The sequence below is a fragment of the Roseateles sp. GW821-FHT09B06 genome, from assembly GCF_059418245.1.
Genome location: NZ_JBWKPM010000002.1, coordinates 1 through 112,805 on the forward strand (window position 1 = coordinate 1; position 112,805 = coordinate 112,805).

Sequence of the window (112,805 nt, forward strand, 5' to 3'; positions counted from 1 at the left end):
GACTTCCCGTTTTCTCGACATTCAACATCAACGCTTGTTCTTCTGGGCGTGATGATAGGTTTTGTTAGCTGCTCTAAATGCAGCAGCGGCTTTTAGGAGCGCCGCAATCGGCCGCAATCGGCAGTGGGCGGCCCTATAAAACCCAACGGCCCCGAAGGGCCGTTGGGGGAGCATGGAGACTCCGAATCAGGATGGTTTGCACGGTGACCTCACACAACAGCGGAAGGTTCCTGGCTCGTATAAAGAGCCGTTTTATACGGGCTGCAATTGCAGCCGCGATTCCGTGCAGCCCCGCCACACCAGGGGCAGGCCGAGGCTCACGCGGGCCAGCGCGATGCGCCCGGCCAGCGTGGCCTGGTCGGCCGCGCTGAAGCGATGCCACCGCTCACGGGCGGCCTTGGCGATGCGCGCGGCATGGTTCTGCTCGGCATTGAAGATGATGAAGACGCCGCCCAGGACGTAGGGCAGCTCGGGGTGCACGCGCCGGCCGACGTGCTCGGCCATGGCGCAGATGCGCATCAGCTCCGCTGTGCCCTTCGGGGCGGACTCGGTTTCGCAGGCATAGAGCTTGTCGCCCTTGATGAGCACGGCATCAACGTGCTTGCCCAGGCGCTTGAGCAGCATGTCGCGGCTCACGGGCGCGCGGCCGTTGATGAGGCCGTGTTCGTTGAAGGCCTGGAAGCCTTGCGCCTGCTTGTGCAGGCACCAGCGGCTGGTGAGCGCGTGATGGGTGAAGGTGGCCCCGCTGACGCTGGCCAAGTCGAGGCCGTGATGCGCGGGGATGCCGCGCAGCTCCAGTGCCGCAGCACCGGGGCGGGTGATGACCAGGCTGGTTCCGCCCAGGGCGTTGGCGCGGGCTTTTAGCTCGCCGGTCTGGAGCAAGCGGCGCACGGTGCGCTGTGCCATCTGTTCACCGAAGCGAGCATCCGGCCAGCAGGCGGCCGCAAGGTCGGCGCAGCGCAGGTGCCCGTGCGCGGCCACGGCTTGCAGCACGCGCAGCCGATTGGCCGCCGCGCGTTCGCGCGAGGTGGGTTGCTTGGGGCGCGGCGCCGGTGGGCGCAGCAGGCCGCCCAGGAGGTCGGGGGAGAGTTTCATCAGGAGACACCTCGCATCGGTTCGATGCCAGGTGTAGCGACGGCTCAACATCCTGCCGACGCATCTGCCGATACGTCTGGAGCCCCGGCACGCTCGCAGCAGACGCTGCCAGCTCAAGGCCGGGACTCCGGGCGGCTGACCAGGTGCTTTACGCGGCTAGGGCCGCCCGCACCTTCTCCGGGCTGGACGCCCCTCGTCCTCCGTCCAATACAGCGCCGCTGCCTGCACCCCACCCCGCCTGGACGTCGGCGCGTTGCACAGGAAGCCAACCCGCACTGCGAGCAGCGTGCACCGTGACCGGTTTTCGCTTCGAGGCTGGACGCCTCGTCTTCGTCCGGGTTGGCTTCCTGTGCTGCGCTCCGTCAGCGGCGTACCTCACGCCCACTGCGTGGGCTGCGGTCCCGGAACCCTCGTGCGCCTGGGGGCGCACCAGCGCTTGGGCCGCGCTTCGAGGATTCCGGCTCCCCCGGCGCTGCGGCAACCCGCTGGGGCGGGTGCGCCTTCGCGTCAGGCCCGGCACCTGCCAGGCCTGCCCGCTGTCCTGCGGCAGCGGCTGCGAACAGCCCAGCCCTTCAGCGCCGCCAGCGCTGCAAGGCCACGAACAGCTCCAGGTGGCGCAGCTCGTGTTCGCTCAGGTGCTGGCCAGCGGCGTGGAGGGCCTCGGTCAGCGCGGCCAGCGGGCCGTGCGGCGTGGCGCTCAGCGACGGGTCGGCGTGGCCGTCGTCGGTGAGCAGGCGCAGCGGCGCAGGGCCGTCAGCGTCGAAGAGGTACCAGGAGGGATGGGGTTGGAGGCGCATGACAGGAAGCAAGTGGTTTGCTCCCTGTAGCCACCGACCCACCTAGAGTTTTTTCTCTATCCGGTACTTAACTTCAACCTTGCGAAGCTGCCCACCATTGATGGAGACCTCCACATGGTCCCGTTCAAGGAACACCCGGGCTTCTTCTGCTTGAACCGACAATATGCTGTCTGAGGACCAACTCAGCACCAACCCTTGAACTTTGTCTGCTCGCCAGACAGCTTCGCCAGACGGACCACTCCCTGCAGGAAGAACATAAATCTCAGTGGGAGTAGGTACCGTTGCATCGGTTTGGCGAGCAAATGTGGCAGCCTCGACGAGGCCATCATTTGTGCGTTGTCGAGACAGCTCATCCAACTTTGGAGAACAAGCCGCCAACAAGAGAGCCGCGAGGCAAATAGTTCCGGCTCTCATTGGCCACACCCACAACGGGCGTACTGCATGCCAGCTCGAATCATCGCCTGGTCAGCAGGGTCATCGCCATAAGGAGCCTTACCGAATGGCGAGCCCCATTCCGGCTTCGATGTTCCAGCGCGCGTCTGCGCCCAACCTGCCATCGGCAGAAGAATAGCCCCGTACCCCGCTGCCTCCCCTGTGGCTCCATAGTTGAAGTTGCCGAAGTCTTGGTACTGAGCGCCCTGTTGCTTGTAGTCCCATCGCCCCTGATTCCTAACCGCCGCATAGAAGGGAACGATGCCCATGCCAGGGCTGGCTTCTCTGATGTTCTTATCGAGCTCCGATTGTTTTGGGCAGCTGTTCTCAGAGCCTGGCATTTTCGGAGGCGTGGGGCAGGAACAGGCGGCGTGATTGCCGCCACCTGTGCCACCCGCCAATCCCATCGGGTCCACCATGCTCAGCGGGTTTCCGCCGACATAGGCATACGTATTGATGCCGCCTGCAAGCCCGATGGGGTCAGATTGGATGTACCGCCCGAGTTGCGCGTCATAGTACCGGTTCCAGTTGTACCAGAGCCCCGTCTCCGCATCGTAGTACTGACCGGGATAGCCGATGTTGAGCCCGCTCACGCTGTCCTGCAACACTTGCCGGTCGAAGGCGGTGTTCGCCGCGCGCCAGACGACCTGGGCGGCCGCATTGCTCAGCACTTCGGGCCGGCCCAGGTGGTCGTTGTGGCTGGCAAAGAACTGCCCGTTCCTGACGATGCCCAGTAGTTCGCCGCCCAGCCATACATAGCTGGTGGTGCCGGCGGGGCCTGTCTCCATCAGCAGTTCACCGCCGGGGCCGTAGACAAAGCGCGTGCTGCCGGCTGCCGTGGTCTTCATGACGCGCTGGTTCAGGGCATTGCTCAGGTAGCTGTTGACGGTGCCCTTGATGTTGGCGCTGTTCATGCGGTTGAAGCCGTCGTAGCCATAGCTGTGGCTGCCGTCCCAACGGCTCTCGCTGTTGACATTGCCCACAGCGTCATAGCCGAAATTGCGCCACGTCGCGCCGCTGGTCGCCGCCAGGCGATTGCTGCCGCTGGCCATCACATGGCTGAGGTAGCCGCCGTAGGCCGTCTGGTTTCCCGCGGCGTCATAGGTAAAGGTCGTCTGGCCGGAGGCGTCGTTAATGCGTGTGAGACGGCCTTTGCCGTAGGTACCTTCGTCGTAGGTAAAGGACTCCGTCACCCCGCCGCTGGTTCTCGAGGTTTGACGACCCAATGCGTCCCAGCCATAGCTGATGGTGACACCGTTGGCGCGCAGTTCGGAGCTGAGCCGGCCGGCGGAGTCGTAGGTGTAAGTCGTGACGCCGGTGTCCGGGCTCGTGCGCGTCAGGACCTGACCCAGGCCGTTGTAGGTAAACAGCGTGCTCAGCGAACGCGGGTCGGTGACCGATTGAAGGCGACCGGCGTTGTTGTAGGCATAGGCAATGACGCCGCCATCCGGCGCCGTGGTCTTGAGCATGCGATTGGCTGCGTCGTACTCGAATGAGGTCTTGCGACCCACTACGTCGGTCCGGCTCAGGAGATTGCCGTTGTTGTCATAGGCGTAGCTCAACTGCTGCCCGTTGTTGCCGTTAACCGCCGCGTAGAAGGGAACGATGCCCATGCCAGGGCTGGCTTCTCTGATGTTCTTATCGAGCTCCGATTGTTTTGGGCAGCTGTTCTCAGAACCTGGCATCTTCGGAGGCGTGGGGCAGGAACAGGCGGCGTGATTGCCGCCACCTGTACCACCCGCCAATCCCATCGGGTCCACCATGCTCAGCGGGTTGCCCTCGACATATGCATACGTGTTGATGCCACCCGCCAAGCCTATCGGGTCACTTTGGGTGTATGTCACGCCGATGCATCGTTGCCAAAGTTGGGGGCGATTCGCGGAGACTCTACGAACATGCACCGTCCTCGTCAGGCTGAGGAACATTGCGCGTTTGCTCTACACGCCGACCAAACTCTTTCCTCGAAGCGCACAACTGCCTGACATCCAACTTGCGCACAGCAGCTAGCCGCGTACAGCTGTTGTCTTGCGCGAATGCAGCCATCTGTTTGCGCATCAGCGACGAGAAGCGCTTTGCCCGTTTCGCCGCGGCGCACGACCACTCAGACCCGATTTCCCCATCAAGCTTGAAGAGCGCCAGCTCCACGAGATACCTGTCGGCAGTCTGGGATTGCGACTGAGCAAGCGCCCTAAGACTCGCCGACCAACGAGTTGACGCATCCGATGCAGGCGGTGGCGCTTGAAGCTCAATGAATGCCTCGACGCCTTGGAGAAAGGCTTGTCCTTCCGGTGAGTCAGCACCCTTTGCCTGCGCCCCAAAGAAGAGTGCGAACGCCATCGTCACTACCGTGACCAGCAGCATGTAGCGCGACCTCATGGGCCAACTCGCAGTGTGTTGCCTGCGCCGCCCGCCCATTCGGCGCCCAAAAACTCATTCAAGGCGCGAATGGTATCCACCGTGCCCGTTACACACCCTTCAGAACAGAAGGGTCCCTTCTTCGATGGACCAAACGGATTGTCGCAGCTATGGCTGCGGATATTGCTCCGCGACGCATCTACTTGCACGGGAGTGAGAACGCGACCGCCGGGCTTGCCTGACTTGCCGTTCATGTCCCAGTACCAATGCCCAGTCGGAATCGGCCCAACTCCAGAATCGCCAATACATGCGGGGTTGTTCTTGCATCCCGGAATGCTGTTATTGCCAGACGCGAACTGCCCGCTAAATCCTGCTTGACCGGTCAGGTCGGAATAGCAGTTCATCGCCCCAGATGAGATGGAGTAGAAGCATTGCGCGAGCCCGGCAGGGTCAATTCTCGAAACCGGATTGCCGCCCACATAGCTGTAAATGATTGCCCCCGACGACCAATCGTCGTAGGGCAAGGCATTTTTCCTAGTCGCCTCAAGGGCTTGCGGGTGGATGACGAAGACGCGCTCCCTGCTGTCTGTATTTTTTGCTTAGAGGCACATTCTGTCCGCGCGCCCGCACGCGGGCAACCTGGGTGAGGGTTATCCAAGGCAACGGCGACGCGGGACCTGTCGCAGATGCTGGCCGATGGGCAGCTCTGGAGCCACGGGGTGGGCAAGGCCCTGCGTTACTACGTCAATGTGCCCGGGTGGGCGCATGGCCTGGGTGAACCGGTGTGAGGGTCAGGTCTTCATGTGAGCGGTTTGAGAGCCCCGTTTCCGGAGCCCTCTCCGTACTATCGCTTGCCGAAGCGAAGCGATAAAAGGTCACTCAGGCGACTCAGAATCTTGACAACCTTCCAGCCGCTTCAACGCTGACAATCGGCGCGAAAAAGGGGAGGTGATCTTTACAGACCTCCTCCCCTGGTTTCAGTCGATGAATGCTAGCTAGTCGCCGGATCCACCCACCGGAATCTTCACAGACTCAACTGACCGCTCGCTAGAACGGGATGTCGTCGTCCATGTCGTCGAAGCCGGTGGCCGGCTTCGGCGCGGGGGCCTGGCGCGGCGCCGGGGCGCGCGGCGCGGCGGCACGCGGTGCCGGGGCGTCGAAATCGCCGCCGCGCTCGTCGCCGCCGGCGCCACGGCCGCCGCGGCTGTAGCCGCCGCCACCACCACCGCCGCCGCCACCCATCTCGTCACCGCCCTCGCGGCTGCCCAGCAGCTGCATCTGGTCGGCGATGATCTCGGTGGTATAGGTGTCCTTGCCTTCCTTGTCCTGCCACTTGCGGGTGCGCAGGCGGCCCTCGACATAGAGCGGGCGGCCCTTCTTGCAGTACTGGCCCACGATCTCGGCCAGCTTGTCGTTGAAGACCACGCGGTGCCATTCGGTCTCTTCCTGGCGCTCGCCGCTCTCGCGGTTCTTCCAGTTGCGCGTGGTGGCCAGGCTGATGGTGCAGAACGCCACGCCGCTGGGGTTGTAGCGCAGTTCCGGGTCGCGGCCCAGGTTGCCGATGAGAATGACTTTGTTGACCGAGGCCATGATGCGCTCCGCTGGCGTTTTGTATCCGAAGGAGGGGATTATGCCGCCCCGCCCGGCAGCGCCCCCAGCGACCGCTCATGGCCCGCTTCCCGCACTTGGTCGCCGGGCCCGCCGTGTCGCGCAGCGCCCCCCTAAGATCGCGGCCATGTCCTCGGCCCTGCCCCGCCCCGAATCCAACCGCCGCCTCTGGCTGGCCTATGCCGGCCTGTGCCTGCTGAGCTGGATGCTCTATGCGATGGCCGGCGCCGAGCTGCAGCGCGGCCTGTGGCAGCTGTGGGGCGCCGCCTACCAGGCCACCCTGAGCCTGACCCCGCCGATGGCGCTGGGCATCCTGGTCTGGCCCTGGGCGCGCGCGCTGCAGCGCGCCGAGCATGGCCCGCCGGCGCTGCTCATGCTGCACGGCGTCGGCGCGCTGCTGTTCGCGCTGGCCTGGCAGTTGCTGGAGTTCGCGCTGGCCTGGGGCCTGTTCGGCCAGCTGCACGCCGAGGCGGTGTTCGAGCAGACCGTGCTGTGGCGCGGCATCTGGGGCATATTCGTCTATATCGCGCTGGCCAGCGGCTTCACCGCGGTGCTGAACGCCCGCCAGGCGCGCGCCAGCGCGGTGGCGGCGGCGCAGGCCGAGTCGGCGCTGGCGCGCGCCGAGCTGTCGGCCATCAGCGGCAAGCTCAATCCGCATTTCCTCTTCAACACCCTGAATTCGCTGATCGCCCTGACCCGCAAGGACGCCAAGGCGGCCGAGGCCGCGCTGCTGCGCTTCGCCGGCATGCTGCGCTATGTGCTGGACACCAAGCGCGGCGCCGGTGCCCGCGTCAGCCTGGCCGAGGAGGTGGATTTCGTGCGCGACTACCTGGCGCTGGAGACCCTGCGGCTCGGGAACCGGCTGGCGGTGGACTGGCAGATCGAGCCCGCCACCCTGGACGACGAACTGCCGCCGCTGACCCTGCAGCCGCTGGTGGAGAACAGCATCCTGCACGCCATCGCACCGCGCGTGCAGGGCGGCAGCATCAGCATCACGGCGCGCCGCGATGCGCTCAACCAGGGCCTGGCCCTGACCGTGCAGGACGACGGGCCCGGCTGCGACCCGGCCCGGCTGGAGGCCGACGCCCCCGGACGCCGCGGCATCGGCCTCTCGGCCCTGCAACGCCGCTTCACCCTGGACTACGAGGGCCGCGCGCGGCTCGTGGTCCACACCGCCCCCGGCGCGGGCTTCCGCGTCGACATCTGGATACCTCAATGACCCATCCCCTACGCGCTTCGCACGCCCCCTTCGAGGGGGCAAGCCCGGCAAGGCCGGATCCTCGGGCTTCGCTGGGTCGGCGCCCTTGCCTGCCCAGGTCCGTTGCGCCTTGGAGCCTGATATGAGTGCCCACAAGATCCGAACCCTGATCGCCGAGGACGAACCGCTGGCCAGCGAGGCCCTGGCCGACTGGGTGCGCGAGATGCCCCAGCTGGAGCTGCTGGCCTGCTGCGCCGATGGCGCCAGAGCGCTGGCCCAGATCCAGGCGCTGCAGCCCGAGCTGGTGCTGATGGACATCCAGATGCCCGGCATGACCGGTCTGCAGGTGCTGCGCGCGCTGGGCGAGGCCGGCCTGGAGCGCCGCCCCGCGGTGATCTTCACCACCGCCTACGACGAGCATGCGCTGACCGCCTTCGAGCTGCACGCGGTGGACTACCTGTTGAAGCCCTTCGCGCGGGAGCGCTTCGTCGAGGCGGTCGAGCATGCGCTGGCCAACCTCGGCAGCATGGCCCTGCCCGCCACGCTGGAGGACGCGCTGCGGCAGCCCAGCGAGGCGCCGCTGACGCGCATCCTTGTGCGCGACCAGGGCAAGATCTTCCCGCTCAATGTCGAGGCGATCGAATACCTGCGCTCCGACACCAAGTACACCGCGATCGCCAGCCGCGGCCGGCAGTTCCTGGTGCGCCTGCCGATCACCAGCTTCGAGACCCGCCTCGACCCGACGCGCTTCCTGAAGCTGCAGCGCAGCTGCATCGTCAACCTGGATTTCGTCGAGGCGATGACGCCCGACGAGAGCTCGCAGCTGGTGGTGCAGATGCAGGACGGCACGCGCTTCACGGCCAGCCGCGAGGTCTCCAAGCGCCTGCGGGAGCAATCGATATGAAATCCTCCGCCTTCCTTCGCTTGCCCGCGCTGCTGGGCGCGCTGCTGGGCGCGCTGGCCCTGCCCCTGCAGGCCCAGACCGGCGAGGGCCGCATGTACACGCCCGGCGCCTTCGAGCGCCTGGAGCTGAGCGGCGCCGCCAATGTGCGCCTGACCCAGGGGGAGCGCGATCAGGTCTTCATCGCCGGCGACGCCAAGACGCAGGAGGGCGTGGAGGTCGATCTGCACGGCGACCGCCTGACGATACGCCCCTCGGGCGGCTGGAAGTTCTGGAGCCCCGCGCGGCTGCAGATCGACATCCAGATGCGCCAGCTGCGCCAGCTGGTGCTGTCCGGCGCCGGCGACCTGCATGCGGCCGGGCCGATCCGCGCCGAGCAGCTGACGCTCAGCATCTCGGGCGCCGGCCAGGCCCGCTTCGACGATCTGCAGGCCGAGCGCCTGCGCTTCGTGATCTCCGGCGCCGGCGACGGCCTGCTCAAGGGTCGGGTCCAGGATCTGCAGCTGCAGGTCTCGGGCAAGGGCAAGCTGCTGGCCGAGGAGTTGCGCGCCCAGCGTGCCAATGTGTCGATCAGCGGCGTCGGCTCGGCCAGCCTGTGGGTGCAGGAGGACCTGCGCGTCGGCATCTCCGGCGTCGGCACGGTGGAATACTGGGGCCAGCCCGAAGTGCGGCGCAGCTCCTCCGGCATGGCCAGCATCAGAAGCCTGGGCGGCAAGCGCTGAGGCGCCGGGGCGATGGCCGGGGCTCGGGGCTCAGGGCTCGCCGTCCCAGTAGTCGAGGCTGCTCTCGCGTCGCTGGATCAGCGCCGGCCCCTTGGAGAACACGCCCACCTTGCCCGAGTCCGGGTACTCGCAGACCTCGGGCCGCTCCTGGGTGCTGATCGACAAATACTTCAGCTCGGCGTCCGAGCTGTTCAGGATGTGGTGCGGATAGTCCGGCCCGCAGGGAATGAAGATCACATCGCCCGCCTTGATCGGCAGCAGCTCGCCGGCCACGCGCAGGGTGCCCGTGCCCTCCAGCACGATGAACATCTCCTCCTGGCTGTGGTGGAAGTGATAGGGGCAGCTCTGCTTGCCGGGCGGCACGGTGTCGATGCCGCAGCCCAGCTTGCGCGCCAGCGTGCCGTCGGAGACGGCACCGACCAGGCTGTCGTAGCGCGGCTCGCGCTCGAAGCGCTCGCGCGGCACCTCGTGGAAATTGCGGATCAGCTGGCTGCGCAGCGCGCTGGCGCGGTCGTCATCACTCATGCGGTCACTCCATGGCGGGGAGCCGCCATCATCGCCCCTGCCCCCGCCCGGGAGCAAGCGCGCCGCCGACGGCGCGGCGCCCGCTCAGCGCGAATGGCGGCGCCGCGAGACCGCCGTGCCGATCACCAGCAGGCCGGCCAGCAGCATCAGATACTCGTCGGGCTCGGGCACGGCGGTGGTGAAGCTCAGGTTGTCCAGCACGATGTTGTTGCCGGCCACGCCGAAGCCGTAGATGTCGGCGCTGGCACGGCTGAAGCCGAGGAACCGGCCCTGGTCGTAGCCGTCCCAGTCGGTGTCCACCGAGTAGCTGAACTGCTCCAGCACATCGCCGCTCTTGCCATAGGCCAGCACGGTGAAGGCGTTGCCGCCGGCCGCGCTCTGGAACTGGTTCATGTAGGCGCCCACGCTCTTCACGCCCACGTCGAAGCTGAAGCCCAGTTCGCCGCGCCTGGCCACGAAGCTGCTGGCCAGGAAATGACCCTCGGTCGCCGGGCCGGCGCCGAAGCCGGTCCACAGGCCGTTCTCGCCCAGGTCGCGCGCGACGGCGCCGATCTCGGCGTTCGGGCCGGAGGTCATCCAGACCGCCATGCCGACCTCCGCCGTGCCGACGTCCTCCGGGCCCGTCGTCAGCAGGCCGTCGTAGCCGTTGAAGGTCACGACCCGGCTGGCGCCGAAGCCGTTCGCGTCGTACACCGCGGCGGCCTGTGCCGCGCCCGCCAGGGCCAGCAGCGCGGCCGCCGCCAGGGTCTTGATCTTGTTCATGGTCCGAAACTCCTTGTGAACCGGGGCCGGCCGGCCCCGGGGGTTGTTGCTAGCTGGCTTGGGGGGCTCAGGTCCCGATCACGCCGCCGTCGTCCTTGGTGATCACCACGACGCCGGAGCGCGGGCGGCCGAAGGGCAGCGGGGTCGTGCCGTCCGAGGCCAGCGCCCATTGCGCGGCGGGCCAGCGCGAGTACAGCTCGGGGTTGCTGGCCGGCGCGTCCTCGCCGGGATGCTGGATGCCGACGAACAGGGCCTTGCCGTCCGGCGCCATCGCGATGCCGGTGACCTCGGCATTCGGCGGCGCGGTCAGGAAGCGGCGCGTGATGCCGCTGTTGGGGTCGACGCAGACCATGCAGTTGGCGCCGATATTGACCCAGTCGCCGGCGGCATTGCCGGCCTGGTCGGTCTGCACCCAGAGGCGGCCGAAGGGATCGAACCACAGGCCATCGGGCGCGCCGTAGTCGGCGCTGCCGTTCGGGTCGTCGACGATATTGCCCTTGTAGTTGTTGGTGCCGGACGCATGGGGCGCGAGGCTGGTCTTGGCGTCGCCCGCCTGGACGAACAGGTTCCAGGCGAAGCCGCTCGCCAGCACGCTGTCGGCATCCTCGGTCCAGCGGATGATGTGGCCGTAGATATTGTTGGCGCGCGGGTTGGCGGCATCCACCGCGGGGCGGGCCGAGCCGGCGGCGGTCGAGCCGTCGGGCTGGTTGACGCTGGGGGTCGCCGCGCTGCCGCGACGGTTGTTGTTGGTCAGCGTGCAATAGACCTCGATCTGCGCGAAGCCGCCGATGCGCGGGCGCGCGCCGGTCCATTCCGGGCGGTCCATCATCGTGGCACCGACCGCATCGGCCGCCATGCGGGTCTTGATCAGGATCTTGGCCCGCACCTCGGCATCGTCGACGCCCATGAAGTTCGGGTTGTCGCGCAGGGCCTTGCCGTCCACGCCCAGGGTGCCGGGCAGCAGCGCGATCCAGTCGCCGCGCAGATTGGCACCGAAGCGCGCCACGTACAAGGTGCCGGCGTCCAGCAGGTCGCGGTTGGCGGCGCGGTTCCTGGCGTCGAACTTGCCGGCGCTGACGAATTTGTAGATGTACTCGTTGCGCTCGTCGTCGCCCATGTAGACCGCCAGATGGCCGGCGGCATCGACGACATACTGGGCGCTCTCGTGCTTGATGCGGCCCAGCGCGGTGCGCTTGACCGGCAGGCTCTTGGGATCGTAGGGATCGATCTCGACCACCCAGCCGAACAGGTTGGGCTCCTGCGGGTTCAGCGCCAGGTCGAAGCGCGGATCCTGCTTGTCCCAGCCATAGCCGAATCCGGCCGCGACCACGCCGTAGCGGTTGTTGATCTTGCCCTGCTCGCCGCCGGGCATGGCGCCGGCCGTGCCGAAGTTGCCATTCCAGTTCTCCTCGCAGGTCAGGTAGGTGCCCCAGGGCGTGATGCCGTTGGCGCAGTTGTTGATCGTGCCGTAGACGGTGTGGCCGTCGCTGAGCTGGCCGGTGGCCATGCTGGCGGTATCGCCGATGCTGTACTGCTTGGACTTCAGGAGCGCGTGGCCGGCGGCCGGGCCCGACAGGCGCATCCTGGTGTTGGCGGTCAGGCGGCGGCCATAGGGCGAGTTGCGCACCACCATCCACTTGCCGTTGCGCTTGCGGGCCTCCAGGACGGAGACGCCGTGGGCCGCCTGCGACTTGCGCACATGCTCGATGCTGGCGCCGGCCAGCCCTTGAGGCGTGAGGATCTGCTCGTGGGTGTATTCGTTGTTGGCGCACAGCAGGCCGCGGTCGCCGGTGGGCTTGCCATCGGCGCCGGTGAAGGGCATGAAGGCCATGCCGTCGGTGTGCATGCCGTACTGCAGCGCCTGCTGGGCGGCGGTGTTGCTGGCATCCGGCGCGAAGGGCACGCCGCCGGCGACGATCGGATCGCCCCAGGCGACGAACAGCTCGGCGGTGTAGCCGGCGGGCACGGTGACGCGGTCGGCCACCGGCGCCAGAGCGGCGGGCACGCTCTCGAAGCCGATGCCGGGGAAGCCGACGCCGGGCGGCACCGGCGCGGCCTGCACCGTGCCGGCCAGGCCGGACAGGGTGAGGCCGCCCGCGGCGGCCAGCGCGGTGGCGCCGGCCGAGCCCTTGATGAAGCTGCGCCGCGCCTCGTCGACCTGGGCGATGACATCGTGGATGGACGGATTGCCGGACGGATTCAGCGTCGCGTCGTTGCGGGGATGGCTTGTGCCCTTCATGCGGAACTCCTGCCTGGTTGCACGGGTGGGGTGGGGAGGGGGCTGTGAACGCCCGTGAATGTGCGCCGCCCGCGCGACCGCCGAATGACGCGCTTGAGCCGTTCGGCTCATGCCCGGCTGCCCGCGCGCCCCCCCGATTCGGGGGCAGCAGACGCAGCAGGCGTACCATTGCGCGCTTCGATGAGATCCCAGAACCCTCCCTCCCCCTCCGCCCCCCAGGCCATCCTGCAAGAAGTCTTCGGCTACGGCGCCTTTCGCGGCGCGCAGGCCGACATCGTCGAGCATGTGACGGCCGGCGGCGACGCGCTGGTGCTGATGCCCACCGGCGGCGGCAAGAGCCTGTGCTACCAGGTGCCGGCAATCGCGCGGCAGCGCTCCGGCCAGGGCGTCACCCTGGTGGTGAGCCCACTGATCGCGCTGATGCACGACCAGGTCGGCGCGCTGGAAGAGGCCGGCGTGCATGCCGCCTTCCTGAATTCGACGCTCAGCAGCGAGGACGCGGCGCGCATCGAGCGCGAGATGCTGAGCGGCCGCCTGACCCTGCTCTACGCCGCGCCCGAGCGCATCACGACGCCGCGCTTCCTGGCCCAGCTGAGCTCGCTGCACGAGCGCGGCCTGCTCAGCCTGTTCGCGATCGACGAGGCGCATTGCGTCAGCCAATGGGGCCATGACTTCCGCAGCGAATACCTGGCCCTGAGCCTGCTGCACGAGCGCTTCGCCGACGTGCCGCGCGTGGCGCTGACCGCCACCGCCGACGACATCACGCGCGCCGACATCATCACGCGGCTCAAGCTGGAGGACGCGCGCGTCTTCATCTCCTCCTTCGACCGGCCCAATATCCGCTACACCATCGTCGAGAAGGACAAGCCGCGCGACCAGCTGCTGCGCTTCATCCGCGACGAGCATGAGGACGCGGCCGGCGTCGTCTACTGCCAGAGCCGGCGCAAGGTGGAGGAAACGGCCGAATGGCTGGTGGCCGAGGGCCTGAAGGCCCTGCCCTACCACGCCGGGCTGGACGGCGCGGTGCGCCAGCGCCATCAGGACCGCTTCCTGCGCGAAGACGGCATCGTAATGGTGGCGACGGTGGCCTTCGGCATGGGCATCGACAAGCCGGACGTGCGCTTCGTCGCCCATCTGGACCTGCCCAAGAACATCGAGGCCTATTACCAGGAGACCGGCCGCGCCGGCCGCGACGGCGCGCCGGCCGAGGCCTGGATGGCCTATGGCCTGGCGGACGTCGTGAACCAGCGCCGCATGATCGACGAGAGCCCGTCGAACGAGGACTTCAAGCAGGTGCAGCGCGGCAAGCTCGACGCCCTGCTGGCCTTGGCCGAGGCCACCGACTGCCGGCGCCAGCGCCTGCTGGGCTATTTCGGCGAGGCCAGTTCGGCCTGCGGCAACTGCGACAACTGCATCGCGCCGCCCGCCACCTGGGACGGCACCGAGGCGGCGCGCAAGCTGCTGTCCTGCATCTACCGCTTCCACCAGAACGGCGGCCAGCGCTTCGGCGCCGGCCATCTGATCGACGTGCTGCGCGGCAAGCTGACCGACAAGGTCGCGCAATACGGCCACCAGAGCCTGTCCACCTGGGCGGTGGGCGCCGAGCTGGGCGAGCAGCAGTGGCGCGCCGTGCTGCGCCAGCTGATCGCGCTGGGCCATGTGTTCACCGAGGGCGAGTACAGCACGCTGGCGCTGGCCGAGTCGGCCCGCTCGGTGCTGAAGGGCGAGGTGCAGTTGCTGCTGCGCGTGCCGACGGTGGCGCCCAAGCGCGGCAAGAGCTCGTCGCGCACCGGCGCGGGCGCCAGCAAGAGCGGCGGCCGCGCCGCCGAGGCCCTGGACCTGGACTTCCAGGCCCAGCAGCGCTTCGAGGCGCTGAAGCAATGGCGCTCCGAGGTGGCCAAGGAGCATGGCCTGCCGGCCTATGTGATCTTCCAGAACGCCACGCTGGCCGAGATGGCCAAGGCCCATCCGCAGAGCCTGGACGAACTGGCGGGGATCAGCGGCGTCGGCGCGAAGAAGCTCGAGGCCTACGGGCGCGAGATCCTGAGGGTGCTGGAAGCCTGACAAGGGGCGCGCTCAGACGAGGGCGCATCCTTGCCCGACGCCGGGTTGCGGGCTGGGTGGCACATCGGTCGGGCGGAGTGAGCGGCGGCGATGCGGCGGGCGCTGTCCTTCGACATCGACAGACCGTACTCGCGCTATCTGTCGCTTTGCGATCGCTCGTTGAGCCAGACCTGATCGCGATGTGATTCCATGCATTCGAGCTGATTGCATGGCGCGAATTGCTACCATTCGTGACAAAGCAAGCAGTCAAGGGAGATCCAAAAAATGCTTGAGCTTTTCGACATTGGTCGGCTGGCCCACCGGTACGGTAAGTGGCGTGGCCTCGCCTACTTGGTGGCGGCTGCCATGCCACTTGCCGTGGTCTACCTTCTCGGCACAGTATTCACGATATTGCCGGGCACCGCGCAGCCGCCAGACGCCCTGCAATGGCTCCAGATCATCCTGGGCTGCGTTGCTGTACTCCTCGTCATCTATGGTTGCTATCGCCTTTACCGCGACCACGAGCACCATGACTACATCGAGGATGCAGACCACTATCGACGCCACGGCTGGTAGCCCTCGCCTTCACACGCCGGCGGCTGCGATGCCCAGTGTCACTGAGGTCAGTCCGATTGAGGGGTACTGCCTGCGTGCGGTGCGCCACCATGGGCAAGAACGGCTAACCATGACCAGGGCCACGGTACCTCTGCCAGACAACAAAAGATGGAAAAGCGAACTCCACCCGGATGGGATACGAAGCTGCAGGTGCCCATCGGCGCATCCTTTGCTGGCGGGTGGCCGACGCAGCAGTAGGGGCGAGCCTGCAAGGGATGGCTTGGGATCGAAAGATTCCGCTCAACGAACCGTGATTGGACCGCTCATCACAACGTGAGCATCCATACCTGGACCTGGTTCAACGGAGATATTGAATGAGCGTCAGCGACAAGCCGCTTCTTGTCTACCTGGATAGCAGCGACATATCGGTGATGTCGGACCCAAAGTTTTCCGGCCAGTGGGACGAGGTACGCAGGGGCCTGGAGCGGTTCCTGTCACAGGGCGACATTCGATGCGTATTTTCCCAGGCTCATCTGGTGGAGATGGCACCGACGGATGTTGGCAAGGGACAGCTTGCAATTGCGAAGGTCGACGTCCTTATCGAACTATGCGGAGCGCACGCACTACCTTCACTCGACAACCTGATGCGCGAGGAGCTGAAGGCTCTGCGCGATGGTGTTCCTCCAACACGCGACATTCTCAGCACAGATGGCGAATGGTTTCCGCCAATCGGCGATCTATTTGAGGCAGAAGGCTCCGCGATGTTGCGCGAGGCGGTCACCGATGTGGTCAACGACTTCCCAATGAATCGCGCCCAACGTCGCGCTGCAAAGAGGCTCAACAAGAACGGAGCGCTTACAAATGAGCTGATGCGAAGAATTGAGGGGGATTCCGTTGAGAACGCCGCCAGTGACATGCAGAAGAAGTACCCCATGAGGGACGAGGACGCAGCCTTGTTAGTTGCCTACCTACGAGGCAAGGCAAGCAAGGAGAGTGCAACTCAAGCTTTCTGCGCCGGGCTTCGAGACCCAAGGTGGATGATGCGGTGGTTTGCGGCGGACGGGGTTGAGGTCACGAAGTTCGCGGGGTGGCTGCGAGCCTCGTCTACCACGATGAAGGCGGCCGTCGACCAGTTGGCGAGTCTTGCCAGACAAATCTGTGCGCTTCCCAAGGAAGTCCAGGCGTCTGCTTTTGAGCGGCTCCTATCAATCAAGCCGGAGTGGGACCACTTCCCCGACCAGTTGGCGGAGCGACTCGTTAAGCAACTCGCAGGAGGCGGCACGTCAGAACCGTTGGCACCCATTCCTGCGCAACGAATTCACGAGACTTGCGTCGGACTATCAGTTCTCCTGAGAACGTTCTTCTCAGTTGCTTGGGCGTCGACGTCGCAGCAACCACGGGCGCCAATGGCGAGCGACCTGGGAGACTGCTCCCACGCTATGTATGCCCCGTATGTCGATGTCTTTCGCGCAGACAGCTTCATGGCGTCACATGTTCAACGCCAGACCACGAAATTCGGCACGACGGTCGTACCGAAGCTTAGGGGACTCCTGCCCGCCATTAAGGAGCGGTTGCAGCAATCGCAAGCCACCCTGTGAGCCGGTGACCCAGCCTAGAACGGATGCCAGTTGCAGTAGTAGGTAAATCGCCTTGGGCGTCTTAGACACCAGGGCGCCAGTACCCGTACTAGACACCCATCTGATAGATGCTGGCGAACGCAGATGTCCTTGTACTTGATCAACCCCACGCCCTGCAGCGCAGGCATTGAGCATGTTCTCGTCGTCATTGAACACGGCGCTGCCTTTGGGCTCGAACACCACGGTGCGTACTTCCACGTCCGGTGAGGTGAACGACCAGCGGTCTATCGTGCCGCTTGAAGTGAAGCGATAAGCCAGGCAGTTGTGTCGCATCAGGTCGGTGGGCGTCTCGGGCAGCAAAGAAACCGTCAATCGAATTCCCGGCGTTCTCAGCAGAAGCTTGCAGGCGCTATGCTTTCCAATATCACCCTTCCTTCAGGCACCTATTCGATGAGCGCCGGGTACACGGATATTCAATTGGTCCAGGAGATCTCAAGGCTTGAGACGGCCATCCGAGAATGGGCCCAGGAGCGCGACCTGTGGCTGGACAGCGGGTTCAAGGAGTTTCTTCAGCACGTCGGCGGAGAACCTGGCTCACCCGCAGTGGTGACCGTTCTATGCACCGGCAGCGACCTGATGCGTGTGCTGGATGAAGACCTTGAGGTGGACGGCCCACCGTTCCACGAGTTCGTCGCCTCACTGGGCTTTCTTTGCGAGAACCAGAACGGCTACACCTACTACTTCTACGCAAACGACGAGGCGTTGAACGCGGCGTTCGAATCGTACTTCCATTGGCAGTGGGTCTGCTCGCTGATCCAGCCGGATGCCGGAGACGTTTACGAGGAGCTTTACGCCCACTTCGCAGCCAATCCAGACCAGTTTCACCGCCTCAACCCGCGCGCGTTTGAAATCCTGCTGAGCCGAGTCTTCCAGAACCAGGGGTTCACCACAGAGTTGGGACCGGGCTCCGGAGACGGCGGGGTCGACATCCGCCTCTGGCAACGCGGTCCGCTGGGGGACGTCCTAACGCTCGTTCAGGCCAAACGGTACGCGCCTCACCGCAAGATTGAACTTGACGCCGTCGCTGCGCTCCGAGGTGTGATGGCCGTCGAGGAAGCGCCGAGGGGGATGTTCGTCACGACCTCGACTTATCTGCCGAGCGCGCGGCGGTTTGCTGCTCGAGCAGGAAATGTCATCGAACTCGCGACGACCGCGGACATAGCGCAGTGGTGCGCCACGGCCACGAACGGCATCGTCAAGGACAAGTCTTCGCTCGTGTCCAGGGAGAGAGTCGGTCGCCTGTTGCACCAGGTATCCCTGGCAGCCGACCCAAGGGTGCTGCACACGACCTGGGGGTACAACGCGACCCACAACACCTTCGCGCTGGTCCTCAAGGAGACCAAACACGCCGCGCTGTTGATGTCCCTACCTCTTCGCACGGTGACACACGATGGCTACGGACAGCGAGGGACGCAAGTGCCGTCGTTCGGCGAGGACGCTCTTGGCCACCACTGCGCAGAGACCGTGTGGCGAGCAAAGCGCAAGGTTTACGATACCGGCCGCGTCGGCTACTGGGACGGCAGGCACCTGTACAGCGCGTGGGACGGGAAACCCGCTCACTTCGACTATATGGACTGAGCTCAGGACTCGAAGTACAGGTGATGGGCCGTCTTCCGACGCGCGTTTTCGATCAACCTGGGAGAGTTCGCGCACCTCGACGGCCGCTTTGGACAGTCGCCGACTCTCGCCAGTGAAATTCGACCGGCTGGAATCAGCCTTGAACAGGCACCAGATCTTGCCCTCCGACATGCAGCTCCCGGCCGCATACGAACTTCCGGCAGCCGCTGCAAGCAAGCTCCCGCGGCTTTCTTCTTGATGCCGCCGGAATCGGCGCCCTACTGCAGCGCGCCGTTCAGCACCGCCGCCAGCCGCAGCGCCGCCTGGCCCAGGCGTGCCTTCAAGGTGGCCTCGTGCTCGGCCAGATAGCCCTCGTCGATCTTGTGCGTGGCCGGGTAAAAGCCTTCGGCCTCGACCAGCTTGCAGGACTCTTCGGCCCAGCGCGCGGCGGCGGGCGCCTGCGCCTTGGCCTCGCGGGGCAGCCGGGCGCCGATCTCGGCCTTCAGCGCGGCCGGGCCGCCGGCATGGGCCAGGATCATGCCGGTGTCCCAGAGCGAATGCAGGTTGCGGCCCTTGCCCAGCAGCCGCAGCTGGAACAGATTGCCGCCCTTGTCCTCGCCGTAGCCGGCGTGCAGGGGCTGGTGCACATCGCCGATCAGATGCACCACGTACTTCAGCGCGTGGAGGCGCTTGTCGTCGCCGGCATCCGAGCGCAGCAGCGCCACCTGGGCCTCCAGCGCCTCGACGATGCAGGCGCCCGTGGGGCAGTCGCGCGGCTTCTCGTAGCGGCAATCGCCACGCGGGAAGTTCACATAGTGCCAGCGCCCCGTCGCCGGCGAACGGATCTCGTCGGCCCAGGTCGAGATCGAAGCCAGCGTGGCACCGGGCTCCTGGGCCAGCAGGCGCTGCACCTCGGCGCGGGCCTTGGGGCTCAGGCGCGCCTCGGCCAGGCTCGCCACCATGCGGTGGCCCTCGAAGCCCCAGGCCTGGGCGGCGCCGGCCAGGGAAGACAGGGAAAGAGCGAGCGCGGCGGCCAACGCGGCGCGTGCAACAGGAAACATCCAGGCCTCGGCAAAAGGCCCGGACGATAGCAGGCCTCAAATGAAGGGCGCGTCGCGCATGGCTTGCCGACGCCCCGACAAACACGGCGTGCGGAACGGGCGCCCTGACTTCGTTCCCCGGAACACCCGGCCGACCCGATCCGGCAGCGCCGGCCTTTCTCGTGGAGAGCGCAACAAACGCCGCCTGCCGAGTGCATCGGGTGAGGGGTGGAGCGAGGTCAAGGAGGAGGATCGGGCGCAGCCCGGTCCGGGGGACAGGAGCGGAACCCCTCGCCCGATGCGCTCGGCGCTCGCCCCCGCCCTGCCCAGGCCTGCCGTCGCAGGCGCCGTCTGTTGATGCAGACGGCGCGCAAAGTGCCAAATGAAAAGGCGCTTCGCGTGTTGTTTGGTGATGCTGAAATGACGGCGGCCTGGGCGCAGGAGGACGGGCAGACCTGCTGCTTGGCGTTGCGTTTGGTTCTCTCCGCGAGAGCCCAGCGGTGGAGAAGCCGGGATGCGGGTGTGCGCAATTGCGCAGGTAAAGGAGGAGGGCCGCTGGCGGCCCGGGGACACGGAGCAATTGCGCACACCCGCGTCCCGGCCTAACCCGGTCCTCGCAGAGGCGATCAAGGCCGGGCTGGGAGATCACGAATCAACGCGCAAAGAGCCAATGAAAAGGCCCGGCAAGGCCGGGCCTGGGAGGGCAGCGCACGCAGGTCGCGATGGCGGCCTCAGCAGACAGCCACTTGAGCGCAGCTCAGCTGTGCCAGCCGCAGCGTTTCGCCGGCCTGGTTGCGGCGGCCTTCGAGGACCACGCGGGGCAGCCGATGCACCTGGGCCAGTTGCTGCTGCTGTTCGGACGGCGGCAGCGCGCTCTTGCCCTCGATCACCACGCGCTCCAGCACCATCAGCGGCCGGTCCGGCGTGGCGCCGGCATTCACCAGCATCACCAGGGCAGCGGTCGCGACGACGGCGCTCAGGCTGGCGGTGATCGAACGGGCAATGCGTTGGTTGGTGGTGTTCATGGCGGCTCCTTGCGTGGGTCGATGTCTGTATCGATGGAGTCAGTTTGCGCAAGACCGAGCCGCGTCGCGAGAGCCCTGCGACGAACTGCGCCGGCGCCGTGATCAGCTGGCGCCGGACGCGATGAACGGAAGGGGTGCGGCGGCCGCTAGCGGTAGCGCGCCAGCAGGGTGTCCAGCACGCCCTCGGCCAGCAGCGCCTCGATCGCCCGGTCGAGCGCGGCCGGTTCGATGGTGCTGGCATGCGACAGGGCGCAGCCCGCCTCGTAGCGGCTCAGCAGCAGCGGCGGGTGCAGGTCCAGCGGCGGCCCCACCCGCCGCTCGTAGTCGAGCAGCAGCCGGCTGACCACCGCGTGACGGGTGCGGCCCAGGCTCAGCTTGCGCAGATTGGCGCTGGCATTGGGCGCGTCCTCGCGCTTGAAGCGCGGCCCCAGGGCCCGCTCCAGTTCCGGATAGGTGAAGCCATGCACGGTGCCGATGGGCTGGCCGGACAGCTCGTCCAGGCGCTGCGGCTGCCGCGCGTGGCGCGCGGTGACCAGCAGGTCGGCATTCGGCAGGAAGGCGCGGCTCCAGTGGAACGGCCCCGGCAACCAGGACGGCTGGTAGAAGCACACCAGATCGGCCGCGCCGGCCTGCAGCGCGCCGGCAACGCGCTTGCGCGGCAGCACCATGAAGCGGGCCTGGCGCTGCAGGCGCCGGGCCAGCAGCTCGCCCAGGTCGCGGTGCAGGCCGCGCTGCAGCCGGTCGGCGCGGATCTCGGCCAGGGGCATCTCGGTGCTGGTATCGACCAGCACCACCATCTCCGCCGCCAGGGCCTGCGTGGCCCACAGCAGCCAGCCCGACACCCAGCACCACCGTTTCATCGGCGCCGATGATAACGAGCACCCATGAAAAAGCCCGGCCGAGGCCGGGCTGTCGGATCACCGACGACGGCGCCGCCGCCGCCGCTTCAGCATTCTTGTGGCGTCACGCAGTCGAGCCGGGCCATGCGCTGGCCGTCGAGGCCGCCCGCGGTGTCGCGCTTGCCGACGATCACGACGCGCGGCAGCTGCGCCACCGTCTGCGGCGCGCGCTTGCCCTCGACCACCACGCGCTCCAGCTGCACCACGGCATGCCGCTCGCTCGGGGCGCTGCGATCGGCCAGCACCAGGGCCATCACGGCGGCGCTGGCGACGGCGAGGACGGCGGTGAGAAAGGTCTTGGCGCTGCCGTGCATGGTGGGCTCCTTGGCGGGTTCCGGTGGCTTGTGTCGGTGATGCCAGTGTCGGCAAGGCGGCCGCGGCGAGCCAGCGCCGGGCGACGAGTTGCAGGCAAGGCCGCACGAAATGTCGCCGGCGGCGATGAAGTGACGGGCCCGCGGGCCGCAAAGCGCGAACCCCGCCGGGGCGGCGGGGTTCGTCGATCGCTATCTCGGGAGCAGAGTCACCGCAGCACGCGCAATGCGGCCGTGGCTCTGCTCCGTTCAAGGTCCTGCAAAAGGTGTCAGGCGCATGGGCAGGACCGGTTCAGATGCTGCGGGCAGGCTTGGCTGCGGCCAGGCGGGTCGTGGCGGCCACGCTGCGGCCCTCGATCACGACGCGCGGCAGCTGCGCGACGACCGGCTGTTGACCGCTGGCCTGCACCGACTTGCCGGTGATGACAACGCGCGGCAATTGCTCGACCTTCTGCGGTGCGGCGTGGGCCGCGATGCCCGAGGCAGCAAAGACGATGGCGGCAAGGGTCTGAGCGATGACGAAGCGGGTTTGCATGATGGTGACTCCGGTGCTGGTGGGTTTCGACACCGCCCTTTGCCGTGTCGATGGAGTCAGTATCGGAAGTCATGCCGGCGCTATCCAGGCGATCGCGACGAACTGCGGACCGCGCCGCATGAGCCGTCATCGGCCGCGATCAGCGGTCGGCATCCAGCACGGGCACACCCGCGAGGTGGCGTTCAACGGCTCGGCAGCTCAGTCGCCCAGCACCCGCCGCACCAGCGCCGCCAGATCCTCCAGCGTCTTCTCTTTGTGCAGCAACCCGCGCACGCCCAGGCCGCGCGCCTGGGCGCGCAACGCATCGGTGACATGGCCCGAGCTGATCAGCACCGGCAGCGCCGGAACCAATGCCCGCAGGCGCTGGGCCAGCTCCAGCCCGGTGCAGCCCGGCATGTTGAAGTCGCTGATCAGCAGCTCCACGTCGCCGGCGGCCACCAGGGCCAGGGCCTGCGCGGCATCCGCCGCCAGGCTGACCCGGTAGCCCTGGCGCAGCAGCAGCCCCTGCACGGTCAGGCGCATCACCTCGTCGTCATCCACATAGACGATGTGTCGGCCGCCGCCCTGGCCCTCCAGCGACAGCAGGGGTGCCGGTTCGCTGGGTGGGCCGTCCCAGTCCAGCAGCGGCAGGTAGAGATGGAAGCAGCTGCCCCGACCCGGCGTGCTGTCGACCTGGATCTCGCCCTGATGCGCCAGCACGATGCCATGCGCCACCGCCAGGCCCAGGCCGGTGCCCTGCCCCAGCGGCTTGGTCGTGAAGAAGGGCTCGAACAGATGGCTGCGGGTGGCGCTGTCCATGCCCTTGCCGTCGTCGCGCACCCACAGGTGGATGCGCGGCGCGCTGCCGGGCTCGCGCAGCGCTTCCAGGCCCACCTCGACGGTGCCGGGGCGGCCATCGAGCGCATGCCAGGCATTGGTGCACAGATTCATCAGCACCTGCTGGATCTGGGTGGCATCGGCGCGCACATGCAGCGGTTCGTCCGCCAGCGCCAGCACCAGCCGCACGCCCGGGGGCAGCGCGGTGCGCAAGAGGGCCAGGCTCTCCTGCACCAGGGCCTGCAGCCGCACGGCGCGCAGCTCCTGCGGCTGGCGTCGGCTGAAGGCGAGGATCTGCTGCACCAGGTTGCGTGCACGCTGGCCGCCGATGCGGATCAGGCCCAGATGCGTGGCCGCCGGATGCGCGCCGGGCAACTGCTCCAGCGCCAGCGCCACGTTGCCGAGGATGGCGCCAAGGATGTTGTTGAAGTCATGCGCGATGCCGCCGGCCAGCGTGCCCATGGCCTCCAGCTTCTGAGCCTCGCGCAGCTGGGTCTCCAGTTCGGCGCGGCGCGCCTCGGCCCGCACGCGCTCGCTCAGGTCGATGTCCACGCAGTAGAGTTCGGCCTCGCCGTGGCTGTTGCGCTGCATCGTATGGCTGGAGAACACATGGACCGGGCTGCCGTTCTTGTGCTGCAGCACCAGTTCCTCGGCCGGGGTCGACACCTTGCCCGAGGCCAGCCATTCGCGCGTGGCCTCGATCACGAAGGGCCGCATCGGCGCCGGGATGATCAGCTCCTCCAGCCTGCGACCCAGTGCCTCCTCCTTGCGAAAGCCGTAGAGCTGCTCGCTGGCCGCATTCCAGAAGATCACGCGGCGCTCGGCGTCGTAGCCCTGCACCGAGACCTTCTCCACACCTTCCAGCAGCGCGCGGAAACGGCTCTCGCTGCTGCGCAGCGCCTGCTCGGCCCGCCGGGCCTGGCTGACGTCCAGCAGCAGCGCGTGCCAGAGCACCGTACCGTCCTGCCGCCGCTGCGGCCGCCCGGCACCCTGCAGCCACAGCGGCCGGCCGGAACGTGTGACGACGCGGAACTCCGCATGCCAGGGCGAAAGATCATCCGCCGAACGCAGCAGCGAGGCGCGCAGCGACGCCACATCGGCCGGCTCGACCAGCTCCCAGAACAGGCGCACCTCGCGCTCCATCATCTGAGGCTCGACCTCCAGCAGCTCCCGGCAGCGCGGGCTCATCTCCTGGATGGCGTCCCGACCGTCGGGCCACAGCAGGTACTGGAACATCAGGCCGGGCAGGTTCTCGGCCAGATAGCGAAAATTGGCCTCCGCCGCATGCAGAGCCTGCTCCAAACGCTTGTTGCGCAAGCTGTCCATTGCTTCGCTCCCCTTGAGCAGTCTGCCCCGCCCGCGCGACGAACCGGGTCACGCTCCCGGAAAGCCCGGGGCTCCGGCCCTAGGTCGCGATGCCCAGCAGCAGACGGGCCAGCGCCGCCGGGCCGCGCGGCTGCGACTCGGAACTCTGCTGCAACTGCGGCTGCACATCGAAGCTGGTCGCGCCCAGCAGCAGGGTACCCATCAGGGCCATGCCGAGCAGCAGAAGCAGGAGGCGGGTCTTCATGATGCCTCAGTATCCATCATGCACGGCGCACGGCAAGCCCCCATAAGGACGGATAAGGACGGATAAGGACGAATAAGGGCGGTACTGACAGGCCTTGTCAGCAGGCAGCCGCCGCGCCAGGCCCGGCGCCCTATGATGACGGGTTTTCTGCCCGCCTGCAGCCTGCCATGTCCGAGTCCAAGCCCGCCCCCGTTCCCGATGCGCCGATGATCCGGGTGCGGGGGGCGCGCACCCACAATCTGAAGAACATCGATGTGGACCTGCCGCGCAACCAGCTGGTGGTGATCACCGGCCTGTCGGGTTCGGGCAAGTCCAGCCTGGCCTTCGACACCCTGTACGCGGAAGGCCAGCGGCGCTATGTCGAGAGCCTGTCGGCCTATGCGCGCCAATTCCTGCAGCTGATGGACAAGCCGGACGTGGACGTGATCGAGGGCCTGTCGCCGGCGATCTCGATCGAGCAGAAGGCCACCAGCCACAACCCGCGCTCCACCGTCGGCACGGTGACCGAGATCCACGATTACCTGCGCCTGCTCTATGCCCGCGCCGGCACGCCCTTCTGCCCCGACCACCACCTGCCGCTGGAGGCCCAGAGCGTCAGCCAGATGGTGGACGCGGTGCTGGCGATGGCCGACGAATCGCGCCTGCTGCTGCTGGCGCCGGTGGTGCGCGACCGCAAGGGCGAGTTCGTCGAGTTGTTCCAGGACCTGCAGGCCCAGGGCTATGTGCGCTTCCGCGTCGACGGCGTCACGGTGGAGGCGCCGGACATCCCGGCGCTGAAGAAGGCCGAGAAGCACGACATCGACGTGGTGGTGGACCGCATCAAGCTGCGCCACGACGCGGCCGACGGCCTGCGCCAGCGCCTGGCCGAGAGCTTCGAGGCCGCGCTGCGCCTGGCCGAGGGCCGCGCGCTGGTGCTGAACATGGACAGCGGGGCGGAGACCATCTTCTCCAGCAAGTTCGCCTGTCCGATCTGCAGCTACTCGCTGCCGGAGCTGGAGCCGCGCCTCTTTTCCTTCAACTCGCCGGTCGGCGCCTGCCCGTCCTGCGAGGGCCTGGGCCAGGTGACGGTGTTCGACCCCGAACGGGTGGTCGCCTTCCCGACCTTGAGCCTGGCCAGCGGCGCCGTCAAGGGCTGGGACCGCCGCAATCCCTATACCTTCTCGCTGCTGGAAACGGTGGCCAAGCATTACGACTTCGACATCGAGGCGCCCTTCGAGACCCTGCCCGAGCGGGCACGCCAGGTGCTGCTGCACGGCTCGGGCGAGGAGGAGCTGGTGTTCAGCTACCAGGGCGAGACCGCCAGCGGCAAGAAGCGCACGGTCAAGCGCGCGCATCCCTTCGAGGGCATCCTGAACAATCTGCAGCGCCGCTTCAAGGAGACCGACTCCGCCGCGGTGCGCGAGGACCTGGCGCGCTACCAGGCCGCCAAGCCCTGCCCGCATTGCGAGGGCTCGCGCCTGCGCCGCGAGGCCCGGCACGTCGTGCTGCAGCCGGCCGACGCGCCGGAGGGCTTCAAGGGCCGGCCGATCTACGAGGTCGAACATGCCACCCTGCGCGAGGCGCTGGACTATTTCGAGGGCCTGAGGCTCAAGGGCGCCAAGGCCGAGATCGGCGACAAGGTGGTGCGCGAGATCGGCGCGCGCCTGCGCTTCCTGAACGACGTGGGCCTGAACTACCTGAGCCTGGACCGCAGCGCCGACACGCTCTCGGGCGGCGAGGCCCAGCGCATCCGCCTGGCTTCGCAGATCGGCTCGGGCCTGACCGGCGTGATGTATGTGCTGGACGAGCCCTCGATCGGCCTGCACCAGCGCGACAACGACCGCCTGATCGCCACCCTGCGGCGTCTGCGCGATCTGGGCAACTCGGTACTGGTGGTCGAGCATGACGAGGACGCGATCCGCGCCGCCGACCATGTGCTGGACCTGGGTCCCGGCGCCGGCGTGCATGGCGGGCAGATCATCGCCCAGGGCACGCCCGAGCAGGTGGCGGCGAATCCGGACTCGCTGACCGGGCGCTATCTGTCGGGCGCCGAGAAGATCGCCGTGCCCGCCCGGCGCCACCGCCCGGCCGATACCGGGAAGCCGCAATCGCTGAAGATCGTCAACGCGCGCGGCAACAACCTGCAGGGCGTGACGGTCGAGATCCCGGTGGGCCTCTTGACCTGCGTCACCGGCGTCTCGGGCTCGGGCAAGAGCACCCTGGTCAACGACACGCTGTATGCGGCGGTCGCGAAGAAGCTCTACCAGAGCCATCTGGACCCGGCGCCGCACGACGAGATCGAGGGACTGGACGCCTTCGACAAGGTGATCAACGTCGACCAGTCGCCGATCGGCCGCACGCCGCGCAGCAACCCGGCCACTTACACGGGCCTGTTCACGCCGATCCGCGAACTGTTCGCCGAGATGAACATGGCGCGCGAGCGCGGCTACGGCCCGGGGCGCTTTTCCTTCAACGTGGCCGGCGGCCGCTGCGAGGCCTGCCAGGGCGACGGCGTGCTGAAGGTGGAGATGCATTTCCTGCCCGACGTCTACGTGCCCTGCGACGTCTGCCACGGCAAGCGCTACAACCGCGAGACCCTGGAGGTGCTCTACAAGGGCAGGAACATCACCCAGGTGCTGGACATGACGATCGAGGACGCCGCCGGCTTCTTCAGCGCCGTGCCCAATATCTCGCGCAAGCTGCAGACCCTGCTGGACGTGGGCCTGGGCTATGTCAAGCTGGGCCAGAGCGCGACCACGCTGTCCGGCGGCGAGGCGCAGCGCGTCAAGCTGGCGCTGGAGCTGTCAAAGCGCGACACCGGGCGCACGCTCTACATCCTTGACGAGCCGACTACCGGCCTGCATTTCGCCGACATCGCGCTGCTGCTCAAGGTGCTGCACCAATTGAGGGACGCGGGCAACACCATCGTCGTGATCGAACACAACCTCGACGTCATCAAGACCGCCGACTGGCTGATCGACATGGGCCCCGAGGGCGGTGCCGGCGGGGGTCAGCTCTTGCTGGCCGGCACGCCGGAGGATCTGGCCGCCTTCGAGGGCAGCCACACCGGGCGCTATCTGAAGCCGCTGCTTAAATAATGTTCCTGGCCTGGCGGCGGCGGGCCAGCCAGGCCATGGTGGCGAGGCCCGCCAGCATCATGGCCCAGGTACCCGGCTCGGGCACGGGCGGCGTCGGGCCGGGGGTGATGTCGGGGGTGATCGTGCCCGGCGGCAGCGGCGGGATCCCGCCCGAACCGCCGCCCGGAGGGGGCGCGCCGACGCCGGCGAAGCTCGGGCCGCCGGCGGGCAGGTTGCCGTTGGCGATGCTGCCCGGCGTGGCGCTGGCGATCTGCGCGAAGCTGGGCTCGGCCGCGGTGCCGGGCGCGCCGCCGCCCACCACACCGGCGCCGGTCGGCTCCATCTCCAGCAGGGCCTGCGGATCGTCGCCCTCGCGGGCGGCCGAGGCCACGTTGGTGGCCGCGGCCGGCGCGGCCGCCTGCGGCTTGTTGCGCGTGATGCGGCTGACGTTGCGGCACACGGTGGGCACCAGGATGCAATGGCCATCCTCGCAATAGACCAGGCCGCGCTCCTGCATCTTGTCGGTCCAGCCGGCACGCGTCACGGTGCCGCAGACACTGCCCTGACCGAAATGCATGTCGCGGATCCGCGTGTCGTATTGCGCCTTGCCGGTGATGCTGTCGCGCGAGATGGTGACCATCTCGTCGTAGCTGCGCTTTTGCATGCGCGCCTTCAGCTTGGCGCGCACCGGCGCGGGAATGTCCTGGTAGCGGTCCACGGCCGCCACCACATCGCCCATGAAGGGGTTCACCCCCGGACGGTCCCAGGAGCACTGGGGCAGAGTGGCGCCGGAGGCGGCCAGGGCAATCGCGGCAAGCATGGACATGGGCCTGTTCCCTCGCCCGGTGACGGGCTTTTGTGAGATTTGGTGGCCAGTGTAAAAAGACGTGACGGCAACATGACTGTTGCGCGCCCCCTCAGCCCGGGGGAGCGAGGGTGGCCAAAAGTCACGGTTCACCCCATTGCCCATCGATCCGCGGAACGGCGAGGGCTTTTCGGGCCGGGCCCGGCGGGGATTTTCTTGCGCACCGTCGCGGCGGGCGCGTCGGGTGCTATCGTGCGCGGCGCGCCACTCTCAAGCCCGCCCATGTCCGAATCCGCCGCGCCGCGCCATGTGCTCTATGTCGAAGACGACCGTCTCAACATCGTGTTGATGGAGGAGGTGTTCCGCCGCCTGCCCGGCTGGACGCTGGACTGCGCCGAAGACGGCTCCCAGGCCCTGCTGGCCCTGCGGGACCGTCGCCCGGACCTGCTGCTGGTCGACATGAACCTGCCGGACATGAACGGGCTGGAATTGCTGGCACGGCTGCGCGCCGATGAGCGCTTCACGCAGCTCACCTGCGTGGCGCTGTCGGCGGATGCGCTGCCGGAGCAGATCGACGCGGCGCGCGCCGCGGGTTTTGCCGACTACTGGCTCAAGCCCATCGACGTGGTGCTGCTGACGCAGGCGCTGCACGGGCTGAAATAAATAAGCCCGGCCGGGGCCGGGCTTCGCGAGCATGCGGCGCGCCGTGGCGCGCCGGCTGCATGCATCACTTCAGATGGCTGTTGATCAGCTTGGTCATCTCGAACATGTCGGCCTTGGCCTTGCCGAAGATCTCCTTCAGCTTGGCGTCGGCGACGATGACGCGCTTCTGCACCTCGTCCTGCAGCTTGTTCTTCTTGATGTACTCCCACACCTTCTTGGTCACGTCGGTGCGCGGCAGCGGGGCTGCGCCGACGATGGCGGCCAGCGCGGCGCTGGGCGTCATGGCCTTCATGAAGGCGGCGTTGGGGGTGCGCTTCTTGGCGGGTGCGGCGGCCTTCTTGGCGGGGGCAGCCTTCTTCGCCGGGGCTGCTTTCTTCGCCGGGGCTGCGGCCTTCTTGGCCGCGGGCGCCTTCTTGGCCGGAGCGGCCTTCTTGGCCGGAGCCGCCTTTTTGGCGGGGGCGGCCTTCTTCGCAGTTGCCATTTCGATTCTCTCCATCAAAGGTTGTTGATGTGCCGGGTCCGGGCGAAGGTCGCGTACTCAGTACAAGCCTTCAATCTCTCTGGCACCTAGCGCAGGCAATGGTACTGCGCACCTATCCCATTGAGAAGGCTTTCATAGGGGAGGATTGCCCCAAATCACCCGTATTGACGCGCTCTTTGTCGCGGCCCCGCATCAAATGCGCGATGGCCACAGCATCTGCGGACCCGCCTCGTCGAGCCGCGCGCAGCCCGAGAGCGCCATCGCGATCTCGAGCTCGTCGCGCAAGAGGCGCAGCGCATGGGCCACGCCGAGCGCTCCGGCGCTGGCCAGCGCATGCACATAGGGCCGGCCCAGCAGCACCGCATCGGCGCCCAGGCACAGGGCCTTCAGCACGTCGGTGCCGCGCCGGATGCCGCCGTCGACCAGCAGCGGCAGCTCGGGCCCGACCGCCGTGCGCAGCATCGGCAGCAGCTCGGCGGTGGCCGGCAGCGCGTCGAGCGTGCGCCCGCCATGGTTGGAGACCACGAGGCCGGCCACGCCGCGGCGCTGCGCCTCGCGCGCATCGTCGGGGTGCGCGACGCCCTTGAGCAGCAGCGGCAGGCGGCTGTGCTCGCGCAACCAGTCGAGCTGGCCCCAAGTCGCAGCGCGCGGCATCAGGCCGTCGAACATCGCGCTCTGGCCCGGCGCCAGGTGCAGCGGCCGCTTGCGCCCGCCGAGATTGACCGCGCGGATGTCATCCGGCAGCTTGAAGCCGGCGCGGCGCTCGCGGTCGCGCGCGCCATGCACCGGTGCATCGACGGTCAGCACCAGGGCCTCGAAGCCGGCCGCCTCGATGCGCTGCAGCAGCTCGCGCATGAAGCCGCGGTCGTCGCGCCAGTAGAGCTGGAACCACAGCGGGCCGCGGCCGGCTTCGTCCAGCATCGCGCGGGCGATCGGCTCCATCGGCATGCTGGCCTGGGCACTGAGGATCAGGCCGGCGCCCTGCGCCGCGGCCGCGTAGGCGCAGGCCAGCTCGCCATCGGGATGGGCGAGGCGCTGGTAGGCGATCGGCGCCAGCAGCACCGGCTGCGGCCATTCGCGCCCCAGCAGCGTGATGCGGGTATGGCCGCCGCGGAGGTCGCGCAGCACGCGCGGCCACAGCTTGACGGCGTCCCAGGCGGCGCGATTGGCGCGCAGCACCTGCTCGTCGGCCGCGCCGCCGTTCAGGTAGGCGAACGCCGGCTCGCTCATGCGCGCACGCGCATGAGCTTCGAAGTCGGCCAGGTTGACGATGTCGGCCGGGAGCTGCTGCAGCGGGCTGAGTCCGGACGGGGCGCTCATGTGTCGGCCCACATGCGCAGCAGGTTGTGGTACGTGCCGGTCAACTGCACGGTGGCCGCCGACTCGCCATGCTCGCCGCGCAGCCGCATCAGGCTCATGTCCATCTCGTAGAGCAGGCGGCGCTGCTCGTCAGCGCGCACCATGCTCTCGATCCAGAAGAAGCTGGCCAGGCGCGCACCGCGCGTGACCGGCGCGACATGGTGGACGCTGGTGCCGGGATAGAGGATCAGATCGCCGGCGGCGAGCTTGACGCGCTGCTCGCCGAAGGTGTCCTGGATCACCAGCTCGCCGCCGTCGTACTCGTCCGGCTCGGCCAGGAAGAGCGTGCAGGAGATGTCGGTGCGCACGCGCTGCGCGCCACCCGGCAAGGAACCGGGCAGGTAGCGCACCGCCTGGTCGACATGGGGCCCGTAGTGGTTGGTGGCGCCGCCGTAGCGGTTGAACAGCGGCGGCAGCACGCGCTTGGGCAGCGCGGCCGAGAAGAACAGCGGATGCCGCTCCAGCGCCTGCAGCACCAGCTGCTGCAGCGCCTGCGCCTCGCGGCTGGCGGCATTCAACTGTTCGTTGTTCTTGACCTGGGCCGCCTGCGCTCCGGCGCTGGCGCGGCCGTCTTCCCAGCGCGCCTCGCCCAGCAGCGCGCGCGCACGGGCCAGTGCCTCGGGGGCCAGGACTTGCTCGATCTTCAGCAGCATGGCTTGCAACACCCTCTCGAATGGAAAAAAGGCCCGGGGACGGACCCCGGGCCAACAAAGGCCTCGTTGGAGAGAAGTTTAGCGAGCCGGCACGGGCCGGCCCTTGCGGCGCATCAGAACTTGTAGGCCGCCGTCATCTGGAAGTCGCGGCCCTTGCCCGGCACGTAATGGCCGCGGTAGAGCATGTCGGCATACAGCTTGTTGCTCACGTTCGTCAGGTTGAACTTGAAGCTCAGCTTGTCCTGCGTGTACTCGGCCATCAGGTCGGCGGTGACGAACTTGGGCGCGATGATCGTGGGGGCCAGCTGCGGCGAGTCGGCGCTGCGCGCATTCACGCCCAGACCCAGACGCCAGGCCGGCGTGATCTTGTAGGTGGTCCAGATCGTGCCGCTGTGGCGCGGGGTCAGGCCCGGGCGGGAGCCGACGGCCTCGCCCTGCAGGGTGGCGCCGCCCGGCGCCTTGTCGATCTTGGCGCTGGGAATGTAGGCGTAGGAACCGAAGACCTCCCATTCCGGCGTGATGCGGCCGGCCAGGTCCAGCTCGACGCCGGAGGCATGGCGTTTGCCCGACAGCACGTAGTTGGTCGGGTTGACGGTCTCGCTGTCGCGGTTGCGCTCGTTGTACTTCTCGGCGCGGAAGGCCGCGAAGCGGGTCGTCAGGCGGCCGTCGAACCAGTCCAGCTTGGCGCCCAGCTCGATGTTGCGGCTGGCCTCGGGATCGGTGTTGGAACCCAGCGCGTCGTACTGGTAGGTGTCGCCCGAGGTGTTGAACGAGGTGCCGTAGGACAGGTGGTAGGACTGCGTGGCCGAGGGCTGGAACAGCAGGCCGAAACGGCGGCTCCACAGCGAGTCGGTGCGCTGGCGGTGCGTCGCGGCCGTCACCGTGCCGTTGGCATTGGTGAGGGTGGGCGAGTCGTACTTGCCTTCGAAACGGTCCCAGCGCAGACCGCCCAGCACCTTCCACATCGGCGCGAGCTGGATCAGGTCCTGGAAGTAGACGCCGGTGGCCTGCGCGTCGAACGTGCGGTTCAGGAACGGCACCCGCTTGCTCTCGTCGACCGCGCCGCCGTCGTTGGGCGTGCCCAGCGTCGTCGTCGGCTTGGCCAAGGCATTGGCGCCGTAGTTCTTGAACTCCTCGTGCGCCAGGTCCAGGCCCGCCATCACGTCATGCTTCAGACCGAACCAGCCGAACTTGCCGCTGTAGTCGCTCTGCAGGTACTGGGTGTCCATGTCCTGGATCTTGATCTGGTTGCCGCGCGTCAGCACGGTGGCATTGCTGATCGTGTCCGAGGTGACGGGCTTGCGGTCGGGCTGCAGAGTGGCCGCGGCAAAGCGGATCGCGCTGGCGCGCAGGTCGCGGTCATAGGTCGCCAGGCGCAGCACGGTCTTCAGCTCGCCGCCGTCCATGAAGCGGTGCACATGGCTGGCGGTGCCCGAGGTGATGCCGCCGGCGTTGTAGTCGCTGGCCGCGCCGTAGTAGTTCTTCGGATCGATATGGACCAGGCGGTCGCCGCCCTTGAGCGGCCCATTGGTCAGCCATGGGATGCCGTAGTTGATGCCGTTGTCGTTCTCCAGGTGATAGAAGCTCAGCTGGAATTCGTCGGCCGTGCCGATGCCCCAGCGCAGGCTGGGGGCGATGCCGTACTTGTTGATCTTGTTGCCGTGGTTGTCGGCCTGGGTCACCATGGTCGCCACGCGCACGGCCGCATCGTCGCCGGTCTTGTAGTTGAAGTCGCCGACCACGCGGTAGTAGTCGCCCTGGCCGAAGGTCATGGCCATCTCGCCCTGGTTCATCAGCAGCGGCTGCTTGTTGACCTGGTTGACCGCACCGCCGGTGGAGCCGCGGCCGAACAGCATCGAGGCCGAGCCACGCAGCACCTCGAGGCGGTCGTAGTTGAAGGTGTCGCGCTCGTAGAAGGCCGGGTCGCGGATGCCGTCGATGAAGATGTCGCCGGTGGACTGCAGAGAGAAGCCGCGCAGGCGGATGTCTTCCTCGCCGCCCTCGGCGGCCTGGAAGGAGATGCCGGCGGTGTTCTTCAGCGCATCCTTCATGGTGTCGAGGTTGCGGTCGTCGATCAGGCGCTCGGTCACCACGGTCACCGACTGCGGAATGTCGCGCAGCTCCTGCTTGCCCTTGCCGATGCGGCTCTCGGTGGCCTGGTAGTCATCCTTGCCGGCGCGCTCGGCGCTGGCCTTGGCGCGCACCACGGGCAGCGCGTTCTCGGTCTTGGCCAATTCTGCGGCCGGGGCGGCCGGGGCGGCGGGCGTGGACTGGGCCAGCGCGGCCGAGGCCAGGCCGAAGCCGGCGGCCAGGGCGCCGAGGGGGAGGATGGGCAGCACGGCCTTCTTCTGTTTCTTGTCGCGGGACATGGGGAGCTCCTTGGTTTTAAAGGGCAAGGCTTTGCCTTTGGCGGCCTGGCTTCGGGCTTGGCCGCCTTATTGGGGGATGCGGGATGTCAGGGGCGCTCGGGCTCGCTGACGAAGCCGACCTTGCTGAGGCCGGCCTTGGACGCGTCGGCCAGGGTTTCGGCCACCAGGCGGTAGGCCACGTTCTGGTCGGCGCGCAGATGCACCTCGGGCTGGTTCGCCTTCTGGCCCTCGGCCGCGAAGCGCGCCTGCGCGTCGGCGCGGCCGATCGGCTCGCCGTTCCAGAAGCGCTGGCCGGCCGCGTCGATCGCGAACTCGACCTTCTCGGGCTTCAGCTCATTGGCCGCCGAGCTGACCTTGGGCAGGTCCAGCTTGACCGCATGCGTGAGCAGCGGCGCGGTGACGATGAAGATCACCAGCAGCACCAGCATCACGTCGATCAGCGGGACCATATTGATCTCGGCCATCGGCGCGCCGCCGCGCTTGTTGTCGAAGGAGGCGAATGCCATCTCGTGCTCCTTGCGCTCAGGCGCCGGTGGCCGCGGGCTTCAGCGCGCGCACATTGCCGCCGCCCTGCTGGGCCGCCGCGCCGGGCGCCTCGCCCAGAGTCAGGAAGCTGTGCAGCTCGTAGGCGAAGGCGTCCAGCCGCGCGGCCAGCACGCGGTTGCCGCGCGTGAAGGCGTTGTAGGCCATCACCGCGGGAATCGCGACGGCCAGGCCGATGCCGGTCATGATCAGCGCCTCGCCGACCGGGCCGGCCACCTTGTCCAAGGTGCCGGAGCCGCTCATGCCGATCGCCAGCAGCGCGTGGTAGACGCCCCAGACGGTGCCGAACAGGCCGACGAAGGGCGCGGTGGCGCCGATCGTGGCCAGGGTGGTCAGGCCCGATTCCAGGCGCGTGGTCTCCTCGTCCAGCACCTTCTTGATGGTGCGGGTGATGAAGTCGTTGGCGCTGCCCGCCTCGGCCAGGCGCGCCGCGCCGTGGCGCGCATGGTGGGCCTGGGCGTGCAGCGCATGGGCGCTGAGGTGCGAGAAGGGGTCGCGCGCGCCGTGGGTGTTCAGCTCGGCCTGCACCGCATCCAGCGAGCGGGCGTTCCAGAAGAAGTCCAGGAAGGCGGTGCTGCGCTTGCTGCGCAGGAACTGGGTCAGGCCCTTGGCCACGATCAGGGCCCAGGAGGCCACCGACATGACGACGAGCACGCCCAGCAGGAACTTGCCGACGGCGTCGGACTGGGCGATGAAGTGGCCGAAGCCGACGGAGGTAGAGGCGTCCATGAAAATCCAGCGGAAGGTGATGTGAGGTTCTTTTCTCTTCAGTCGACGTCGTAGGCGAATGCCGCGGTGCTCTCCACCTCGATCGGCTGGCCGTTCTCGGTCTGGGGCACGAAGCGCGCGCTACGAATGTCCTGCAGGGCCTGCTGGTCCAGCCGGGCGAAGCCCGAGGACCGGCGGATGCTGGCCTCCTTGAGGTTGCCCTTGGCATCGACGATGACGCGCAGCAGCACCGTGCCGGACTCGCGCAGCCGGCGCGACAGCAGCGGCACGCTGGTCCTGGGCTCGACCAGATAGCGCAACGAACTGGGCGGCACCACCTTGGGCGCCGGCGGCGCGGGCGGCGCCACCGGAGCGGGTGGCGCGGGCGGCGCCGCAACGGCCACCGGAACGGGCGCCGGTTCGGGCGCGGGCACGACGAAGGCCGGCGGCGTGGGCGCCGGCGACGGGGCGGCGGCGATCACCGGCGCGGGCGCGGGGCGCGGCTTGACGGGTTGGGGCGGCGGCGGCGGTGTCGGCTTGGGCGGCTCCGGCGCCTGGATCAGGCTGACCATGATGGGCGCGGCCTCGACCACCGCCTGGCGCACCGCGTCCACCTGCAGCAGCGCCCAACCGCCCAGCACATGGGCGGCCAGCACGCCGCCGGTCAGCGCACGGCGTGCCACGAGGCCCAGCTCGTCGGCCTGCCCGCTCAGCGGACGCGGCGGCACCGCCGTCACCGGCTGGGCGCCCGCGGAAGGGGCTGGGAGGGAAGCACCCGCAGAAGCGGCAATGGTGGCTCGGGTCACGATGGATGCGGCGGATCGCGCATTGGAATGGACAGCGATCTAAATCGTAACATTAATGCGAACTATTCCCATTACTGTTCGAAAACAATCGAGGGGACAAGGCCGCGACTGTGCCGCGAGCACAACAGGGCCGGCACCATCGCGGGGCGCCGCTATGCTTGCCGCGTGAAGCAGGCCCGTCGCGTGCCGGGCGATGCCGTCAGGCGGAGCGCGCACGGCGGGCCCACGCGATTCCTCTACCGAAAGCGAAAGCGCCCATGAAAATCTTGACGCGTTGGCTGCTGCTGGCAGGTGCCCTGCTGTTGGTGGCGACCCTCTATCCCGGCGTGGTGGTGAAGAGCTACGGCTCGGCACTGATCGCGGCGCTGGTGCTGGGTCTGCTGAACACCCTGCTGCGGCCGATCCTGGTGCTGCTGACCCTGCCGGTCACGGTGCTGACCCTGGGGCTCTTCCTGTTCATCATCAACGCGTTGATGTTTTGGGCAGCGGCCCAGGTGCTGGACGGCCTGACCGTGACCGGCTTCGGCGCCGCCCTGATCGGCTCGCTGATCTACAGCCTGTGCGGCATGCTGATCGACGTGATCGTCGAACGGCTGTTCCCGTCGCGGGACTAAGGCCGCTGCTCCGAAAGCCGGGGCGACAGGGGCCGCCCCTTCAGCTGCTCGGCACCGCGCGGCGGGCCGTTCGGATAGAGCTCGGCCAGCAGCTGGCGGCGCTCGTAGAGCAGGCTGCGCAGGCGCGCATCGATCACGGCGGCCTCGATCTGATCGGCATCGCGGCCGCGCGACTGGTTCAGGCCCGAACGCAGGCGGTCGATCGCGCCGCTCAGGTCGCCCACCGCGGCCCGCGTCTCGCCCAGGGCACGCACCGCGCGCAGGGGCTGGCCGAGCTTCTGCCACAACTGGGCCAGCACGCTCCAGGCCAGCGCATCGCGCGGCGCCAGGCTCACATGGGTCTGCAAGGCCTCGGCGGCCTGGCGCGCCGCCTCGGGCTGGGGATCGAACAGGGCCAGTTGGGCACGCTGCATCATCAGCACGCGCGAACGGTCCTGGGCCAGCGGCACCAGCGCCGCATAGCCGGCCGCCGCCTGCTCCTGCGCCTGCGCCAGCTCGGCGCGCAGCAGCTGCAGCGCGCGCAGCGCATGGGCCTCGTTGCCGATCAGGGCCAGCATCTGTTCGGCGCTGCTCAGGGCGGTCGCGGCGCGGGGCCAGTTGCGCAGCTTGATCGAGGCCAGCGCGCTGGCATAGCGCGCGCCCAGCTGCTCGTAGGCGTTGCCGCGCGTGCCGGCGTCCAGGCCCTGCACCTGGCGCAGGATCTCGGCACGCATGTCCATCAGCACGCGCGCGCGCGCCGCCATCAGCGCATGCTCGGCCAGACCCTGGGGTCGCGTCATAGGCACCGTGCCCAGACGGGCGCGGGCCTCGCCGATGCGTTCGCTGGTGAGCGGATGGGAGCGCAGATAGGGGTAGGCGCCCGAATCCGTCAGGTTGTAGGCCTGCTCCATGCGCTCGAACATGCTGGCCATGCCCGAGGGCGCGAAGCCGGCCCGCGTCATCACGTTGAAGCCGACGCGGTCGGCCTCGCGCTCCATGTCGCGCGAGAAACTCAGCGAGGCCGCCGCGGCCGCGGCCTGGCTGCCGACGATGGCCGCATTGGCCATGTCCGCATTGCCGGCGCGCGAGGCCGCCAGCAGGCCGACGATCAGGCCGGCCGTGGCCAGCAGGCTGTTGCGCGCATCGCCGGCCAGGCGGCGCGCGATGTGACGCTGCGTGACGTGGGACAGTTCATGACCCAGCACCGAGGCCAGCTCGTCCGGCGCGCCGGTCATCGCGATCAGGCCCAGGTGCACGCCGACGAAGCCGCCAGGCAGCGCGAAGGCATTGACGCTGCGGTCGCGCACCAGGAAGGTTTCCCAGGCAAAGCGCCCGCCGGTGTCGTCGCCGATCTGGCCCAGCTGCTTGGCCGCACCCACCAGCGGATCCCACAGGCGCTGCACATATTCCAGCAGCAGCGGGTCGTCCAGATAGTCCGGATCGAGCCGGATCTGGCGCATGATCTGGTCGCCGAAGCGGCGCTCGTCATTGACGTCCAGGTCCTGCGATACCGAATCGCCCAGCGCCGGCAGATTGACCTGGGCATGCAGCGGCGCCACGAGGCTCAGGGCGGCGGCGAGAGCCACCGCCAGACGGCGGGGCCGGTTCATCAGAGGGGTCAACGGAGGTCTCCGGAAAACGCGCGGCGAAGAAGGCTCACGGCTCACTATGATGGCAGGGCTTTCGTTGCCCGATTATTGCCGGCCCCAAGACCATGAACTCACCGCTGACTCATTTTGATGCCCAGGGCCAGGCCCATATGGTGGACGTGGGGCAAAAAGATGTGACGCACCGTATCGCGCGCGCGGCCGGCCGCATCCGCATGCAGGCCGCCACGCTGGCGCTGATCAGCAGCGGCACGGCCAAGAAGGGTGACGTGCTGGGCGTGGCCCGCATCGCCGCGATCCAGGCGGCCAAACGCACCGCCGAGCTGATCCCGCTGTGCCATCCGCTGCCGATCACGCGCGTCGCGGTGGATTTCGAGATCGATGCCGCGGCGAACGCCGTCGTCTGCACGGCGCAGGTCGAAACGCTGGGACGCACCGGCGTCGAGATGGAGGCGCTGACCGCCGTGCAGATCGGCCTGCTCACCATTTACGACATGTGCAAGGCCGCCGACCGCGGCATGGTGATGGGCGAGATCCGGGTGCTGGAGAAGCAGGGTGGCAAGTCGGGCGACTGGTCGGCCGGCTGAAGTCAGCGCCCGCCGCCGGGGCGGAACGGGCGACTGGTCGGCTGAGGTCCGAGCCCAGCGACTTCAGCGCATTTCCTCGAACGAATACTCGCGCGACGGGGCCTGGCACTGGAAGGGCTCGGGCGCGCCGGCGGCGCGCGGCTGCTCGCATTCGGCCAGCCAGGCATCGCCCTCCCTGCTGCGGAACTCGCGCAGCCGAGCCACCACATAGCGCGCCCGGTCCAGGTCGCCGGTGGCATGGAGCGACTTGGCCCAGGCCATCATCAGGCGCACGTCGATCAGGTTGTGGGCCGTGCGCCGCGCGGCCGCCAGCGCAGCGGGGCCGGGTGGCAGGCTGGTGGCTGCCGCATAGTCGGCCTGGGTGGAGAAGAAGGTGCTGCGCTGGCCGCGCTCGATGCGCTGCTCCAGCAATGGGGCGCCGGGCGACGGCACATAGATGTCCACCACATGCAGATAGTCCCAGACGGCATAGACGCTGCCCAGCACCAGCAACGCGCCGACGCCGCGCGGCAGCCAGGCGGGCAGCCGTCCGGCCGGCGCCGCGTTGGTCTCGCCACCCAGCGCCATGCCGAGCGCGAAGGCCGTCGGCAGCAGGAAATAGGCGTACCAGAGCGGGTACTCCAGCAGGCTGTGCAGGCCGATCATCAGCACGATCATGAAAGCGCAGCGGCGCAGCACCGCATCCTCGCCCTGCGCCCGTTGGCTGGCCCGGAACGCCTGCCACACCGACCAGGCCAGCAGCCCCAGCACCAGCAGCCCGAGCGGCCAGCCCAGCTCCACCAGCAGCTGCATCGGCAGATTGTGGGTATGGTCGAAGAAGGCCGTGGGACGGCCCGGAAACGGCGTCATGGTCCAGGCCAGATTGAATTCGCCCCAGCCCACGCCGGTCCAGGGGTGCATCTTCAGCAGGGTCCATGCGTTGCTCAGGATGGCCAGACGCGACGGCGACCCGGCTCCCTCGGCCAGGCGCGACTCGGCCCCGAAGGCATGATCGCCGGCATGGGCCCAGGCCGACAGCAGGCCCCAACTGAACGCCAGCATCAGCGGCGTGGCCAGCAGCGCCCAGCGTGAGGTACGCGCCAGCTTGCGGTCCAGCAGCCCCCAGGCGGCCAGCAGCAGCACACCCAACATGCCGGTGCGCGAGGCACTGAGCACCACGCCGAAGATCAGGCCGAACAGCAGCACCGGCAGCAGCCAGGCCCGGCGCCGGCGGCCCGCCGCATCCAGCCAGACGGCCGCCACGCAGGACCACATCAGGAGGCTGGCCAGATGGTTGGGCTGACGCAGATTGCCGACCGCGCGGCCGGGGATGCCGGAGCGGGCGATGATCTGACCATCCGCCCAGGCGGGCGCGAACACCTGCACCAGGCCCACCGCCAGGCTCAGCAGCCCGGCCAGCAGCAGGCCCCAGCAGAGGGCTTCGAACCACCGCCGCCGCGCCGCCTCATCCATACCCTGGGCGCTCGGCAGGAGCAGCAGCAGCGCCGCGACTATCGGGCCGCTGGAGCATAGAGCCAGCGACAGTGGAAGCTCGGCCCACAGCCGAGACACCCAGGGCGCAGCCAGCAGCAGCGCCAGCGCCCAGACTGCCCCCCCCCCCTGCAGGCGTGGCCGAGAAGCCGCCACGATGATCGGCACCAGCCCCCAGCCAACCAGAGCGGCCAGCTGGTTGAACAAGGTGGCCGAAGGCGTGAGGTTGTAGGCCAGCAGCGGCGGCAGGGCGCAGGCCAGCAGCACAATCGGCAGCGGTGGCGGGCTCGGTTTTTCGGTAGCGGTCAGCATGGGGGCGAATCATCACATGCCGGGGATTGACTTCAAGCAGCCCTTGTAGCGTGCGGCCAGTAGGGATCAGCACGCCTTCATGTGCCATGCCTCCCAGTTACCGGAAATCGCGATATGTAAAGGCCTGGGTGGCCGGGATACATTGGAACGGCTTCGTCCCCGACCCCGCGTCCGGCTTGTCGCACTCTGCAAGCCACCCGTTCAGATAAGGCTCATGAAAATCGCGAAGACGCTGTACGAGGTACCTTGCCCGCTCCACATCCCCTGCCGCATTCAGCGTCTCTGCCCAAACCTTTAGCGTGCGAGCATCGATGAGCAGATGTGCCGCCCGTTGGGCCGCCGGCAAGGCCTCGGGTGTTCCAGGGTAGCTAGCGAGGTAGAGTTGATCGGCCCAGGTACTGAAAAGCCACGACGTCTGACCCCGCTCGATGAGCGTCTTCATGGGCGCCACATAGGGCAATACGACCCGCATATAGTCTGCCCATACCGCTACTCCGGTGGCCAGCACCCAGGCGCTGGCGTAAGTCAAGGTGCGCGCCGGCACGGCGACGTTCTTCGAGCACGCGAGCGGCCGCATCTTCGTGCCGCCCCCCGCGTTGCCACTGCACATGCCCAGCAACAGAGCCGTGGGAAGCAGAAAGTAGAAATACCAAAAAGGGTACTCCAACATGCTGTGCCAACCAACGATGGTCAGCATGACCAGGGCACAGCGCAAGGCCACCCCTTCGGGGCCCTTCTCGCCCAAGACCGATCGAATGGCCGCACACAATGACCAGCACAATGCTGCCAACACGCTCAAGCCGAGCGGCAGGCCCAGTTCGACCAACAAATGCAACGGCAGGTTGTGCGCGTGATCGAGAGACGACGAGCGGCGCCGCGGAAAGTCGGTCAGCGCCCAGCCAAAATTGAACTCACCCCAACCCAGCCCGGTCAGCGGACTGCGCCGGATCAGCTCCAGCGTGTCCACCCATATGTACCACCGAGAGGGCGAACTGGCCCCCTCGGCGAGCCGAACTTCACCGCCGAAGATCTGGCCACTCCAGTGCGCCCAGACATCGGTCAGAAACCAGCAACCCAGCATCAGCAAGGGAGCCGCCATCAGGACTCGGCGCGCGAACGGCGAAAGTCCGCGATCGACGAGGCCCCAGACGGCCAAGATAACGAGGCTCACGTAGCCGGTGCGCGAAGCCGTGAGGACCATCGCCCAGATGAAAACCGTCATCAGCAGGCCTGCCACCCAGCGCCGCAGCCGCGCCGATTCGGCAAGCCAGAGCGTCGCCACGCAGGACCAACACAACAAGACAGCCACATGGTTGGGTTGGCGCATATTGCCGACCGCGCGGCCCAGGAGCCCCGTGCGTGCGATCCAATCCCCATCGGCCCAGGCCGGCGCAAAGACCTGGATGAAACACACCACGGCCAGCGCCACCCCCAGCACAAGCCAGCCCAGCGATATCTGCGCGAACAAGGTCTCCGCATGCCCGGCGGCACGGCTGGCCATGCCGACAGCAAAGAGCACCAGGGTGGCAAGCAGAGAACCGGCCGAGATGAGTGCCAAAGAACCGGGCAAGCCGGCCCATAGGACAGAGCCGAGGATGCCGACGAACAGCAATAGGCAGGTCACCAGGAGCGGCAGGGCCGGCCGCAACAACACGGGGCGAATACCGACCGCCAAGGACGCACAGATTGCGACCGCCGCCCAGCCCACCATGGCACTCACCTGATTCGCTGCACTTGACAGCGGTGGCAAGACATAGCCGATCATGGGCGGCAGGGCGCAGGCCAACACGGCCAGCAGCCAGGGAATGCCTTGACGCCAGCTTGAGGACCACGGGAATGGGCGGCCAGCAAACGAAGAGGTCAGCATTGGGGCTCCATTCATCCGGCAAACCGTGTCAAGTGCCGCTTTCCATGCAAAAGACGACCCCGAGGGTCGCCTTTGTATCGAACACCATGTCCACTCTGGGCATGGTTCGCGCCAACCAGCGCTTAGGTCTTCGGCATGTACTTGGTGTCGACCGTGCCAGTGATTGCCCAAGTGCATTGGGCCCCGGTCACGCAGGTCGCCGTGTAAATGACGGTCTTGGCGTCAACGGCTGCATTACCCGTGCCTTGCATCGTGACCGTCACGGTTCCAGCGGTATCGCTGGTGCCTGCGGCCGTCACCGATGCCACGTACTTGCTCGTAATGCTGGCTGCGGCGGCGAGCCCCAGCGTCGCATTCGTGGCGTTGTTCAGCACACCTTCATTGAAGGCAAGAGCCAATGCAGTGCGGGCCGTCGACGAGACGCTCGCGGCTTCAGAGACCTTACTCTTCAGGGTGTAGTCCTGGTAGGCCGGCAGGGCCACCGCAGCCAGGATGCCGATGATCGCCACGACGATCATCAGTTCGATCAGGGTGAAACCTTTTTGGACGTTGCGCTTGATGCTCATGAGGACTCCTGCGGGTAAAAAGTGAGAGGTAGGGGAGGAACGCTTCCTCTATATGCAGGGGCCGTGCCAGCCTGCCCCAGCGCCTTGGCGCGTGACAAACATCACGAACACGGCGCCTCCAGGACAACCCGGGTGACATTTTTGGTCAGCCTTCGCGGCGCATTTTGTTCGCGGGCCTGCGAGCCGACCATTTTTGTCAGTCGATCGGGCTTCGAGTTCAGAAGCTCAGCACCTGCCCCGCCCGCAGCGCAGCAATGCGGTGCGCGCTGGCCAGGCCGGCGATCTGGGTCATCACGGCACCATCCTCGCCCGGCTTGATGTGGGTGATGTGCACGTCGACCGCTCCGCCCAGTTGGCTCAGCTCGCTGCCGAGCGCGGTGGGGCAGAGATGGCGGCTGACGCGCGCCAGTTGGCGCTCTTCGTCGCTGAAGGCGGTTTCGATCACCAGATGCGCCACCTTGATCTCGGCCAGGCGCCGCCACAGCGCCGGGTTGGGTCCGGTATCGCCGGTATAGACCCAATGGCCCGCCGCGCCGCCGTCGACCGCGAAACCGCAGGCGGGAACCGTGTGCTCGGCGCTCAACACCTCGATCTCGCGCTCGCCCAGCCGCAGGCGCTGGCCGATCTCGAAGGGCCGCAGCGTCAACACCGGATGCTCGGCACTGGGCAGGCGGGTGAAGTCGGGCCAGATGACGCCATTGAACAGGTGCAGGCGCAACGCATCCAGGGTGGGTGCCAGGCCATGCACCTCGATCGGCGGCCGCCCGTCCTGGGCGCGCTGGCGCAGCACGGCATCGGCCAGCAGGGGGATCGCCAGCACATGGTCCAGATGGGAATGGCTGAGCAGGATGTGGTCGATGCGCGCGAGCGCGTCCAGACTCAGATCGCCCACGCCGGTGCCGGCGTCGATCAGCACATCGTCGTCCAGCAGGAAGGCGGTGGTCTTGCAGCCGGCGGCAATGGCGCCGGAGCAGCCCAGGACTTTTATTTTCATGCGCAGCGCGTTGTAGTCGAGCCTGGGCTCGTGGAGCACGGACTCCAATTTACGCGCCTTGCCAGGGGGTGCAAGCTACCTAATGCGCGTTTTGGCGCGTTTTTCAGCCGTTTGCAGGAGAAGCTTGCGGCCGCGTGACATGCTGCACGCGGCCGGACGACTCAAAGGCCGGGCTGGACAAACTGCATTTGCGTGCCGGCCAGCTCGATCACATCGCCGCTCTTGAGCGCGATCGACTCGCCGGTCAGCGGCACGCCATTGACGCTGGGCCGTGCGCCCCCCTCGACGTGGGCGAACACATAGCCACTGGGGCGCTTGGTGATGGAGGCCACCTGCACGCCGGGCTTGCCCACCGTGGTGACCACCTTGGTCAGGCTGACCTCGCGGCCCGCCGCAGCTCCCGTCAACACCTTGATCGTGGCAGGCGTCGCGGCACTGGCCGGCGCACTCAGGGCACCGAAGGACGAAGGCAGGCCGAAACCGCTGGGCGTGGCCCCCGGCTTCAGGATCATGGTCTTCTCGTAGTCCACGCCATCGGACAGCAGGTACTTGATCTTGTACTTGCCCACCTCGACGATGTCGTTGCCGGCCAGCAGCTGCTTCTTGATCGCCTTGCCGTTGATATAGGTGCCGTTGGTGGAGTTCAGGTCTTCGATGAAGACGTCGGCTCCCACCATCTGCAGCACGGCATGCTCACCGCTCACCGCCAGGTTGTCGATCACGATGTCGTTGTAGGGCCGACGACCGAGCGTGGTCTTGTCCTTGGTGAGCTGTACCTCCTTGATCACCACCCCGTCGAGCGAAACCACCAGTTTGCCCATGCTTGACCTCAGTCCTATTGTCTCGTTGGTGTACCGGCCGGGTCCTTGCGCAGATATCGGCGCTCCCGTCAGCGCCGACCGAACGGCCACCAGGTCCGGCTGACAGGTTTGGCGCGACCCTCCGCACGAGCCAGCACAAGCGCAATATTATCCTTGCCGCCCATGTCATTGGCGGCGGCAACCAGGGCTTGCGCCGCTTCGGACAGCGAAGGGTGGTTTATCAGCAACTGCGCGAGTGCATTGTCGTCCAACATGTCGGACAGTCCGTCCGAGCACAGGAGGATCAGGTCACCCGGCTGGATCTCGTGCTGATGCAGTTCCAGCATCACGGCATCCTCCACCCCCACGGCGCGGGTGACGAGGTTGCGGTTGCTGGAAAAGGCGGCCTCCTCCGGGGTCAGCAGGCCGGCATCGAGCTGCTCCTGCAGCAGGGAATGATCGCGCGTGATCTGGCTCAGTTGGCCGTTGCGCAGGCGATAGGCACGCGAATCTCCGACATGACCCAACAGCAGCACATCCTCACGGAACACCGCCAGCACCAGGGTCGTGCCCATGCCCGCATAGCGCGGATTGGTGTTGGCCGCATTGAAGATCGCGCGATTGGCGTTGTCCACGCAGATGTCCATCGCCCGCCGCACGTCGGCCGGTGCGGCCTGGCTGCCCGCCTCCTTGAGCCAGCGGCCCAGCTCCGCTTTGACGAAGCTGGTCAGCATCTGGCTGGCGACCTCGCCGGCGTTGTAACCGCCCATGCCGTCGGCCAGCACGGCCAGGCCCACCGTCTCGTCCAGCGCCACCGAGTCCTCGTTGTTGTCGCGGGCGCGGCCGACATCGGTAGCGCTGAAGATCTCCACGGTCATGGCGAACTGGAATTAGAGAGGATCCGGGGGATTTTGCCCCGGTTCCACCGGATCCAGGCGCTCGGTGCGCGCGAACGGGTCGGCGGTCGTGAAATCCTGACCGGGTAGGGCCAGGTCTTGCCTTGGCAGCAGGGCCAGCACGGCATCCAGATCCTGGGCCATCTGCCCGCCATCGGCATAGCGCAGCTCTGGGCGCTTCTCCAGCGCCAGGGCCAGCACCAGGGCCAGCGCCTCGGGCAGCGCCGGGCGGTAATGGCGCACGTCGGGCGGCGCCTGGTTGGCGATCTGGTACATCAGGGTCGCCATCGACTCGGACTGGTGCGGCAGATGGCCCGTCAGCAACTGGTAGAGCATCACGCCCAGCGAATACAGATCGCTGCGTCCGTCGACCTGCTGGCCGGCCAGTTGCTCGGGCGACATGAAGGACGGCGTGCCCAGCACCAGGCCGGTCCGCGTGCGGCTGCCGTCGGCGATGCGGGCGATGCCGAAGTCCATGATCTTCAGCGAATCGGCACCGCCGGCGCCGGCGCGCTCCAGCATCACGTTGCTGGGCTTGATGTCGCGGTGCACCACCCCCTGGGCATGGGCATAGGCCAACGCCCGCGCCAGGCGGGCCCCCAGGGACAGCGCCTCGCGTACCGGCAGCAGGGCACCGGTGCGGGTGAAATGGCTCAAATCCTGGCCCGGCGCGTATTCCATCGCGATCCAGGCATCTGCGCCGGCCTGGCCGGCATCCAGCACGCGCAGGATGTCGGGATGCTCCAGATGTCCGGCCGCGCGCGCCTCGCGCATGAAGCGCCGGCGCACGTCGATCAGGTCCTCGGCCGCAAACTCGCGCTGCAGCGCCAGGCGCTTGATCGCCACCCGGCGGCCGCTGGCCTTCTCGATGGCGAGGTGGACCACGGCCATCGCGCCGCGGCCGAGTTCGGCGCCGAGTTCATAGCGCTCCAGGCCTTCCCCTCGGGCATCCTGGAGCAAGGACTGGGGCTGGGTGCTCGGCTGCGTATCCCCGGCGATGCTGGCATTGCCGGCGTCGCCGCCGCGACCCAGCAGGCGCCGCCAGAAGCCGACCCCAGCCATGGTTCCGGATCAGGCGGCCGCGCCGCCCTTGCGTGCCGCCATCAACTTGCCGGCTGCCAGCACCAGCAGGGCGCCGACCACGCCGCAGCCGTAATACAGCGCCGGCAGCACCTCGGTCGAACCGGGCTTGTCGCCGGCCTGGCTCGGCACCCAGCTGGACAGCGCCGGGTCGCCCACCATCATGGTGCCGGCGATCCAGCCCAGCAGCATCGCGCCCAGCGTGATCACCATCGGGAAGCGGTCCATCAGCTTGATCACCATCTGGCTGCCCCAGACGATGATGGGGATCGAGACCAGCAGGCCGAAGATCACCAGCGGCATCTGATGGTCGCCGCCCGCGCCTTCGGCGGCACCGGCGATCGCGATCACGTTGTCCAGGCTCATCACGAAGTCCGCGACGATCACGGTCTTCACGGCGGCCCAGAGCTTGTCGCTGGCCTGGATATTGGCATGCTCGTCGTCATGCTCGGGCAGCAGCAGCTTCATGCCGATCCACAGCAGCAGCAGGCCGCCCACCAGCTTCAGGAAGGGCAGCTTCAGGAGCGTCAGCGCGAAGAAGATCAGCACGACGCGCAGCACGATGGCGCCGGCCGTGCCCCACAGGATGCCCTTGGTGCGCTGGACATCGGGCAGCTTGCGGCAGGCCAGCGCGATCACGACCGCGTTGTCGCCGCCCAGCAGGATGTCGATCATGATGATCTGGCCGACGGCAAGCCAGAACTCGGGACTGGTGAGCATGTCCATGGGAACTTTGCGTTGAGTTGGTTTCCGCGGCCCGCGACGGACGGACTATAGCCGGGCCTCCAGCGATTGCAGACGCCAAAACAAAAAGGGGCCGATGCCCCTTGATGCCCGGCCGCAAAAGGCTGCGGCCGGATTGTGCGCTGCGGCAGGCCCGGCGCCGATGCGTGGATTTACGCATCCGGCCGGGCCGCTCGCCGGGCTCGGTTTACAGCAGGCCCTTGAGCAGCTTGCCCATTTCCGAGGGGTTGCGCGTCACGGTGAAGCCGCACTCTTCCATGATGGCGAGCTTGGCATCGGCCGTGTCGGCGCCGCCCGAGATCAGCGCGCCGGCGTGGCCCATGCGCTTTCCGGGAGGGGCGGTGACGCCGGCGATGAAACCGACCACCGGCTTCTTCATGTTCAGCTTGCACCAACGGGCGGCTTCCGCCTCGTCCGGGCCGCCGATCTCGCCGATCATGATCACGGCGTCGGTGTCCGGATCGTCGTTGAAGGCCTGCATCACGTCGATGTGCTTCAGACCGTTGATCGGGTCGCCGCCGATGCCGACGGCCGAGCTCTGGCCCAGGCCGATCTCGGTCAGCTGCGCCACGGCTTCATAGGTCAGCGTGCCGGAGCGCGAGACCACGCCGATGCGGCCCTTGCGGTGGATGTGGCCGGGCATGATGCCGATCTTGATCTCGTCGGGCGTGATCAGGCCGGGGCAGTTGGGGCCCAGCAGCAGGGTGCGCTTGCCCCCTAGAGCCTCCTTGGCCTTCATACGGTTGCGCACCTCCAGCATGTCCTTGACGGGAATGCCTTCGGTGATGCAGATCGCCAGGTCCAGGTCGGCCTCGACGGCCTCCCAGATCGCGGCGGCGGCGCCAGCCGGCGGCACATAGATCACCGAGACGGTGGCGCCGGTCTGGCCGGCCGCTTCCTTGACGGTCGCGTAGATGGGGATGTCCGAGAACTTCTCGCCGGCCTTCTTCGGGTTCACGCCGGCCACGAAGGCGTTCTTGCCGTTCGCGTAGGCCTGGCAGCCCAGGGTGTGGAACTGACCGGTCTTGCCCGTGATGCCTTGGGTGATGACCTTGGTGTCTTTGTTGATGTAGATCGACATGATTGATGCTTTCCTTGCGGGGCTTACTTGACGGCAGCGACGATCTTGGTCGCGGCTTCGGCCATCGAATCGGCGGCGATGATGGGCAGGCCGGACTCGGCCAGCATCTTCTTGCCCAGATCTTCGTTGGTGCCCTTCATGCGCACGACCAGCGGCACGCTCAGGTTCACGGCCTTGCAGGCGGTGATCACGCCTTCGGCGATGGTGTCGCACTTCATGATGCCGCCGAAGATGTTGACCAGAATGCCCTTCACTTCCGGGTTCTTCAGCATGATCTTGAAGGCTTCGGTGACCTTCTCGGCCGTGGCGCCGCCGCCGACGTCCAGGAAGTTGGCCGGCTCGCCGCCGAACAGCTTGATGGTGTCCATCGTGGCCATCGCCAGACCGGCGCCGTTCACCAGGCAGCCGATATTGCCGTCCAGCGAGATGTAGGCCAGATCGAACTTGGAGGCCTCGACTTCGGCCGCGTCTTCCTCGTCCAGATCGCGGTAGGCGACGATCTCGGGGTGGCGGAACAGCGCATTGGCGTCGAAGTTGAACTTGGCATCCAGGGCGATCAGATTGCCCTTGGAATCGCAGTTCAGCGGGTTGATTTCAACCAGCGACGCATCGGTGTCCATGTAGCACTTGTAGAGCTTGGCGAACAGGTCGACGGCCTGGTCCACCGACGCGCCGGTGAGGCCGATGGCCGCGGCGATCTTCTTGCTCTGCTCGGTGGTCAGGCCCACCAGCGGGTCGATCATCTCGGTGATGATCTTCTCGGGCGTGGAATGGGCCACTTCCTCGATGTCCATGCCGCCTTCGCTGGACGCGATGAAGGCGACCTTCTGCGTGCCGCGGTCGGTGACCAGCGAGACATACAGCTCGTTCTTGATGTCGGCGCCTTCTTCGATGTAGAGGCGGCGGACCTTCTGGCCTTCCGGGCCGGTCTGGTGCGTGACCAGTTGCATGCCCAGGATCTGCTCGGACAGGCTCTTCACCTCGTCCAGGCTCTTGCCCAGCTTGACGCCACCGCCCTTGCCGCGGCCGCCGGCGTGAATCTGCGCCTTGACCACCCAGACCGGGCCGCCCAGCTTCTGCGCGGCTTCCACCGCTTCTTGCACCGTGAACGCGGGAATGCCGCGCGGCACCGGCACGCCGAACTGGCGCAGGATTTCCTTGCCCTGGTACTCGTGAATCTTCATAGGGGGTCTCGCTTAGAGGGAAAAGTCAGGAAGAGGTGGGAGAGGTCGCGGTCTGCGCCGCGGCCGGAGCCTGGCGATACCAGCGGGGGTAATGGGCTTGCACGACCGCGCCGTCGCTCCTCAGCGCATGGCACTTGTCGATCTGGAACGGTGCCTGGCCCGAGCTCGCGTCGCCCTCGCGGGTGTCGATCACGATGCCGGCAAAGGCCTGGATCACGGCGGTGGGCAGCACCTGGCTGAGTTCGGTCAGATGGGTGCAGCCCTTGATGCCGGCCAGGCGCTCCTTGACACCCAGGCGGAAGCCCTTCAACAGGTTCAACCCGGTCAGGCGCGCGTAGGCATCGCCATGCTCGCCGCAGACGCCCGGATAGGGCATGCCGCGCGTCTCGGAGCCCGAGGCCAGCACGTTCAGCTGCCTGTCGACCACCAGACGCAGCAGCATGTCGTGCAGCGGCTCGCCGGCGCGGCGCAGACCGGCGGCCAACGGGATGTCGCGGGTCTTGACGTCCTGCAAGGTCGCCTCCACGTCGAACAGCCCGTCTTCACGCGCAAACACCTGCACGTCGATGGCTCGACGGTGCAGCAGACGGCGCTCGGAGGACGGGGTGAGCAAGGACATGAAGCGGTACAGACAACGCGCAGGCAAGCCCGCCAAACCTCGGGACTGGGGTGGCGGGCAAGTCTGCCAAAGACCGCGAATGTAGCATGCTGCGCTGCCGCAAGCCTGTCGCGGGGCTGTCAGCGGGCCTCGTCCGGCGACGCGGGCCGCCCCGGCAAGGGCCGCCCCTCACTCCGGCAAGCCGCGCAGCACCCGGCGAATCACCTCGGCAGAAAACCCTCGTCCCGCCAGAAAACGGGTTTGCCTCGCGCGCGCCGCGGCATCCTCGGGAAGCGCCGCGCCGAACTTGCGCGCCCAGACCGCACGGGCACGTTCCAGCTCGCTGTCTTTGAGCTGCAGCTGGCGCTCGGCATCGAGGGTCAGGCCATGTTGGGCCAGCTCCTGCTTGATGCGCAGATTGCCGTAGCGCTGCGCGCGCGCATGGACGCGCGATTCGACGAAGCGCGACTCGCTGAGATAGCCCTGGGCCTGCAGCCAGACCAGCAGTTCATCGACCTCGGCCGCCACCTCGGCCGATTCCGGGGGCGTCGGTTCTTCCGCCGCACCGGCCTCGGCCAGCTTCGCGGCCTGCGCCAAACGGGCAATGCGCAGCAGCTTGCCGCGCAGTTCGGACCGGCTGTGATCGCGCTGCGCCAGCAGCGCGATCGCGCGCATCTTCAGGGACAGGGGTTTATGGCTCATGGCGCCGCGGGCGGGTCGGGATCCAGATCCAGGCCCGGGCGACCGTCGGCCGGCAGGCCCTCCAGGCCCGGCAGATCGCGGCGCCAGGCCGGCGGCGCCTGCACGTCGGACCAGTATTCGTCGATGCCGACGATCCGCCCGCCCTCGATCGCAAAGAAGCTGTTGGCGTAGAAGGACGCCTCGCCATGATCGACCCGCACCAGGCTGTGCACCCGCCCGGCCCCCAGCGCATGCAGCGCCAGCAGGCGGATCGCCCAGCCTTCCGGATAGACCGCGTTCACATGCACGATGGCAGCCGCACCGACAAAGCGCTCGCGCGTGCTCCACCAGGTGCAGCAGGCCTGCGGATCCAGCAGGGCCTGGGCCTCGGCCCAGCGGCGCGCCTGGTAAAGCGCCCAGAAGCGCCGCACCAGGGCCGGCCCGGCCCGCGCGCCCGCCTGCCGCACGGGCCTTACTCCGCGGTGTCGCCCGCCAGCAGGGGCACGCCCAACGATTCGCGCACCTTGTTCTCGATCTCGCGCGCGATGTCGGGGTTCTCGCGCAGGAATTCGCGCGCGTTGTCCTTGCCCTGGCCGATCTTCTCGCCGCTGTAGGCATACCAGGCGCCGGACTTGTCCACCACCTTGGCGACCACGCCCATGTCGATGATCTCGCCCTCGCGGCTGATGCCCTCGCCGTACAGGATGTCGAACTCCGCCGTCTTGAACGGGGGCGAGACCTTGTTCTTGACCACCTTGACCTTGGTCTCGGAGCCGATCACCTCCTCGCCCTTCTTGATCGAACCGATGCGGCGAATGTCCAGGCGCACCGAGGCGTAGAACTTCAGCGCATTGCCGCCGGTCGTGGTCTCGGGGCTGCCGAACATCACGCCGATCTTCATGCGAATCTGGTTGATGAAGATGACCATGCAGTTGGTCTTCTTGATCGTGGCGGTCAGCTTGCGCAGGGCCTGGCTCATCAGGCGGGCCTGCAGGCCGGGCAGCGAGTCGCCCATCTCGCCTTCCAGTTCGGCCTTGGGCGTCAGCGCGGCGACCGAGTCGACCACGATCAGGTCCACCGAACCCGAGCGCACCAGCGCGTCGACGATTTCCAGGGCCTGCTCGCCGGTGTCGGGCTGGCTGATCAGCAGGTCCTGCAGATTGACGCCCAGCTTCTGCGCATACTGGATGTCCAGCGCATGCTCGGCGTCGATGAAGGCGCAGACGCCGCTGAGCTTCTGCATCTCGGCGATCACCTGCAGCGTCAAGGTGGTCTTGCCCGACGATTCCGGGCCGTAGATCTCGACCACCCGGCCGCGCGGCAGGCCGCCGACGCCCAGCGCGATGTCCAGGCCCAGCGAACCGGTGGAAACGACCTGGATGTCCTCGATCACCTCACCCTCGCCCAGGCGCATGATGGAGCCCTTGCCGAACTGCTTTTCGATCTGGGCAAGGGCGGCCTGCAGGGCCTTGGCTTTTTCGGTGTTGGCGTTTTTGACGGGGGCATCCATGTTCGATCTCCTGTTTCGGCTGGGCGCATTATGGCGCAATCTGTATATTTGTACAGTAGTTTAGGCAGGACCTGCTGCCATTCAATGTCAGTAATGATCAATATGAATTAGGGCTGTCGGGCATGAGCGGCCTGCTTCGGTCCTGTTACATATCGACCAATAGGGGCATCGTATTCTTCCTGTGGCTCATGGGATGAGCTACCGAGGCGGCGGTACATCCTCCGGCAGTCATGTCCTTCAGTAAGGTCGCCCTCCCTAGAATGTTCGTATAACGAGGGGACGAACCATGCGCATCCTGATTGCGGAAGACGACCAAGTGCTGGCCGACGGCCTGTTGCGCGCGCTGCGCGCCTCCGGCTACGCGGTCGACCAGGTCGGTTCGGGCACCGAAGCCGATGCGGCGCTGGCCTCGCACGAGTTCGATCTGGTGATCCTGGACCTGGGCCTGCCCAAGCTGCACGGCCTGGAGGTGTTGCGCAAGCTGCGCGCGCGCGGCGCCTCGATGCCGGTGCTGATACTGACCGCGGCCGACAGCGTCGAGCAGCGCGTCAAGGGCCTGGACCTGGGCGCGGACGACTACATGGCCAAGCCCTTCTCGCTGCAGGAGTTGGAGGCGCGGGTGCGGGCGCTGACGCGCCGCGGCCTGGGCACGGCCTCCTCGATCATCAAGCATGGCCCGCTGAGCTTCGATGCCACCGGCCGCGTCGCCTATATCAACGACCAGATGGTGGAGCTCTCGGCGCGCGAGCTGAGCCTGCTGGAGGTGCTGCTGCAGCGCGCCGGCCGCCTCGTGAGCAAGGACCAGTTGGTGGAGCGCCTGTGCGAGTGGGGCGAGGAAGTCAGCAACAATGCGATCGAGGTCTATATCCACCGCCTGCGCAAGAAGATCGAGCAGGGGCCGATCCGCATCGCCACGGTGCGCGGCCTGGGCTACTGCCTGGAGAAAATTCCGGGATGAACGGAACACCCCGCTGGCCGAGTACAGCCATCGCCCCGCCGGGAGGGTTGGGCCTTGCCTGGGACGGCCCGGTGCGGCGGCCCGTCTGAACCCGGAAAGCTGAATGGCCGCAGACACCGAGCAACGCTCCCTGTTCGGCGAGATCCTCGACTGGATGCTCGCCCCGCTGCTGGTGATCTGGCCGATCAGCGTCGCCCTGACCTGGCTGGTGGCGCAGGGCATCGCGGGCCGGCCCTACGACCGCGAACTCGGCGAGATGGCGCGCAATCTGGGCCTGCAGGTGGCCGCGGCCGAAGCGCCCGAAGGCCGGCGCTCGCGCTATGCGCTGGCGCCCGAAGCTGCGGCCCTGCTGCGCGCCGACGAGGCCGACACCGTCTACTACCAGGTGCTGGGCCTGCGCGGAGAATTCCTCAGCGGCGACAGTCAGCTGCCGGTGCCCGAGACCGAGCAGCCGATCGTGCCCTGGGAGCTGCATTTCCGCGATGACGAGGTGGGCAGCGACAGCGTGCGCGTCGCCTACCTGTGGGTGGCGCCCGAGGGGCAGGCCGGCTCCACCCGGACCATGCTGGTGCAGGTGGCCGAGACCCTGGGCAAGCGCGCCCGCCTGACCAACGAGATCATCAAGGGCGTGATCCTGCCGCAGTTCGTGATCCTGCCGCTGGCCGTGCTGCTGGTGTGGCTGGCGCTGGCGCGCGGCATCGCGCCGCTGAACGATCTGCAGCGCCGCATCCGCTCGCGCGAAAGCTCGGACCTGAGCCCGATCGACGAACGCCGCATCCCCGACGAGGTGGCGCCGCTGGTGCGCGCGATCAACGATCTGCTGGGCCGGCTCGACCAGTCGATCGGCGCGCAGAAGCATTTCCTGGCCGACGCGGCGCACCAGCTGAAGACCCCGCTGGCCGGCCTGCGCACCCAGGCCGAGTTCGCGCAGCGCGAGATCGACGAGGGCAAGAGTTCGCCGGCCGAGCTGAAGCGCTCGCTGCAGCAGATCGCGCTATCCAGCCAGCGCGCCGCCCATATGGTGAACCAGCTGCTGGCGATGGCGCGCGCCGAGGACAAGGAACATGCGGCCCGGAGGATCGAGGTGAACCTCTCGGAGCTGGCGATGGAGACGGTGCGCGACTTCGTGCCACGCGCGCTGGACAAGCGCATCGACCTGGGCTTCGAGGGCCCGGATGCCGGCCAGAGCGCGCTGCGCATCGACGGACACCTGCTGCTGATCCGCGAGCTGATCCGCAACCTGGTCGACAACGCCCTGCTCTACACCCAGGCCCAGGGCACGGTGACGGTGCGCGTGGTCGAAGACCCGTTCGGCCAGGTCACGGTGCTGCAGGTGGAGGACTCCGGCCCGGGCATCGCCGAGCAGGAGCGCGAGAAGGTGTTCCAGCCCTTCTACCGGGCTCTCGGCACCAATGTCGACGGCTCCGGCCTGGGCCTGGCCATCGTGCGCGAGATCGTGCAGCAGCATGGCGCCGAGATCACGCTGGACGCCACCCGCACGCGCCGCCCCGGCCAGCAGGACGAGGACGGCCAGGGCCCCGGCGCGCGCTTCACGGTGCGCTTCGCGGCCCACCCGGTACGGCCGGAGGATGGCAGCACCGAACGGGACGGCGGCCTCAGCCCGGCATGAAGCGCCGGCTCTTGGCGATCGACATCAGGATCCCCAGGCTCAGGCCCAGGGTCACCATGGCCGTGCCGCCATAGCTGATGAAGGGCAGCGGCACGCCCACCACCGGCAGGATGCCGTTCACCATGCCCATATTGACGAACACATAGGTGAAGAAGCTCAGGGTCACCGCGCCCGCCATCAGGCGCGCGAACAGCGTGGCCCCCTCGGCCGCGATCATCAGGCCGCGCAGGATCAGCGCGGTGAAGCCGGCCAGCAGGGCCAGCGCGCCGAGCAGGCCGAACTCCTCGCCATAGGCGGCGAAGATGAAATCGGTGGTGCGCTCGGGGATGAACTCCAGATGGGTCTGCGTGCCCTTCATGAAACCCTTGCCGGTCAGGCCGCCGGAGCCGATCGCGATCTCGCCCTGGATGATGTGGAAGCCCTTGCCCAGCGGATCCTTGGTCGGGTCCAGCAGGGTGCAGACGCGATTCTTCTGATACTCCCGCAGCATCGGCCATTCGACATCGGGCTGGCAGATCTGGTCCTCGCTCAGCACCAGGGTCGTGATGGCCGCGGCGCCCAGCACGAAGGCCGGGATGATCAGCTTCCAGGACAGGCCGGCGAAGAAGATCACGTACAGCCCCGCCGCCAGCACCAGGATCGAGGTGCCCAGATCGGGCTGCTTGGCGATCAGGCCCACGGGAATCGCCAGCAGCACGAAGGCGGCCAGGAAGTCCGGCAGGCGCAGCTGACCCTCGCGGCGCTGGAACCACCAGGCCAGCATCAGCGGCGTGGCGATCTTCAGCAGCTCCGAGGGCTGGATCACCATGCCCACATTGAGCCAGCGCGTCGCGCCCTTCTTGGTGATGCCGAACAGCGCGGTCGCCACCAGCAGCGCCACGCCCACCGTATAGAGCGGGATGGCCAGGGCCATCATGCGCTGCGGCGGGATCTGCGCCACCACGAAGATGATGGCCAGCGAGAGCAGCATATTGCGGCCATGGTCGACGAAGCGCGTGCCATGGTCGTAGCCGGCCGAATACATGCTGAGCAGGCCCAGGCCCATCAGCCAGGCGATCGCCAGCAGCAGCGGCACATCGAAGCCCTGGAACCAGGGCTTGAGGCGCTGCCACAGGCTCGGCTTGCTGAAGACGGCATTCATGGTCGCCCCCCCGATGCGGCCGAAGCCGCCGCCGGCGCGCTGGCCGCCGCCTGACCCGGCAGCGGCACCTGGTCGGGTCGCCGCGACTGGCCCATCGGCGCGAAGGTCTTGCCCGCCTGAGTCAGCGTGATGTCATCCTCGCTGGGGTACTGGCCGGCCAGCACGAAATCGAACACCCGCCGCGCGATCGGCGCCGCGGCGGCCGAACCCCAGCCGGCGTTCTCGACGATCAGTGCCAGCGCGATGGTCGGCGCCTCCACCGGCGCGAAGGCCACATAGAGCGAATGGTCGCGCTTGCGCTCGTCGGCCTTGATATTGCTGTAGCGCTCGCCGGCCCGCAGGCCCACGGCCTGGGCGGTGCCGGTCTTGCCGCCGCTGGGATAGGCCGCGCCGGCGAACACCGCGCGCGAGGTGCCCTCCAGGGTCACGCCATGCATCGCGTTGCGGATCACCGTCACGTCGGCGGGGCGCAGCGGCAGCGGCTCCAGTGCGTCGCTGGCGACGCGCCGCCGCTCATGCCTGACCACATCCTCGATCTCGCGCACCAGGCGCGGCTTGAAGCGCTGTCCGCCGGTGGCCACGGTCGAGTAGGCGGTGGCCATCTGCAGCATCGTGAAGTTGTTGTAGCCCTGGCCGATGCCCAGCGAGATGGTCTCGCCGGCATACCATTTCTGCTGCTCGGGCCGGCGGAACTTCTTGCGCTTCCATTCGGTGGACGGCAGGTCGCCGGTGACCTCGCCCAGCAGGTCGATCTCGGTCCTGCGGCCCAGGCCGAAGGGTTCCAGTTCGTCGTGGATCAGGTCCACGCCCATCTCGTTGGCCAGGCTGTAGAAGTAGACGTTTGAGGAGCTGACGATGGCCAGGCGCATGTCCTTGGGGCCGGGCCGGTCGGTCTCGGGGCTGCCGAAGGTGCGGCCGCCGAAGCTGAAGGTGAGGTTGTCCATCACCACCGTGCCGGGCGCGCGCTTGCCGCTGGTCAGCGCCGCCATCGCCATCAGCGGCTTGAAGGTCGAGCCCGGTGGGTAGGTGCCGCGCAGCGCACGATTCAGCAGCGGCTTGTCGGGGTTCTCGTTCAGCTCGCGCCAGCTGTCGCTGTCGATGCCGTCGACGAACAGGTTGGGGTCGAAGGTGGGCTTGGAGACGAAGGCCAGCACCTCGCCATTGCGCGGGTCGATCGCCACCAGGGCGCCGCGGCGGTCCTTGTAGAGTTCCTCCACCAGGGCCTGCAGCTTGATGTCGATCGACAGCACCAGGGTGTTGCCCGGCGTCGGCGGCCGGTAGGCCAGGCGCCGCACCGCGCGGCCGGCGGCGCTGGTCTCCATCTGCTCGAAGCCGGTGATGCCGTGCAGCTCGCGCTCGTAGCTCTGCTCCAGGCCCAGCTTGCCGATGTAGTCGGTGCCGCGGTAATTGGCCTGGTCCTCCTCTTCCCAGTCGTCCATGGTCTTCTTCTCGGACTGGTTGATGCGACCGATATAGCCGATCAGGTGGCTGCCGACCTCGCCCAGCGGGTAGCTGCGGAACAGCCGGGCCTTGATCTCCACGCCCGGGAAACGGTAGCGCTGGGCGGTGAAGCGTGCCACCTCTTCGTCGCTGAGCTTGGTGCGGATCGGCAGCGACTCGAAATGCTTGCTCTCGTCCAGCAGGCGCTTGAAGCGGCGGCGATCGCGCGCCTGGATGTCGATGAACTTGGCCAGCTCGTCGACCGTCTCGTCCAGATTGCCCACCTTGGACGGCATGATCTCCAGCGTGTAGGCCGAGTAGTTGCTGGCCAGCACGATGCCGTTGCGATCCTTGATCAGGCCGCGGTTCGGCACGATGGGCACGACGGTGACGCGGTTCGCCTCGGCGCGGTCGGCCAGGCTGTCGTGCTGCAGCACCTGCAGATAGACCAGGCGCGCCACCAGCAGACCGAAGCAGAACAGCACGAAGGCCGCCGCCGCGAACACGCGCAGGCGAAAGCGCGACAGCTCCTGCTTGAGGTTCTTCAGGACGGTCATGGCCGGCTCGTCGGGGTCGCGCTCAAAGCGGGCGATGCGCGTCGGGATCGGGCGGCCGGCGCTGCGGTGCCAGCAGCAGCCAGGAGGCCACCGGCCACAGCAACGCCTCGAACAGCGGCGCCAGCAGCAGGGACCAGCCCGGCCACATGCCCCCCACCAGCAGACGCACCGCCAGCGACACCGCATGGGCCAGCACGAACAGCGGCAGGATCTGCGCCGCCTGGCCCGACAGGCCGAACCACAGCAGGCGCCGGTGCATCGCGATCGCGCCGAAACTCAGCACGCTGTAGGCCAGCGCATGCTGGCCCAGCAGCGCGCCGTGCTGCACATCCACCAGCAGGCCGAACACGAAGGCCCAGCCCACGCCGACGCGGCGCGGCTGATGCACGTTCCAGAACACCAGCACCAGGGCCAGCACGTCCGGCATCGCGCTCTGGCGGCCGATCGGCACCATGTCGACGACCAGGGCCAGCAAGAGACTGACGGCGATGAAGAGCGGATTGGCCGGCAGCAGCAGCTGGTCGCCACGCGGCATGATCATGGCCTGGCTCCCGATGACTTGGCGCCGGCACGCGCGGGCGCCGATGCGGCCGCCGAGGCCGCCTGCGCCTCCTTGCGCGCCTTGCCCAGCTCCTGCAGCTGGCCCAGCACCAGCACATGGCGCACGTTGTCGAGCTGCACCACCGGCCGCAACGCCACGCGCGCGAAGCTGCTGTCGCCGCGCCGCTCCACCGCGCTGACCCTGGCCACCGGCAGGCCGGACGGATAGACCCCATCCAGGCCCGAGGTGGTCAGCAGGTCATCCTGTTTGACGTCGGCGTTGGCGGCCATGAAGCGCAGCTCCATGCCGCCGCCGTCGGCCCCGCCAAAGGCGGCACCGCGCTGCTGGCTGCGCGTATTGAGCACGGGAATCGCGGCATCCTTGTCGGACAGCAGGGTCACCTCGGACGAGAACATATAGACCCGCGTCACCTGACCGACCACGCCGGCATCGTTGATCACCGGGGCGCCGGCCTGCACGCCCTGTTCGCTGCCGCGGTCGATCACGACGCGACGCGAATAGGGGTCGGCCGCCTCGTACAGCACCTCGGCCGCGACGGCCGGCACCGACAGCGCCGGGCGCAGGTCCAGCAAGGCCCGCAGGCGCTGGTTCTCGGCCTGCAGCTGGGAGGCGCTGGACAGCGCTTGAGCCTGCTGCACCAGCTGGCGGCGCGCCTGATCCTCGGCCGCCATCGCGCGCTCGGTGCCGCGCAGATAGTCCTGCGCCCGTTCCCAGGCGTCGACCGGCGCCAGCAGCGCCCGCTGCACCGGCTGCAGCAGCAGGGCCAGCACGGCGCGCGCCGGCGTGGCCAGCTTGAAGCGCGCGTCCGCCACCATCAGGAAGACGGCCAGCGCGGCGCAGAACAGCAGCTTGGTCAGCGCCGACATGCCCTGGCGGAAGAACGGCGGCGGGGTGCGATCCAGGGTGCCCAGTGGCATGGCGTAGCGAGAGTCAGATCGCGGTTGGAACGAGGGCCCGCAGGCCCGGACAGAGACTTACTCCGAGGTGAAGATCGAACCCAGGCGCTCCATGCGCTCCAGCGCCATGCCGCAACCGCGCACCACGCAGGTCAGCGGGTCCTCGGCCACCAGCACCGGCAGGCCGGTTTCCTCGGCCAGCAGGCGGTCCAGGTCGCGCAGCAGCGCGCCGCCGCCGGTCAGCATCATGCCGCGCTCGGCGATGTCGGCGCCCAGTTCGGGCGGGGTCTGCTCCAGCGCGTTCTTCACCGCCGAGACGATCTGGTTCAGCGGATCGGTCAGCGCTTCCAGGATCTCGTTGGACGAGATCGTGAAGCTGCGCGGCACGCCTTCGGAAAGGTTACGGCCCTTGACCTCCATCTCCTTGACCTCGGAGCCGGGGAAGGCCGAGCCGATGTTCTTCTTGATCGCCTCGGCGGTGGGCTCGCCGATCAGCATGCCGTAGTTGCGGCGGATGTAGTTGATGATGGCCTCGTCGAACTTGTCGCCGCCGACGCGGACGCTGCCCTTGTAGACCATGCCGCCCAGCGAGATCACGCCGACCTCGGTGGTGCCGCCGCCGATGTCGACGACCATCGAGCCGCTGGCCTCCGAAACCGGCAGGCCGGCGCCGATCGCGGCGGCCATCGGCTCCTCGATCAGATAGACCTCGGAAGCACCGGCGCCCAGCGCCGATTCGCGGATCGCACGGCGCTCGACCTGGGTGGAGCCGCAGGGCACGCAGATGATGATCCTCGGGCTCGGCTTGAGCATCTTCGAGTCATGCACCATCTTGATGAACTGCTTGAGCATCTGCTCGGTGACCGTGAAGTCGGCGATCACGCCGTCCTTCATCGGGCGGATCGCCTCGATATTGCCGGGCACCTTGCCCAGCATGGCCTTGGCCTCGGCGCCAACGGCCTGGATGGTCTTCTTGCCGTTCGGGCCGCCTTCGTGACGGATCGCGACGACCGAGGGTTCGTCGAGCACGATGCCCTTGCCGCGGACGTAGATCAGGGTGTTGGCGGTGCCGAGGTCGATGGCGAGGTCGGTCGAAAAGTAGCGACGCAGGGAAGCGAACATGGTGTGTGTGGAGCGCCAGTCAGGAGGGCATCTGAGCCGTGGGTTGAGATCGCGCTATGGACTGGCTTGGAGGGTTCAAAAATAGGGCAGCCCTGAGAATCACCAGAGGGCTGCCGCCGGACTTGTTCGCACCATGTGCAACGAGGCCGCGTGGCCTTGGCAAGCCACGCAGCCCCGTTGCCATGGAGATAAGCGGAGATAATACCCGATCACCCCCGCATTCCCTTGCTCGCAAGCCCGCATCGGGCCTTGTTTTTTGCCACTTTTGGATACCGCCCGCCCCATGGCCCTGACCCCTCAAGACGTGAGCCGCATCGCCCACCTGGCCCGGCTGGAACTGGCCGAGCCCGAGCAGGCCGCCCTGCTCGGCCAGCTCAATGGCTTCTTCTCCATCGTCGAGCAGATGAGCGCGGTGGACACCAGCGGCGTCGAGCCGCTGTACACGCCGCTGTCCGCGGTGCAGGACGTGCGCCTGCGCCTGCGCGAGGACGCGGTCACCGAAACGAACCAGCGCGAACTGAACCAGCGCAGCGCTCCCGCCGTCGAGGACGGCCTGTTCCTGGTTCCCAAGGTGATCGAATAATGATGACGACGAAGTCCCTGCACGAGATGGGCGTGGCCGAACTGGGCCGCGCGCTGGCCGAGAAGGCCGTTTCCAGCCGCGAGGCGGCCCAACAGCTGCTTGCAAGAGTTACCGCTCACGAGGCCCTGGGGGCCTTCCTGCATGTCGATGCCGAGGCCGCACTGGCCGCCGCCGGCGCAGCCGACGCCCGCCGCGCCGCCGGCGAGGCGGGCGCCCTGCTGGGCGTGCCGCTGGCCCACAAGGACATCTTCGTCACCCGGGACATGCCGACCACGGCCGGCTCGAAGATGCTGGCCGGCTACCGCAGCCCCTTCGACGCGACCGTGGTCGCCAGGCTGAAGGCGGCCGGCACGGTCTCGCTGGGCAAGCTGAACTGCGACGAGTTCGCGATGGGCTCGGCCAACGAGAACTCGGCCTACAAGCCGGTGGCCAATCCCTGGGACAAGAGCCGCGTGCCCGGCGGCTCTTCGGGCGGCTCGGCCGCCGCGGTGGCCGCGCGCCTGGTGCCGGCCACCACCGGCACCGACACCGGCGGCTCGATCCGCCAGCCGGCCAGCTTCACCGGCATCACCGGCATCAAGCCGACCTATGGCGTCTGCTCGCGCTACGGCATGATCGCCTTCGCCTCCAGCCTGGACCAGGCCGGCCCGATGGCCCGCTCGGCCGAGGACTGCGCGCTGCTGCTGGCGGCGATGAGCGGCTTCGACGAGCGCGACGCCACCAGCATCCAGCAGCCGCCGCAGGACTTCCACGCCCAGATGCTCATCCAGCGCGAGGGGGCGACCGCGGCCCAGCCGCTGAAGGGCCTGCGCATCGGCCTGCCCAGGGAATTCTTCCCGGCCGGCCTGAGCGGCGATGTCGACAAGGCGGTGCGCCAGGGGCTGGCCGAGCTGGAGAAGCTGGGCGCGACCCTGGTCGACGTCAGCCTGCCGCGCACCGAGCTGGCGATTCCGGTCTACTACATCATCGCGCCGGCCGAGGCCAGCTCGAACCTCTCCCGCTTCGACGGCGTCAAGTTCGGCCACCGCGCCGCGCAGTACGACGATCTGCTGGACATGTACAAGAAGACCCGCGCCGAAGGCTTCGGCGCCGAGGTCAAGCGCCGCATCATGATCGGCACCTATGTGCTCTCCCATGGCTACTACGACGCCTACTACCTGCAGGCGCAGAAGCTGCGCCGCATGATCGCCGACGATTTCCAGCAGGCCTTCACGCAATGCGACCTGATCGCCGGCCCGGTGGCACCGACGGTGGCCTGGAAAAGCGGCGAGCAGGGCGACGATCCGGTCAAGGCCTACCTGGCCGACATCTTCACCCTGCCCGGCTCGCTGGCCGGCCTGCCCGGCATGAGCGTGCCGGTGGGCTTCGGCGAAAACGGCATGCCCGTGGGCCTGCAGCTGCTGGGCAACTATTTCAAGGAGGGTCAGCTCTTGCATGCGGCCCATGCCTTGCAGCAGGCGACCGATTGGCACCAGCAGGCCCCGGCAGGATATTGATATGACGAGCAGCAGCAGCAAACTCATCCGCGGCTACGAGGTCGTGATCGGGCTGGAGAACCATGTCCAGCTCTCCACCGCATCGAAGATCTTCAGCGGTGCCTCCACCGCCTTCGGCGCCGAACCCAACACCCAGGCCTCGCCGGTGGACCTGGCCCTGCCCGGCACGCTGCCGGTCTTGAACCGCGCCGCGGTCGAGCGCGCGATCCGCTTCGGCCTGGCGGTCGACGCCAAGGTGGCGCCGCTGTCGATCTTCGCGCGCAAGAACTACTTCTATCCCGACCTGCCCAAGGGCTACCAGATCAGCCAGTTCGAGATCCCGGTGGTGCAGGGCGGCCATATCGAATTCTTCGTCGGCGACGCGAAGAAGTCGGTGCGCCTGACCCGCGCCCATCTGGAAGAGGACGCGGGCAAGAGCCTGCACGAGGACTACCACGGCCAGAGCGGCATCGACCTGAACCGCGCCGGCACGCCCCTGCTGGAGATCGTCTCCGAGCCCGATCTGCGCTCCGGCGCCGAGGCCGCCGAGTACGCCAAGACCCTGCACGCCCTGGTGATGTGGCTCGGGATCTGCGACGGCAATATGCAGGAGGGCTCGTTCCGCTGCGACGTCAACGTTTCGGTGCGCAAGCCCGGGCAACCCTATGGCACGCGCCGCGAGATCAAGAACCTGAACAGCTTCCGCTATCTCTTGCAGGCGGTGGACTACGAGGTCAACTGGCAGATCGACCAGATCGAGGACGGGCTGCCGATCCAGCAGGCCACGGTGCTGTTCAACCCCGACACCGGCGAGACCCGCGCGATGCGCAGCAAGGAGGACTCGGCCGACTACCGCTACTTCCCCGATCCCGACCTGCCGCCGCTGGTGATCGCGCCGGAATGGGTGGAGCGGGTGAAGGGCGAGATGCCGGAGCTGCCGGCCGTGATGGCCAAGCGCTTCCAGCAGGTCGATGGCCTGCCGGCCTATGACGCGACGATGATGACCGCGAGCCTCGCGACCGCGCGCTACTACGAGGCCGCGCGCGACGCCTGCAAGGCGCCCAAGCTGGTGGCCAACTGGCTGCAGGGCGAGTTCTCGCGCCGCCTCAATGCCGAGGAGCGCGAGATCGATGCCAGCCCGGTGAGCGCCGCGACGCTGGCCGCGCTGATCGGCCGCATCCAGGACGGCACGATCTCCAACAATGCCGCGCGCCAGGTCTTCGAGGCGCTGTGGGCCGGCGAGGGTTCCGACGTGGATGCGCTGATCGAGGCCAAGGGCCTGAAGCAGATGAGCGACACCGGCGAGCTGGAGCGCATCCTCGACGAGGTGCTGGCCGCCAATGCGAAATCGGTGGAGGAGTTCCGCGCCGGCAAGGACAAGGCCTTCAACGCGCTGGTGGGTCAGGCCATGAAGGCCACCAAGGGCAAGGCCAATCCGGCCGCGGTGAACGAGCTGCTGAAGAAAAAGCTTGGCTGAGCCCGCACCGAGGCGAGTGCCCGCGCACTCGCCGACGCCGGGCGAAGGACTGTCCGCGTCTCGCGCGGACAGGCTGGGCGATCAGCTCAGTCCAAACTGCCGGCCGGGGCACCCGCCCAGAGCTTCTTGAGCCGCGCCAGCTCGGCGTCGTAGAGCTTGTTGATGCGCACCAGCTCGGCCCTCTGGTTCTCGATCAGCACACGCTGCGCCTCGGTGGTCACCTCGTTGGCATCGAGCGCCTGCTTCAGCTTGGCCGGCAGCGGCTTGCCCTTGTAGAACTCGGTCTCGTCCAGCAGCGGCTTGCGCTCGACGGCCAGTTCCTGGACGCGCTTCTCCGACAGGTGCATGGCCGTCGTGACGTCGTCCAGCGCCGCGTCACGGGCGCGCTGGTGCGAGGCCGCATCGCGATAGCGCTGCATCAGATTGCGGTCACGCCGCATGCCGTCCTGCAGCGCCGCGCGCTCCAGCGCCGCCTTGCGTTCCTTCGCCTCGTAGGCGGTGCGCTCCTCGGGCGACATGGCGGGCGGCACGATGGCGCGCAGCGAGCCGTCGGCATTGAGGATGCGCTGTTCGCGGCTGTTGCATTCGGCGATCAGGCGGTCCGAGGTCAGACGGCGGCCGTCGGACGTGATGCAGCTGTAGATCGCGCCCAAGCCGGCGCCCGGCTTGGGCTGGGCCCAACTCGGTGCCGCGCCGAGGATCAGAGCGGACAGGGAGACGAGGACGGGGGCAAGGGGCTTGCTCATCAGACTCCGTAGCGATCTCGATAGGCCTGCACCGCGGCCTGATGGCCGGCGGCGGCGGGGTTGCTGGTGGTCTGAAGATACTGCAGCAAGTCCGCCAGGCCGGCAATCGCAATCACCGGCAGCCGCAGCTGCTGCGTGACGTATTGCACCGCCGACTGTTGGGCTTCGACGCCGTTCTCGGCGGTCGCCTTCTCCTGGCGGTCCAGCGCGATCGCCACGCCGCAGGGCTCGGCACCGGCCGCCTTGATCATCGCGATCGATTCGCGCACCGAGGTGCCGGCCGAGATCACGTCGTCGATGATCAAGACCCGACCCTGGACCTTGGCGCCGACCAGGGTGCCGCCCTCGCCATGATCCTTGGCTTCCTTGCGGTTGTAGGCAAAGGGCTTGTTGTGCCCCAGGCGCGCCAGCTCCATCGACACCGCCGCGGCCAAGGTGATGCCCTTGTAGGCGGGCCCGAAGATCATGTCGAACTGCAGGCCGGAGGCGATCAGGCGCTGGGCGTAGAAGCCGGCGAGGCGGCCGAGCTTGGCGCCATCGTCGAACAGGCCGGCGTTGAAGAAGTAGGGGCTCAGGCGCCCGGCCTTGGTCTTGAACTCGCCGAAGCGCAGCACGCCGGCCTCCACCGCGAAGGCGACGAATTCCTGGGCCAGGGGATCGGGGGGGCTGCTGCTCATGGGTCGTGCTCGAATGGGATCGGAGGGCATTGTAGAGGCCATGAAAAAGGCCCGGCCCCTCGCGGGACCGGGCCTCGGGCCGGACGGCCGGCGCTTCTTAGAACAGCGCCTTGAACTGCACGCCGTAGGTGCGCGGGTCGTTGATGAAACCGGTCAGGTTGTTGAAGTCGATCGCGCCGGTGGTCACCACCTTGTTGGTGATGTTGCGGGCGAAGCCGGCCACCTCGTACTTGCCGTTGTTCCAGATGTAGCCGACGCGCAGGCCGCCTTCGGTCAACGACTTGCCGGTGAATTCCACCGCGTCGTAGAGGAAGAAGTTGACCTTGGAGCGGTAGGCCCAGTCGGTGTAGACATAGAACTCGTTGCCGTCGGCGGTCGGGATGGCGTAGCGGGCCGTCAGGTTGGCGGTCCACTTCGGCGCCTGCGGCAGCGGGTTGCCGTCGATCAGCACGGTGTCGGAGAACTTGAAGTTGGCCGGGTCGCGCGGCACGGTGATCGGGTCGCGCAGGGTGCACAGCGAGCCGCAGGCCTCGACCTGCAAGCCGCGCTCCTTCAGCTCGGTCTTGTTGTAGCTGCCGCCCATGGTCAGCAGCAGGTTGTCGGTGGGCAGCACCTCGAGGTTGAATTCGACCCCCTGGCCGGTGGCCTTCTTGGCGTTGATCAGGCGGTTGGCGTTGTTGCCGCCACCCACGGCCGTCAGCTGCTGGTCCTGGACCTCATAGCTGAAGACAGCGGCCGACAGGCGGGCGCGGCGGTTCCACAGATCGGCCTTGACGCCCAGCTCGATGGACTTGACGTCCTCGGGCTTGGCCTGCGACTGCGGGTTGAACTCGGCCGCCGGCTGGATCGAGGAGGCGCGGAAGCCGGTCGCGTAGCGCACATAGACATTGGTGTCCTTGTTCAGCGCATAGGTGGCCGAGGCGTCCCAGTTCCACTTCGAGTCGTCGGTGTGGGCGGTGGTGCCGGTGCTGGTGTTCAGACGCGAAGGATCGGTGGTGCCGGTCGACAGGTCCTTCTTGTCCTTGGTGTAGCGCAGACCGCCGCGCAGCTTCAGGCGCTCGCTGAGGTCGTAGTTGACCGAGCCGAACACCGCCCAGGCTTTGTTGGTCTGGTAGGTGCTGGTGGTCAGCGGGGCGATGTAGTCGACCGCCTTGATCGTGTACTTCTCGTCGAACAGGTAGACGCCGCCCTGCCAGCGGAACGGGCCCGGCGCGGTCGATTCCAGGCGCACTTCCTGGCTCAGCTGGCGGTGGCCGGTCAGCGCGTCCGAGGTCTCGACCGGGAAGTTGGCCTGGAAGGGGCCGGGCGGGAAGGCGTAGACGGAGGCGCCATCAATGTCGCCGCGGCTGAAGGGCTTGACCGTCTCGTAGCCGGTGATCGAGTAGATGTTGAAGCCGTCCAGCGACCACTTCAGTCGCGCGCTGGCACCGCTATGCTTCAGATCCTGGGTATTGGTGCCGTCGATGGAGACACGCTTGGGGTCGAAGCCGTCGACCAGGTCGTTGGTGCCGGGCTTGATGATGCTGCCGCGGAACAGGCGCGGGCTGCCGTCCAGGTCGCGGTGGTGCACATTGAACAACGCGCTGAACTGCTTGTGCGGTTCGTACAGGGCCTGCAGGCGCACCGCGGCGTCGCGGTAGCCCTCGGTCTCGCGGGTGCCGGTGGCATTGGTGTTCTTGACCCAGTCGTCGCGGCGCTGCACCAGGCCGGAAACGCGGGCCGACCAGTCGCCGGTCAGCGGCAGGTTGGCGGCTCCCTCGGCATTGATCGTGCCGTAGCGTCCATAGGACAGGCTGACATAGCCGTCCTGCTTCTGGCTCGGGCGCACCGAGTCGAACTTGACCACGCCGGCCGGCGTGTTGCGCCCGAACAGCGTGCCCTGCGGGCCGGCGATCACCTCCACCGCCTTCAGGTCGAAGACCGGGAAGCCCTTCAGGATCGGGTTCTCCTGGATCACGTCGTCATAGACCACCGAGACCGGCTGCGAGGCGTTCAGGCGGAAGTCGGTGTTGCCGTAGCCGCGGATGTAGAAGCGCGGATAGGCGCGGCCGAACGAGGACTCGATGTTCAGGCTGGGCACGCGGCCCGACAGGAAGCGCACGTCCTGGCCGCCGGAGGCCAGCACGTCGAGCCTCTCGCCGCTGATGCTGGAGACGGAGGTCGGCACATCCTTGATGTTCTCGACGCGGCGCTCGGCCGTGATGACGACGGTGTCCAGCTGGGTCTTGTCGCTGGTCTGGGCCAGGGCCGGCCAGGCGGCCAGCGCCAGGCTCACGGACAGGGCCAGCTGCAAGGGGCGATTGGCTTGGGGCTTGCGCATGCAGTACTCCGGGGAGAGAGAAAGAGGGGTAGTGAGGACTCGGGGCATGAGGTGCGGTCGCGGCGCGGGCCGCGCTCGACAAACGCTCGAATCTAGCAATTCGCATGCCGAGCAGTCACCTAAATGTCACAGCGCAGGGCTTTTTTGTTGCTAAAACCCCGCGCCGGGTCGGCTGCGATACTGCGGGCCTTCTTCCCATTGCCGCCCGTTCCATGCGTTTCATCACCGCCAACCTCAATGGCATCCGCTCCGCCGCCACCAAGGGCTTCTTCGACTGGATGCCGCAGCAGCGGGCCGACGCCGTGGGCGTGCAGGAGGTCAAGGCCCAGCAGGACGTGGTCGAGGGCCAGTTCTGCACCCACGACACCCTGAAGGGCCATTTCCACTACGCGCAGAAGAAGGGCTATTCCGGCGTGGGTCTCTACACCGCCGAGGAGCCCAGCGACGTCATCTACGGCATCGGCGTCGACGAGTTCGACTTCGAGGGCCGCTGGGTCGAGAAGCGCTTCGACAAGCCCGGCCGCAAGCTCAGCCTGATCAGCTGCTACTTCCCCAGCGGCTCCAGCGGCGAGGAGCGCCAGCAGGCCAAGTTCCGCTTCCTGGCCGCAATCTACCCGCACCTGATGCAGCTGAAGGGCGAGCGCGAATTCATCCTGGTCGGCGACGTCAACATCGCCCACAAGGAGATCGATCTGAAGAACTGGAAGGGCAATCTGAAGAACAGCGGTTTCCTGCCCGAGGAGCGCGCCTGGGTCACGCAGCTGATAGCCCCCGACCAGGGCGGCCTGGTCGACGTGTTCCGCACGCTCAACGACCAGCCCGAGCAATACACCTGGTGGAGCAACCGCGGCCAGGCCTATGCGAAGAACGTGGGCTGGCGCCTGGACTACCACTTCGCGACGCCCAAGCTGGCGGCGCTGGCCCAGCGCGAAGCCATCTTCACCGGCATCAAGTTCAGCGACCATGCGCCGCTGACCATCGACTACGACTTCTCGATCTGATACGGACCGGTCTCGGCCGGCGCCCGCCGGGCCGGCTCATGGCAGGCGCAGGCCTCGCCATGCGCCGCCGCCACCAGCTCCTCCAGGATGCCGCAGCCATGATTTGCATGGTCGGCATCGCAGCGGGCGCGCAGCGCCACCAGCTGTTTCTCCAGCGCCTGCATGCTGGCCAGGCGCGCGCGCACCTTGGCGAGTTGCGCCTCGACCAGGCCATCCACCTCGGCCAGCCGGGACGCATCGCGCGTCTGCAGGCTGTCCAGCAGCAGGGCCACGTCGGCCAGCGACATGTCCAGCGCGCGGCAATGCCGGATGAAGGCCAGGCGTTCCAGATGCTGCTGGGTGTAGGCGCGGTAGCCGTTGGCGCTGCGCGCGGGCGCGCTCAGCAGCCCGCTCTTCTCGTAGAAGCGGATGGTTTCGATGTCGACCCCGGTGGCTTGGGCCATGGCTCCGATGCGCATGCGCCAAGCATAGCTTGACTCTGGAGCCGCTACAGGCTTTGCAATTGCGCCATGACGAGCACGAAGCATTCGCACGAGGCCTGCTGCGCCCACGGGCAGCATGATCACCAGGCGCCGGAAAACCGCCCGGCACCCGCCGTCGGGGCTGGCGCAAGGCGCAGCCGCCTCTATATCGCCGGCATGGACTGCCCCACGGAGGAGGCCCTGCTGCGCCAGGCGCTGCAGCCGCTGCCCGGCGTCCAGGCCCTGCATTTCGACCTGCTGGGCCGGGTGCTGAGCGTCGACCATGCCCTCGACGACGAGGCCCCGCTGCTGCGCGCCGTGGCCGCCACCGGCATGCAGGCCCAGGCGCTGCATGACGTCACGGCGGCGCCGCCCGCGCCCGGCCCGGCCGTGCCTAGCGCATTGCGCTGGCGCATGGGGCTGGCGGGCGCGGCCGCGGTGGCCGCCGAGGCCCTGGCCTTCGCCGGCTGGGGCGATGCTCACCCTGGCGTGATCGCGCTGGCGCTGGCCACCCTGGCACTGGGCGGCCTGGCCACCCTGCGCAAGGGTGTCATCGCGCTGCGCCATCTGCAGCTGAACATCCATCTGCTGATGAGCCTGGCCGTGCTGGGCGCCATCGCGCTGGGCCAATGGCCCGAGGCCGCGATGGTGGTCTGGCTGTTCGGCCTGGCCGAGATGCTGGAGGCGCTGAGCCTGGAGCGCGCGCGCAAGGCCATCCAGGCCCTGGCCGCGCTGGCGCCCGAAAGCGCGCTGATGCTGCAGGAGGGCGGCCAGTGGCAGCCGCGCGCGGCCGCCGCCATCCCGCTGGGTGCGCGCCTGCGCGTGCGCCCCGGCGAGCGGGTGGCGCTGGACGGCCGGGTGCTGAGCGGCGAATCGAGCGTCGACGAGGCGGCAATCAGCGGCGAAAGCCTGCCGGTCGCCAAGGGAGCTGGCGACACCCTGCTGGCCGGCAGCGTCAACCAGGCGGGCCTGCTGGAGATGGAGGTCACCGCGCCCAAGGGCCAGACCCTGCTGGACCGCATGGCCGAGGCCGTGCAGCAGGCGCAGGGCCAGCGTGCGCCGACGCAGCGCTTCGTCGACCGCTTCGCGCGCATCTACACCCCCATCGTCGTGCTGGGCGCGCTGGCGCTGGCCCTGCTGCCGCCGCTGCTGATGGCGGGCCAGGCTTGGGGCGACTGGTTCTACCGCGCCCTGGTGCTGCTGGTGATCGCCTGCCCCTGCGCGCTGGTGATCTCCACGCCGGTGACCATCGTCAGCGGCCTGGCCGCCGCGGCGCGGCGCGGCCTGCTGATCAAGGGCGGGCTCTACCTGGAGCAGGGCCGCCTGCTCAAGACCATCGCGCTGGACAAGACCGGCACCCTGACCGAGGGCCGGCCGGTGCTGACCGATGCGCTGCCGCTGGAGGCCGGCATGGACCGGGGCCAGGTCTTGCCAGTCTTGCCAGTCTTGCATATTGCCGCCGCACTGGCCGCGCTGTCCACCCACCCAGCCTCGGCCGCCATCGTCGCGGCGGCGCATGGCGCGCCACTGTTGCCGGTGCAGGATTTCGAATCGCTGGCGGGCCGCGGTCTGGCCGGGCGCATCGACGGCCAGGCCTGGCTGCTGGGCAGCGCGCGGCTGATGCGCGAGCGCGGCCTGCCGGACGGCGGGCCAGAGCGCGAGCGCCTGGAGGCCGATGGCAAGACCGTCAACGTGCTGGCGCGTGACGGCATCCCGGTCGCGCTGCTGGCCGTGGCCGACCCGCCGCGCGCCGCCAGCGCCGCGGTGATCCGCAGGCTGCACGCGCAGGGCCTGCGCTGCGTGATGTTGTCGGGCGACAACCCGGGCGCGGCCGCGGCCATCGGCCGCGCGGTCGGGCTGGACGAGGCGCATGGCGGCATGCTGCCCGAGGACAAGCTGGCCGCGATCGCCGCCCTCTCGGAATCGGCCGGCCCGGTGGCGATGGTGGGCGACGGCATCAATGACGCGCCGGCGCTGGCTCGCGCCGACATCGGCATCGCGATGGGTGCCGGCGGCACCGCGATCGCCGTCGAGGCGGCCGACGTGGCGCTGATGCGCGACGATCTGCAGCGCCTGCCGGAATTCATCGCGCTGTCGCGCCGCAGCGTCGCCGTGCTGTGGCAGAACATCGCGCTGGCCCTGGGGCTGAAGGCCGTCGTGCTGGCGCTGACGCTGACGGGACAGGGCTCGCTGTGGCTGGCGGTGTTCGCCGATGCCGGCGCCAGCGCGCTGGTCGTCCTCAATGGCCTGAGGCTGCTGCGCTGGCGCGGCCTGACATGAAGGTCCACCCCTACGCGCTGCGCGCGCGGCCGGGCGTCCGGCGCCGGACTTGCGGTCGGCGAAAATAGCCGGTTCTGCTCTTCGCCCGCCCCGTCCATGACGACCGCCTCCTCGCCCGCACCGCGCCGCCATCCTCCCGGCCTCAAGGTGATCTTCTTCACCGAGATGTGGGAGCGCTTCAGCTACTACGGCATGCGCGCGCTGCTGGTGCTCTACCTCGTCAACGCGCTGGGCTACGAGCGCGGCAACGCGCTGGAGCTGTATGGCATCTATACCGGCCTCGTCTACCTGACCCCGCTGGCCGGCGGCTATCTGGCCGACCGCTACCTGGGCATGCGCCGCGCCGCGGTGGTCGGTGCCACGGTGATGATGCTGGGCCATTTCGCGATGGCCTTCGAGCCGCTGCTGCACTTGGCGCTGGGCCTCTTGATCGTCGGCAACGGCTTCTTCAAGCCCAACACCTCGGCGATGGTGGGCGAGCTCTACGAGGGCGAGCACGACCCGCGGCGCGCCGGCGGCTACACGATCTTCTACATGGGTGTGAACCTGGGCGCGTTCCTGTCGCCGCTGGTGGCCGGCACCTTGGGCGAGAACGTCGGCTGGCACTGGGGCTTCGCCAGCGCCGGCGTCGGCATGGCCATCGGCCTCGGCGTGCTGTGGCGTGGCCAGCCCCTGCTGGGCCGGGCCGGACTGAAGGAAGGCCAGGCAGCGGTGGACACGCGCGATCTGCCCCGCATCCTGACCTGGTCGGCCGCCAGCGTGGCCCTGGTCTACGGCGCGCTGGCGCTGTGGAGCATGGTCTCCGGTGTGGTGGCCGGCTGGCCGCTGCCGCTGAAACTGGCGGTGGGCGGCGGCCTGTGCGCGCTGGCGCTTTGGCTGCCCGGCAAGCTGTCCGGCGGCCCGCAACCGGCGCCGCTGACGCGCGCCGAACGCGGTCGCGTGCTGGGCATCGCGATCGTCGTGTTTTTCGTGATCTTCTTCTGGATGGGCTTTGAGCAGGCCGGCGGAACGATGAGTCTGTTCGCCGACCGGCAGACCGACCGCCATGCCTTCGGCTGGGAGATCCCGGCCAGCTGGTTCCAGTCGATCAACCCGCTGGTGATCGTGCTGCTGGCGCCGGCGTTCTCGCTGCTGTGGACGCGGCTGGACCAGTCGCGCTTCGCACTGCCCGACATGGCCAAGCAGGCCCTGGGCATGATCGTGCTGGGCCTGGGCTTCGTGGTGATGCTGGCCGCGCAGACGCGCGCCGAGGCGCAGGGCATGGTGGGGCCGCAATGGCTGATCCTGGTCTATGTGCTGCACACGATCGGCGAGCTGATGCTCTCGCCGGTGGGCCTGTCGATGGTCTCGGCGCTGGCGCCGCAGCGCCTGGCCGGCCTGCTGATGGGCGTCTGGCTGCTGTCCTCGGCGGTGGCCAACTACCTGGCTGGCACGCTGGAGGCCCTGCTGGCCGGCAGCGGCATCCCGCTGTACGGCTTCCTGATCGCCTCGTCGATCGGCGCCGGCCTGCTGCTGCTGGCGCTGACGCCGGCGCTGAACCGGCTGATGCATCGCCAGGACTGAGTACACTCCGCCCCCATCATGCTGCGCCGTCTTGTGCTGATCCTGATGCTTGCCCTGCTGCCGGTCCAATGGACCTGGGCGGCCGCGGCCAGCGTCTGCCAGCACGAGGAGATCGGCCTCACGGACGAAGCCCGCGCGCATTTCGGCCATCACGAGCACCAGCATGAGGGGGCCCCTGCCGATGCCGGCGCCGACAGCGACTGCCCCAGCTGCCATTTCGCCGCACCCGTGCTGCCAATGCCGCAGCAGGGCGCCCAGGCGCCGCTGCTGGCGGCCAGCCCCGCCACGCCCTACCTGCGCTCCATCACCGCCGGCCTGCCCGAACGGCTGATCCGGCCACCCCACCAGCTCCTCGTCGCCTGATTCCCCGAGGGCCCGAGCGGTCCTCCCGCAGACGATCCGGCGGGCCCGCGCCCACCGACGACGAGGACTGTCATGACGAGAAAGAAGAAATCCCGGACGGGCGACCGTCTGGCGGGGGCGGCCATGCTGATGCTGCTGGCGCTGAGCACCCAGGCCCAGCCCCCGACCAGCCCCGCGCCCGCGACCCTGGCCCAGGCCTTCGAGGCCGCCTGGGCCCGCCAGCCCGAGGCCCTGGCCGGCGCCCAGCAGCGCGAGGCCGCCCTGGAGCGCCGGCGCACGGCCGAGCGCTGGACCTCCGAGGCCCCGGCGCTGGAACTGTCCGCCCGCAGCGACCGCTATCTGGATCGCAACGCGGGCCTGCGCGAGCAGGAGCTGGGCATCGCCGTGCCGCTGTGGCTGCCCGGCGAACGCCAGCGCAGCCAGGCCCTGGCCGCCGCCGAGCTGGACAGCGTGGCCAGCCGCAACGCGGCCGCCGCCTGGCGCCTGGCCGGCCAGCTGCGCGAGGCCTGGTGGACGCTGCAGCGGGCGCGCCAGAGCGAGGCGCTCGCGCAGGCCCGCGCGCAGAGCGCACGCAGCCTGGCGCAGGACGTGCTGCGCCGCGTCGCCGCCGGCGATCTGGCGCGCAGCGACGGCCATCAGGCCGAGGGTCAGGTGGCCGCGGCCGCGGCCGAACTGGCCCAGGCCCGGGCCGAGGCCGCACAGGCCGGCCAGGCCCTGCGCGCCCTGGGTGCGCCGCCGGAGCCGACCGCCCCCGACGGCGGCGAGCCCCTGCCGGAGGGCCTGGCCGGCGATGAGTTGCCGGCCCGGCATCCGGCGCTGCGCGAGCTGGATGACCGCCGCCTGCTGGCCGAGCGCAGCCGCTCGCTGGCGGCCGTGCAGGATCGCGCCAACCCCGAGCTGACCCTGACGACGACGCGCGAACGCGGTGCCTTCGGCGAGGCCTACGGGCGCAGCCTGACCCTGGGCCTGCGCATCCCATTCGGCAACGGCCCGGCCCAGCGCGCCAAGCTGGCCGATGCAGGCGCCGAGTTGGTCGCGGCCGAGGCCCAGCTGGCGCTGGAACGCCAGCGCCTGGCGGCCGAGCTGGCCACGGCGCACGCGCGCCTGGCCGCGGCCGATGCGGTGGTCGAGGCCGCCGCGCGCCGCGCCGCCCTGGCCGCCGAGGCGCGCGGCTTCATCGAAAAGTCCTTCCGCCTGGGCGAGAGCGACCTGCCGACGCGCCTGCGCGTCGAGCTGGAAGCCTTCGAGGCGCAGCGCCAGCAGGCGCTGGCCCGCCTGGCCCGCCAACAAGCCGTCTCCGCGCTGCGCCAGGCCCTGGGCCTGCTGCCGCAATGAACCCACGAAGAGCGATGCACACCATGATGAAACCCCTGTTCCTGCTGGCCCTGCTGCTGGCGGCCGGCCTGCCGGCCCGGTCCGGCGAAGGTCATGACCATGACTCCCCCGCCACCACCGCGACAGCCCCGGCCCTGCCGCGCTTTGCCGCCAGCTCCGAGCTGTTCGAGCTGGTCGGTGTGCTGGACGGCCGCTCGCTGACCCTGTACCTGGACCGCGCCGCCGACAACGCGCCGGTCACCGACGCCAGCCTGGAGCTGGAGCTGGGCGGCGCCAGGCTGAAGGCCGCGCCCAAGGCCGGCGCCGCTGGCGAGTTCAGCGTGCAACTGGCCCAGGCGCCAAGGCCCGGCCTGCTCCCGGTGACGGCCACCGTCACGGCCGGCGCCGACAGCGACCTGCTGGCCGGCGAGCTGGACCTGCATGGCAGCGACGACGACGGCCATGCCGGGCATGGCGAGGCCGGCACCACGCGTTGGCAGCGCTATGGCGGCGCGGCCCTGGCCGTGCTGGGCGCGGGTGCCGCGCTGATCTTCGGTCTGCGCCGGAGGGCCTCGGCATGAATGGCAAGCCCTTCCTGTTCCTCTCGATCGCACTGCTGGCCGCGCTGTGCGGCGGCGCCCGCGCGGGCGAGGGCCATGACCATGGCGACGCGCCCGCGGCGACCAACGCCAACGGCCCGCAGCGCCTGCCCGACGGCAGCGTCTTCCTGCCCAAGCCGGCCCAGCGCCAGATGGCGCTGCGCACGCTCGTGACCGCGCGCCACGAACTGCCGCGCGCGCTGAGCCTGAATGGCAAGGTGCTGATGGACCCGAACGCCGGCGGCAAGGTGCAGGCCCTGCAGGCCGGGCGCCTGGAGGCAGGCCCGCACGGCCTGCCCAGCCTGGGCCAGAAGGTGCGCAAGGGCGAGCTGCTGGCCTATGTCGTGCCGGCCGCCGGGGCGCTGGAGCGCTCGGGACAGGCCGCCCAGCTGGCTGAGCTGCGCGCCGCGCGCGCGCTGGCCGAAAAGCGCCTGGCGCGCCTGCAGGAACTGGCCGACAGCGTGCCGCGCAAGGAGATCGAGGCGCTTGAGAGCGAGCTGCAGAGCCTGGCCGCGCGTGCCCAGGCGCTGGGTGCCGGCCTCCATGGCCGCGAGCCGCTGACCGCGCCGGTGAGCGGGGTGATCGCCTCGGCGAATGCTGTGACCGGCCAGGTGGTCGACGCGCGCGAACTGGTCTATGAGATCGTCGACCCGGCCCGGCTGCAGGTCGAGGCCCTGGCCTTCGACACCGCGCTGGCAGCCGACGTGGCCGCGGCCCATGTGACAGTGGGCGGGCAGGCCTTGCCGCTGCGCCTGGTCGGGGCCGCCCATGCGCTGCGCGACCAGGCCCTGCCGCTGCTGTTCAGGGGCGAGGGGTCTGGTCTTGCCGGCCTGGCCGTCGGGCAACCGCTGCAGCTGGTGGTGCAGACCCGCAGCCGCGTGCAGGGTGTGGCCCTGCCGGCGGCAGCGCTGCAGAAGAACCCGGCCAACCAGCCCATCGTCTGGGTCAAGAACGCCGCGGAGCGCTTCGAACCGAGAGTCGTGACGGTGCAGCCGCTGGACGGCGCGCGCGTGGCGGTGACGCAGGGCCTGCAGCCCGGCGAGCGTGTGGTGATCCAGGGCGCGGTCCTGGTCAACCAGATCCGCTAACGGGAGCCACAGCAATGAGACCCCCACGTTCACTTCGTTCACTGCCCCCCAAGGGGGCGCAGGCCTCCCTCGGGACGGCCCGGCAGGAGACCTGACATGTTCAAGTGGCTACTCGACAGCAGCCTGGCCAACCGGCTGCTGGTGCTGATCGGCGGCGCGGTGCTGATGGCCTATGGCCTGTTCACCTTGATGCGCACACCGGTCGATGTGTTCCCCGATCTCAACAAGCCCACGGTCACCCTGATGACCGAGGCCGGCGGCATGGCCGCCGAGGAGGTGGAGCAGCTGATCACCTTCCCGCTGGAGACGGCGATGAACGGCCTGCCCGGCGTTGAGGCGGTGCGCTCCAGCTCCAACGCCGGCCTGTCCTTCGTCTACGTCACCTTCGACTGGAGCACCGAGATCTTCCGCGCCCGCCAGATGGTGTCGGAGCGGCTCTCGGCGATGGAGGAGGGCCTGCCGGCCGGCGTGATCCCGCGCATGGGGCCGATCAGCTCGATCATGGGCGAGATCATGCAGATCGCGATCCCCGTCGACACGGCCAAGACCAGTGCCATGGCCGTGCGCGAGTATGCGGACTGGGTGCTGCGCCCCCGGCTGATGGCGATCCCGGGCGTCGCGCAGGTGATACCGATCGGCGGCGAGGTGCGCCAGTTCCAGGTCTTGCCTGATACCGCACGGATGGCCGAGCTGGGCATCACCTTGGAGCAGCTGGAGGCGGCGCTGAAGGGCTATGCCTCGAACAGCTCCGGCGGTTTCCTGGAGCTGAACGGGCGCGAATACCTGATCCGGCATCTGGGCCAGAGCTCCGCGCTGCAGGATCTGCAGAACCTGGCGCTGGGCGCGCGCATGGGCCAGCCGCTGCTGCTGCGCCAGCTGGCCGAGGTGCGCTTCGCGCCGGCCACGAAGCGCGGCGACGCCGGTTTCGAGGGCAAGCCGGCGGTGATCCTCGGCATCCAGAAGCAGCCGACCGCCGACACGATCGCGCTGACGAGGAGCATCGAGGCCGCGCTCGCGGGCCTGCAGCGCTCGCTGCCGGCCGGCATGGAGGCGCCGCGCGTGACCTTCCGCCAGGCCAGCTTCATCGAAGCCTCGATCTCCACGCTGCAGGGCAAGCTGCTCGCCGCGGCCGGCTTCGTCGCGCTGATCCTGCTGCTGTTCCTGGGCAATCTGCGCAGCACCCTGATCGCGCTGGTGGCGATCCCGGTGTCGATCCTGGTGACGGCGCTGGTGTTCCGCTGGTTCGGCCTGTCGATCAACACGATGACCCTGGGCGGCCTGGCGATCGCGATCGGCGGCCTGGTGGACGACGCGGTCGTGGGCATCGAGAACGTGATGCGGCGCCTGAAGGAGGATCGCGCCAAGCACCCCGAGCACCGCATGCATCCGCTGGAAGTGGTGGCACGGGCGACGCTGGAAGTGCGCTCGGCCATCCTCTACGCCACCGTGATCATCGTGCTGGTGTTCGTGCCGCTGTTCGCGCTGCCCGGCATGGAGGGGCGTCTGTTCGTGCCGCTGGGCATCGCCTTCATCGTCTCGACCCTGGCCAGCCTCTTGGTCTCGGTGACCATGACGCCGGTGCTGAGCCTCTACCTGCTGCCGCGCATGAAGTCGCTGGACCATGGCGACACCAGGCTGCTGGCCTGGCTGAAGGCGCATTACGCGAGCGGCCTACAGCAGGTGCTGGACCGCCCGCGGGCAGCGCTGGCGGCCGGCGGCCTGGCGGTGCTGGCCGCGGCCGCTGCCGTGCCCTTCTTTCCGACCACCTTCCTGCCGCCCTTCAACGAGGGCACCCTGCTGATCGGCATGCGGCTGAATCCCGGCGTCACGCTGGCCGAAAGCTCGGGTCTTGCGCAGCAGGCCGAGAAGCTGGTGGCCCAGGTGAGCGAGGTCACGCATGTGGGCCGGCGCAGCGGCCGCGCCGAGCTGGACGAGCATGCCGAGGGCGTGCATGTCAGCGAGCTGGACGTGGGCCTGAAGCCGGCCGCCGAGCTGACGCGCTCGATGGACGAGATCCAGGCCGACATCCGGGCGCGCCTCGTCAACTTGCCGGCCGCGATCGCGATCGGCCAGCCGATCTCGCACCGCATCGACCACATGCTGTCGGGCGTGCGCTCGCAGATCGCGATCCGGATCTTCGGCGAGGACCTCGACCAGCTGCGCGGCCAGGCCGATGCGCTGCGCACGCGCCTGGCTTCGGTGCCGGGTCTTGCCGACCTGGAGATCGAGAAGCAGGTGCTGGCGCCGCAGATCAAGCTGCGCATCGACGCCGAGGCGCTGGCGCGCTACGGCCTGCCGGCGCCGCAACTGCTCGCCACCCTGCAAAGCCTGGTGGAGGGCGAGAAGCTGGCCCAGATCAACGAGGGCAACGGGCGGCGTTTCGCGCTGGTGATGCGCCTGCCCGAAAGCGCGCGCTCGGCCGAGGGGCTGGCGAACCTGCTGATCGAGACGCCGCTGGGCCGCGTGCCCTTGTCCAAGCTGGCCAGCATCGAGGAGAGCGACGGCCCGAACCAGATCAGCCGCGACGACGGGCGCCGCCGCATCGTGCTGTCGGCCAACGCCCAGGGCCGAGCGCTGTCCGAGGTGGTGGCCGACATCCGTAAGGTGGTGGACCAGACCACGCTGCCCGAGGGCTTCTTCATCACGCTGGGCGGCCAGTTCCAGGCGCAGGAGGAGGCTTCGCGCCTGGTGGGCCTGCTGTCCATCGTCTCGCTGGCGCTGATGTTCGTGGTGCTCTACAGCCGTTACCGCAGCACGGCGCTGACCCTCCTGATCATGGCCAATATTCCGTTGGCCCTGGTCGGCGCGGTGCTGGGCCTGGCGCTCTCTAACCAGCCGCTGTCGGTGGCGGCGCTGGTGGGCTTCATCACCCTGGCCGGCATCTCGGTGCGCAACGGCATCCTGAAGGTCAGCCACTACATCAACCTGATGCGCTTCGAAGGCGAGAGCTTCGGCCCGGCGCTGATCCTGCGCGGTTCGCTGGAGCGGCTCTCGCCGGTGCTGATGACGGCACTGGTGACCGCCTTCGCGCTGGCGCCGCTCTTGTTCGAGGCCGAACGCCCCGGTACCGAGATCCTGCATCCGGTCGCGGTGGTGATCTTCTCGGGCCTGGTCAGCGCCACCCTGCTCGACACCTTCCTGACCCCCGCGATGTTCCGGCTGTTCGGCCGGCGTGCCGCCGAACGCCTGGCCGAAGCGCGCCAGGCCGAGGCCTTATGAGCCAATGACCACCCTCCTACGCGCTGCGCGCGCCCCTCACGGGGGCGCCCGCGGCCCGTTAAAGCCGGATCCTCGGGCTCCGCGCGGCCCCCATCACTACCAAGGAGAACCACGATGAAAACCCGTTTCCTGTTTTCGATCCTGTTGACGCTGGCCGCCGGCGCCGCGCTCGCCGCCGGCGATAGGCATCATCACGAGCACAAGCCCCTGCATGGCGGCGTGGTCGCCGAGGCCGGCGATCTGGACTTCGAGCTGGTGGCCAGGCCCGACGTGATTGCGCTCTATGTGCGCGACCATGGCAAGCCCGCCGCGCTGGCCGGCGCCACGGCCAGGCTGACCCTGCTGAGCGGTGGCGACAAGAGCGAGGCGAGCCTGAGCACGGCGGGCGAGCGGCTGGAGGCCAAGGGAGGCTTCAAGGTGGCGCCCGGCACCAAGGCCGTCGCGCTGGTGCAACTGCCCGGCATGAAGAAGACGGTCAATGTTCGCTTCGTCTTGAAGTGAGCGCAGCGCGAAATTCTTCACGCCTACGCCGATAGGCCCAGGGCGGCAGTGGCTGGGCCCCGTGCTACGGCGCCGGGCCTCAGGTGGCGCGATGGCAGTCGGCGCGCAGCGACGACCGCCGCATTCGAGGCCGGGCCGCTGCCGCTCTGGGTCGAACGCCCAATCCGCACCGGCTATGCGCCGAGGCCCGCCTCAGGCCGGCCGCCCCGCACCGCCTTTCAGCAGCCGCGCCGACAGCAGGCTCGCCGCCAGCACCAGCACCGCCCCGCCCAGCGCGGTGAACTGCAGCGCGTCGGTGAACGCGGCGCGCGCCTGGCTCAGCAGGATCTGGCCCTGGTCCGGCGGCATGGCGCGTGCGCTGGCCAACGCGCCGCCCAGCGTCGCCAGCGCCTCGGCCGGCAGTTCGCTGGCCCAGGCCGCGCTCAGCTGGTGGCGGTAGATCAGCGTGCCCAGGCTGCCGAACAGCGCGATGCCCAGGGCGCCGCAGAACTCCGAGCTGGTTTCGGCGATCGCCGAGGCCGCGCCGGCGCGCTCCGGCGGGGCCGAGGTGATGATCAGCTCGGTGCCGATCGCGAACACCGGCGCCATGCCCAGGCTGACGATCACCATGCCGGCGATCAGGAGCGCCAGCGCCTGCGGCCCCTGCGCCGCGACCATCAGCGCCATGCCGGCCGCCGCCGCGGCCAGGCCCCAGACCAGCACGCCGCCGGGCGACCAGCGCCGCGCCAGCTGCGGCGCCAGCATCGAACCGAGCACGAAGCCGAGCGCCCAGGGCACGGTGGCCCAGCCGGCCTGCAGCGGCGTCAGCGCCAGCACCAGCTGCAGGAACTGCGCGATGAAGATGTAGACGCCGAACATCGCCAGGCAGGACAGGCCATAGGCCGCGATCGCCGCGCGGAAGGTGGGCAGCCGGAACAGCTTCAGGTCCAGCAGCGGGTAGTCGAGCCGGCCCTGGCGGCGCAGGAACAGGGCGCCAACGCCCAGGCCCGCCAGCAGCAGCGCGAAGCGCAGCGGGCTGGGGCCGTATTCGGCCAGTGCCTTCAGCGCATAGATCAGGGTCAGCACCGCGGCCAGCGACAGCGCCACGCTGGCCGGGTCGACGCGGCCGGCATGCGCGTCCCGGTATTCGGGCAGCAGGCGCGGCCCGACCAGCAGTAAGAGGCCCATCACCGGCACGGCCGGCAGGAACACCGAGCCCCACCAGAAATGCTGCAGCAGCAGGCCGCCGACCAGCGGGCCGATCGCGCTGCCGACCGAGAAGGCGGTGATCCAGATGCCGATCGCGAACTGGCGCTCGCGCTCATCGTGGAACATGTTCCGGATCAGCGACAGCGTGGACGGCGCCAGGGTCGCTCCGGCGATGCCCAGCAAGGCGCGCAGCGCGATCAGCTGGGCCGCGCTCTGCGCGAAGGCGGCCAGCAGCGAGGCCATGGTGAAGAAGGCCGCGCCCAGCAGCAGCAGGCGGCGGCGCCCGATGCGGTCGCCCAGCGTCCCCATCGTGATCAGGAAGCCGGCGACCAGGAAGCCGTAGATGTCGATGATCCACAGCAGCTCGGAGGCGCTGGGCCTGAGCGCCGTGCTGAGCGCCGGCACGGCCAGGTTCAGCACCGTCAGGTCCATCGCATAGACCAGGCAGGGCAGGGCGATCACGGCCAGGCCGATCCATTCGCGGCGCGTGGCCCTGTCGGTGCTCGGGGGGGTGTTGCTGTGTTTCATCGCTGCACTGCTTCCTCGTCGGGGATCCTGCTACACGACGGACAAGGCATCCGCGAATCGACAGGCGCCGGCGGCTTCTTGGTCGAACTTGTGGCTGCTCAGTATCCGAAGCATGGCGACCCATTCCTGTCAGGAGCCCATCAGGGCCGCCGGGCCGTGGCCCGCGGCCCGACGAGCGAGCACCGGGGATGGCATGATCGATGCGGCTCGCGGGGCCCGGCAGCCCCTTGACGGCCACCACTCGATCCTCCAGGCCATGGGTCTTGAAAGCCCATGCCAAGTTGGACGCAATGAACGCGTCGATGCGCTGTGCGCGAACCACGCGCGCCATGGCTTGCCGAAGTTTGACCGTGTCGACGCCCATTTTCTTCTGTTAAGCGGAAGCAACTGTGGCCCGCGCGTCGGAACAGCGTTCTCGCCGCAGCCGGGTTGGACACCCGGCGAGGATTTGCAACGCCGCTTGCGGGAGCGGCCCTAGTCGAGCCGGCGCGCATAGCGGCCCGGCGGCTGGCCGACATGGCGGCTGAATGCGGTGCTGAAGGTGCTTGCCGAGCCGTAGCCCACGCGCTCGGCCACCTCCGCAATGCCGAGCGAGCGCTGGCGCAGCAGATCCTTGGCGACGGCCATGCGCCAGGCCAGCAGGTATTCCATCGGCGGCAGGCCCACGGCGCGCGTGAACCGATCGAAGAAGGCCGAGCGTGACAGCGCGGCCTTGTCGGCAAGTTGCGCCATCGTCCACGGGCGCCCGGGGTGGCTGTGCATCTGCCTGATGGCCTGAGCGAGCCGCGGGTCCGCCAGGCCACGCAGCAGGCCCGCAGGCGCCCCCTCCCCCGCGGTGACCCGCAAGGCCTCGATGAGCAGCACCTCGACCAGGCGGGTCAGCACCAGATCGCGGCCCGAACGCTGCCGGCCGGCTTCCTCACCGACCAGACGCACCAGCACCGACAGGCGCTCGACACCGCGCACATGGATTTGCGCCGGCAGCAGCGACACCAGCAGCTCCGCGTCGGCGGAATCGAAGACGAAATAGCCGCCCAGCAATCGCACATCCGGACGCCCGCCACGTCGGCCATGGCGCACCTCGGCGCTGGGCGCCGATGCCAGTTTGGGATCGACCGCCTCGGGGATCACCCGCTCGAAGCCCGACAGCGTGAAGCCCGGCGTCGCCGGCAGCAACACGAAGTCGCCCGCCTCCAGCGCAAGTGCCTGCTGGCCGTCGACGGCCAGCAGGCAAGCGCCCTCCAGCACGGCGCAGAAGCTCGGCTGGCCAAAGTCGGCATAGCGAACGCCCCAGCTGCCGGCACCGCTGATGCATTTCGAAAACACCGTGCGGGGCTGGAGCAGCCTGATGACTTCCGCGAGCGGGTCGCTCATCTTCGACTATTGGACTTTTGCCAACGAAATCTAGACTCTTCATTGTAGATCGTCCTGCCGCACGCCCGTAAGGTAGCGACCATCGCAATCCGCAAGGAAACCCCTGATGAAGTCCGTCCTGATCACCGGCTGCTCCTCGGGCTACGGCCTGGAAACCGCCCGCCACTTCCACGCCCAGGGCTGGAAGGTCATCGCCACCATGCGCACGCCGCGCGAAGACCTGCTGCCCCGCTCGGAGCGGATGCGCGTGCTGGCACTCGACGTCACCCGCCCCGAGAGCATCGCGGCCGCGCTGGCGGCCAGCGGCCCGATCGACGTGCTCGTCAACAACGCCGGTCTCGGCCTGTTCGGCGCCTTCGAGGCCACGCCCTTCGCCACAACCCGCGAACTGTTCGAGACCAATACCTTCGGGGTGATGGCCATGACGCAGGCGGTGCTGCCGCAGTTCCGCGCGCGCCGCGCGGGCGTGGTGGTGAACGTGAGCTCGAGCGCTACGCTGGCGCCCATGCCCTTGGTGGCCGTCTACACCGCGAGCAAGATGGCCATCGAAGGCTTCACCGCATCGCTGGCCTTCGAGCTCGCGGAATTCAATGTGCGTGTGAAGCTGGTCGAGCCGGGCTACGGCCCGAGCACGCGCTTCACGAGCAATGGCGCGTCGCGCATGGCGGGCCTGATTCCCGAGGCCTATGCGCCCTTCGCGCAACGCGTCTTCTCGGCCTTCACCGAAGTGAGGGCGGTGACCACCGAGTCCGATGTGGCCGAGGGGGTTTGGCGCGCCGCGAACGATGCGTCCGGGCAGCTGCGCTTCGCGGCCGGGGCGGATGCGGTGGCGCTGACGCAGCCGAAGTGACCAAGCCCCGTCATGAGGCCGTCCGCGGCAGAATCCCTCGCGCTCTTGCAGTCCTGGCAACGGCCGTCCTCGCGGCGGCCATCGGCGGCTGCGCGAGTGACCGAGCGGTGACCCCACCGACCCTGCGGCCGCAACTGCTGACGGAGGTGCGGCGCCCGGCGGCCGGGGAACCCGCGGCCCGTCCGACGCTGGCCCTGGTGCTGGGCGGCGGCGGTCTGCGCGGCTTCGCCCACATGGGGGTCATCCGCGCGCTCGAGGAGGCCGGCCTCCGGCCCGACCTCGTGGTCGGCAGTTCTGCCGGCGCCGTGGTCGGTGCGGCCTATGCCAGCGGCCTGACACCCGCGCAACTGGAATCGGCCGGCCGCGAGCTCAAACCGCTGGCGCTGATGGACTGGACCCCGAGCGCCGGCGGCATCATGCGTGGCAACAAGCTGGCGGACCGGATCGACCGGATGACGGGGGCGTGCCGATCGAAGGCTTCCCCATCCGCTTTGCCGCCGTGGCGACGGATCTGCAGACCGCGCGGCCCGTGCTGCTGGCCCGCGGCTCGCCGGGGTCGGCGATCCGGGCTTCGAGTGCGATTCCCGGCGTCACCGTGCCCGTCCCCTATCGCGACGGCCATCTGGTCGACGGCGGCGTCAGCAGCCTGGTGCCGGTTCGCTTCGCCCGGGCCATGGGCGCCGACATCGTGATCGCGGTGGACATCTACTGTCAGGGCCCGCGCGATCGAAGCGGGCTACGAGGCGGCACGCGCCGCCATGCCCCGAATCCTCGCCAAGGCTGGCCGGAGGGGGGCGGCAGAATGATGGAAACTTTTGCCCTATCGATTTCGAGTTCCATCGAGCCATGAGCCTGCGTTACCTCACCGTCCCCGTCACGCCCTTCGCCCAGAACTGTTCGCTGGTCTGGTGCGACGAAACCCGGGAGGCCGCGCTGATCGACCCGGGCGGCGAACTGCCGCGCCTGCTGGCCGCCGTGGCCGAACGCGGCCTGGCGCTGCAGGCAATCTGGCTGACCCATGCCCATATCGACCATGCCGGCGGCACCGGCCAGCTGGCACGCGAGCAGGGCCTGCCGATCATCGGCCCGCACCCGGGCGACCAGTTCTGGATCGACGGCCTGCCGCAGCAGAGCCAGATGTTCGGCTTCCCGCCGGCCGAGGGCTTCACGCCGACGCGCTGGCTGCAGGACGGCGACCGCGTCGGCATCGGGCGCGAAACCCTGACCGTGCGCCATTGCCCCGGCCACACGCCGGGCCATGTGGTGTTCCACTCCGCCAGCGCCAAGCGCTGCTTCGTCGGCGACGTGCTGTTCGCCGGCAGCATCGGCCGCACCGATTTCCCGGGCGGCGACCATGCCACGCTGATCGCCTCGATCACCCGGCGCCTCTGGCCGATGGGCGACGACACGGTCTTCATCCCGGGCCATGGGCCGGAAAGCAGCTTCGGGCGGGAGCGTCTGAGCAATCCCCATGTTCGGGGCAGCTGAAGCGCATCCCTCGTCCGAATGATGTAACACAATGTGAATTCTTCACAAAGCGCTGGCGCAAGATTCACCGCCTCGGCGGGGGTCGCGTCCCTAAGCTTCCCCCATCGAACCTCTTCTTGTTCGATGGGAGCTAGTGATGATGGATCTTGCCAATTTTCTGCCCGAAACCCGTGCCGTCCCGGAGCGTCGTCGCGCCGCCTCGCTGAGCAGCCACTGGCTCGGCCTGGTGCTGGAGGAGCTGGACTACGGGGTGCTGGTACTGAACCGCCGCGGCGAGGTGCTGCACAGCAACCGTGCCGCCCGGCAGGCCATTGGAGCGCAGCATCCGCTGCAGCTGCAGGGCAGCCAGCTGCACGCGCGCAGCAACAAGGACATCAAGCCCCTGTTCGAGGCCCTGGCCATGGCCGAGGGCGAAGGCCGGCGCTGCCTGCTGCGCCTGGGCGAGGGCGCGGCGCAGGCCAATGTGGTGGTGGTGCCGCTGAACCGGGACGTGGAGCAGGCCGCCGTGCTGCTGGTGCTGGAGCGGCGCCAGATCTGCGGCGCGCTGGCCGCGCAGTGGTTCGCGCTGCGCTATGGCCTGACGCCCGCCGAGACCGAGGTGCTGAAGGCGCTCAGCGACGGCCATGAGCCGAACAGCGTGGCCCAGGCCCAGGGCGTGGCGATCTCGACGGTGCGCACCCAGATCCAGAGCATCCGCGCCAAGTCCGGCGCGCCCAGCATTCGCGAGCTGCTGCGCCAGCTGGCCGTGCTGCCGCCGCTGATGTCGGCGCTCTACAACTGACGCTGACACGTTCGTTTACATCCCTTAACATGCAGCGCAACAGGCGCGGCTTGTCGACGCCGCGCGGGGAGCGCTGCATGTACGGCCCAGTCGGTACGTCACACATTGCCGAGCCCGCGACCAAGCCGGTCCGAGTTCAGCTGCCCCAGCAACTGGCGGATCTTGCGGCCCGCGGCGTCACCCGCAGCTATCGCAAGGGCACCCTGCTGATCGAGGAAGGCACCCAGGGCGACAGCATCTACCTGGTGCTGTCGGGCCGGCTGCGCGCCTTCGGCTGCGATGCCCGCGGCCGCGAAGTGACCTATGGCAGCTACGGCACCGGCGACTATGTCGGCGAGATGAGCCTGGACGGCGGGCCACGCTCGGCCAGCGTCATCACCGAAGAGGCCAGCTGCTGCGTGATGCTGACGCGCGCCAGCGTGCTGGCCCATATCACCGAGCATCCCGAGTTCGCGCTGGACCTGCTGACCAAGGTGATCCGGCGCGCCCGCGCCGCCACCCTGGCCACCAAGCAGATGGCCCTGCACGACGTCTACGGCCGGCTCAAGGCCTTGCTGGAAAGCTCGCCCAACGAGCGCCTGACCCACCAGGCCATGGCGCAGCGCCTGGGCTGCTCGCGCGAGATGGTGTCCAAGCTGATGAAGGACCTGGAGCAGGGCGAGTTCCTGCTGCGCCACGGCATGGGGCGCTACGAGCTGCTGCGTCCCCTGCCGGCTCGCTGGTAAGGGCCGGCCTCAGCCCTTCTTCAGCGGCGGCGCCACCTCGAAGCGCCGCACCGGCTTCTCGGCACGCGCGTACAGGCCCCCCACCTTGGGCAGATTGGCCTCGATGTCGCGGATGCGGCTCGGGCCGGCCGGATGGGTGGACAGCCACTGGGGCGGCGCGCCCTTGCTGGCCTCGCCCATCTTCTGCCACAGACTGATGCCGGCCTCGGGGTCGTAGCCGGCCCGCGCGGCCAGCTCCATGCCCACCAGGTCGGCCTCGCTCTCGTCCTCGCGGCTGAACCTCAGGGTCAGGAGTTGCCCGCCCATGTTCAGCACCGCGTCGCCCACATTGCCCAGGCCCAGCAGGCTGGACAGCACGCTGGCGCCCAGCTTCGTCGCGGTGGTCTTGGCCATGCGCTCGCGCGCATGCTCGCGCAGCGCATGCGCCACCTCGTGGCCCATGATGGTGGCCACCTCGTCGTCGCTGAGCTTGAGCTTCTCGAGGATGCCGTAATAGAAGGCGATCTTGCCGCCCGGCATGCAGAAGGCGTTGAGCTGGGCGCTGCCCAGCAGGTTGACCTCCCAGCGCCACTGGCGCGCCCGCGCGTTCCAGCCATAGGACTGCGGGATGATGCGTTCGGCGATCGCGCGCAGGCGCTGCAGCTGCGGGTGGCTGTCGGGGGCCAGCGCGTTCTGCTGGCGCGCCTGGGCCATCATCTTCGAATATTCCTGCGCACCGGCGGCCTCCACCTGCTCGGCCGGCACCAGCTTGGTGATGCTGCTTTGCGAGCCGACGTCCACGCCCTCGCGCGCCCAGGCGGGCACGGCCGCCGCCAACGCGCCGACACCCAGCAGGCCGGTGAACAGGCGCCGGCGCGGCGCGGCGATGCAGCGCCGGCAGGCGCAGCGGCCGAAGCCGTAGTCGGGCTCGCCCTCCAGGCGCAGATCGTCGTGGCAACGGAAGTCTTGATCATGCATGCCCGTATTTTGGGCCAGATCGCCGGGCTGGCGGACAATCCGGCCATGGCCATTGCTTCCCAGCCCGGCGTCGTGGGCGCCTCCTTCGATTCGCAGCAGTTCCGCGCCGCCCTGGGCATGTTCGCCACCGGCGTGACCATCGTCACCGCGCGCGGCCCGGACGGCAAGCTGGTGGGCCTGACGGCCAACTCCTTCAACTCGGTCTCGCTGGCGCCGCCGCTGGTGCTGTGGAGCCTGGCGCGCAGCGCGGGTTCGATGCCGGTGTTCAGCCGCGGCTCGCACTATGCGATCAACATCCTGGCGGCCGACCAGAAGGCGCTGGCGCAGCGCTTCGCTACCCGCGACATCGACCGCTTCGCCGGCGTGGCCTGGCGCGAGGGCGCCGGCGGCGCGCCGGTGCTGGAGGGCGTGGCGGCGGTGTTCGAATGCGCCAATCGCAGCCGCTACACGGAGGGCGATCATGTCATCTTCGTCGGCGAGGTCGAATGCTGCACCTCCTACCCGGGCAGCCCGCCGCTGATCTTCCACGGTGGCCGCTACTACGCCGAACTGCCCCTCTGAACCGGCATCCGGGGGACGCACGCTGTTACGCAATCGCCCGGCCTGAAACCCCTGGTTCTAGGGGGGCGTCGGACAATTCCGGCAGACAACAACGCCGGGCAGCGACCCATGGCGTAACCGGGTTCTGCCATGATGATCACCTGCCCCCACTGCCAAGCCCGCAACCAGGTCCCGGAGGCCGCCCTGCGGCTGGATCCCGGTTGCGAGCGTTGCGCCAAGCCCCTGCTCAGCGGCGAGGTCATCGAGCTCACCGAGGCCAATTTCGACGCCGTGGTGGCCGGCAGCGAGCTGCCGGTGCTGGTGGATTTCTGGGCGCCTTGGTGCGGCCCCTGCCGCATGATGGCGCCACAGCTCAGCCAGGTGGCTCGGCAACTCAAGGGCCGCGCCCTGCTGGTCAAGGTCAACAGCGACGCCAATCCCCGCCTGGCCCAGCGCTACGGGATCCGCAGCATTCCCACCCTGACCCAGCTGCGGGCCGGCCAGGAGGTGCAGCGCATCTCCGGCGCGCTGCAGGCTCCGCAGATCATCGACTGGCTGCAATAGCCGGATAGACACGGCCGGAGCACGGCACGCGAGCGGGACGGGGCCGCAAGGCCTTGTCAAGGCCTTGTGCCACCCCGCGGGCCTCAATGGCGCCTCAATGGCGCGTCACGCGGAAGGTGTTGCGGCCCGCGTCCTTGGCCGCGTAGAGGGCCTGGTCGGCGCATTGGAGCAGCTCGGCCGGCGTCACCGCGCCACCCTGCTGGAAGGCGATGCCGATGCTGGTGGTGACCTGCAGGCTGTGCCCCCCCAGCACAAAGGGTGAAGCCATCGCGCGGGTGATCTTACGCGCCACCAGACCGGCCTCGTCCTCGCTGCGCAAATCCTCCAGCACGATGACGAACTCGTCGCCGGCCAGGCGGGCCACCGTGTCGACCTCGCGCACGCTCTCGCGCAGGCGGCTCGCGAATTCCCTGAGCACCGCGTCGCCGACGCCGTGGCCCAGGCTGTCGTTGATGGACTTGAACTTGTCCACGTCCAGGAACAGCAGCGCCAGCGCCGCGCCGCTGCGCGCCGCGCGGCGCAGGGCCTGGGGCAGCAGCTCGTCGAACTGCTGGCGGTTCGGCAGACCGGTCAGGGCGTCGCGCCGCGCCTGAGTTTCCAGCTCGCGCTGCACCGCCTTCAGGTCGGAGATGTCCTGGCTCAGCGCATAGACGCCCTGCACCAGGCCGTCGAGCCCGATGTCGGGCACATACTCGTTGTGCAGCCAGCGCTTGCGGCCCAGCAGGGTCGACTCGATCTCGAAGCCGACCCGCTCGCCGCACAGGGCGCGGCGCAGCCAGGCCGTGCGCAACCCGTACTCGGTCGGCCCGAGGATCTCGAGCAGGCTGCGGCCCAGCATCAGCTCCGGATCGATGCCCAGCCAGGTGCGGAAGGTGCCATTCAGAAAGCGCACGCGCTCCTCCGGGTCGATGTAGGTGATCAGCACCGGCAGCTTGTCGGTGATGTCGCGCAAACGCTTCTCGGCGGCCTGCAGCGCGGCCTGTGCCGCCTGCATGGCCTGCTCGCGGCGCCGCTCGGCCGTCATGTCGCGTGTGGTCAGGGCCACGCCATCGCCCATCGGCACCACCTGATGCTGCAGGCACAGCCCCTCGGCCGGCGGCGTCTCGACCATGAACTCGGCCCGCTGCGGCCGGCGGCTCTCCAGCACCTCGCAGAACATGCGGAAGAAGCGCGGGTCGCGGCCCTCGGGGAACACCTCGCTGCGCAGGCGGCCGACGATCTCGTCCTTGGGCTTGTGCAGCAGGGCCGCACCGCGGTCGTTGCAATGGGCGAAGCGGAAGTCCCGCACCCGCCCCTGCGCATCGCGCTCCGCACACAGCATCCAGAAGGCATCCAGGCTGGCATTGGAGGCCGCCTCGAACTGGGCCCGCGCGCGTTCGCGTCCGGCCTGGCTGCGCCGCAAGCGGATCGCCGCCAGACTCAGCCCTCCGAAGGCCAGCAGCAGCAGGGCGCTGCCCAGGCCCGTCAGGCCCAAGAGTTCGGTGCGCCGCTGCTCGAACGGCGCCAGGGCCTCCTCCAGCGCCAGGCCCACCAGCGCCACCAGCGGATAGCCCTGCAGGGTCTTGTAGGCCAGGCGCCGCTGCACGCCGTCAAGCCGGTTGACGGCCTCGTAGCTGCCCTCGGGCCAGCGCTGCAGATGCTCGGCCAGATGGCTGCCGGCCGCCTGGCCGAACCACAGCCGCTCGCCCGAGCGGCGCGCCCGCACCACCAGGTCCAGGCCCATCACGCTGACCATGCCCTGGCGGCCGAGCTGGCTGGGACGGTAGAAATCGGTGAAGTAGCGCGGATCGACCGCCACCGCGACGATGCCGGCAAAGCCGCCGTCGCTGCGCGCCAGCCGGCGCGTCAGCTGCAGCACCCAATGCTGACCATCGCGACCCGGTAGGGGCTCGCTGATATACAGGCCGCTGTGGCCCTGGTCCAGATGGACGCGGAAATAGGCATGGTGGGCCACCGTCGCCTGGTTCATCGGCAGGGTCGAGCCCAGCACCGCGCCGCCGGCATCGGTCACGAACAGGGCCACCACGCCGGGCAGGTCGGCCAGGCCGAGCTGCAGCAGGGCCGCCATGTCGGCACGCCCGGCCGCCCGGTCGCGCGGCCCGTCCTGGCCGCGGCCCCTGATCTGATGCGCCACGAAGGCGGTGATCTGGTCGATCTGCTGCAGGCCGCGCCGGGTGTGTTCCTCGAAGGCCTGGGCCAGGCCGCGGGCGCGCTGCTCGATGTCCTGCTCGACCAGCCGGCGCTCGGCCTCCAGGGCGTTCAGCACCAGCAGCCAGAGGCCGGCCACGATGGCCAGACCCAGCAGGGGCAGGCCCCAGACCAGCAGGTCCAGCCGGCTGCGCGGCCGATCCGGTGATGGCGGGCCCATGAAGCCTCCGGAAAGCGGATGCCATCCCTGCGCCACGGGCCCTGCGGGCCTCTGGCGGAAAGCATACGCCTGCCCGCATGCCGCCGGGCGGATGCGCTACCCCGGATTCAGGTGACGCGCCGGCGCGCGGCGGCAAAGGCCGCGAACCAGTCCACCGCCTCGGCATTGGCCATCGCATCGCGCTTGAACAGGGTCTCGGGCGCGGCGCCCAGCAGCAGCTTCTTGACCGGCAGCTCCATCTTCTTGCCCGACAGGGTGCGCGGCACGGCCGCCACCTGGAAGATCTCGTTGGGCACATGGCGGGCCGACAGCGCCGCCCTGATGGCCTCGCGCAGGCGCCGCTCCAGCGCCGCGTCCAGCGTCAGCCCCTCGCGCAGCACGACGAACAGCGGCATATAGCTGTCGCGCCCCAGGTATTCCAGGTCCACCACCAGGCTGTCCAGCACCTCGGGCAGGACCTCCACCGCGCGGTACAGCTCGGCCGTGCCCATGCGGATGCCGTGGCGGTTGATGGTGGCGTCGGAGCGGCCGTAGATGATGCCGCCGCCCGCCGGCGTGATGCGCAGCCAGTCGCCATGGCGCCAGACGCCCTCGCCGTTCGGACCGCGGTACATGTCGAAATAGCTGTCCCGGTAGCGCCGGTCGCCGGGATCGTTCCAGAAGCGCAGCGGCATCGACGGGATCGGCCGGGTGCAGACCAGCTCGCCGACCTCGTCCACCAGCGGCCGCCCCCGGCCGTCGGCGTCGGGCTCGCCATAGGCGTAGACCGCCGCGCCGAGGCTGCGGCATTGCATCTCGCCGCGCCGCAGCGGCAGGGTGCGCAGCCCCGCCAGGAAGGCGCCGGCGAAATCGGTGCCGCCGCTGATGCAGTTGATCCAGACCGGCGCGCCGTCCACCTCGGGCAGGCGCTGCCAGATCCAGTCGTAGCTCTCGTCGGCCAGCGGGCTGCCGGTCGAGCCGACGCCGCGCAGGCGCGACAGGTCGCCCGCCTCCTGCGGCCGCACGTCGGCCTTCAGGCAGCTGGCGTAGAAGGCCGCGCCGGCGCCGAAGAAGCTGACGCCGGCCAGCGCCGCGAAGCGCCACAAGGTGCCCCAGTCCGGCCCGCCGAATTCCGGGCGCGACCCGCCCGGGCTGCCGTCGAACAGGCAGATCGTGCTGCCGCCCAGCAGCGCGCCGATCTGGCAGTTCCACATGATCCAGCCGGTCGAGCTGTACCAGTGGAAGCGCTCCGCGGGGCCGAGGTCGCCATGCAGGATGCCGCCCTTCATCGTTTCCAGCACGACACCGCCATGGCCGTGCACGATGGGCTTGGGCAGACCGGTGGTGCCGCTGGAGTAGACGATCCACAGCGGATGGTCGATGGGCAGCGGCTCCGGCGCCACCGGCGCCAACGCCTGGGCCAGCAGCGCGTTGAAATCCAGCATGCCCAGCGCCGCGGCGTCGGCCTGCGGGTCCAGATAGGGCAGCAGTACCGCATGCTCGACGCTGGGCAGCCCGGCCAGCAACTCGCCCAGCAACGGCCGCCGGTCCACCGCCTGGCCGGCATTGACATAGCCGTCGGCCGCGATCAGCAGCTTGGGCTCGATCTGGCGGAAGCGGTCCAGCACCGCCATCGCGCCCATGTCCGGCGCGCAGACCGACCAGATGGCGCCCAGGCTGGCGACGGCCAGGAAGGCCACCGCCGTCTGCGGGATGTTCGGCAGGTAGGCGACGACGCGGTCGCCGCGCCCCACGCCCAGCGCGCGCAGGGCCGCGGCGAGCGCCCCCACCCGGCGCTGCAGCTCGGGCCAGGACAGCTCGCCCAGCTCCCGGCGCGCCAGCATCGCCTCGTTGCACCAGACGATGGCCGGCCTGTCCGCCGCATGGGCCGTGTCGGCATGGCGCAGCACCTGGGCCGCGTAGTTGAGCGTCGCCCCCTCGAACCAGCGCGCGCCGGGCATGCGCTCCTCGCTCAGCGCCCGCGTGAAGGGCGTGGCCGAGCGCAGCTCGAAGAACTCCCACAGGCTCAGCCAGAAGGCGTCGAGCTCGGTGACGGACCATTGCCAGAGGTCCTCGTAACGCTCGAAGGCCAGGCCGCGGGTCTCGCGCAGGAAGCGCTCGTAGCGGCGGATCTGGGGCTCGGGGCCGGTGTGCTGTGGGGTCTCCATGGCCCGATGATGCCGTGCCGCGGGCGCCCCGGCTGTCGTCCAGGTGCCAAGCCCTGCACGCCGCGCCGGCACTGTCACCATGCCGTCATGCCGCCGCCACAAAGCCGCTCCAGCATGCGGCCTTCCCTCGCCCAGCGCCCCGCAGGTCCATGACGCCGCCCATTCCCCACAAGACCGACGCCGGCCGCCGCCTGCTGGCCGGCGCACGCCAGGCCCTGCCGCCGGGCCTGCGCATGCTGCTGATCACGGTGGACGGCCGCAAGAGCCTGGCCGAGCTGCGGGCCGTCGCCCAGGGGCTGGGCCTGGCGCCGCAGCCGGCCTTCGAGCAGCTGCTGGCCCAGGGCCTGATCGGCTGGGACGGCCCGCCCGAGCCGGCACCGCCGGCACCGCCGGCTGCGGCGGAAGCGGCGGATGCGGCGGACGCGGCGCGCCGCCTGGTGCGCGCCAAGTTCTTCGCGCTGGACCTGGCCGGCCGCATGCTGGCCGGGCGCGACCAGGCGCTGCGCGAGGGTGCGCGTGCGGTCGATTCCGAATCGAGCTTCGCCGCCTGGCTGGACGACTGCGCCGCCGAGATCGCGCGCGCCGCCGACGCCGAGCGCGCCGCGCTGTTCCGCGAACGGGTGGTCGCGGTGGCCTGATCGATACTCGCGGCATGCCCATCATGACCCCCGTTTCCAGCTACGGTGCCGACGCCCATGGCCTGATCTGCGGCTACCGCTTTCTGCCGGACCGGCCCGCCGAGCCGATCGCCTCGGCCGAGGCCGCCCTGCCGCTGCTGGCCCAGGCCGGGCCGGGCTTCGTCTGGCTGCACCTGAACCTCAGCCATGCCGGCGCCGAGGCCTGGCTGCGCGCGCATGCCGGCCTCTCGGACAACTTCTTCGAGGCCCTGCACGAGGGCTCGCGCTCCACCCGCATCGAGCGCGACGGCGAGGGCCTGTTCGCCGTGGTCAACGACGTGACCTTCGACTTCGGTTTCGACGCCAGCGACGTGGCCACGCTGTGGCTGTCGGTCGGCGAGCATCTGGTGCTGAGCGCGCGGCGCCAGCCGCTGCGCGCGATCGACCGGCTGCGCATGGCGGTGAAGCGCGGCGAGCCGCTGGGCTCCAGCGTGGCCCTGCTGGAGCACCTGCTGGCCGACCAGGCGGACGAGCTGCAGCGCATCGTGCGCCAGGCCACCAGCCGGGTGGACGATATCGAGGACGCGCTGCTGGCCGGCAAGCACGACGGCCATGGCGGCGAGGTCGCGAGGCTGCGCCGGCTGATGGTGCGCCTGCAGCGCCTGCTGGCGCCCGAACCCAGCGCGCTGATGCGCACCCTGGCCAAGCCGCCGCGCTGGGTCAGCCCCGAGGACCGCCAGCAGCTGCACCGCGCCAGCGAGGAGTTCGCGCTGGTGCTGGGCGACATCGCCGGGCTGCAGGAGCGCATCAAGCTGATGCAGGACGAGACCGCGGCGCGCGTGGCCGAGGAAAACAACCGCAGCCTGTTCACGCTGACCATGGTGACCGTGCTGGCGCTGCCGATCAACCTGGTCTCGGGCCTGTTCGGCATGAACGTCGGCGGCATCCCGCTGGCCGAGAACCCGACCGGCTTCTGGATCATGGTGAGCCTGATCGGCGGACTGACCGGGGTGATCGCGTTTCTGGCGCTGCGGCGGATGCGGCGGTAGCCGGCGCACCACAGCGGGGGCAGCGGGACGGATGCCGTCACAAGGGTCACGCCGCTGGTAGGCTCCTCGAACACCACACCGCGGGCAACAGCACCATGAAGAAGCTTCCTCTCGTCGTGTCGCACCTGCTTGCCGTCGCCATCGGCTTTGCGCTCGGCATCTACGCTCTACCCATCCTCATTGCTCCTGCGGCACCCACGCCTGCCGAAGTCAGCACGCAAGCCGCCGCGTCGCGCTATACGGGCCAGTTCCGCCGCGACCTGAAAGGCAGTGACGCATTGCACTGGGGCGAGGGAACCGTCTCCATCGCCTCCAACGCCATCGTCCTCCAAGGCGAGCTTGCGCCGGGACCGGACTACAAGCTCTACCTGTCGCCCGAGTTCGTCGAAACGGAAGCCGACTTCAAGCGCCTGAAGACCACCATGGTTCGCGTCGGAGACGTCAAGACCTTCAAGAACTTCGTCGTTCCCGTCCCCGAGTCCGTCGATCCGGGTCGCTACAGCGCGGTCATCGTCTGGTGCGAGACCTTCGGCCAGTTCATCAGCGCCGCCAAGTACCGGTGATCGATGCCGCGTACCGGGACATCGTCGCAAGACTGCAGCGGCAGTCGCGGGGCAAGGCCAGCGCCGGCCCTCGCCCGCTTTCAGCCCGCGAACGGCAGCCCCAGGTAATGCGCCCCCAGTTCGCTCAGCTCGCCGGCCGCGCCCAGCAGGCTGGTATGGTGCAGGTCGTTGGCCCAGCGTCCGGTGAACCAGGCGTAGCGCAGCACGTCGGCGCGCTGCTCGCAGATGGCCACCATCTCCGTCATCTGCGCCTTCTGCTTGGCCACCGAATCGATCTGCGCGCCGTCGTTCTGGGAATGCCAGTTGGCGAACTCGGTGACCCAGAAGGGCTTGCCGTACTTGGCGAGGCGGTCCAGCTGGCCGGCCAGGCCGTAGTCGTACCAGTGGAAGGCCAGGGCATCGATCTGCGGCTCGCGGCCGCCGTTGGCACCGCGGTAGGCGGCCAGGAAGGCGTCCATCCAGATGACCGGATCCTCGTAGCCGGCCAAGGTGCCCCAGGTGATCGCCGGGCCCACCAGCTTGACGCCGGTCCTGCGGGCGATGGCCTCGTAGCGTGGCCATAGCGCGGCGGCCTGGGCCGGGCTCAGATTGGCCTGGTCGCGCAGGTTCGGCTCGTTCAGCACCAGCAGATGCTTGACGGCCGGGCTGGCCAGCAGCCGGGTCTCGACGGCCGCATCGTCGAAGCGATCGTTCCAAAGCATCGGCACGAAGTCCAGGCCCGGTTCGGCCGGCGCCATCGTCGCGGGCCGATCGCTCCAGTTGTACCACCAGCTCAGGCCGGGGCGCAGCGCGGCAAAGTCGCGCGCATCGGCCAGATCGTAGGCAATGCCGCGCTTGGCGCTGCGTAGCGGCGGTGCGGGTGCGGGTGCGGGTGCGGGTGCGGGTGCGGGCGCAGCGCCGTCACCCCCGCCTCCGCCGCCGCAGGCCGACAGCAGCGGTGCCGTAACCAGGCCGGCCAGGCCCTTGCAGAGCAGGCGGCGCTTCATCATCATCATCGTCATCATCACAGCGACCTCAGGAATTCGACCACGGCATCGCGCTCGCTGCGCGACAGGGCCTCGAAGCGGCCCCGGCTGTCGGCCGCCTCGCCGCCATGCCAGAGGATGGCCTCCTGCAGCGTGCGCGCGCGCCCGTCATGCAGGTAGCGCACATTGGCGGCGCCGCCCTGCACCGCGGGCAGCGAGCCCAGCCCCCACAGCGGCGCGGTGCGCCACATGCGGCCGCTGGCCTGGCCCTCGGTGATGCCGTCGGCCAGCCCGTCGCCCATATCGTGCAGCAGCAGGTCGGTGAAGGGGCGGATGGTCTGGCCGCGCAGCTCGGCGAAGGGATGGGTGTTGCCGGTCTTCAGCTGGGCCGCATGGCAGGCGGTGCAGCGCGCCTGGGCAAACAAGGCGCTGCCCTGCTGGATGCGGGCCGGGTCGAGCTCATGCTCGGCCGGCACGCGGATGCCCGCCGGATAGCCGCTGCGCAGGCTGCGCTGGGCCGGCACACCGATCAGCGCCATGTAGTTGGCCAGCTGCTGCAGCTCGGCCTCGGGGATGGCCACGGCGGCGCTGCCGGCATGGCTGCGGCAGTCGGCCGCGCCGCGCTGGCAGCTGCGCGAGGGGTAGATCGAGGAGGTCACGCCCATGTCGTTGACCAGGGCCTGGGCGGCCTGGTGGCGCAGGCTGACCTTGGAGGCCTTCCAGCCGAAGCGGCCCACGCGCGTGACGCCGCTCTCGGGGTCCAGCACATAGTTGACGACGCCGCGCACGCCGTCGCCGTTGGCGTCCTTCGGGTCGGCCAGCGCGACGATGCTGGACTCCGCCACCGCCTCCAGCAGCCCGAGGCCGATCACCTGCGGCGCCTGGCGCGCCGAGACGCTGGCCGGCAGGCCGCCCTTGAAGGCATAGACGGGCTTGCGCAGCTCCACCACCTCGCCGCCGCTGAGCGTGCGGCTGCTGCTCTCGTAGCGCTCGACCGCGACGCCGTAGTCGGGCGCGGCGGCATCGGCCGCGCGCTGCAGGATGGTCATGCCGTACTGCGCATCCGGCCGGGGCTTGCCGTCGGCGTCGATGCCGCCGGTGACGAAGGCCATGCCGTCCAGGCGCCCACCCTGCGCCACCACGGGGCTGCGGCCGTTGGCCTGGTGGCAGGCGATGCAGTTCGTCTGGTTGAAGCGCGGCCCCAGCTGGCCGGCATGGGCCGTGAACGCCGGATTGACATTGGGGTTCTCGGAATGCACGCCGTCGGCAAACGAGGTGTGGAACAGGCGCCGGCCCTGCACGAAGCGCTTGGTGTTGCCGATGCCGATGTTGTTGACCATCTGCTGGAAGCCGCGCAGCGCCTCTTCCGAATAGTTGTAGGAGACGCTGGCCTGGCCGCCCAGCAGGGCCTCGTCGGGCAGCGGCTCGGAGTCGAGATTCGGCGCGATGCCGTACCAGGGCCGCATGCCGACGCCCACCACATAGAGCTGCTCGAACGAGTAGTAGCGGCTGCCGCCGCCGTCGATGATCGCGCGGCCGGTCTTCTCGTCGCGCAGCAGGCGCGGCGCCGGGGCCAGCTCGATCTTGTCGCCGATCTTCAGCGGGCTGTGCGGGTCGGTGCGCCAGTTGGAGTCGAACACCATCATGCAGTCCTCGCGCGGCTGGCCGGCGTGGCAGATGGGCTTGCCGCCCTCCTTGGGATTGTTGAAGCCGTAGTTCAGCGACCAGCCGAAGTCCTTCACGTCCGGATTCAGGATGTTGCGGAACAGGCTGAAGGTGGTGCCGTCGAAGGTGCCGTCGTTGACGCGCAGATGGATCTCGATGCGCTGGCCGCCGGCCGGGATGGTGTCGCGGATCTCCAGGCCGAAGGTGCGGTTCTGGAAGTAGAAGGTCGGGAAGGTGAAGTAGTGGCCCGGGCCGGCGTCCGGCGCGTCCCAGGCCTCGCCGCGCTCGCGCGCATGGCGGTCGGTGGTGCGCGAGCCCATCAGGGTCACCAGGGTGCCGTCGGCCTCGCGGTACTGGATCTGCTCGACCAGCTGGGTGCCTTCGGGGAACAGCGGCACATGGGCAACGCCGTCGGGGCCGGTGACGGGCGGCGTGATGACGGGGGGCGTGGGGCTGGTCGGCGGCGCGGTCACGGGCGGCACGGCCACCGGATCCTGGGTCTTGCCGTCACCGTCACCGCCACCGCCGCCGCCGCAGGCGGCCAGCCACAGGCCCAGCGCCACCACGGCCCAGGCCCGGCGCGGGCCGCCCCCGGCCTTGCGCCCCTTGTTGATCTTGCTACCCATCTCGTGCCCTCGATTGCCGCAATGGCTTGTTTTTGGAAGGGCGACAGGATTGCATCGGACTTGCATCCGATTTGTAAGCAATCGAATCAGTCACGACCGGCCGAAACCCGGCGGCCACGAGCATCCGGCGCCGGTGTCAGGTCTTGCCTGTCACCGCCCGATACAAGATGACAGCCCGGCGACGGCGCCTCAGTCCAGATCGACGAAGCGCCACCAGTCGCGCGTGAAGGGGTGGCGCCGGTAGCCGTGCACGCCGGGCTGGCAGAGGTCGGTGCGCAGCGCATGCCAATGGGCCAGATAGGGCATGTAGGCCAGCATCAGGCGGTTCGCGCGCCGCATCAAGGCCAGGCGCTCGGGGCCGTCGGGCAGCGCGCGCTGGCGCTCGTAGAGGGCGTCGTAGGCGGCCAGCCTGAAGCGCGCGTCATTGGACTGGCCGGCATTCGGGCCGTAGGCCATGCCCAGGAAGAAGTCGCCGTCGGGAAAGCTGATGTTCCAGCTGTAGCTCCACATCATCAGCTGACCGGCCAGGGTCTTCTTGATCAGCTCGCCGAAGGTGCCGATCTCGAACTCCATGCGCACACCGAGCGCATCCATGCGCTTCTTCCACAGCTCGTTGAGCGCGCGCTGCCGGGCGTCCTCCAGCCCGGCCAGGCGCAGCACCAGCCGGCTGCCGTCGGGGTTCTCCAGCCAGCCGTCGCCGTCCACGTCCTTGTAGCCGTAGAGGTCCAGCAGCGCGCGGGCGCGCGGCAGGTCGGCGGCGCTCATCTCGCTGCGCAGCGCCGGGTCGTGGCCGTAGACCGCGGCCGGCAGCAGCGACTGCGCCGGCACGCCCTGGCCGCGAAAGACCAGGCGCAGCTCGGCCGCGGTGTCGAAGGCCAGCACGACGGCGCGGCGCAGCGCCACCTTCTCGGGCGCGTAGCCGCCGACCTGGGCATGGTCGAAGTTGAAGAAGGTCAGCCGCGTGTCGGCCCCCTGGGTGCTGCGCGCCGTGATGCCGCGCCGGGCCAGGTTGGGCGCCAGCTTGCCGCCGGGCAGCACCAGCGGCGCCACGCCGGTGGGCATTTCCAGCACCTCGAGCTCGCCGCCGGCAAAGGCCAGCCAGCGCGGCTGCTCCTCGATGATGATGTTGATCTCGACCCGGTCCAGCAGCGGCAGGCGCTTAGCCGCAAGGCGCCGCGCGATCGCCTGGGCCTCGGCATCGTCGGCCGGCGGCTCGGACTCGAAGCGCTGCTCGCGAAAGCCGGGGTTCTTTTCCAGCACGATCTGCGAGCCGCGCCGCCAGCTCGCCAGCCGGAACGGGCCGGTGCCGACCGGATGCGCCATGATGTCGCCGCCATAGGCCTCGACCACCTCGCGCGCCACCGCGCCGGTCAGGCCCGGGTCGGCGAACAGCTGGGCCAGGCGCGGCGCGCTGCGCGCCAGGCGGATCTCGAAACGGTAGCGGTCCAGCGCGCGCAGGCCCTCGACCGGCGCGTCGTAGTCCAGCCCCGTCTTGCGCGCGATGGCGCGTTCGCGCAGGGCCTGCATGCCGAGGATCTGCGCGTTCTCGAAATGGTGCAGGTGCTCGGTCTTCAGGCGCGGGTCGAAGAAGCGCTTGAGGCTGTAGACATAATCGGCCGCCACCAGCTCGCGCGGCTTTCCCTTGAAGGCCGGATCATCGGCGAAGAAGATGCCGGGCCTGAGCGTGAAGACGAAGCGCCGGTGCTCGTCGCCGACCTCGGGCAGGGCCACGCAGGTCTGCGGGATCAGCTTCACCGGCCGCGCCAGGTAGTCGTAGCTCAGCGGCGACTCGAAGATATGGGCATTGACATTGACCGAGGTCTGGTCGGAGACCTGCGGCGGGTCGAAGCCGACCTCGGCGCTGTTGTAGGCGGTGCGCAGCACCTTCGGGCGCCGCGGCTGCGCGCGCGGGCCGGATGCGGCGGGCAGCAGCGCGGAGGCGGCCAGCAGCGTGCGGCGTTTCATGGCTTCGCCCGGCGCTCCATGTCGATGTCGACGAAGTGCCAGAACTCGTTGCGGAACAGCGGCCGGCGGTAGCCGATCAGCCAGGGCTGGGCCAGGTCGTTGATGATGCGGTGCACATGGGTCTTCTCCGGGACATAGGCGGCCTGCAGGCGCTTGGCTTCGCGGAACAGGGTCTCGCGCTCGGGCCCGTCGGGCAGCAGCTGCAGGCGCTCATAGAGCCGGTCGAAGGCCGGCAGCCTGAAGCGCGCATAGTTCTGCGCGCCGGTGGCCGGGCCGTAAAGGCGCTGCAACTGGTCCAGGCCGTCGGGCGAGTTGGCGCTGTTCGCCAGCATCCACAGCTGCAGCTTGCCGGCGCGCGCCTGCTTGAGCTGCTCGGGCCATTTGCCGGCGAAGAAGCGGGTGCGGATGTTGACGGCATCGAAATTGCGCTGCCACAGCTCGTCGTACTGGCGCGAGAGCGCGTCGGGCTGGGTGGCCACCTCGATCACCAGCGGCGCGCCGTCGGGCATGTCGCGCCAGCCGTCGCCGTCCTTGTCGACATAGCCGAACAGGTCCAGCAGCGCCTTGGCGCGCGCCGGATCGAAGTCGCCGTTGACGCTCTTGTAGGCGGGGTCGTAGCCGCTGGTGTGCGGCACCAGCGGCGACTGCGCCACCACCGCCTGGCCGCGGCGCACGCCGTTGATCTCGCGCTCCATGTCCAGCGCGAGCGAGATCGCGCGGCGCAAGGCGACGCGGTCCGGCGAGTAGCCGCCCACCGTCGGGTCCTCGAGATTGAAGAAGGTGTAGGCGCTCTCGGCGCCGAGCACGCGATGGAGCTGGATGCCGCGCCGGGCCAGATTGGGCGCCACCCGGCCGCCGGGCAGGGCCACATTGACGAAGTCCGGCGGCACCCGGTCCAGCAGGTCATGCTCGCCGTTGACGAAGGACAGGTAGCGCGGCTGGCTCTCCTCGATGATGGAGATCTGCACCCGGTCGATCATCGGCAGGCGCCGGCCCTTGAGCCGGGCCAGGATGGCCTGGCCCTCGGCATCGTCGGCGGCGGGCTGGGCGTCGAAGTAGCGCGCGCGATAGCCGGGATTCTTCTCCAGCACGATCAGCGAGCTGCGCCGCCAGTCCTTCAGCACGAAGGGGCCGGTGCCGACCGGATGCTCCATCGCGGCGCCCGGATAGGCCTCGATGACCTCGCGCGCCACCGCGCCGAACAGATCGCTCTGGGCCAGCAGATAGAGCAGGCGCGGGCGCGGCTCGCGCAGGCGGATCTGCAGCGTGTGGCGGTCCAGCGCGCGCAGACCCTCGATGGGCTGGTCGTAGTCGAAGGGTTTCTTGCCGCCGGTGGCCTGCCGGCGCAGCTCGGCCAGGCCGATCACGCCCTGCTCCTCCAGGAAGGCCCAGCCGGCCGCGCTCTTGTTGGCCGGGTCGGCGATGCGCTTCAGGCTGTAGACATAGTCCTCGGCCACCAGCTCGCGCCGGCCCCCGCCGTGGGGGCCCTTGAAGGCCGGGTCGGTGGCGAAGAAGATGCCCGGCTGCAGGCGGATGGTCCAGGTCCGGAAGTCGGCCGACACCTCGGGCATGGCGGCGGCCGTCAGCGGCCGCACCTGCACCGGCCGGGCCAGATAGTCGTAGGCATAGGGCGCCTCGAAGATATGCGGCGTGATGGTGCGCGAGTAGGTGTCGGAGATCTGCGCGGGATCGAAACCGGTCTCGGCGATCAGGAAGGCATACCTCAGCACCTTGGGCGGTGCGGCCGCCCCGGCCGGCACGGCAACGATCATCGTCAGGGCGCTCAGCGCGGCCAGCCAGCGGCGTCGGGTCATTGCGGTTTCTTGCTCGGGTCGATGTCCACGTACTGCCAGAACTGCTGGCTGAACAGCGGCCGCTTGTAGCCGATCAGCCAGGGCTGGCTGAGGTCGGTGACGACGCGGTGGATCAGGAATTTCTGCGGCATATAGGCGGCGCTGAGCTTCTGCGCCTCGCGCAGCAGGGCCAGGCGCTCGGGCCCGTCGGGCAGGGCCTGCATCTGCTCGTAGATCGCGTCGAAGCGCGGCAGCTTGAAGCGGCCCAGGTTCTGGCCGCCCGCCGCCGGGCCGTACAGCAGCTCCAGCCCCGGCTGCACATCGGGCGTGTTGGCGCTGTAGCCCAGCTGCCAGAGCATCAGCTGGCCGGCGCGCGCCGCCTTCAGCTGCTCGGGCCACAGCGCGATCTTGATCTCGAGCCGGATGCGCAGCGCGTCCATGTCGCGCTGCCACATCTCCTGGAAGGCGCGCGAGCGCGCATCGTTCTGGCTGTGGAACTGGATCACCAGCGGGCCGCCGTCGGGCCGGTCGCGCCAGCCGTCGCCGTCCTTGTCGGTGTAGCCGTACAGGTCCAGCAGGGCCTTGGCGCGCGCCGGGTCGTAGTCGCCGTTCTCGCTCTTGAAGCGGATGTCGTAGCCCCAGGTGGCGGGCGCCACCACGCTCTGGGCCGTCACGGCCTGGCCGCGCCAGACCGAGCTGACCTGGCGCTGCACGTCGGTGCCCAGCGCGACGGCGCGGCGCAGCGCCACCTTGTCGGGCGTGTAGCCGCCGACCACCGGATCGTCCATGTTCCAGTAGTACATGTAGCGGTCGGGATTCAGCACCCGCTCCATCTGGATGCCCTGCTTGGCCAGGTTCGGCGCCAGCCGGCCGTTGGGAATGGCGATCGGCGCGAAGGGCGCGGGCACCAGCCAGGACAGGTCGAACTCGCCGTTCAGGAAGGACAGCCAGCGCGGCTGGTCTTCCTCGATGATGGAGACCTCGACGCGGTCCACCATCGGCAGGCGCCGGCCCTTGAAGCGCGCCAGCAGGGCCTGGCCCGAGGCGTCGTCGGCGCTCGGCTCGCCGTCGTAGTAGCGCTCGCGAAAGCCCGGGTTCCGCTCCAGCACGATCTGCGAGCTGCGCCGCCAGCCGGTCAGCCGGAACGGGCCGGTGCCGACCGGGTGTTCCATCGCGCGGGCCTGACCGTAATGCTCGATCACCTCGCGCGCCACCGCGCCGAACTGGTCGCCGCCGGCCAGGGTGAAGATGAAGCGCGGGCGCGGCTGCTTCAGGCGGAACTGCAGCGTATAGCGGTCCAGCGCGCGCAGGCCCTCGACCGGCTTGTCGTAGTCGAAGGGCTTCTTGTCCTTCAGCGCCTGCTGGCGCAGCTCGTCCAGGCCGCGGATGCCGGCGTCGTTGATATAGGAATAGGACGGGCTCTTGTTGACCGGGTCGAAGAAGCGCTTGAAGGCGTAGACGAAGTCCTCGGCCACCAGCTCGCGCCGGCCCCCGCCGTGAAGGCCTTTGAAGGCCTCGTCCGCGGCGAAGAAGATGCCGGGCCGGATGCGCACGGTCCAGGTCTTGAAGTCGTCGGCCACCTCGGGCATGCCGGCCGCCACATTGGGCTTCACCTTGTAGGGCCGCGCCAGGTAGTCGTACTCGTAGAGCCCGTCGAAGATATGGCTGGTGACGATGCGCGAGTAGAGATCGGAGATCTGCGCCGGATCGAAGCCGGTCTCGCCGGCGTTGAAGGCATAGCGCAACACCTTGGGCGGCGGCCGCCTGCGCGGCGCCGGCCATCAGCAAGGCCGCGGCCACCGCGACACACCAGCGCCCCACGGTCCTCATGCGCCGGTCTTCGCCTTCTTGGCGTCCATGTCCACGTCGATGTACTGCCAGAACTGGTTGCCGAACAGCGGCCGGCGGTAGCCCTGCACCCAGGGCTGGGTCAGCTCGGTCAGCACGCGGTGCACCAGGTATTTCTGCGGCATGTAGGCGGTGATGATCTTCTGCGCCTCGCGCAGCAGGGCCATGCGCTCGGGGCCGTCGGGCAGGCGCTGCATCTGCTCGTAGACCTCGTCGAAGCGCTTGTGTCTGAAGCGGCCCAGGTTCTGGCCGCCGGCGGTCGGGCCATAGAGGATCTCCAAGCCTGGCTGGGTGTCGGGCGTGCTCGCGGTGAAACCCAGCTGCCAGATCATCAGTTGGCCGGCGCGCGCCGCCTTCAGCTGCTCGGGCCATTTGCCGGCCTTGATGTTCAGCCTCAGGCCCAAGTTGTCCATGTTCTTCTTCCACAGCTCGTCGAAGCTGCGCGACAGCGCATCGGGCTGGCTGGCGTATTCGATCAGCAAGGGCTTGCCGTCGGGCTGCTCGCGCCAGCCGTCGCCGTCCAGGTCCTTGTAGCCGTACATGTCCAGCAGGGCGCGGGCGCGCGCCAGGTCGTAGTCGCCGTTCTCGGTCTTGTAGTCGGGGTCGTAGCCCCAGGTGCCGGGCGCGACCACGCTCTGCGCCGGCACGGCCTGGCCGCGCCGCACCGTGTTGATCTCGCGCTGGGTGTCGGTGCCCAGCGCGATGGCGCGGCGCAGCGCCACCTTCTCGGGCGCATGGCCGCCGACCAGCGGGTCTTCCATATTGAAGTAGTAGAGCGTGCGGTCGGGGTTGACCAGGCGCTCCAGCTGGATGCCCTGCTTGGCCAGATTGGGCGCCAGCCGGCCCTTGGGCGCGGCCACATTGGCGAACTCCAGCGGCACGCTGATGTAGTCGATCTCGCGGTTCAAGAAGGACAGCCAGCGCGGCTGGCTTTCCTCGATGATCGAGACCTCGACCCGGTCCAGCATCGGCAGGCGCCGGCCCTTGAACTTCGCCAGCAGGGCCTGGCCCGCGGTATCGTCGGCATTCGGCTCGGCGTCGTAGTAGAGCTCGCGGAAGTTCGGGTTGCGCTCCAGCACCATCTGCGAGCTGCGGCGCCACTTGCTGAGCATGAAGGGGCCGGTGCCGACCGGATGCTCCATGGCCCGGCCGGCGTAATGCTCGATCACCTCGCGCGCCACCGCACCGTACTGGTCGCCGCCGGCCAGGCTGAAGATGAAGCGCGGGCGCGGCTCCTTCAGGCGGTACTGGATGGTGTAGCGGTCCAGCGCGCGCAGGCCCTCGACCGGTTGGTCATAGTCGAAGGGCTTTTTGCTCTTCAGCGCCTGCTGGCGCAGCTCGTCCAGGCCCAGGATGCCGGCATCGTTGAAGTAGGAATAGGCCGGGCTCTTGGTGGCGGGGTCGAAGAAGCGCTTGAGCGCGTAGACGAAGTCCTCGGCCACCATCTCGCGCTTCCTGCCGCCGAAGGCCTCGTCGGGCGCGTAATAGACGCCCGGCTGGATCTTGACGGTCCAGACCCGGTAGTCCTCGCTGACCTCGGGCATGCCGAGCGCGACATTGGGCTTGACCTTGTAGGGCCGGGCCAGGTGGTCGTATTTGTAGAGCGCGTCGAAGATATGGCCGGTCACAATGCGCGAGTAGAGGTCGCTGATCTGGGCCGGGTCGAAGCCGGTCTCGGCGATCACGAAGGCATAGCGGAACACTTTGGGCTCGGGCGCCGCGGCGGCCAAACCCGGGCTCAGCAGGGCGGCACCGCAGGCCGCGGCGGCCAGCAGGGTTTTGATCTTCTTCAGCATCATGGTCGCGGCCTCGCTGCGTTCGCTCAATTCTTCTTGCCGGGCTCGATGTCCACGTACTCCCACCAGCCCAGCTTGAACGGGTGGCGGCGGTAGCCGACCAGCTGCGGCTGGGCCAGGTCGGTCACATAGCGGTGGCCCCTGTACTTGTAGGGCATGTAGGCGGCGACGATGCGCTTGCTCTCGCGGAACAGGGCCACGCGCTCGGGGCCGTCGGCCATCACGCCGGTGCGCTCGAAGATGCGGTCGGCCGCCGCCAGGCGGAAGCGGGCATAGTTCTGGCCACCGATGTGCGGGCTGTAGAGCTGGGTCAGGAAGTCCTGACCGTCGGGCATCGCGGCCGAGGCGCCCAGCCCCCAGATCTGGAACTTGCCGGCGCGCAGCGCCTTCAGGTTCTCGGGCCATTTGCCGGGCTTGTAGCTGACCCGCAGCCCCACCTTGGCCAGCGCCTTCTGCCAGATCTCGTCGATCTGGCGCTGCGCGCCGTCCGGCGTGGTCAGGCTTTCCAGCAGCAGCGGGGCGCCGTCGGGCTGCTCGCGCCAGCCGTCGCCGTCGCGGTCCACATAGCCATAGAGGTCCAGCAGCGCCTTGGCGCGCGCCGGGTCGTAATCGCTCATCGCGCTCTTGAACTCGGGCTCGTAAGCGCCGGTATGCGGCATGAACATCGACTGCGCCGGGATCGCCTGGCCGCGGCGCGCCTGGCGGATCTCGCGCTCCACGTCGGTGGCCAGGCCGATGGCGCGGCGCAGCGCGATGCGCTCGGGCGTGTAACCGCCGATCAGCGCATCCTCCATATTGAACACGGTGAAGAGCACATCGGCATTCAGCACCCGGTAGCCCTGCATGCCCTTCTTGGCCAGGTTGGGCGCCAGCTTGCCCTGGGGCATGACCTGGGTGATGAACTCGTCGGGCACACGCTCCAGCAGGTCGAACTCGCCGCCCAGGAAGGACAGCCAGCGCGGCTGGTTCTCCTCGATGATGGCGACCTCCACCCGGTCAACCATGGGCAGGCGCCGGCCCTTGAACTTCGCCAGCAGGGCCTGGCCCTCGGCGTCATCGGCATTCGGCTGGGCCCCGTAGTAGCGCTCGCGGTAGCCGGGGTTCTTCTCCAGCACGATGCGCGAGCTGCGCCGCCATTCCTTCAGGAGGAAAGGTCCGGTGCCCACCGGATGCTCCATGCTGCGGTCGGGATAGGCCTCCACCACCTCGCGCGCCATCGCGCCGTACAGATCGCCCTGGGCCAGGATGCCGGGCAGGCGCGGGCGGCTGTCCTTCAGCCGGAACTGCAGCGTGTAGCGGTCCAGCGCGCGCAGGCCCTCGATGGGCTTGTCGTAGTCGAAGGGCTTGCCGCTCTTGCGCAGCTCGTCGCGGTACTCGGCCAGGCCGATGAAGCCCTGTTCTTCGATCTCGCTCCAGTGCGAGGAGTTGACCAGCGGATCGGCCACGCGCTTGAAGGCATAGACATAGTCCTCCGCCACCAGCTCGCGCTTCTTGCCGCCGAAGGCCGGGTCGTCGGCAAAGTAGATGCCGGGCTTGATGCGAATGGTCCAGGTCTTGAAGTCCGCACCGGTCTCGGGCAGGGCCTCGGCGGTGACGGGCACCAGCTTGGCCGGCCGCGCCAGGTGGTCGTAGCCGTACAGGCCCTCGAAGATATGGGCGGTGACGGCGCGCGAGTAGATGTCGCTGATCTTGGCCGGGTCGAAGCCGGTCTCGGCGACGCGGAAGGAATAGCGCAGCACCTTGGCGGCCGGCGCCTGGGCCGCGGCGCCGCCGAGCTGCAGCGCGAGCAGGAGGCCGGCCAGGCCGGCGTGTAGCAGTCTCTTCTTCTTCATCATCATGGCGTCGTCACTCGGGGGGCGGTCTTCGGGCTGCTGTCGGTGTCCACGTATTGCCACCAGTCCAGCCAGAACAGGGTGCGACGGTAGCCGATCAGCCAGGGCTGGGCCAGGTCGGTGACGATGCGGTGCACATGCTGCTTGTAGGGCAGGTAGGTGGCGCTGATGCGCTTGGCCTCCAGGAACAGGGCTTCGCGCTCGGGGCCGTCGGGCAGGCCCTTCATGCGGTCGAAGATCTCGTTGAAGGCCGGGTCGTTGAAGCGCGAGAGGTTCTGCGTCCCGCTGGCCGGGCCGTAGAGGCGCTGCAGCGCGCTCTGCCCGTCGGGCTGCGAGGCCAGCGAGGCCACGCCCCAGATCATGAAATTGCCGCTGCGCGCGGCCTTCAGGTTCTCGGGCCACTTGGCAACCTTGAGCTTGAGCCGGAGGCCGATGGCGGCGAGGTTCTTGTCGAACAGCTCGTCGAGCTGGCGCGAGGCGTTGTCGGACTGGGTGCGCCGCTCGATCACCAGGGGCGCTCCCGATGGCAGGTCGCGCCAGCCGTCGCCGTCGCGGTCGACATAGCCATACAGGTCCAGCAGGGCCTTGGCGCGAGCCGGGTCGTAGTCGCTCATCTCCGATTTGTAGGCGGCCGCATAGCCGGTGGTGTGCGGCACCACCGGCGACTGTGCCGGCACCGCCTGGCCGCGCCGCACCAGGCGGATCTCGCGCGGGATGTCGATGGCCAGCGAGATGGCCCGGCGCAGCGCCACCTGGGCCGGCCCCATGCCGCCCAGCACCGGGTGGTCCATATTGAAGGTGGTGAGGGTGGCGTCGGGCGTGATCACCTGGGCCGGCTGGATGCCGCGCTTGGCCAGATTGGGCGCCAGCCTGCCACCGGGCATGGCCTGCACGATGAACTCCTCGGGCACGCGCTCGATCAGCTCGTGCTCCCGGTTCAGGAAGGACAGCCAGCGCGGCTGGCTTTCCTCGATCACCGAGATCTCGACCCGGTCCACCATCGGGATGCGCCGGCCCGCGAAACGCTTGGCCCAGGCCTGGCCCTCGGCATCGCCCTGTGCGGGCTGGGCGTCGTAATGGCGCTCGCGGTAGTCGGGGTTCTTCTCGAACACGATCAGCGAGCTGCGGCGCCAGCTCTTGAGCCGGAAGGGGCCGGTGCCGACCGGGTGCTCGCTGATCTTGTCGCCGTAATGCTCGACCACCTCGCGCGCCAGCGCGCCATAGAGGTCGTTGCCGGCCAGGATGGATTCCACCAGGCGCGGGCGCGGCTGCACGGTCTTGAGCTGCAGCGTGTAGCGGTCCAGCACGCGCAGGCCTTCGATCTCGGTGTCGTAGGCAAAGGGCTTCTTGCTCTTGAGGGCCTGCTGGCGCAGCTCGGCCAGGCCGACGAAGCCGGCCTCCTCGAAGCTGGTCCAGCCCTGGCTCTTCAGCGCCGGGTCGGCGAAGCGCTTGAAGCTGTAGACGAAGTCCTGCGCCGTCACCTCACGCTTGCGGCCGCCGAAGGCGGCATCGTCGGCGAAGTAGATGCCGGGCCGCAGGCGCACCGTGAAGGTCTTGAAGTCGGGGCTGATCTCGGGCAGCTCCGTCGCGATCAGCGGCACGATCCTGGCCGGCCGCGCCAGATAGTCGTAGCTGTAGAGCGACTCGAAGATGTGCGAGGTCAGGATGCGCGAGTAGATGTCGCTCAGCTGGCTGGGGTCGAAGCCGGTCTCGGCCACGCGGAAGGCGTAGCGCAGCACCTTGGGCTCGGCGGCCGCGGCCGGCAGCGGCGCGCCGGCGGCCCAGGCGAGGGCCAGGCCGGCCAGCAGGCGGGACAGGAGGGGGCTGGACTTCATCGGGGCGATCATCGGGGCAGTCAACGAGGCGTCGAGGCGGGCGGCTGGCTGTCGACGTAGCGCCAGAAGCTGTAGAGGAAAGGGTGGGGCTTGTAGCCGCTCACCCAGGGCTGGGTCAGGCCCAGGCCGATGCGGTGCACATGGGCCTTGATCGGCATGTAGGCCACCAGCAGGCGCGTGGCCTCGCGGATCGCGGCCTGGCGCTCGGGGCCGTCGGGCAGCTGCTGGATGCGCTGGTAGATGCGGTCGTACTCGGGCAGCGCGAAGCGCACCAGATTGTCCTCGCCCTTCGATGGGCCGTAGGCCATCGCCAGCGACTGCTCGGCGTCGGGCATGGTCGCGGTATTGCCCAGGTTCCACATCATCAGCTGGCCGGCGCGCGCGGCCTTCAGTTGCTCGGGCCACAGGCCGGCCTTGAACTCGATGCGCAGGCCCACCGCGTCCATGTACTTCTTCCAGTGCTCATTGAACTGGCGCGAGAGATTGTCGGGCTGGGTGTAGAACTGCAGCACCAGCGGCCGGCCGTCGGGCTGCTCGCGCCAGCCGTCGCCGTCCCTGTCCACATAGCCGTACAGGTCCAGCAGGGCCTTGGCACGCGCCGGGCTGTACTCGCTCATCTCGCTCTTGAAGTCGGCGTCGTAGCCGAAGGCGGCGGGCGTCGTCAGGCCTTGGGCCGGGATGGCCAGGCTCTTGCGCAGCTGGCGGATCTCGGACTCGTTGTCGTAGGCCAGCGCGATCGCTCGGCGCAGCGCGACCCGCTCGGGCGTGTAGCCGCCGACCAGCGGATCCTCCATATTGAAATAGGTGAACACCAGGTCGGAGCGCAGCATCTGGTGCAACTGCATGCCGCGCTTGGCCAGGTTCGGCGCCAGCGCGCCGCCCGGCGCGGCCAGGCTCGCGTAGTCGTAGGGCACGGCCACGAAGTCAAAGTCATTGGCCAGATAGGCCAGCCACAGCGGCTGCGATTCGGCAATCACCGAGATCTCGACGCGCTCGACCAGCGGCAGACGCCGGCCGTGCAACTGCTGCGCGATCCGCTGGTCGCGCGCGTCACCGGCGCTGGGCTGCTCGGCGTAGAACTCCTCGCGGTAATTCGGGTTGCGCTCGAACACCATGCGCGAGCTGCGCCGCCATTCGGCCAGCCGGAAGGGGCCGGTGCCGACCGGATGCTCCATGATGCTGTCGCGGTAAGCCTCGACCACCTCGCGCGCCACCGCGCCGCTCATGCCCGGGTGGGTCAGGATGTGCTCGAAACGCGGGCTGGAGCGCCCCAGCTTGATCTGCAGCGTGTAGCGGTCGGGCGCCTGCAGGCCCTCGACCGGCGCGTCGTAGTCGAAGGGCTTGCCACCCTTGAGCGCGCGCTGGCGCAACTCGTCCAGGCCGAGAATCTGCTCGGCGCGGTACTGCGCATAGCGCGGGCTCTTCCAGTGCGGATCGAAATGGCGCTTGATCGAATAGACGTAGTCGGCCGCCACCAGCTCACGCTTGACGCCCTTGAAGACCGGGTCGTCGGCGAAGTGGATGCCGGGCCGGATGCGCAGCGTGAAGGTCTTGAAGTCGGCCGAGACCTCGGGCATGGCCGCCGCGGTGGCCGGCTTGATGCGCACCGGGCGCGTCAGGTAGTCGTAGGTCAGCGGCGCATCGAAGATGTTGGCCGCCACCGTGTTCGAGTAGAGGTCGGAGATCTGCGCCGGGTCGAAGCCGGTTTCGGCGATCGGGAAGGCATAGCGCAGCACCTTGGGCTGCGCCTGGGGGGCCGTGCCGGCCGCACCGGCCCAGCCGACCGCCAGACACAGCAGGGCGCCGCAGGCGACGCGTCCGAGCAGGCGGCTGAGGGGCTGCATCGCGGCGCGCCCCGGTCAGGAGCCCCGGCGCTGCTTCAGCAGCTCGGTGTCGATGTCCACGTACTGCCAGAAATCGCGCACGAACACGTTGCGGTCGTAGCCGAGCACCCAGGGCTGGCTGAGATCCGTGAACAGGCGATGCACCGAGATCTTGTAGGGCATGTAGGCGATCATCAGCCGGGCCGCCTGCTCCATCACCGCCTGGCGTTCGGGGCCGTCGGGTAGCATCTTCTGCTTCTCGTACAGCGCGTTGTAGGCCGGCAGGTCGAAGCGCGACTTGTTGGCCGAG

General features: G+C 68.8%; 98 protein-coding genes and 1 pseudogene (1 of these 99 running past the window's edge). 35 read left to right on the forward strand and 64 right to left on the reverse strand.

From position 1 onward, the window contains the following. Positions 1–252: 252 nt before the first annotated feature. From AC07OQ_RS01855 to ssb, 6 genes are all read right to left on the reverse strand, one after another. Positions 253–1,095 (reverse strand): hypothetical protein, encoded by an 843-nt coding sequence (locus tag AC07OQ_RS01855; protein ID WP_495051383.1) that lies wholly within the window; start codon positions 1,093–1,095, stop codon positions 253–255. 572 nt (positions 1,096–1,667) lie between these two features. Then, positions 1,668–1,892, reverse strand: coding sequence for a hypothetical protein (locus AC07OQ_RS01860; RefSeq protein WP_495051384.1), 225 nt, complete (start codon positions 1,890–1,892; stop codon positions 1,668–1,670). Positions 1,893–2,302: 410 nt separating this feature from the next. Then, positions 2,303–4,249: an RHS repeat-associated core domain-containing protein gene (locus tag AC07OQ_RS01865; RefSeq protein ID WP_495051385.1), complete on the reverse strand. Its 1,947-nt coding sequence runs from the start codon at positions 4,247–4,249 to the stop codon at positions 2,303–2,305. Then, positions 4,212–4,685 (reverse strand): hypothetical protein, encoded by a 474-nt coding sequence (locus AC07OQ_RS01870; protein WP_495051386.1) that lies wholly within the window; start codon positions 4,683–4,685, stop codon positions 4,212–4,214. Before AC07OQ_RS01870 ends, AC07OQ_RS01865 begins: the two co-directional genes overlap by 38 nt. Before the next feature lie 11 nt (positions 4,686–4,696). Next, on the reverse strand, positions 4,697–5,203 hold the full coding sequence (locus AC07OQ_RS01875; RefSeq protein WP_495051387.1) for a hypothetical protein: 507 nt from the start codon (positions 5,201–5,203) through the stop codon (positions 4,697–4,699). 523 nt (positions 5,204–5,726) lie between these two features. Further along, on the reverse strand, positions 5,727–6,269 hold the full coding sequence (gene ssb, locus AC07OQ_RS01880; protein ID WP_495051388.1) for a single-stranded DNA-binding protein: 543 nt from the start codon (positions 6,267–6,269) through the stop codon (positions 5,727–5,729). Positions 6,270–6,414: 145 nt separating this feature from the next. Between ssb and AC07OQ_RS01885 the strand changes: the two genes are divergently transcribed. From AC07OQ_RS01885 to AC07OQ_RS01895, 3 genes are all read left to right on the forward strand, one after another. Further along, positions 6,415–7,506, forward strand: coding sequence for a sensor histidine kinase (locus AC07OQ_RS01885; protein WP_495051389.1), 1,092 nt, complete (start codon positions 6,415–6,417; stop codon positions 7,504–7,506). A gap of 121 nt (positions 7,507–7,627) precedes the next feature. Further along, positions 7,628–8,389: a LytR/AlgR family response regulator transcription factor gene (locus AC07OQ_RS01890; protein WP_495051390.1), complete on the forward strand. Its 762-nt coding sequence runs from the start codon at positions 7,628–7,630 to the stop codon at positions 8,387–8,389. Beyond that, positions 8,386–9,108 carry a head GIN domain-containing protein gene (locus AC07OQ_RS01895; RefSeq protein WP_495051391.1) on the forward strand — a complete coding sequence of 241 codons (723 nt, stop codon included), beginning with the start codon at positions 8,386–8,388 and terminating at the stop codon, positions 9,106–9,108. The genes AC07OQ_RS01890 and AC07OQ_RS01895 overlap by 4 nt, the downstream gene beginning before the upstream one ends. 30 nt (positions 9,109–9,138) lie before the next feature. Here the strand turns inward: AC07OQ_RS01895 and AC07OQ_RS01900 are convergent, their stop codons facing one another. The 3 genes from AC07OQ_RS01900 to AC07OQ_RS01910 form a co-directional block, all read right to left on the reverse strand. Further along, entirely contained in the window at positions 9,139–9,633 is a 495-nt protein-coding gene (locus AC07OQ_RS01900) for a cupin domain-containing protein (RefSeq protein WP_495051392.1), read from the reverse strand. A gap of 84 nt (positions 9,634–9,717) precedes the next feature. Continuing rightward, a complete protein-coding gene (locus AC07OQ_RS01905; protein ID WP_495051393.1) occupies positions 9,718–10,395 on the reverse strand; it encodes a hypothetical protein in 678 nt (225 codons plus the stop codon). Positions 10,396–10,462: 67 nt separating this feature from the next. Next, a complete protein-coding gene (locus AC07OQ_RS01910) occupies positions 10,463–12,634 on the reverse strand; it encodes a PhoX family protein (protein ID WP_495051394.1) in 2,172 nt (723 codons plus the stop codon). 180 nt (positions 12,635–12,814) lie between these two features. On the opposite strand from AC07OQ_RS01910, the gene recQ reads away from it, so the two are divergent. Then, positions 12,815–14,698 carry a DNA helicase RecQ gene (recQ, locus tag AC07OQ_RS01915; RefSeq protein WP_495051395.1) on the forward strand — a complete coding sequence of 628 codons (1,884 nt, stop codon included), beginning with the start codon at positions 12,815–12,817 and terminating at the stop codon, positions 14,696–14,698. A 246-nt stretch (positions 14,699–14,944) separates the two neighbouring features. On the opposite strand, the gene AC07OQ_RS01920 is transcribed toward recQ, so the two are convergent. Continuing rightward, a complete protein-coding gene (locus AC07OQ_RS01920) occupies positions 14,945–15,208 on the reverse strand; it encodes a hypothetical protein (protein ID WP_495051396.1) in 264 nt (87 codons plus the stop codon). A 398-nt stretch (positions 15,209–15,606) separates the two neighbouring features. Between AC07OQ_RS01920 and AC07OQ_RS01925 the strand changes: the two genes are divergently transcribed. Continuing rightward, positions 15,607–16,830, forward strand: a complete 1,224-nt coding sequence (locus AC07OQ_RS01925; protein WP_495051397.1) for a hypothetical protein — start codon at positions 15,607–15,609, stop codon at positions 16,828–16,830. A gap of 390 nt (positions 16,831–17,220) precedes the next feature. Next, positions 17,221–18,447, forward strand: a complete 1,227-nt coding sequence (locus AC07OQ_RS01930) for a restriction endonuclease (protein ID WP_495051398.1) — start codon at positions 17,221–17,223, stop codon at positions 18,445–18,447. A 257-nt stretch (positions 18,448–18,704) separates the two neighbouring features. Here the strand turns inward: AC07OQ_RS01930 and AC07OQ_RS01935 are convergent, their stop codons facing one another. The 7 genes from AC07OQ_RS01935 to AC07OQ_RS01965 form a co-directional block, all read right to left on the reverse strand. Further along, complete coding sequence (locus AC07OQ_RS01935; RefSeq protein WP_495051399.1) at positions 18,705–19,487, reverse strand: S1/P1 nuclease; 783 nt, start codon at positions 19,485–19,487, stop codon at positions 18,705–18,707. Positions 19,488–20,197: 710 nt separating this feature from the next. Then, on the reverse strand, positions 20,198–20,491 hold the full coding sequence (locus AC07OQ_RS01940) for a hypothetical protein (RefSeq protein WP_495051400.1): 294 nt from the start codon (positions 20,489–20,491) through the stop codon (positions 20,198–20,200). Positions 20,492–20,637: 146 nt separating this feature from the next. After that, a complete protein-coding gene (locus AC07OQ_RS01945) occupies positions 20,638–21,351 on the reverse strand; it encodes a substrate-binding periplasmic protein (protein ID WP_495051401.1) in 714 nt (237 codons plus the stop codon). 86 nt (positions 21,352–21,437) lie between these two features. Then, a complete protein-coding gene (locus AC07OQ_RS01950) occupies positions 21,438–21,704 on the reverse strand; it encodes a hypothetical protein (RefSeq protein WP_495051402.1) in 267 nt (88 codons plus the stop codon). A 289-nt stretch (positions 21,705–21,993) separates the two neighbouring features. Then, the gene (locus tag AC07OQ_RS01955) at positions 21,994–22,236 is read right to left on the reverse strand and encodes a hypothetical protein (protein ID WP_495051403.1); all 243 of its coding nucleotides are present in this window, start codon (positions 22,234–22,236) and stop codon (positions 21,994–21,996) included. A 198-nt stretch (positions 22,237–22,434) separates the two neighbouring features. Then, positions 22,435–24,378, reverse strand: coding sequence for a PAS domain-containing hybrid sensor histidine kinase/response regulator (locus AC07OQ_RS01960; RefSeq protein ID WP_495051404.1), 1,944 nt, complete (start codon positions 24,376–24,378; stop codon positions 22,435–22,437). Positions 24,379–24,457: 79 nt separating this feature from the next. Beyond that, a complete protein-coding gene (locus tag AC07OQ_RS01965) occupies positions 24,458–24,622 on the reverse strand; it encodes a hypothetical protein (RefSeq protein WP_495051405.1) in 165 nt (54 codons plus the stop codon). Positions 24,623–24,789: 167 nt separating this feature from the next. Between AC07OQ_RS01965 and uvrA the strand changes: the two genes are divergently transcribed. Further along, positions 24,790–27,699: an excinuclease ABC subunit UvrA gene (uvrA, locus tag AC07OQ_RS01970; protein WP_495051406.1), complete on the forward strand. Its 2,910-nt coding sequence runs from the start codon at positions 24,790–24,792 to the stop codon at positions 27,697–27,699. Here the strand turns inward: uvrA and AC07OQ_RS01975 are convergent. After that, positions 27,692–28,504: an MHFG family PEP-CTERM protein gene (locus AC07OQ_RS01975; RefSeq protein WP_495051407.1), complete on the reverse strand. Its 813-nt coding sequence runs from the start codon at positions 28,502–28,504 to the stop codon at positions 27,692–27,694. The two genes, uvrA and AC07OQ_RS01975, sit on opposite strands and share 8 nt — an antisense overlap. A gap of 261 nt (positions 28,505–28,765) precedes the next feature. Between AC07OQ_RS01975 and AC07OQ_RS01980 the strand changes: the two genes are divergently transcribed. Then, a complete protein-coding gene (locus AC07OQ_RS01980) occupies positions 28,766–29,146 on the forward strand; it encodes a response regulator (protein WP_495051408.1) in 381 nt (126 codons plus the stop codon). Positions 29,147–29,210: 64 nt separating this feature from the next. On the opposite strand, the gene AC07OQ_RS01985 is transcribed toward AC07OQ_RS01980, so the two are convergent. The 7 genes from AC07OQ_RS01985 to AC07OQ_RS02015 form a co-directional block, all read right to left on the reverse strand. Next, a complete protein-coding gene (locus AC07OQ_RS01985) occupies positions 29,211–29,627 on the reverse strand; it encodes an SWIB/MDM2 domain-containing protein (RefSeq protein ID WP_495051409.1) in 417 nt (138 codons plus the stop codon). A 192-nt stretch (positions 29,628–29,819) separates the two neighbouring features. Beyond that, positions 29,820–30,947: an alpha-hydroxy acid oxidase gene (locus AC07OQ_RS01990; protein ID WP_495051410.1), complete on the reverse strand. Its 1,128-nt coding sequence runs from the start codon at positions 30,945–30,947 to the stop codon at positions 29,820–29,822. Continuing rightward, positions 30,944–31,639, reverse strand: a complete 696-nt coding sequence (locus tag AC07OQ_RS01995) for a Fe2+-dependent dioxygenase (protein ID WP_495051411.1) — start codon at positions 31,637–31,639, stop codon at positions 30,944–30,946. Before AC07OQ_RS01995 ends, AC07OQ_RS01990 begins: the two co-directional genes overlap by 4 nt. A gap of 113 nt (positions 31,640–31,752) precedes the next feature. Next, a complete protein-coding gene (locus AC07OQ_RS02000; protein WP_495051412.1) occupies positions 31,753–34,008 on the reverse strand; it encodes a TonB-dependent receptor in 2,256 nt (751 codons plus the stop codon). A gap of 86 nt (positions 34,009–34,094) precedes the next feature. Then, complete coding sequence (locus AC07OQ_RS02005; protein WP_495051413.1) at positions 34,095–34,514, reverse strand: ExbD/TolR family protein; 420 nt, start codon at positions 34,512–34,514, stop codon at positions 34,095–34,097. Between the two features lie 16 nt (positions 34,515–34,530). After that, positions 34,531–35,280, reverse strand: coding sequence for a MotA/TolQ/ExbB proton channel family protein (locus AC07OQ_RS02010; protein ID WP_495051414.1), 750 nt, complete (start codon positions 35,278–35,280; stop codon positions 34,531–34,533). A 38-nt stretch (positions 35,281–35,318) separates the two neighbouring features. After that, positions 35,319–35,987, reverse strand: coding sequence for an energy transducer TonB (locus AC07OQ_RS02015; RefSeq protein ID WP_495051415.1), 669 nt, complete (start codon positions 35,985–35,987; stop codon positions 35,319–35,321). Positions 35,988–36,322: 335 nt separating this feature from the next. On the opposite strand from AC07OQ_RS02015, the gene AC07OQ_RS02020 reads away from it, so the two are divergent. After that, positions 36,323–36,679, forward strand: a complete 357-nt coding sequence (locus AC07OQ_RS02020) for a phage holin family protein (protein ID WP_495051416.1) — start codon at positions 36,323–36,325, stop codon at positions 36,677–36,679. On the opposite strand, the gene AC07OQ_RS02025 is transcribed toward AC07OQ_RS02020, so the two are convergent. After that, positions 36,676–38,268: a M48 family metalloprotease gene (locus AC07OQ_RS02025; protein WP_495051417.1), complete on the reverse strand. Its 1,593-nt coding sequence runs from the start codon at positions 38,266–38,268 to the stop codon at positions 36,676–36,678. The genes AC07OQ_RS02020 and AC07OQ_RS02025 overlap by 4 nt on opposite strands. Positions 38,269–38,372: 104 nt before the next feature. Between AC07OQ_RS02025 and moaC the strand changes: the two genes are divergently transcribed. Further along, a complete protein-coding gene (gene moaC / locus AC07OQ_RS02030; RefSeq protein ID WP_495051418.1) occupies positions 38,373–38,852 on the forward strand; it encodes a cyclic pyranopterin monophosphate synthase MoaC in 480 nt (159 codons plus the stop codon). Between the two features lie 63 nt (positions 38,853–38,915). On the opposite strand, the gene AC07OQ_RS02035 is transcribed toward moaC, so the two are convergent. The 14 genes from AC07OQ_RS02035 to recA form a co-directional block, all read right to left on the reverse strand. Beyond that, positions 38,916–40,634, reverse strand: a complete 1,719-nt coding sequence (locus AC07OQ_RS02035; RefSeq protein ID WP_495051419.1) for a PglL family O-oligosaccharyltransferase — start codon at positions 40,632–40,634, stop codon at positions 38,916–38,918. A gap of 97 nt (positions 40,635–40,731) precedes the next feature. Next, positions 40,732–42,501 carry a PglL family O-oligosaccharyltransferase gene (locus AC07OQ_RS02040; protein WP_495051420.1) on the reverse strand — a complete coding sequence of 590 codons (1,770 nt, stop codon included), beginning with the start codon at positions 42,499–42,501 and terminating at the stop codon, positions 40,732–40,734. Positions 42,502–42,623: 122 nt separating this feature from the next. Beyond that, entirely contained in the window at positions 42,624–43,067 is a 444-nt protein-coding gene (locus tag AC07OQ_RS02045; RefSeq protein ID WP_495051421.1) for a pilin, read from the reverse strand. A 217-nt stretch (positions 43,068–43,284) separates the two neighbouring features. Next, complete coding sequence (locus AC07OQ_RS02050) at positions 43,285–44,061, reverse strand: MBL fold metallo-hydrolase (RefSeq protein WP_495051665.1); 777 nt, start codon at positions 44,059–44,061, stop codon at positions 43,285–43,287. A 161-nt stretch (positions 44,062–44,222) separates the two neighbouring features. Next, complete coding sequence (locus AC07OQ_RS02055) at positions 44,223–44,882, reverse strand: FHA domain-containing protein (RefSeq protein ID WP_495051422.1); 660 nt, start codon at positions 44,880–44,882, stop codon at positions 44,223–44,225. Between the two features lie 68 nt (positions 44,883–44,950). Next, positions 44,951–45,739: a Stp1/IreP family PP2C-type Ser/Thr phosphatase gene (locus tag AC07OQ_RS02060; RefSeq protein WP_495051423.1), complete on the reverse strand. Its 789-nt coding sequence runs from the start codon at positions 45,737–45,739 to the stop codon at positions 44,951–44,953. 12 nt (positions 45,740–45,751) lie between these two features. Further along, on the reverse strand, positions 45,752–46,819 hold the full coding sequence (locus AC07OQ_RS02065; RefSeq protein WP_495051424.1) for a serine/threonine-protein kinase: 1,068 nt from the start codon (positions 46,817–46,819) through the stop codon (positions 45,752–45,754). Between the two features lie 9 nt (positions 46,820–46,828). Beyond that, complete coding sequence (locus AC07OQ_RS02070) at positions 46,829–47,563, reverse strand: TerC family protein (protein WP_495051425.1); 735 nt, start codon at positions 47,561–47,563, stop codon at positions 46,829–46,831. 205 nt (positions 47,564–47,768) lie between these two features. Next, positions 47,769–48,662: a succinate--CoA ligase subunit alpha gene (sucD, locus tag AC07OQ_RS02075; protein WP_495051426.1), complete on the reverse strand. Its 894-nt coding sequence runs from the start codon at positions 48,660–48,662 to the stop codon at positions 47,769–47,771. A gap of 23 nt (positions 48,663–48,685) precedes the next feature. Further along, positions 48,686–49,846, reverse strand: coding sequence for an ADP-forming succinate--CoA ligase subunit beta (gene sucC / locus AC07OQ_RS02080; RefSeq protein WP_495051427.1), 1,161 nt, complete (start codon positions 49,844–49,846; stop codon positions 48,686–48,688). Between the two features lie 25 nt (positions 49,847–49,871). Next, the gene (locus AC07OQ_RS02085; RefSeq protein ID WP_495051428.1) at positions 49,872–50,465 is read right to left on the reverse strand and encodes a DUF2889 domain-containing protein; all 594 of its coding nucleotides are present in this window, start codon (positions 50,463–50,465) and stop codon (positions 49,872–49,874) included. A gap of 168 nt (positions 50,466–50,633) precedes the next feature. Further along, positions 50,634–51,146 (reverse strand): regulatory protein RecX, encoded by a 513-nt coding sequence (locus AC07OQ_RS02090; RefSeq protein WP_495051429.1) that lies wholly within the window; start codon positions 51,144–51,146, stop codon positions 50,634–50,636. After that, positions 51,143–51,592, reverse strand: a complete 450-nt coding sequence (locus AC07OQ_RS02095) for a nuclear transport factor 2-like protein (RefSeq protein WP_495051430.1) — start codon at positions 51,590–51,592, stop codon at positions 51,143–51,145. Before AC07OQ_RS02095 ends, AC07OQ_RS02090 begins: the two co-directional genes overlap by 4 nt. Positions 51,593–51,597: 5 nt before the next feature. Beyond that, entirely contained in the window at positions 51,598–52,635 is a 1,038-nt protein-coding gene (gene recA / locus AC07OQ_RS02100) for a recombinase RecA (protein WP_495051431.1), read from the reverse strand. A 286-nt stretch (positions 52,636–52,921) separates the two neighbouring features. Here recA and AC07OQ_RS02105 point away from each other — a divergent pair, with 286 nt between their 5' ends. Both AC07OQ_RS02105 and AC07OQ_RS02110 read left to right on the forward strand, forming a co-directional pair. Beyond that, positions 52,922–53,593, forward strand: coding sequence for a response regulator (locus AC07OQ_RS02105; protein WP_195794852.1), 672 nt, complete (start codon positions 52,922–52,924; stop codon positions 53,591–53,593). Between the two features lie 103 nt (positions 53,594–53,696). Continuing rightward, positions 53,697–55,223, forward strand: coding sequence for a sensor histidine kinase (locus tag AC07OQ_RS02110; protein ID WP_495051432.1), 1,527 nt, complete (start codon positions 53,697–53,699; stop codon positions 55,221–55,223). Here the strand turns inward: AC07OQ_RS02110 and rodA are convergent. From rodA to AC07OQ_RS02135, 5 genes are read right to left on the reverse strand one after another with little or no spacing between them, the layout of a single operon-like run. Continuing rightward, on the reverse strand, positions 55,210–56,364 hold the full coding sequence (gene rodA / locus AC07OQ_RS02115) for a rod shape-determining protein RodA (protein WP_495051433.1): 1,155 nt from the start codon (positions 56,362–56,364) through the stop codon (positions 55,210–55,212). The two genes, AC07OQ_RS02110 and rodA, sit on opposite strands and share 14 nt — an antisense overlap. Continuing rightward, the gene (gene mrdA, locus AC07OQ_RS02120) at positions 56,361–58,361 is read right to left on the reverse strand and encodes a penicillin-binding protein 2 (protein ID WP_495051434.1); all 2,001 of its coding nucleotides are present in this window, start codon (positions 58,359–58,361) and stop codon (positions 56,361–56,363) included. The genes rodA and mrdA overlap by 4 nt, the downstream gene beginning before the upstream one ends. Positions 58,362–58,383: 22 nt before the next feature. Beyond that, positions 58,384–58,902: a rod shape-determining protein MreD gene (gene mreD, locus AC07OQ_RS02125; RefSeq protein ID WP_495051435.1), complete on the reverse strand. Its 519-nt coding sequence runs from the start codon at positions 58,900–58,902 to the stop codon at positions 58,384–58,386. Further along, the gene (mreC, locus tag AC07OQ_RS02130) at positions 58,899–59,840 is read right to left on the reverse strand and encodes a rod shape-determining protein MreC (RefSeq protein WP_495051436.1); all 942 of its coding nucleotides are present in this window, start codon (positions 59,838–59,840) and stop codon (positions 58,899–58,901) included. The genes mreD and mreC overlap by 4 nt, the downstream gene beginning before the upstream one ends. A 57-nt stretch (positions 59,841–59,897) precedes the next feature. Further along, on the reverse strand, positions 59,898–60,941 hold the full coding sequence (locus tag AC07OQ_RS02135; RefSeq protein WP_195794858.1) for a rod shape-determining protein: 1,044 nt from the start codon (positions 60,939–60,941) through the stop codon (positions 59,898–59,900). A gap of 283 nt (positions 60,942–61,224) precedes the next feature. Here AC07OQ_RS02135 and gatC point away from each other — a divergent pair, with 283 nt between their 5' ends. The 3 genes from gatC to gatB are packed head-to-tail and all read left to right on the forward strand — an operon-like array spanning position 61,225 to position 64,476. Then, positions 61,225–61,524 (forward strand): Asp-tRNA(Asn)/Glu-tRNA(Gln) amidotransferase subunit GatC, encoded by a 300-nt coding sequence (gatC, locus tag AC07OQ_RS02140; protein WP_495051437.1) that lies wholly within the window; start codon positions 61,225–61,227, stop codon positions 61,522–61,524. 2 nt (positions 61,525–61,526) lie between these two features. Continuing rightward, positions 61,527–63,020, forward strand: a complete 1,494-nt coding sequence (gene gatA, locus AC07OQ_RS02145; protein ID WP_495051666.1) for an Asp-tRNA(Asn)/Glu-tRNA(Gln) amidotransferase subunit GatA — start codon at positions 61,527–61,529, stop codon at positions 63,018–63,020. Between the two features lies 1 nt (position 63,021). After that, positions 63,022–64,476, forward strand: a complete 1,455-nt coding sequence (gene gatB, locus AC07OQ_RS02150; RefSeq protein ID WP_495051438.1) for an Asp-tRNA(Asn)/Glu-tRNA(Gln) amidotransferase subunit GatB — start codon at positions 63,022–63,024, stop codon at positions 64,474–64,476. Between the two features lie 86 nt (positions 64,477–64,562). On the opposite strand, the gene AC07OQ_RS02155 is transcribed toward gatB, so the two are convergent. The 3 genes from AC07OQ_RS02155 to AC07OQ_RS02165 form a co-directional block, all read right to left on the reverse strand. Continuing rightward, positions 64,563–65,222, reverse strand: coding sequence for a hypothetical protein (locus tag AC07OQ_RS02155; protein WP_495051439.1), 660 nt, complete (start codon positions 65,220–65,222; stop codon positions 64,563–64,565). Next, on the reverse strand, positions 65,222–65,899 hold the full coding sequence (gene pyrE / locus AC07OQ_RS02160; RefSeq protein ID WP_495051440.1) for an orotate phosphoribosyltransferase: 678 nt from the start codon (positions 65,897–65,899) through the stop codon (positions 65,222–65,224). Before pyrE ends, AC07OQ_RS02155 begins: the two co-directional genes overlap by 1 nt. A gap of 97 nt (positions 65,900–65,996) precedes the next feature. After that, the gene (locus AC07OQ_RS02165; protein ID WP_495051441.1) at positions 65,997–68,219 is read right to left on the reverse strand and encodes a TonB-dependent receptor; all 2,223 of its coding nucleotides are present in this window, start codon (positions 68,217–68,219) and stop codon (positions 65,997–65,999) included. A 212-nt stretch (positions 68,220–68,431) separates the two neighbouring features. Here AC07OQ_RS02165 and AC07OQ_RS02170 point away from each other — a divergent pair, with 212 nt between their 5' ends. Then, the gene (locus AC07OQ_RS02170) at positions 68,432–69,220 is read left to right on the forward strand and encodes an exodeoxyribonuclease III (protein WP_495051442.1); all 789 of its coding nucleotides are present in this window, start codon (positions 68,432–68,434) and stop codon (positions 69,218–69,220) included. Here the strand turns inward: AC07OQ_RS02170 and AC07OQ_RS02175 are convergent. After that, positions 69,202–69,678, reverse strand: a complete 477-nt coding sequence (locus tag AC07OQ_RS02175) for a Cd(II)/Pb(II)-responsive transcriptional regulator (RefSeq protein ID WP_495051443.1) — start codon at positions 69,676–69,678, stop codon at positions 69,202–69,204. The two genes, AC07OQ_RS02170 and AC07OQ_RS02175, sit on opposite strands and share 19 nt — an antisense overlap. Before the next feature lie 51 nt (positions 69,679–69,729). Here AC07OQ_RS02175 and AC07OQ_RS02180 point away from each other — a divergent pair, with 51 nt between their 5' ends. The 8 genes from AC07OQ_RS02180 to AC07OQ_RS02215 all read left to right on the forward strand — a co-directional run bounded on the left by AC07OQ_RS02180 (position 69,730) and on the right by AC07OQ_RS02215 (position 80,608). Beyond that, positions 69,730–71,961 carry a heavy metal translocating P-type ATPase gene (locus AC07OQ_RS02180; RefSeq protein ID WP_495051444.1) on the forward strand — a complete coding sequence of 744 codons (2,232 nt, stop codon included), beginning with the start codon at positions 69,730–69,732 and terminating at the stop codon, positions 71,959–71,961. Between the two features lie 96 nt (positions 71,962–72,057). Continuing rightward, on the forward strand, positions 72,058–73,524 hold the full coding sequence (locus AC07OQ_RS02185) for a peptide MFS transporter (RefSeq protein ID WP_495051445.1): 1,467 nt from the start codon (positions 72,058–72,060) through the stop codon (positions 73,522–73,524). A gap of 18 nt (positions 73,525–73,542) precedes the next feature. After that, on the forward strand, positions 73,543–73,887 hold the full coding sequence (locus AC07OQ_RS02190; RefSeq protein WP_495051446.1) for a hypothetical protein: 345 nt from the start codon (positions 73,543–73,545) through the stop codon (positions 73,885–73,887). A gap of 72 nt (positions 73,888–73,959) precedes the next feature. After that, positions 73,960–75,222: a TolC family protein gene (locus AC07OQ_RS02195; protein ID WP_495051447.1), complete on the forward strand. Its 1,263-nt coding sequence runs from the start codon at positions 73,960–73,962 to the stop codon at positions 75,220–75,222. Positions 75,223–75,245: 23 nt separating this feature from the next. Then, positions 75,246–75,782, forward strand: coding sequence for a hypothetical protein (locus tag AC07OQ_RS02200; RefSeq protein WP_495051448.1), 537 nt, complete (start codon positions 75,246–75,248; stop codon positions 75,780–75,782). Then, positions 75,779–76,888 (forward strand): efflux RND transporter periplasmic adaptor subunit, encoded by a 1,110-nt coding sequence (locus AC07OQ_RS02205; protein ID WP_495051449.1) that lies wholly within the window; start codon positions 75,779–75,781, stop codon positions 76,886–76,888. Before AC07OQ_RS02200 ends, AC07OQ_RS02205 begins: the two co-directional genes overlap by 4 nt. A gap of 96 nt (positions 76,889–76,984) precedes the next feature. Further along, positions 76,985–80,107, forward strand: coding sequence for an efflux RND transporter permease subunit (locus tag AC07OQ_RS02210; RefSeq protein WP_495051450.1), 3,123 nt, complete (start codon positions 76,985–76,987; stop codon positions 80,105–80,107). A gap of 114 nt (positions 80,108–80,221) precedes the next feature. Beyond that, complete coding sequence (locus tag AC07OQ_RS02215) at positions 80,222–80,608, forward strand: hypothetical protein (protein WP_495051451.1); 387 nt, start codon at positions 80,222–80,224, stop codon at positions 80,606–80,608. 192 nt (positions 80,609–80,800) lie between these two features. Here the strand turns inward: AC07OQ_RS02215 and AC07OQ_RS02220 are convergent, their stop codons facing one another. Both AC07OQ_RS02220 and AC07OQ_RS02225 read right to left on the reverse strand, forming a co-directional pair. After that, positions 80,801–82,324 carry an MFS transporter gene (locus tag AC07OQ_RS02220; RefSeq protein WP_495051452.1) on the reverse strand — a complete coding sequence of 508 codons (1,524 nt, stop codon included), beginning with the start codon at positions 82,322–82,324 and terminating at the stop codon, positions 80,801–80,803. Positions 82,325–82,798: 474 nt separating this feature from the next. Beyond that, positions 82,799–83,698, reverse strand: a complete 900-nt coding sequence (locus AC07OQ_RS02225; RefSeq protein WP_495051453.1) for an AraC family transcriptional regulator — start codon at positions 83,696–83,698, stop codon at positions 82,799–82,801. Positions 83,699–83,804: 106 nt separating this feature from the next. Between AC07OQ_RS02225 and AC07OQ_RS02230 the strand changes: the two genes are divergently transcribed. The 6 genes and pseudogenes from AC07OQ_RS02230 (at position 83,805) to AC07OQ_RS02255 (ending at position 87,542) form a co-directional block, all read left to right on the forward strand. Continuing rightward, complete coding sequence (locus AC07OQ_RS02230; RefSeq protein WP_495051454.1) at positions 83,805–84,548, forward strand: SDR family oxidoreductase; 744 nt, start codon at positions 83,805–83,807, stop codon at positions 84,546–84,548. A gap of 233 nt (positions 84,549–84,781) precedes the next feature. Further along, positions 84,782–84,943: pseudogene (locus tag AC07OQ_RS02235) on the forward strand (patatin-like phospholipase family protein); the annotation flags it as partial. 68 nt (positions 84,944–85,011) lie between these two features. Beyond that, the gene (locus AC07OQ_RS02240) at positions 85,012–85,398 is read left to right on the forward strand and encodes a patatin-like phospholipase family protein (RefSeq protein WP_495051455.1); all 387 of its coding nucleotides are present in this window, start codon (positions 85,012–85,014) and stop codon (positions 85,396–85,398) included. Further along, positions 85,395–86,036, forward strand: coding sequence for an MBL fold metallo-hydrolase (locus AC07OQ_RS02245; protein ID WP_495051456.1), 642 nt, complete (start codon positions 85,395–85,397; stop codon positions 86,034–86,036). Before AC07OQ_RS02240 ends, AC07OQ_RS02245 begins: the two co-directional genes overlap by 4 nt. A gap of 136 nt (positions 86,037–86,172) precedes the next feature. Then, the gene (locus AC07OQ_RS02250) at positions 86,173–86,817 is read left to right on the forward strand and encodes a helix-turn-helix transcriptional regulator (RefSeq protein ID WP_495051457.1); all 645 of its coding nucleotides are present in this window, start codon (positions 86,173–86,175) and stop codon (positions 86,815–86,817) included. 77 nt (positions 86,818–86,894) lie between these two features. Next, on the forward strand, positions 86,895–87,542 hold the full coding sequence (locus tag AC07OQ_RS02255; RefSeq protein ID WP_495051458.1) for a Crp/Fnr family transcriptional regulator: 648 nt from the start codon (positions 86,895–86,897) through the stop codon (positions 87,540–87,542). Positions 87,543–87,551: 9 nt separating this feature from the next. Here the strand turns inward: AC07OQ_RS02255 and AC07OQ_RS02260 are convergent, their stop codons facing one another. Next, positions 87,552–88,499, reverse strand: coding sequence for a M48 family metallopeptidase (locus tag AC07OQ_RS02260; RefSeq protein WP_495051459.1), 948 nt, complete (start codon positions 88,497–88,499; stop codon positions 87,552–87,554). A gap of 45 nt (positions 88,500–88,544) precedes the next feature. Between AC07OQ_RS02260 and AC07OQ_RS02265 the strand changes: the two genes are divergently transcribed. Together AC07OQ_RS02265 and trxC are read left to right on the forward strand one after the other, a co-directional pair. After that, complete coding sequence (locus tag AC07OQ_RS02265; RefSeq protein WP_495051460.1) at positions 88,545–89,060, forward strand: flavin reductase family protein; 516 nt, start codon at positions 88,545–88,547, stop codon at positions 89,058–89,060. Positions 89,061–89,189: 129 nt separating this feature from the next. Beyond that, entirely contained in the window at positions 89,190–89,603 is a 414-nt protein-coding gene (trxC, locus tag AC07OQ_RS02270) for a thioredoxin TrxC (RefSeq protein WP_495051461.1), read from the forward strand. 94 nt (positions 89,604–89,697) lie between these two features. Here the strand turns inward: trxC and AC07OQ_RS02275 are convergent, their stop codons facing one another. Further along, positions 89,698–91,971: a bifunctional diguanylate cyclase/phosphodiesterase gene (locus tag AC07OQ_RS02275; protein WP_495051462.1), complete on the reverse strand. Its 2,274-nt coding sequence runs from the start codon at positions 91,969–91,971 to the stop codon at positions 89,698–89,700. Positions 91,972–92,078: 107 nt separating this feature from the next. Then, a complete protein-coding gene (locus tag AC07OQ_RS02280) occupies positions 92,079–94,118 on the reverse strand; it encodes an acetoacetate--CoA ligase (protein WP_495051463.1) in 2,040 nt (679 codons plus the stop codon). 149 nt (positions 94,119–94,267) lie between these two features. Between AC07OQ_RS02280 and AC07OQ_RS02285 the strand changes: the two genes are divergently transcribed. The 3 genes from AC07OQ_RS02285 to AC07OQ_RS02295 all read left to right on the forward strand — a co-directional run bounded on the left by AC07OQ_RS02285 (position 94,268) and on the right by AC07OQ_RS02295 (position 96,347). Continuing rightward, positions 94,268–94,756 carry a hypothetical protein gene (locus AC07OQ_RS02285; RefSeq protein ID WP_495051464.1) on the forward strand — a complete coding sequence of 163 codons (489 nt, stop codon included), beginning with the start codon at positions 94,268–94,270 and terminating at the stop codon, positions 94,754–94,756. A 14-nt stretch (positions 94,757–94,770) separates the two neighbouring features. Further along, positions 94,771–95,784: a transporter gene (locus AC07OQ_RS02290; protein ID WP_495051465.1), complete on the forward strand. Its 1,014-nt coding sequence runs from the start codon at positions 94,771–94,773 to the stop codon at positions 95,782–95,784. A gap of 95 nt (positions 95,785–95,879) precedes the next feature. Continuing rightward, positions 95,880–96,347, forward strand: a complete 468-nt coding sequence (locus AC07OQ_RS02295; protein WP_495051466.1) for a DM13 domain-containing protein — start codon at positions 95,880–95,882, stop codon at positions 96,345–96,347. Positions 96,348–96,427: 80 nt separating this feature from the next. Here the strand turns inward: AC07OQ_RS02295 and AC07OQ_RS02300 are convergent, their stop codons facing one another. From AC07OQ_RS02300 to AC07OQ_RS02345, 10 genes are all read right to left on the reverse strand, one after another. Beyond that, on the reverse strand, positions 96,428–97,351 hold the full coding sequence (locus AC07OQ_RS02300) for a glycoside hydrolase family protein (RefSeq protein ID WP_495051467.1): 924 nt from the start codon (positions 97,349–97,351) through the stop codon (positions 96,428–96,430). Continuing rightward, positions 97,351–99,603 (reverse strand): di-heme oxidoreductase family protein, encoded by a 2,253-nt coding sequence (locus tag AC07OQ_RS02305; RefSeq protein ID WP_495051468.1) that lies wholly within the window; start codon positions 99,601–99,603, stop codon positions 97,351–97,353. The genes AC07OQ_RS02300 and AC07OQ_RS02305 overlap by 1 nt, the downstream gene beginning before the upstream one ends. 189 nt (positions 99,604–99,792) lie before the next feature. Further along, complete coding sequence (locus AC07OQ_RS02310) at positions 99,793–101,568, reverse strand: ABC transporter substrate-binding protein (protein WP_495051469.1); 1,776 nt, start codon at positions 101,566–101,568, stop codon at positions 99,793–99,795. After that, entirely contained in the window at positions 101,565–103,382 is a 1,818-nt protein-coding gene (locus AC07OQ_RS02315; protein WP_495051470.1) for an ABC transporter substrate-binding protein, read from the reverse strand. The genes AC07OQ_RS02310 and AC07OQ_RS02315 overlap by 4 nt, the downstream gene beginning before the upstream one ends. Further along, on the reverse strand, positions 103,379–105,109 hold the full coding sequence (locus tag AC07OQ_RS02320) for an ABC transporter substrate-binding protein (RefSeq protein WP_495051471.1): 1,731 nt from the start codon (positions 105,107–105,109) through the stop codon (positions 103,379–103,381). Before AC07OQ_RS02320 ends, AC07OQ_RS02315 begins: the two co-directional genes overlap by 4 nt. Before the next feature lie 78 nt (positions 105,110–105,187). After that, positions 105,188–107,035, reverse strand: coding sequence for an ABC transporter substrate-binding protein (locus AC07OQ_RS02325; RefSeq protein ID WP_495051472.1), 1,848 nt, complete (start codon positions 107,033–107,035; stop codon positions 105,188–105,190). Next, positions 107,032–108,843 carry an ABC transporter substrate-binding protein gene (locus AC07OQ_RS02330; RefSeq protein ID WP_495051473.1) on the reverse strand — a complete coding sequence of 604 codons (1,812 nt, stop codon included), beginning with the start codon at positions 108,841–108,843 and terminating at the stop codon, positions 107,032–107,034. Before AC07OQ_RS02330 ends, AC07OQ_RS02325 begins: the two co-directional genes overlap by 4 nt. Next, a complete protein-coding gene (locus AC07OQ_RS02335; RefSeq protein ID WP_495051474.1) occupies positions 108,840–110,672 on the reverse strand; it encodes an ABC transporter substrate-binding protein in 1,833 nt (610 codons plus the stop codon). The genes AC07OQ_RS02330 and AC07OQ_RS02335 overlap by 4 nt, the downstream gene beginning before the upstream one ends. A gap of 20 nt (positions 110,673–110,692) precedes the next feature. Further along, positions 110,693–112,516, reverse strand: a complete 1,824-nt coding sequence (locus AC07OQ_RS02340) for an ABC transporter substrate-binding protein (protein WP_495051475.1) — start codon at positions 112,514–112,516, stop codon at positions 110,693–110,695. Positions 112,517–112,531: 15 nt separating this feature from the next. After that, on the reverse strand, positions 112,532–112,805 hold the 3' end of the coding sequence (locus AC07OQ_RS02345) for an ABC transporter substrate-binding protein (protein WP_495051476.1). 1,553 nt of this gene lie beyond the right edge of the window; the window shows 274 of its 1,827 coding nt (coding positions 1,554–1,827); the start codon falls outside the window, past its right edge; its stop codon occupies positions 112,532–112,534.

Excerpts from the sequence above, each read along its gene's own strand:
- AC07OQ_RS01855 (WP_495051383.1), bottom strand. The coding sequence starts at position 1,095 with ATGAAACTCTCCCCCGACCTCCTGGGCGGCCTGCTGCGCCCACCGGCG.
- AC07OQ_RS01860 (WP_495051384.1), bottom strand. The coding sequence starts at position 1,892 with ATGCGCCTCCAACCCCATCCCTCCTGGTACCTCTTCGACGCTGACGGC.
- AC07OQ_RS01865 (WP_495051385.1), bottom strand. The coding sequence starts at position 4,249 with ATGTTCCTCAGCCTGACGAGGACGGTGCATGTTCGTAGAGTCTCCGCG.
- AC07OQ_RS01870 (WP_495051386.1), bottom strand. The coding sequence starts at position 4,685 with ATGCTGCTGGTCACGGTAGTGACGATGGCGTTCGCACTCTTCTTTGGG.
- ssb (WP_495051388.1), bottom strand. The coding sequence starts at position 6,269 with ATGGCCTCGGTCAACAAAGTCATTCTCATCGGCAACCTGGGCCGCGAC.
- AC07OQ_RS01885 (WP_495051389.1), top strand. The coding sequence starts at position 6,415 with ATGTCCTCGGCCCTGCCCCGCCCCGAATCCAACCGCCGCCTCTGGCTG.
- AC07OQ_RS01890 (WP_495051390.1), top strand. The coding sequence starts at position 7,628 with ATGAGTGCCCACAAGATCCGAACCCTGATCGCCGAGGACGAACCGCTG.
- AC07OQ_RS01895 (WP_495051391.1), top strand. The coding sequence starts at position 8,386 with ATGAAATCCTCCGCCTTCCTTCGCTTGCCCGCGCTGCTGGGCGCGCTG.
- AC07OQ_RS01900 (WP_495051392.1), bottom strand. The coding sequence starts at position 9,633 with ATGAGTGATGACGACCGCGCCAGCGCGCTGCGCAGCCAGCTGATCCGC.
- AC07OQ_RS01905 (WP_495051393.1), bottom strand. The coding sequence starts at position 10,395 with ATGAACAAGATCAAGACCCTGGCGGCGGCCGCGCTGCTGGCCCTGGCG.
- AC07OQ_RS01910 (WP_495051394.1), bottom strand. The coding sequence starts at position 12,634 with ATGAAGGGCACAAGCCATCCCCGCAACGACGCGACGCTGAATCCGTCC.
- recQ (WP_495051395.1), top strand. The coding sequence starts at position 12,815 with ATGAGATCCCAGAACCCTCCCTCCCCCTCCGCCCCCCAGGCCATCCTG.
- AC07OQ_RS01920 (WP_495051396.1), bottom strand. The coding sequence starts at position 15,208 with ATGGTGCTCGTGGTCGCGGTAAAGGCGATAGCAACCATAGATGACGAG.
- AC07OQ_RS01925 (WP_495051397.1), top strand. The coding sequence starts at position 15,607 with ATGAGCGTCAGCGACAAGCCGCTTCTTGTCTACCTGGATAGCAGCGAC.
- AC07OQ_RS01930 (WP_495051398.1), top strand. The coding sequence starts at position 17,221 with ATGCTTTCCAATATCACCCTTCCTTCAGGCACCTATTCGATGAGCGCC.
- AC07OQ_RS01935 (WP_495051399.1), bottom strand. The coding sequence starts at position 19,487 with ATGTTTCCTGTTGCACGCGCCGCGTTGGCCGCCGCGCTCGCTCTTTCC.
- AC07OQ_RS01940 (WP_495051400.1), bottom strand. The coding sequence starts at position 20,491 with ATGAACACCACCAACCAACGCATTGCCCGTTCGATCACCGCCAGCCTG.
- AC07OQ_RS01945 (WP_495051401.1), bottom strand. The coding sequence starts at position 21,351 with ATGAAACGGTGGTGCTGGGTGTCGGGCTGGCTGCTGTGGGCCACGCAG.
- AC07OQ_RS01950 (WP_495051402.1), bottom strand. The coding sequence starts at position 21,704 with ATGCACGGCAGCGCCAAGACCTTTCTCACCGCCGTCCTCGCCGTCGCC.
- AC07OQ_RS01955 (WP_495051403.1), bottom strand. The coding sequence starts at position 22,236 with ATGCAAACCCGCTTCGTCATCGCTCAGACCCTTGCCGCCATCGTCTTT.
- AC07OQ_RS01960 (WP_495051404.1), bottom strand. The coding sequence starts at position 24,378 with ATGGACAGCTTGCGCAACAAGCGTTTGGAGCAGGCTCTGCATGCGGCG.
- AC07OQ_RS01965 (WP_495051405.1), bottom strand. The coding sequence starts at position 24,622 with ATGAAGACCCGCCTCCTGCTTCTGCTGCTCGGCATGGCCCTGATGGGT.
- uvrA (WP_495051406.1), top strand. The coding sequence starts at position 24,790 with ATGTCCGAGTCCAAGCCCGCCCCCGTTCCCGATGCGCCGATGATCCGG.
- AC07OQ_RS01975 (WP_495051407.1), bottom strand. The coding sequence starts at position 28,504 with ATGTCCATGCTTGCCGCGATTGCCCTGGCCGCCTCCGGCGCCACTCTG.
- AC07OQ_RS01980 (WP_495051408.1), top strand. The coding sequence starts at position 28,766 with ATGTCCGAATCCGCCGCGCCGCGCCATGTGCTCTATGTCGAAGACGAC.
- AC07OQ_RS01985 (WP_495051409.1), bottom strand. The coding sequence starts at position 29,627 with ATGGCAACTGCGAAGAAGGCCGCCCCCGCCAAAAAGGCGGCTCCGGCC.
- AC07OQ_RS01990 (WP_495051410.1), bottom strand. The coding sequence starts at position 30,947 with ATGAGCGCCCCGTCCGGACTCAGCCCGCTGCAGCAGCTCCCGGCCGAC.
- AC07OQ_RS01995 (WP_495051411.1), bottom strand. The coding sequence starts at position 31,639 with ATGCTGCTGAAGATCGAGCAAGTCCTGGCCCCCGAGGCACTGGCCCGT.
- AC07OQ_RS02000 (WP_495051412.1), bottom strand. The coding sequence starts at position 34,008 with ATGTCCCGCGACAAGAAACAGAAGAAGGCCGTGCTGCCCATCCTCCCC.
- AC07OQ_RS02005 (WP_495051413.1), bottom strand. The coding sequence starts at position 34,514 with ATGGCATTCGCCTCCTTCGACAACAAGCGCGGCGGCGCGCCGATGGCC.
- AC07OQ_RS02010 (WP_495051414.1), bottom strand. The coding sequence starts at position 35,280 with ATGGACGCCTCTACCTCCGTCGGCTTCGGCCACTTCATCGCCCAGTCC.
- AC07OQ_RS02020 (WP_495051416.1), top strand. The coding sequence starts at position 36,323 with ATGAAAATCTTGACGCGTTGGCTGCTGCTGGCAGGTGCCCTGCTGTTG.
- AC07OQ_RS02025 (WP_495051417.1), bottom strand. The coding sequence starts at position 38,268 with ATGAACCGGCCCCGCCGTCTGGCGGTGGCTCTCGCCGCCGCCCTGAGC.
- moaC (WP_495051418.1), top strand. The coding sequence starts at position 38,373 with ATGAACTCACCGCTGACTCATTTTGATGCCCAGGGCCAGGCCCATATG.
- AC07OQ_RS02035 (WP_495051419.1), bottom strand. The coding sequence starts at position 40,634 with ATGCTGACCGCTACCGAAAAACCGAGCCCGCCACCGCTGCCGATTGTG.
- AC07OQ_RS02040 (WP_495051420.1), bottom strand. The coding sequence starts at position 42,501 with ATGCTGACCTCTTCGTTTGCTGGCCGCCCATTCCCGTGGTCCTCAAGC.
- AC07OQ_RS02045 (WP_495051421.1), bottom strand. The coding sequence starts at position 43,067 with ATGAGCATCAAGCGCAACGTCCAAAAAGGTTTCACCCTGATCGAACTG.
- AC07OQ_RS02050 (WP_495051665.1), bottom strand. The coding sequence starts at position 44,061 with ATGAAAATAAAAGTCCTGGGCTGCTCCGGCGCCATTGCCGCCGGCTGC.
- AC07OQ_RS02055 (WP_495051422.1), bottom strand. The coding sequence starts at position 44,882 with ATGGGCAAACTGGTGGTTTCGCTCGACGGGGTGGTGATCAAGGAGGTA.
- AC07OQ_RS02060 (WP_495051423.1), bottom strand. The coding sequence starts at position 45,739 with ATGACCGTGGAGATCTTCAGCGCTACCGATGTCGGCCGCGCCCGCGAC.
- AC07OQ_RS02065 (WP_495051424.1), bottom strand. The coding sequence starts at position 46,819 with ATGGCTGGGGTCGGCTTCTGGCGGCGCCTGCTGGGTCGCGGCGGCGAC.
- AC07OQ_RS02070 (WP_495051425.1), bottom strand. The coding sequence starts at position 47,563 with ATGGACATGCTCACCAGTCCCGAGTTCTGGCTTGCCGTCGGCCAGATC.
- sucD (WP_495051426.1), bottom strand. The coding sequence starts at position 48,662 with ATGTCGATCTACATCAACAAAGACACCAAGGTCATCACCCAAGGCATC.
- sucC (WP_495051427.1), bottom strand. The coding sequence starts at position 49,846 with ATGAAGATTCACGAGTACCAGGGCAAGGAAATCCTGCGCCAGTTCGGC.
- AC07OQ_RS02085 (WP_495051428.1), bottom strand. The coding sequence starts at position 50,465 with ATGTCCTTGCTCACCCCGTCCTCCGAGCGCCGTCTGCTGCACCGTCGA.
- AC07OQ_RS02090 (WP_495051429.1), bottom strand. The coding sequence starts at position 51,146 with ATGAGCCATAAACCCCTGTCCCTGAAGATGCGCGCGATCGCGCTGCTG.
- recA (WP_495051431.1), bottom strand. The coding sequence starts at position 52,635 with ATGGATGCCCCCGTCAAAAACGCCAACACCGAAAAAGCCAAGGCCCTG.
- AC07OQ_RS02105 (WP_195794852.1), top strand. The coding sequence starts at position 52,922 with ATGCGCATCCTGATTGCGGAAGACGACCAAGTGCTGGCCGACGGCCTG.
- AC07OQ_RS02110 (WP_495051432.1), top strand. The coding sequence starts at position 53,697 with ATGGCCGCAGACACCGAGCAACGCTCCCTGTTCGGCGAGATCCTCGAC.
- rodA (WP_495051433.1), bottom strand. The coding sequence starts at position 56,364 with ATGAATGCCGTCTTCAGCAAGCCGAGCCTGTGGCAGCGCCTCAAGCCC.
- mrdA (WP_495051434.1), bottom strand. The coding sequence starts at position 58,361 with ATGACCGTCCTGAAGAACCTCAAGCAGGAGCTGTCGCGCTTTCGCCTG.
- mreD (WP_495051435.1), bottom strand. The coding sequence starts at position 58,902 with ATGATCATGCCGCGTGGCGACCAGCTGCTGCTGCCGGCCAATCCGCTC.
- mreC (WP_495051436.1), bottom strand. The coding sequence starts at position 59,840 with ATGCCACTGGGCACCCTGGATCGCACCCCGCCGCCGTTCTTCCGCCAG.
- AC07OQ_RS02135 (WP_195794858.1), bottom strand. The coding sequence starts at position 60,941 with ATGTTCGCTTCCCTGCGTCGCTACTTTTCGACCGACCTCGCCATCGAC.
- gatC (WP_495051437.1), top strand. The coding sequence starts at position 61,225 with ATGGCCCTGACCCCTCAAGACGTGAGCCGCATCGCCCACCTGGCCCGG.
- gatA (WP_495051666.1), top strand. The coding sequence starts at position 61,527 with ATGACGACGAAGTCCCTGCACGAGATGGGCGTGGCCGAACTGGGCCGC.
- gatB (WP_495051438.1), top strand. The coding sequence starts at position 63,022 with ATGACGAGCAGCAGCAGCAAACTCATCCGCGGCTACGAGGTCGTGATC.
- AC07OQ_RS02155 (WP_495051439.1), bottom strand. The coding sequence starts at position 65,222 with ATGAGCAAGCCCCTTGCCCCCGTCCTCGTCTCCCTGTCCGCTCTGATC.
- pyrE (WP_495051440.1), bottom strand. The coding sequence starts at position 65,899 with ATGAGCAGCAGCCCCCCCGATCCCCTGGCCCAGGAATTCGTCGCCTTC.
- AC07OQ_RS02165 (WP_495051441.1), bottom strand. The coding sequence starts at position 68,219 with ATGCGCAAGCCCCAAGCCAATCGCCCCTTGCAGCTGGCCCTGTCCGTG.
- AC07OQ_RS02170 (WP_495051442.1), top strand. The coding sequence starts at position 68,432 with ATGCGTTTCATCACCGCCAACCTCAATGGCATCCGCTCCGCCGCCACC.
- AC07OQ_RS02175 (WP_495051443.1), bottom strand. The coding sequence starts at position 69,678 with ATGCGCATCGGAGCCATGGCCCAAGCCACCGGGGTCGACATCGAAACC.
- AC07OQ_RS02180 (WP_495051444.1), top strand. The coding sequence starts at position 69,730 with ATGACGAGCACGAAGCATTCGCACGAGGCCTGCTGCGCCCACGGGCAG.
- AC07OQ_RS02185 (WP_495051445.1), top strand. The coding sequence starts at position 72,058 with ATGACGACCGCCTCCTCGCCCGCACCGCGCCGCCATCCTCCCGGCCTC.
- AC07OQ_RS02190 (WP_495051446.1), top strand. The coding sequence starts at position 73,543 with ATGCTGCGCCGTCTTGTGCTGATCCTGATGCTTGCCCTGCTGCCGGTC.
- AC07OQ_RS02195 (WP_495051447.1), top strand. The coding sequence starts at position 73,960 with ATGACGAGAAAGAAGAAATCCCGGACGGGCGACCGTCTGGCGGGGGCG.
- AC07OQ_RS02200 (WP_495051448.1), top strand. The coding sequence starts at position 75,246 with ATGATGAAACCCCTGTTCCTGCTGGCCCTGCTGCTGGCGGCCGGCCTG.
- AC07OQ_RS02205 (WP_495051449.1), top strand. The coding sequence starts at position 75,779 with ATGAATGGCAAGCCCTTCCTGTTCCTCTCGATCGCACTGCTGGCCGCG.
- AC07OQ_RS02210 (WP_495051450.1), top strand. The coding sequence starts at position 76,985 with ATGTTCAAGTGGCTACTCGACAGCAGCCTGGCCAACCGGCTGCTGGTG.
- AC07OQ_RS02215 (WP_495051451.1), top strand. The coding sequence starts at position 80,222 with ATGAAAACCCGTTTCCTGTTTTCGATCCTGTTGACGCTGGCCGCCGGC.
- AC07OQ_RS02220 (WP_495051452.1), bottom strand. The coding sequence starts at position 82,324 with ATGAAACACAGCAACACCCCCCCGAGCACCGACAGGGCCACGCGCCGC.
- AC07OQ_RS02225 (WP_495051453.1), bottom strand. The coding sequence starts at position 83,698 with ATGAGCGACCCGCTCGCGGAAGTCATCAGGCTGCTCCAGCCCCGCACG.
- AC07OQ_RS02230 (WP_495051454.1), top strand. The coding sequence starts at position 83,805 with ATGAAGTCCGTCCTGATCACCGGCTGCTCCTCGGGCTACGGCCTGGAA.
- AC07OQ_RS02245 (WP_495051456.1), top strand. The coding sequence starts at position 85,395 with ATGAGCCTGCGTTACCTCACCGTCCCCGTCACGCCCTTCGCCCAGAAC.
- AC07OQ_RS02250 (WP_495051457.1), top strand. The coding sequence starts at position 86,173 with ATGATGGATCTTGCCAATTTTCTGCCCGAAACCCGTGCCGTCCCGGAG.
- AC07OQ_RS02255 (WP_495051458.1), top strand. The coding sequence starts at position 86,895 with ATGTACGGCCCAGTCGGTACGTCACACATTGCCGAGCCCGCGACCAAG.
- AC07OQ_RS02260 (WP_495051459.1), bottom strand. The coding sequence starts at position 88,499 with ATGCATGATCAAGACTTCCGTTGCCACGACGATCTGCGCCTGGAGGGC.
- AC07OQ_RS02265 (WP_495051460.1), top strand. The coding sequence starts at position 88,545 with ATGGCCATTGCTTCCCAGCCCGGCGTCGTGGGCGCCTCCTTCGATTCG.
- trxC (WP_495051461.1), top strand. The coding sequence starts at position 89,190 with ATGATGATCACCTGCCCCCACTGCCAAGCCCGCAACCAGGTCCCGGAG.
- AC07OQ_RS02275 (WP_495051462.1), bottom strand. The coding sequence starts at position 91,971 with ATGGGCCCGCCATCACCGGATCGGCCGCGCAGCCGGCTGGACCTGCTG.
- AC07OQ_RS02280 (WP_495051463.1), bottom strand. The coding sequence starts at position 94,118 with ATGGAGACCCCACAGCACACCGGCCCCGAGCCCCAGATCCGCCGCTAC.
- AC07OQ_RS02285 (WP_495051464.1), top strand. The coding sequence starts at position 94,268 with ATGACGCCGCCCATTCCCCACAAGACCGACGCCGGCCGCCGCCTGCTG.
- AC07OQ_RS02290 (WP_495051465.1), top strand. The coding sequence starts at position 94,771 with ATGCCCATCATGACCCCCGTTTCCAGCTACGGTGCCGACGCCCATGGC.
- AC07OQ_RS02295 (WP_495051466.1), top strand. The coding sequence starts at position 95,880 with ATGAAGAAGCTTCCTCTCGTCGTGTCGCACCTGCTTGCCGTCGCCATC.
- AC07OQ_RS02300 (WP_495051467.1), bottom strand. The coding sequence starts at position 97,351 with ATGATGACGATGATGATGATGAAGCGCCGCCTGCTCTGCAAGGGCCTG.
- AC07OQ_RS02305 (WP_495051468.1), bottom strand. The coding sequence starts at position 99,603 with ATGGGTAGCAAGATCAACAAGGGGCGCAAGGCCGGGGGCGGCCCGCGC.
- AC07OQ_RS02310 (WP_495051469.1), bottom strand. The coding sequence starts at position 101,568 with ATGAAACGCCGCACGCTGCTGGCCGCCTCCGCGCTGCTGCCCGCCGCA.
- AC07OQ_RS02315 (WP_495051470.1), bottom strand. The coding sequence starts at position 103,382 with ATGACCCGACGCCGCTGGCTGGCCGCGCTGAGCGCCCTGACGATGATC.
- AC07OQ_RS02330 (WP_495051473.1), bottom strand. The coding sequence starts at position 108,843 with ATGATGATGAAGAAGAAGAGACTGCTACACGCCGGCCTGGCCGGCCTC.
- AC07OQ_RS02335 (WP_495051474.1), bottom strand. The coding sequence starts at position 110,672 with ATGAAGTCCAGCCCCCTCCTGTCCCGCCTGCTGGCCGGCCTGGCCCTC.
- AC07OQ_RS02340 (WP_495051475.1), bottom strand. The coding sequence starts at position 112,516 with ATGCAGCCCCTCAGCCGCCTGCTCGGACGCGTCGCCTGCGGCGCCCTG.